Origin of the sequence: Pseudomonas sp. DD1, from assembly GCF_044510355.1 — a bacterium.
GTDB classification, from domain to species: Bacteria; Pseudomonadota; Gammaproteobacteria; order Pseudomonadales; family Pseudomonadaceae; genus Aquipseudomonas; species Aquipseudomonas shahriarae.
This window is the reverse complement of sequence record NZ_MSAJ01000022.1, coordinates 56776-167827: the sequence shown is the minus strand read 5'-3', so window position 1 is coordinate 167827 and position 111052 is coordinate 56776. Positions and strand designations below refer to the sequence as shown.

The window sequence follows — 111052 nt, the reverse complement described above, 5'->3', positions numbered from 1 at the left end:
CGGTGCATTACGAAGCGGAAATCGCGGTGCTGATCGGCAAACCCCTGTCGAAAACCCCGAGCCGTGAAGAAGTGCTGGACGCCATCTCCGGCTTCGCCCCGGCCCTGGACCTGACCTTGCGCGACAAGCAGGCCGAACTCAAGGCCAAGGGCCTGCCGTGGGAAATCGCCAAGTCCTTCGACGGCGCGGCGGTCATTGCCCCGTTCGTGGTGGGCAGCACCTTCCCGGACTTTACCGATATCGGCATTCGCCTGAGCATCAATGGCCAGGTGCGCCAGGACGGTAACAGCGCGCAGATGCTCAACCCGATCGTGCCGATGATCCAGCACATGGCCGGTTGCTTCTCGCTGCAGGCCGGGGATGTGATCCTGACCGGCACCCCTGTGGGCGTGGGCCCGCTGGAAGTGGGTGACGAGCTGGTGCTGGAACTGCCGGGTGTCAGTCGCTTCGAAAGCGCCGTACGCTAACCCCATCCCTCTGTAGGAGCCGGCTTGTGTGGGAGCTGGCTTGCCTGCGATAGCATCCCCGCGGTGTGCCTGATACACCACGGTGCTTGCATCGCGGGCAAGCCCGGCTCCCACACAAGCCCGTACACAGATTATTTGTGCGTGCTGCGCACATCGGGGTTTTGCATTTTTTTCACACGCCATCCGGATAATCCTCGGCCATATGGCACCCAGGCGCTCTGAGCCCTGGGCCATCACCGACAGCCGATTATCTGGAATGCCTCCATGGCCGTACCCCTTTCTTCTGCGAATCCCACCCCGCGCCCGCGCCTGAATATGCGCTGGTACTCCTGGCTGTTGCTGGCCGGGGTGATCATGTATGGGGTTTCCTGGTTGATGCACTGGGATGACCGGGGCGCGTTATGGGTGTTGGAGCGCTTTGAAAGCCCGGTCGAACGCCGAGAAAGCGTCTGGCTTCCGGACTACCAGACGGTGATCGACGCCAAGCCATTGCCCGGCATGGAAAAGGACGAAGCGTCGGACCTGGCCTACAACCCGCAGACCAAAACCTTATTCGCAGTGATGGGTCGCAACCCGTTCCTGGTGGAACTCAGCCTGCAGGGCGATGTGCTGCGCAAGATTCCCCTGGTGGGCTGGAGCAACCCGGAAGGCGTGACGGTCATGGAAAACGGCGTGCTGGGCATCGTGGATGAGCGCAGGCACAACGTGACGCTGGTCAAGGTGGATGCCGACACGCGCCAACTGGCTTTCGCCGACTTCCCAAGCTACGACCTGGGCCCCTCCGAGAACCAGAACAAGGCATTCGAGGCCATTACCTGGGACAAACGCAATCAACAGCTGGTGCTGGGTATCGAGCGTCCGGCGCAGTTGTTTACCTGGGCCAGCGACGGCGGCCAGGTCCTGGCGGGCGACAAGCAGAAGTTGCCCAGCTCCGAACTGGATATCCGCAACCTCTCGGCCTTGAGTGTCGATCCGCGTACCGGCCACCTGTTGGTGCTGTCCGCCGACTCTCATCTGCTGCTGGAGCTGGACGAAAAGGGTCAACAGGTCAGCTTCATGACCGTGCTGGGCGGCTTCAATGGCCTGAAAAACACGATCCCCCGTGCCGAAGGCGTGACCATGGACGAAAACGGCACGCTGTACATGGTCAGCGAGCCCAATCTGTTTTATCGGTTCGATAAGCAGAAATAGCCGACTAATACGTCGGACTCTTCTCTATGCGCGGCATTCCCCAGACATTGAGCTGCGTTTAAGTTTAAATTCAGACGGCTGTGATATTCATTTGCCAGTTTTGACTTTGAGCCAGCCTCCATGCGCCGATTTGCCCGCCCCAAACCTGCCCTTCTTATTCTGTTGCTGATCGCCCTGGTTGCCGTGGGCGTGGTCGCCCAGCAGTTTCGATTATTCGAGCGCGCCTGGTTCAACTGGCAGACCTGGCGCCAGCCGTTGGATGAACGCTCCATTGGCCTGGCGGACTATGAGGTGGTGCTGGAAGCCCAGGTGATTGAGGGCTTGGATGATGATGTCTCGGCGTTGACCTACGACCCGGTGCGCAAGAGCCTGTTTACCGTGACCAATCAAAACGCCGAACTGGTTGAACTGTCCCTGGACGGCAAGATCCTGCGGCGTATCAACCTGGTGGGGTTTGGCGATGCCGAAGCGGTGGAGTTCATCAGCGAGAACACCTATGTGGTCAGCGATGAGCGTCAGCAGCGGCTGATCAAGATTCACCTGGAGGACGACACGCAGTTTCTCGACGCGGCCGAGGCCGAGCAGATGACCCTGGGTGTGCACCTGAAGGGCAATAAAGGCTTTGAAGGGCTGGCGTATGACTCGGTGGGCAAGCGCCTGTTTGTCGCCAAGGAGCGGGACCCGATGTTGATCTACGAAGTGCACGGCTTTCCCCATTTCAAACCGGAAAAAACCTACTCGGTCCACGTAGTCAACAACCCCCGACGCGATGCCGGGCTGTTTGTACGCGACCTGTCCAGCCTGCAATACGATGAGCGCAGCGGCCATTTACTGGCGCTGTCCGATGAGTCGTACCTGGTGCTGGAACTGGATATCGACGGTCGCCCCTTGAGCAGCTTGTCGCTGCTCAAGGGGCGCAATGGCTTGAAAAAACGCGTGCCCCAAGCCGAGGGTATCGCCATGGATGACGATGGCACGTTGTACCTGGTGAGTGAGCCGAACCTGTTCTATGTCTTCAAGAAAAAGCCCGAGCAGCGGTAGGCGCGGATCAGAACATCCATTGCACACCCAGCGAATAGCCGGTCTGGCTGCCTTCGGCATGGCCCAGGCGGCCGTTCACTTCGGCGTACACCCCAAGCTGCGGGGTGATCGCCAATTGGCTGCCGACCTGCGCGCGGCCGAAACTCTTGTCCACTGAACCCAGGCGTGCGGTGCGGGCCTGGCCGTCGGCGCGGGCGGTCAGGTCGAGGTCGTCGAGGCGGCCGTCGGCCAATTCCTTGACCCAGGCGATGTCGCCGTAGGGCATCAGGCTCAGGCCGTAAGGCAGGGCCACGGCGCCGCGCACACGCCAGCCGAGGCTGGCTTCCAGGGAATCGAAGGATTGCTCTTCATATTCGAGGGCGGTGCGCAGGTTCTGCTTTTCGTGGAACTTGTCGATGCGCGAGTGGCTGTAATCGAGCCCGGCAAACGGCCCGGTCTTGATCGCGCCCAGATCGAAGTCATAACCGCCGAGCACTCGGGCACCCAGGGACAGGGCGTCGGTCTCGCTAGTCAGTTGCTGGTTAAGCAGCACGGGGCCACCATTGGCCTGGATCAGCAGGTTGCGTTTTGAGTCGAAGCTGCTGTGGCCCACGCTCAGGTCGCCGGCCAGCCAGGTCGGGCCGCCGTCGTTCAACAGGGCGTAGACCGCAGCTTGCCAGGTGTCGCTTTGCAGCTTGCCACGGTGTTCCAGCTTGTCGCGGCCGTTGAGGTAGCTGAGGCTGGCGCCGATGTTCAGGCTGCTGCTCAGTTGATAGTCGCCCAGGGCATGCAGGCCCAGGCGCCGGGCCTCGGGGTTGGGGGCGGTGTCGAAGCCGCTGTCCGGGTTGTATTCGCCGTCCACGCCGATCTCGCCATCGAAACTGCCCACTTCGCGGCTGGCCGATTGCAGGGTCAGCCAGCGCCGGTCATGCAGGCGCACCATGGCCTGGTGCTGGCGCTGCAGGTTGTCCTGCATATTGCGCGCAACTGCGCCGCCCGAGCTGGTGGAGGCCATCAAGTCGGCATTGGTCAGCTCCAGCACCAGGCGGCTGAGCAGGCGCGAATAGTCGCGCAGGCGCTGGTCGATGCGTTCCTGGCCGAAGGCGTTGGTCAGGACCGTCTTGTTGTCTTCGGTGGGGTCGTGCCAGGTCGAGCCGCCGGGGATCGCCGGGTTGTCGGTCTGGGTGTAGCCGTCCAGGGCACCCAGTTCCCAGTTGGTGGCTTCCACATACAGGATTGGGATATTGAGCCCCTCGAAGGCTTCGCCGTCACTGCAACAGCCGGTGCCGGCGGGGTATTGCGCGTCCAGGCCGGGGTTGGTGAACAGGTTGATGTTCAGCTCCTTGGCGATCTGGAAGGTGTGCTCGCGCAATGAGGCGAGGGCCGGGTTGGCGGTGCTGTTCTGGCCGGCGTGGGCGTACATCATGTCGCCGGTGATCAGGCTGTCGAGGTTGATCATGGCCAGCATATTGGCGCGCTGGCTGGCGCTCAACGAATCGACAAAGGCCCTGGAGCCACGCAAGCCTTCCTCTTCGGCGCCGAAGCCGACGATCTGCAAGCCGTTTTCCAGTTGCAGGCCGCCGAGGTTCTTCGCCACTTCGGTCAGCACGCTGGCGCCGGAACCGTTGTCGTCCAGGCCTTGCAGGGCCGGGCGGCCGAAGTAGGTATCGAAGTGCGCGCCAATCACCACGTACTGCGGTTTGGTGCCGGCGGCGTAGGCCACCACGTTCTGCGAGGCGCGGCTGCCGCCATTCCAGGTGAAATCCTGGCGGCTGATGTCATAGGCGCTGCCCATCTGGCTCTGCATCCAGTCGGCGGCCCCGGCGAAGTTGGCCGTGCCGCGATAGCGGCCGGGGTAGTCGGTGATCAGCTTTTCCAGGGTGACATTGGCGTGCTCGCCATAGTCGTAGGCATGGGATTGAGTCGACAGCAGGGCACAGGCAACGCTGACAGCGAGGGCTAGGGGCTTGATCACAAGGTCTTCCTTGAGGTGGTTGAGGGAGTGGCTCGGCGGGACCGATTGCACAATGCGCGCCTCATTCCATGGGGCAAGCGCGAATTGGCGCGTTGTTGGAAGTGGGGGTCGCCTGGCTATAAGTTGTAACGGATTTGATACCAGATGCGGCGGGGGCTGCCGTGACCTGGCGCACAGATTGGGGCAGGCGGGGGAGGGGATGCTGCGAAAAGTAGCGTTTTTGTTACATGTCCATCGGATGGAGCGCGGTCAAAAATGTGGGAGCGGGCTTGCTCGCGAATGCGGTGTGTCAGCTAGCAAAATCGGTGACTGGCACACCGTATTCGCGAGCAAGCCCGCTCCCACAGGGGTTCTGTGTGTACTTAGGCCTTGAGGGTCTTCACGCCTTCACGGGTCCCCAGCAGCAGCACGTCCGCAGGCCGTGCCGCAAACAAGCCATTGGTCACCACACCGACGATGGCATTGATCTGGGTCTCCAGCTCCACCGGGTTGGTGATCTGCATGTTGAACACGTCGAGGATGATGTTGCCGTTATCGGTCAGCACACCTTCGCGGTACACCGGGTCGCCGCCCAGTTTCACCAGCTCGCGAGCCACGTGGCTGCGGGCCATGGGGATCACTTCGACGGGCAGCGGGAAGTTGCCCAGTACCGGCACCAGCTTGCTGGCGTCGGCGATGCAGATAAAGGTCTTGGCCACGGCCGCGACGATTTTCTCGCGGGTCAGGGCTGCGCCGCCGCCCTTGATCAGGTTCAGGTGCTCGTCGCTTTCATCGGCGCCGTCGACGTAGAACTCCAGGTCGCTCACGGTATTGAGCTCGTACACCGGAATGCCATGGCCCTTGAGGCGCGCGGCGGTGGCTTCGGAGCTGGCCACGGCGCCGTCGAATGCGCCCTTGTGCAAGGCCAGCGCGTCAATGAAGCAATTGGCGGTGGAGCCGGTGCCGACGCCGACGATGCTTTTATCGTCGAGTTTAGGAAGGATTAAATCGACGGCGGCCTGGGCCACTGCCTGTTTGAGTTGATCCTGGGTCATGCGGGCTCCGGAACGGGCGGGGAGTAAAGAGGGGCGCGAGTATAACCCAACAAAACCTCTGGATTCGTGTGGTCGTCCGGCCAAAAGGCGGGTTAGACTCCTCGGCCCTGCCCAACCCGCCCAGTGATGCTTTCCGATGCTCGAACAGTACGTCAAAAAGATCCTCACCTCGCGCGTTTACGACGTTGCCGTGGAAACCCCGTTGCAGACCGCCCGCCAGCTCTCCGAGCGCCTGGGCAACAAGGTCTGGCTCAAGCGCGAAGACTTGCAGCCGGTGTTTTCCTTCAAGATTCGCGGCGCCTACAACAAGTTGACCCAACTGACGGCCGAAGAACGCGCCCGTGGCGTGGTCACCGCCTCGGCGGGTAACCATGCCCAGGGCCTGGCCCTGGCGGCCAAGGTGCTGGGGGTCAAGGCCACGATCGTGATGCCCAAGACCACCCCGGAAATCAAAGTCGAAGGCGTACGCTCCCGTGGCGGCAAAGTGGTGCTGCATGGCGACTCCTTTCCGGAAGCGCTGGCGTATTCGCTGAAGCTGGTCGACGAAAAAGGCTACGTCTACATTCACCCTTACGATGATCCACACACCATTGCCGGGCAGGGCACCGTGGCGATGGAGATCCTGCGCCAGCACCCGGGGCCGCTGGACGCGATTTTCGTCCCGGTGGGCGGTGGTGGCCTGATTGCCGGTATCGCGGCGTATGTGAAGTACCTGCGCCCGGAGATCAAGATCATCGGCGTCGAGCCGGACGACTCCAACTGCCTGCAGGCTGCCATGGCCGCGGGCGAGCGCGTGGTGCTGCCGGCCGTGGGGATCTTTGCCGATGGCGTGGCGGTGGCGCAGATCGGCCAGCACACCTTCGATATCTGCAAGGACTATGTGGATGAAGTGATCACCGTCAGCACCGATGAAATCTGCGCGGCGATCAAGGATATCTACGACGACACCCGCTCCATCACCGAGCCTGCAGGGGCATTGGGCGTGGCGGGGATCAAGAAGTATGTGGAGACCCGTGGTGTCAGTGGCCAGACCTTTGTCGCCATTGATTCCGGGGCCAACGTCAACTTCGACCGCCTGCGCCATGTGGCCGAGCGCGCCGAGCTGGGTGAAGGTCGCGAGGCGATCATTGCCGTGACCATTCCCGAGCGCCCGGGCAGCTTCAAGGCCTTCTGCGAGGCTGTGGGCAAGCGCCAGATCACCGAATTCAACTACCGCTACCATTCCGGCAGCGAAGCGCACATTTTTGTCGGGGTGCAGACCCACCCGGAAACCGACCCGCGCAGCGCGCTGATTGCCAGCCTGAGCGAGCAGGGTTTCCCGGTGCTGGACCTGACCGAGAACGAACTGGCCAAGTTGCACATCCGCCATATGGTCGGCGGCCACGCGGCGCACGTCAGCAATGAACTGGTGTTCCGGTTCGAGTTCCCGGAGCGTCCGGGGGCCTTGTTCAACTTTCTTAACAAATTGGGCGGGCGCTGGAACATCTCGATGTTCCACTATCGCAACCACGGCGCGGCCGACGGCCGTGTGGTCGCCGGGCTGCAAGTGCCGGCCAACGAGCGCCATCTGGTGCCGGCGGCGTTGGCAGCGATTGGTTACCCGTATTGGGATGAAAGCGACAACCCGGCCTATCAGCTGTTCCTCGGTTGAGCGACTACGCTGATTGGGCGGCCTTTAAGGAATCGAGAGCATGGAATATCTGACAACCCTCAAGACGATCCACATGGTGGCAACGGTGCTGCTGTTGGCCAGTGGCCTGGCCCTGGCCGTGCTGAGCTGGCGCAAGCGCGCCGCTGGCCCGGCGGTTACGTTGCATCGGCCATGGCTGTTTGTCTGGTTGTTGATGGGCGTAAGCCTAGTGAGCATGCCGTTTACCGGCTGGTGGCTGGTGCACCTGGTCGGCTGGCCGTTGGGGCAGACGTGGATCCTGGGTTCCAGCGTGATCTACAGCATCGCGGCGCTGGCCTGGTTCTGGCTGGTGGTGCGCCTCAATCGCCTGCGGCTGGGCGGTACGGGCAGTGCGAAGTTCACCCTGGCCCTGGCGATTGTCAGCCTGGTGGGGTTTGTGGCGATTGCCGGCTTGATGGGCGCCAAACCCGTTTAAGGCTGGAAACCGGGTCGCCTTCATTCGCGAGCAAGCCCGCTCCCACATTCGACTGCATTCCAAAGGTGGAACCCGATCAAATGTGGGAGCGGGCTTGCTCGCGAAAGCTTTATCAGCCGCGCAGGCTAATCACCGGCCAGCCACGCTTCTGGGCCTCGGCCCGCAGATTTGCATCCGGATCCACCGCCACCGGATGAGTCACCTGCTCCAGCAGCGGCAGGTCATTCATCGAATCGCTGTAAAAATAGCTGTCTTGCAGGCTAAAGCCGGTTTCTTCCAGCCACCGATTCAAGCGCGTCACCTTGCCCTCACGGAAGCACGGTACATCGGTGCTGCGCCCGGTGTAGCGGCCATCGGCCATCTCGCATTCGGTGGCGATCAGGGTTTCAACCCCCAAACGTGCGGCAATCGGCGCGGTGACAAAGCGGTTGGTGGCGGTGATGATCACCAGCGTGTCACCGGCGGCGCGGTGTTTGGCCAGCAGTTCCACGGCCTGGGGCAGGATGATCGGCTCGATGCAGTCGCGCATGAAGTCGCGGTACCATTCGTCGAGCTGGGCCATCTCGGTGCTGCCGAGGATTTCCAGGCTGAAGTTCAGGTACGCGGCGTTATCCAGCTTGCCGGCCAGGTAATCCTGGTAGAACTCGTCGTTGCGGGTCTTGTAGGCAACGGCATCGAGGATGCCGCGTTCACACAGGTAATCACCCCAGGCGTGGTCACTGTCGCCGCCCAAAAGCGTGTTGTCCAAGTCGAATAAAGCCAGGCGCATTGCGGTTACTCGCTGAAAAGTCTGTAAAAAGGCGTCCAGAATACGGTCTTTTCACAAGAGTGCACATAAGGTAAGCAGCCTCGTTGCCGCTGCAACAAGCTTTGTGGAACAATGCGGCGACATGCGTTTGCGAGGTTGTTGCCGTGATCGACCCCGATGGTTTCCGTCCAAATGTCGGGATTATTCTTACGAATGATGCCGGACAGGTGCTATGGGCTCGCCGAATCAACCAAGATGCCTGGCAGTTTCCCCAGGGTGGGATCAACCCCGACGAAACCCCTGAAGACGCCCTGTACCGTGAGTTGAACGAAGAAGTCGGCCTGGAGCGCGAAGATGTGCAAATTCTGGCCTGTACCCGAGGCTGGTTGCGCTATCGTTTGCCGCAACGCCTGGTGCGTACCCACAGCCAACCGCTGTGCATCGGCCAGAAGCAAAAGTGGTTTCTCCTGCGCCTGATCTCCAACGAGCAGCGGGTGCGGATGGATTTGACCGGTAAACCGGAGTTCGATGGCTGGCGCTGGGTCAGTTATTGGTATCCGTTGGGCCAGGTGGTGACATTCAAGCGCGAGGTTTATCGTCGCGCTCTCAAAGAGCTTGCCCCGCGCCTTTTATCGCGCGACTGACGACGGAGTTCGACCCCGAGCCATGCTCAATACGCTGCGCAAGATCGTCCAGGAAGTTAACTCCGCCAAGGATCTCAAGGCGGCGTTGGGGATTATTGTGTTGCGCGTCAAGGAAGCCATGGGCAGCCAGGTCTGCTCGGTTTACCTGCTGGACCCCGAGACCAACCGTTTTGTGCTGATGGCCACGGAGGGCTTGAACAAGCGCTCCATCGGCAAGGTCAGCATGGCGCCCAATGAAGGTCTGGTGGGCCTGGTGGGGACGCGTGAAGAACCCCTGAACCTTGAAAACGCGGCCGATCACCCGCGTTATCGCTACTTTGCCGAAACCGGTGAAGAGCGCTACGCCTCATTCCTCGGCGCACCGATCATCCACCACCGCCGCGTTGTCGGCGTATTGGTCATCCAGCAGAAAGAGCGCCGCCAGTTCGATGAAGGTGAAGAAGCCTTCCTCGTGACCATGAGTGCGCAGTTGGCCGGGGTGATCGCCCATGCCGAAGCCACCGGCTCGATTCGCGGCCTGGGGCGCCAGGGCAAGGGGATCCAGGAAGCCAAGTTCGTCGGCGTGCCGGGTTCACCGGGCGCGGCGGTCGGTACTGCGGTGGTCATGCTGCCCCCGGCCGACCTGGACGTGGTGCCGGACAAGTCCGTCGATGACATCGACGCAGAAATCAAACTGTTCAAGACCGCCCTGGAAGGCGTGCGCGCCGACATGCGCAACCTGTCGACCAAGCTGGCCACCCAGCTGCGCCCCGAAGAACGGGCGCTGTTCGACGTGTACCAGATGATGCTCGACGACGCGTCCCTGGGTAACGAAGTCAAGACCGTGATCAAGACCGGCCAGTGGGCCCAGGGCGCGCTGCGCCAGGTGGTCACCGATCACGTCAACCGCTTTGAACTGATGGACGACGCCTACCTGCGCGAGCGCGCCTCGGATGTGCGCGACCTCGGTCGGCGCCTGCTGGCCTACCTGCAGGAAGACCGCACCACCAACCTGGTCTACCCCGACAACACCATCCTGATCAGTGAAGAGCTGACTGCCACCATGCTCGGCGAAGTGCCGGAAGGCAAACTGGTGGGCCTGGTCTCGGTGTTGGGCTCGGGCAACTCCCACGTGGCGATCCTGGCCCGGGCCATGGGCATCCCGACGGTGATGGGCCTGGTGGACCTGCCGTATTCCAAGGTCGACGGCATCTCGATGATCGTCGACGGGCACCGTGGTGAGGTGTATACCAACCCCAGCGAAGTGCTGCGCAAGCAATACGCCGAAATCGTCGAGGAGGAGCGCCAGCTGTCCCAGGGGCTCGATGCCCTGCGCGAACTGCCCTGCGTGACCCTCGACGGCCACCGTGTACCGCTGCTGGTCAATACGGGCCTGCTGGCGGACGTGGCGCGTGCGCAACAACGTGGCGCTGAAGGGGTGGGCCTGTACCGCACCGAAGTGCCGTTCATGATCAACCAACGTTTCCCGAGCGAGAAGGAGCAGCTGGCGATTTATCGCGAGCAACTGTCCGCCTTCCATCCGTTACCGGTGACGATGCGCAGCCTGGATATCGGCGGCGACAAGTCACTGTCTTATTTCCCCATCAAGGAAGACAACCCCTTCCTTGGCTGGCGCGGTATCCGCGTTACCCTCGACCACCCCGAAATCTTCCTCGTCCAGACCCGCGCCATGCTCAAGGCCAGCGAAGGCCTGAACAACCTGCGCATTCTCCTTCCGATGATCTCCGGCACCCACGAGCTGGAAGAAGCCCTGCACCTGATCCACCGGGCCTGGGGCGAAGTGCGCGACGAAGGCGCCGACGTGCCGATGCCGCCGGTTGGCGTGATGATCGAAATCCCGGCAGCGGTGTACCAGGCCAAGGAATTGGCACGGCAGGTGGACTTCCTGTCGGTGGGCTCCAACGACCTGACCCAATACCTGCTGGCCGTGGACCGCAACAACCCACGGGTGGCCGACCTCTACGACTACCTGCACCCGGCGGTGCTGCAAGCCTTGCAGAACGTGGTGCGCGACGCCCATGCCGAAGGCAAGCCGGTGAGTATCTGTGGGGAAATGGCCGGTGATCCGGCGGCGGCGGTGCTGTTGATGGCCATGGGCTTTGACAGCCTGTCGATGAACGCCACCAACCTGCCGAAGGTCAAGTGGATGCTGCGCCAGATCAACCTGAGCAAGGCCAAGGATCTGCTGGCGGAATTGATGACCATCGACAACCCGCAAGTTATCCACAGCTCGCTGCAGCTGGCCCTGAAAAGCTTGGGGTTGGCGCGGATGATCAATCCGTCTGCGACAAAAACCCTCTAGACCGAGGGGGGCCATCGCAGGCAAGCCAGCTCCCACACTTGGAATGCATTTCAAACTGTGGGAGCTGGCTTGCCTGCGATGACGGTCGCCCAGTCTCCACTAAATCCTCAGTTCCACCTCGCCCAGCCGCCCGCCATGGGGGCCAAAGCTGCGCTCGACCATGTGCCGCAGCCCATCGGCATGCACAATCAGCGCGGTACTCGCCCGCGTCCCGTAACTGGGGCTGGCGATAAACACACTCGATAACAGACTCTCCGTGGCCAACCCGACACCGGTATCCGGCAGTTCGGCAAAGGGTGCGGTCTGCGGGTCGCTCAAAATCCCCAGCAAGGCTTCAGGCTGCGGATCATCCAGCACTTGGGCCAGTGCTGCCTTGGCCTTGAGCAGCTTTGGCCAGGGCGTATCCAGCCCGGCATTGGATAAGCCATAGATCCCGGCCGTCAGTTGGGTAGGCGTCGACTCATTGGCGTTGTAGTGCCACAGCTCTTGAGGCGTGCCAATCAGCAGGTTGAAGCCGGCATATTCAATTGATCTGCCGTTAACATCGGCTAAATAGTGGTCAATCGGCAGGGAACCGTGGAGAAAACGCGCCACCAACTCGCCCCGGGACTTGCGCGCCGGTGGCTGGTGCGGGTCACGGATATTGGTCAGCGCGGCAAACCGTCCGTCGGCGCCGATCCCCAGCCAGGTGCCCCCGGCTTCCTGGTCGCGACCGGCATACACCTGCGGTGTATCGGGCCACTGGGCCAAGGGCAGGCTGGGCCGGGCGTAGAATTCGTCACGGTTGGCCGCGACGATCAGGGGCTGGGCATGTCCCGGCCGCCAGGCGAAAACAATCAGGCACATAAGGCGATCCTTTTGTGTTTTGCTCACTCTACCCATAGATCCGCCGGCTATCCATCGTATCCAAGTTGGGCCAGATGCCTCCCATCCGTTAACATGCCAGGCTGCTTGGCGCGGGTGCGAACTTCTTCATTTGATCGAGCCGCTGTAACGCAGGCTTAATCGTCCACCGGCAAGGTCCGTGCGCAATAACGAATGATTTAACGAGGAGTCGCAATGCTGCCTTACCCGCAGATCGACCCGGTGGCCCTGGCCATCGGTCCGCTGAAAATCCACTGGTACGGGTTGATGTACCTGATCGGCATCGGCGGCGCCTGGCTGTTGGCTTCCCGACGCCTGAACCGCTTTGATCCGACCTGGACCAAGGAGAAGCTCTCCGACATGGTGTTCTGGATGTCGATGGGCGTGATTGTCGGCGGGCGCCTGGGTTATGTGTTGTTCTACGACCTGAGCGCGTACCTGGCCAACCCGACCCTGATTTTCGAGGTGTGGAAGGGCGGCATGGCGTTCCACGGCGGTTTTATCGGCGTGATGCTCGCGGCCTGGTGGTTTGGCCGACGTAATGGCAAGTCATTCTTCCAACTGATGGACTTTATCGCGCCGATGGTGCCGATTGGCCTGGGTGCCGGGCGTATCGGTAACTTCATCAACGCCGAATTGTGGGGCAAGCCGACCGACGTGCCGTGGGCCATGGTGTTCCCGCCGTTCAGCGACCCGGCGCAGTTGGCGCGCCATCCGTCGCAGTTGTACCAGTTCGCCCTGGAAGGCGTGGCGCTGTTCCTGATCCTCTACATCTACTCGCGCAAACCCCGCCCAACCATGGCGGTTTCGGGGATGTTCGCCCTGTTCTACGGGATTTTCCGTTTCATCGTCGAGTTCGTGCGGGTGCCGGATGCGCAGTTGGGCTACCTGGCGTTCGGCTGGCTGACCATGGGTCAGGTTCTCAGCATTCCGATGATTCTTGCTGGCCTGGGCCTGCTCTGGTGGGCTTACAACCGCCCGCAGGCGATCAAGACCAGCGCGCTATAAATTCGAACGCCGGGGCCTGAGGGCCTCGGCTTCACCGATACAGGTAATGTCATGAAGCAATATCTCGAGCTGGTTGCCCACGTCATCAACAACGGCACCAAGCAGGCCAACCGCACTGGCGTGAACACCATCAGCTTCCCCGGTGCGATGTTGCGCTTTGATCTGCAGGAAGGTTTCCCAGCCATCACCACTCGCAAAATGGCCTTCAAGTCGGCGATTGGCGAGATGTGTGGCTTTTTGCGTGGGGTGAATAACGCCGCCGAATTCCGCGCCCTGGGCTGCAAGGTGTGGGACCAGAACGCTAACGAAAACGCGCAGTGGCTGGCCAACCCGTTCCGCCAGGGCGAGGACGACCTGGGCGAGATCTACGGTGTGCAATGGCGCAAATGGCCGGCGTACAAGCAGATCCCGTTGAGCAACCAGGCCGCTATCGAGCAGACCCTGGCCCAGGGCTATCGCCAGATCGCCGAAGGCGAGGAAGACGGTCAGGCCTACGTGGTGCTGTACAAGGCCATCGACCAGATTCGCCAGTGCGTCGACACCATCATCAAGGACCCGGGCAGCCGGCGCATCCTGTTCCACGGCTGGAACTGCGCCCAGCTCGATGAAATGGCCTTGCCGCCGTGCCACCTGCTGTACCAGTTCCACCCGAATGTCGAGACCAGGGAGATTTCCCTGACCCTCTACATCCGCTCCAACGACCTGGGCCTGGGCACGCCGTTCAACCTCACCGAAGGCGCCGCACTGCTGAGCCTGATCGGTCGCCTGACTGGCTACACACCGCGCTGGTTCACCTATTTCATCGGTGACGCGCACGTCTACGAAAACCACCTGGACATGCTCAACGAACAGCTCAAGCGCGAGCCTTTCGCCGCGCCGAAGCTGGTGATCAGCGAGCGCGTGCCGGAGTTTGCCAAGACCGGGGTGTACCAGCCGGAGTGGCTGGAGCTGATCGAGCCGAGCGATTTCTCGCTGGAAGGCTATGAGCACCATGCGCCGATGACGGCGCCGATGGCGGTCTAGTCGAGACCGCATCGTCTGCATCGCAGGCAAGCCAGCTCCCACATGTGACCGAGTAGTTAGGCACATGTGGGAGCTGGCTTGCCTGCGATGGCGTCAACTCAGTCACCCCATTATCTAATGCCCGTGACTACGACCCACATGTGAATGCTCCGCCTCACTGGCCGCCACACTCCCACTGACCTCCAGCCGCTGCAAAATCCCACACTGGTCGATCTCCGGCCCTTCGCCACAGCGCTGGCGCAGGTCGATCAACTGTTTCTGCAAGGCCAGCAGCCCATCAATCCGCGCCTTGACGTGATGGATATGCTCGTCGATCAGCGCATTTACATTTTCACACTGGTCCTGGGGGCTGTCGCGCAGGCCCAGCAGGCTGCGGATTTCCTCCAGGGTCATGTCCAGGCTGCGGCAGTTGCGGATAAACGTCAGGCGCTCGGTGTGGGCCTGGGTGTACAGGCGGTAGTTGCCCTCGCTGCGCGCCGGTGGCGGCAGCAGGCCTTCCTTTTCGTAATAACGGATGGTTTCCACCGGGCAGTCGGTCAGTTTGGCCAATTCACCGATCTTCATCGCAGCAATCTCCAAAAGGGTGCTTGACCCTATAGTGGCTACAGGGTCTTTACTTGGCAACAGGCACCTTCATGGACGCGACACAATGAGCGAATCCCTGCGCACCCCGCACAAGCACGACCACAGCCACGATCATGATCACGACCATGATCATAGCCATCACGACCACGGCCATGATCATGACCACAGCCATCATGATCACGCGCAAAAGCTTGCCCCTGTGAAAGAGCATGATCATGGCGGCGGCTCCTGCTGTTCCGGCGCGGCAGCCCCCTCGTTGGTGACATTGACGCAAACAACCAGCGCCAACGCGCGCCTGAGCACTTTCCGCATCGAGGCCATGGACTGCCCCACCGAGCAAACGCTGATCCAGAACAAACTGGGCAAGATGGCCGGTGTGCAGCAGTTGGAATTCAACCTGATCAACCGCATCCTCGGTGTCACCCACGACCTGCCGAGCACCGCGCCGATCGTCGAGGCCATCAAGTCCCTGGGCATGCAGGCCGATCCGATCGAGGAGGGCGTGCCGGCCGCCGCACCACCGGCCAAGAAGCACTGGTGGCCGCTGGCCCTGTCCGGCTTTTGCGCCCTGGCGGCGGAGGTGATTCATTTCACCGACGCGGCTCCGACCTGGGTGGTGGCGCTGGTGGCGCTGGTGTCGATCCTCAGTGGCGGCCTCACCACCTACAAAAAGGGCTGGATTGCCCTGAAAAACCTCAACCTGAACATCAACGCGCTGATGAGCATCGCCGTGACCGGTGCGATCCTGATCGGCCAGTGGCCGGAAGCGGCGATGGTGATGTTCCTGTTTACCGTGGCCGAGTTGATCGAGGCCAAGTCCCTGGACCGTGCGCGCAATGCCATCAGTGGCTTGATGCAGATGACCCCGGAGCAGGCCACGGTGCGTCAGGCTGACGGTAGTTGGGTCGAACAAGAGGTCAAGACCATTGAACTGGGTGCCATCGTGCGGGTACGCCCTGGCGAGCGCATTGGTCTGGATGGTGAAGTCACCGCCGGCCAGTCCACCATCGACCAGGCGCCGATCACCGGCGAAAGCCTGCCGATCGAGAAAACCGTGGGCGATAAAGTCTTCGCCGGCACCATCAACCAGGCCGGTTCCCTGGAATACCGGGTGACCGCTGCCGCCAATAACTCGACCCTGGCGCGCATCATCCACGCAGTGGAACAGGCCCAGGGCTCGCGGGCGCCGACCCAGCGCTTTGTGGACAGCTTCTCGAAAATCTACACCCCGGCGGTGTTCCTGTTTGCCCTCGGCGTGGCCGTGATCCCACCGCTGTTCATGGGCGCGGTGTGGTTCGACTGGATCTATCGCGCCCTGGTGCTGTTGGTGGTCGCGTGCCCTTGTGCCCTGGTGATTTCCACCCCGGTGACCATCGTCAGCGGCCTGGCGGCGGCGGCGCGCAAAGGCATCCTGATCAAGGGCGGCGTGTACCTGGAGGCCGGCTACAAGCTCGACTACCTGGCCCTGGACAAGACCGGCACCATCACCCACGGCAAGCCGGTGCAGACCGACTACCTGGCGTTGTTCCCCAATGTAGAAGACAACGCGCCGGCCCTGGCCGCCAGCCTGGCCGCGCGTTCCGACCACCCAGTGTCGCTGGCGATCGCCAATGCCGCTGTGGATAAAAAACTCCCGCTGCAGGTTGTGGATAACTTCGAAGCCCTGGCCGGGCGCGGGGTCCGTGGCGAGATCAACGGTGAGGTCTATCACCTGGGCAACCACCGCCTGGTGGAAGAGCTGGGCCTGTGCTCGCCGGCCCTTGAAGAAAAACTCTTCGCCCTGGAAAAACAAGGCAAGTCCGTGGTGCTGCTGCTCGACAAATCCGGCCCGCTGGCGCTGTTCGCCGTGGCCGATACGGTCAAGGACAGCAGTCGCGAAGCTATCCAGCAGTTGCACGACCTGGGCATCAAGACCCTGATGCTCACCGGCGACAACACCCACACCGCCCAGGCAATTGCCGCCCAGGTGGGCATCGACCAGGCCCAGGGCGATCTGTTGCCCACCGACAAGCTCAAGGCTATCGAGGACCTGTACGGGAAAAACCACCGGGTCGGCATGGTCGGCGATGGCATCAACGACGCCCCGGCCCTGGCCCGCGCCGAAATTGGCTTTGCCATGGCCGCAGCAGGCACCGACACGGCCATCGAGACCGCCGACGTGGCGCTGATGGACGATGATTTGCGCAAGATTCCGGCATTCATACGCTTGTCGCGACAAACGTCGAGTATCCTCAAGCAGAACATCGCCCTGGCGCTGGTGATCAAGGCGATCTTCCTGGCCGTCACCTTCATGGGCATGGCCACCATGTGGATGGCGGTGTTTGCTGACATGGGCGTGAGCCTGCTGGTGGTATTCAATGGTCTGCGCCTGTTGCGCAAATAGTCGATGAGAGGGTGGTGTGCTGAGTGCCGAGTTGAAGGCGTTTTACATGGTCGCCCGCCTGGGCAGCATTACCCAGGCGGCGAAAAAACTCGGCCTGAGCCAACCCACGGTGACCACCCAGATCCGCAATCTGGAAAGCCAGTACTCGGTTGAGCTGTTCTATCGCGGTGGCCGCCGCCTCACCGTCAGCGACGAAGGGGCGCGGCTGTTGCCGATGGTCAAGGCGCTGTTGCAGCAGGAGGCGGATATCGAGTTTTTCCTGCGCAACAGCGGCCAGGTCCAGGGCACGTTGCGCATCGCCGCGACCGCGCCCTATTACATCCTCGACCTGGTGAAAACCTTCCGCGAACGCTTGCCCCACGTGGAAGTGGCAGTGGAAATCGGCAACTCCCAACAGGTCCTCGAAGCGCTGGATGATTACCGGGTGGACGTCGCCGCCTCCTCGCAATTGCTGGAAGACCCGCGCCTGATCCGCCGGGTGCTGGGCACCGACCCGCTGGTGCTGGCGGTGCATCGCAATCATCCGCTGGCCGTGCTGGAACATGTGCCGCTCAGTGCGCTGGCGGGGCATACCCTGTTGATGCGCGAGGCAGGTTCGACCACCCGGCGCTTGACCGAAGAGATGCTCAAAGGCGCTGGCGTGGGTTATGGGCCGCTGCTGGAAATCGGCAGCCGTGAGTCGATCCGCGAGGCGGTGCTGCGCAATATCGGCATCAGCATCATAGCCCGCCAGGAAGTGCCCCATGACCCGCAACTGCGGGTGCTGACCATCGAGAATGCGCCGCAGATTCCTGAATACCTGTACTGCCTCAAGGAGCGTAAAGGTGCGCGGTTGCCGGCGGCGTTTCTGGGGTTGGCGCAGGAAATGTCGCCGCTCTGAAAGATTTTGGGTGGTTTTGAAATCGCCATCGCAGACAAGCCAGCTCCCACATTTGGAGCTGTGAATACCTTCAAGTGTGGGAGCCGGCTTGCCTGCGATAGCGGTAGACCCAACACCCCATGGCTCTGCCCCTACCCAAATCCACCAATACCACTATCACCCGCTTTTGCCTTCCTGCCACACCAGGGACGCATTTGCTGCCTAGCATGGCCTTCATCAGTTTGATGAGGTGCCACCATGAACACAGCCCAGCTCAACCCCGGCGCGCCGATGACGGTGCGTGGTATCCAGAAGCGCTTTGGCGCCTTTACTGCCCTGGACCATGTGTCCCTGGACGTCGCCGCCGGTGAACTGGTGTGCCTGCTCGGCCCCTCGGGCTGCGGCAAGACCACCTTGCTGCGTTGCATCGCCGGCCTGGAGCGCCAGGACAGCGGCGAGTTGTACCTGGGTGATCGTGACGTTTCCCTACTGGCACCCCAGGCGCGGGACTACGGCATTCTGTTCCAGTCCTACGCGCTGTTCCCCAACCTCAGCGTCGAGGCCAATATCGGCTACGGCTTGGCCGGCAGCGGGCGCGATGAAGTGCGCAAACGCGTGGCGCAGATGCTGGAACTGGTCGGCCTGACCGGCAGCGAAAAGAAATACCCCGGCCAACTGTCCGGCGGCCAGCAGCAACGGGTCGCCCTGGCCCGTGCCCTGGCGCCGGCCCCGTCGCTGTTGCTGCTGGATGAGCCGATGTCGGCCCTCGATGCCCGGGTGCGCGAGCACCTGTGCACCGAGTTGCGCCAGCTGCAACGCCGCCTGGGCATCACCACCCTGATGGTCACCCACAACCAGGACGAGGCCATGCTGATGGCCGACCGTATCGCCGTGATGAACAACGGCAAGGTCGAGCAGTACGCCACTCCCCAAGAGATTTACGACCGCCCGGCTACTCCGTTCGTGGCCGAGTTTGTCGGCCAGGGCAACTGGCTGCCCTTCAGCCGCAACAGCGCCAGCCACGCCCAGGTTGGCGGGATGAATGTGCGCCTGGCCGAAGACAGCGGCAAGGCCGCGTCGGGCCGCCTGTTCTGCCGGCCGGAAGCGATCAGCGTCAACCCGCCGGTACACGAAGAAAACCTGTTCCCGGCCAAGGTCCGCGAGATCACCTTCCTCGGCAACCGTTGCCGCATGAGCTTTGAACTGGACCAGTTGCCCGGCCATCCGCTGCTGGCCGAACTGGCGCCGGAAGCCATGCCACGCCTGGGTGCCCAGGATATCTGGGTGGCGCTGCCGCCGCGCAGCCTGCAGGTGTTTGCCTGAGATGGCCACTGATATGACCCTGCCAGTACCCGGCCGTGTGGCGCGTCAGGCTTCCCGTGCGCAAATCGGCGACCGTATCTTCGTACTGGGCGGCAAGCTACTGCTACTGTGCCTGTTGGGCCTCGCCGTACTGCTGCCGTTGCTGGCGATCTTCTGGCGCGGTTTCAGCGCCGAAGACGGCCAGGGCGGCGGGCTGGTGGCGGCGCGTGAGCTGCTGACCAGCGCCAACTTCCACTGGCTGCTGGGCAACAGCCTGAAGGTTTCCCTGAGCGTCGCGATCATTGTCGTACCCCTGGCCTACCTGTTTGCCTACGCCTTGCAACGCACACTGATCCCCGGCAAGACCCTCTGGCGCGGCCTTTCGTTGCTGCCGCTGATGGCGCCGTCGATGCTGCCGGGCATCGCCCTGGTGTACCTGTTCGGCAACCAGGGCATGTTGCGTGGCCTGCTGTCCGACAACATCTACGGCTTCTGGGGGATTGTCCTCGGTGAAGTGATCTACACCTTTCCCCATGCGCTGATGATCCTGCTGTCGGCGCTGTCCCTGGCGGATGCGCGCTTGTTCGATGCCGCCTCGAGCATGGGCGCCAGCCCGGCCCGGGCGTTTCGCAGCATCACCTGGCCGGCGACGCGCCAGGCCGTGTTCGCCGCGTTCTGCCTGGTGTTCACCCTGACCATCACGGACTTCGGCGTACCGGTGGTGGTGGGCGGTGACTATCAAGTGCTGGCGCTGGAGGCCTACAAGGCCGTGGTCGGCCAACAGCAGTTCGGTCGCGGCGCCTTGATCGGCATGGTGCTGCTGCTGCCGGCGTTGCTCAGTTTCGCGGTGGATACCTGGCTGCGCCGGCGCCACGGCGACTCCATGAGCGGCCGCGCCCAGGTGTTCCAGCCGGCGCCATCGCGTCTGCGTGATGGCTGCTACCTGGCGATTGTGCTGCTGATCTGCGCGGTGCTGCTGTTGGTGTTCGGCATGGCGGTGTACTCGTCGCTGGTGAAGTTCTGGCCGTACAACCTGTCGCTGTCGCTCAACCACTACCAGTTCAACGACACCGCTGGCGGCGGCTGGCTGGCCTATCGCAACAGCCTGACCATGGCGATCTGCACTGCACTGATTGGCAGTGTGCTGATCTTCACCGGCGCTTACCTGATGGAAAAGACCAAGGGGCAGAAGGGCTTGAACCTGGCGCTGCGCATGCTCAGCTTTGTGCCGATGGCGGTGCCTGGCCTGGTGCTGGGCCTGGGCTACGTGTTCTTTTTCAATCTCAACGGCAACCCGCTGCATGTGCTCTACGGGACCATGACGCTGCTGGTGGTGTGCACCATTGCTCACTATTTGACCACCGCGCAAATGACCGCCACCACCGCCCTGCGCCAACTCGACGCCGAGTTCGAAGCCGCCGCGCTGTCGCTCAAGGCGCCGCTGTACCGCCACTTTTTGCGGGTCACCGTGCCGATCTGCCTGCCGGCGCTGTTGGACATCCTGCGCTACCTGTTTGTCTCGGCGATGACCACCGTATCGGCCGCGATCTTTCTCTACAGCCCCGACACCATCCTTGCGGCGGTGGCGGTGCTGAACATGGACGACGCCGGCAACGTGGGCGGCGCGGCGGCCATGTCGACCCTGATTCTGTTCACTTCAGCCGGCGTCTCGCTGCTGCTGGCGTGGGCCTCACGCGGCTTGTTGCGCCGCTCCCAGGCCTGGCGCCAAACCGCGCCCGGTCAATAACTCTGCCCCACACAAGGAAACGCACCATGTTCAAGCCCCTGGCCCTCGCCGCTGCTGTGCTCACCGCGTTCAGCCTGAATGCCTTTGCTGCCAAGACCGAGTTGACCGTGTACACGGCCCTTGAAGCCGAGCAGTTGAAGACCTACAAGACAGCCTTCGAAGCGGCCAACCCGGACGTCGAGATCAAGTGGGTGCGCGACTCCACCGGCATCATCACCGCCAAGCTGCTGGCAGAAAAAGCCCGCCCACAAGCCGATGCGGTGTGGGGCCTGGCGGCCTCCAGTCTGGCGATCCTCGATCAGCAAGGCATGCTGCAAAGCTATGCGCCGAAGGATCTGGACAAAATTGGCAAGAACTACCGCGACGCCGCCAACCCACCGGCCTGGGTCGGCATGGACGTGTGGGCTGCGACCATTTGCTTCAACACTGTCGAAGCCGAGAAACAGGGCCTGAGCAAGCCGATCAGTTGGCAAGACCTGACCAAGCCTGAGTACAAGGGCAAGATCGTCATGCCTAACCCGGCGTCGTCCGGCACCGGTTTTCTCGACGTCAGCGCCTGGTTGCAGACCTTCGGCGAGAAGCAGGGCTGGCAGTATATGGATGACCTGCACCAGAACATCGGCCAGTACGTGCACTCCGGTTCCAAGCCATGCAAGTTGGCGGCTTCCGGTGAGTTCCCAATCGGCATTTCCTTCGAATACCCAGCGGTGCAGCTCAAGCGCCAGGGCGCGCCACTGGATATCGTATTGCCCAAGGAAGGCCTGGGCTGGGACATCGAAGCCACTGCGGTGATCAAGGGCACGGCCCACCCGGAAGCGGCACAGAAGCTCGCCGATTTCTCTGCAAGCCCCGCAGCGATGGAGCTGTACAAGGAAAACTTCGCCGTGCTGGCCCAGCCGGGCATTGCCAAGCCGCAGACAGAATTGCCGGCGGACTATGAGCAGCGCCTGATCAAGAATGACTTTGCCTGGGCCTCGAAAAACCGCGATAACATCCTGGCTGAATGGCGTAAGCGCTATGACGGCAAGTCGGAGAAAGTGGCAGGTCAATAATATTCGTTGGGGCTGATGGCCTCGTCGCCGGCAAGCCAGCTCCCACATTTGAAGGTGTTCACAATTCACCCTGTGGGAGCTGGCTTGCCGGCGATTGCGGCCTCAAATTCAGGACATCACTTAATGACACACCACAGCGATCTGCTGATCATCGGCGCCGGCATCCTCGGCCTGTCCCATGCCTACGCCGCCGCCAAACGCGGCCTCAAGGTCACGGTGTTCGAGCGCACGGCCACGCCCCTGGGCGCCTCGGTGCGCAACTTCGGCCAGGCCCTGGTCACCGGCCAACCGCCGGGGCAGATGCTCGACCTGGCCCGGCAAAGCCGCGAGATCTGGGGCCAGTGGGCGCAACAGGCGAACCTGCAGCTCAAGCGCAATGGCTCTTACCTGTTTGCCCGCACCGAAGCCGAAGAGCATCTGCTGGAGGCTTTTTGCGCCGGGCGCGCCAAGGCGCATGGCTACCGCGTCAACCTGTTGCAAGGCGCAGCGCTGAACGACTTGTATGGCGGCCAGTTCCGCCATCACCGCGCCGCGCTGCACGGCCTGGACGATCAGCAACTGTATTCCCGTGAGGCGCTGCCGGCGCTGATCGAGTACCTGCGCCGCGACCTCAAGGTGGAGTTCCACTTCTCCACCCTGGTGCGCGACATCGCACCGGGCCAGGTGCACAGCACCGCCGGCAGCTTTCGTGGCAAGCAGATCATCGTGTGCTCCGGCCACGACTACCAAACCCTGCTGGCCGAACAGATCGCCGCACTCCAGCCGCAAATCTGCCAACTGCAAATGCTGCGCGCTCGGCCCAAGGTGGAGCTGAACCTGCAACACGCGCTGCTGACCGGCCTGAGCTGTGTGCACTACGGCGCCTTTGCCGACTTGCCGGAAGCGGCGCCCGTGCAGGCGCAGATCCTGCGCGATACACCGCACCTGCATGAACATGGCATCCACCTGCTGATCAGCCCGACGCCCCATGGCGAGTTGATCATCGGGGATTCCCACCATTACGGCAGCGATCCTTCGCCATTCAACGCCGAACAGGTGGACAACTGGATGATCGAACTGGCCGAGCAGACCCTGGGCTGTCAGATTCAGGTCGTCGAGCGCTGGCAAGGGGTCTATGGTTCCCGTGGGCCGGGGCCGTTTTCGTTCCTGCGCGCCGCCGAGGGGGTCAGCGTGGCGTTGATGCACACCGGCGTGGGCATGAGCGTGGGGCCGGCGCTGGCCGAGCGCAATATCACTGAACTGTGGGGGCAGGCGTAATGAACGCTGAGCAGGTGGTCGCTGAAGTCTTTGGCCTGTACGAGCAGCACGGCGCTGCCGATTACATTGGCGAGCCGGTGTCGCAGATCGAGCATATGTCCCAGGCCGCGCAACTGGCCATGGCTGAAGGCTTTGACGATGAAGTGGTGCTGGCGGCGTTCTTCCACGATATCGGGCACATCTGCGGCCAGGGTGGGGAGAATATGGGCGGCTACGGCGTGGTCAGCCACGAACGCCTGGGTGCCGATTACTTGCGGCGTGCCGGGTTCAGCGAGCGCCTGGCGAAACTGGTGGAGTATCACGTGCAGGCCAAGCGTTACCTGACCTTCAGCCAGCCGGACTACTATGCGCGCTTGAGCGAGGCCAGCCGCCGCACCCTGGGTTACCAGGGCGGGGTGATGACGGCCGACGAGGCCCGTGTGTTTGAGCAGGACCCGCTGTGTGCGGTGAGCCTGCGCATGCGCCACTGGGATGAGCAGGCCAAGGCAATGCACGTGCCGGTGCTCGACCTTGAGGTGTTGAAGGCCAAGGCCCGGCACCTGCTGGCGGCTTAAGCCTCGTCCAGGCGCTGGGCCAGGGCTTCGATCTGTTCCTGGCGCTCGGCCTGGCTCAACCGTGCATGGGGGTTGAGCGATGACCATTGCGGATGGGCACGCGCCTTGTGCAGGGCCTCAGGCAGTTTGCCTTCGCGCCAGCTCTTGTCCTGCGGGGTGTCGACCTTGATGCTGTGCATCGCCGCGTGCCCCCGCAGGTTCAGGGCCTTGAGCAACTGGCGCTGGCGCAGGGCCAACAGGCGCAACACGCTGTCATCCACGGTCAGCTCGCGCTGGCCCTTGATCTTGCCCAGCAAACGGCTGCCGTAGCTGCGCGCAGTTTGCAGGGCGCCCCCGGCAATCGCCCCGGCCAGGGCGGCGGCGCCCAGGGTCAGGCCGCCGACCAGCAAGTCCACGCCGGCACCGGCCGCAGCTCCCGCGGCAATCCCGCCGCCGACCCGCACCCCCAGTTGCTTGAGGGTTTCGGGGTTGAACAAATCATCGCCCCAACGTCCGTCCAGCAGCGGCAAGTCGCTGGCAGCGGCGTCTTGCGCACGGAAGCCGTAGAGTTTGAGCAGGGCCTCGACGCAACGTTGTTCGCGCTGGCGCACGGCTTTGCGCAGATCGCTGACGGCTTGCTGTTCATCCTCGATGACCACGCTGCGCCGGCACGCGGCGCAGTCGATCAGCAGCTCGGCGATCAGGCGTGCGGCGCTTTGCTGGCGCGCCTGGCGTTGGGCCTCCTGGTCGAGAATCAGCCGCTCCAACTGTGGCCGTGAGCTTTCCAGCAACAGGGCCAGGCTTTCATACAGCCGCCGCTCGCCATCTTCTGGGGGCGCCACGCTGTCAAAGCGCACCAGCGCATGCAGGCCCAGGCGGGCCAGGGCTTCGCGCCAGTCCGGCTCGCGGTGTTCGGCGCTGCTGACAAAGTTGAGCACCGGCAGCAGCGGTTTGCCGCAACTGGCCAGCACTTGCAGCTCGTCGCGGTACTTGGCCAGCACCGGTTCCCGGGCGTCGATCACGTACAGGCCGGCATCGGACGCCAATAACTGGCGCAGCACCTTGGCCTCCTGCTCAAAGCGCTGGCGGGCTTCGCTGCCTTCGAGGAAGCGCGCCAGGCGGGCCGGGCCATCCAGGCGTTCGCCGGGGCGGTCGAGGCGCTCCAGGTAATCGAGCAGGGCGATGGCATCTTCCAGGCCCGGCGTGTCGTACAGCTCCAGCAAGGCTTCACCGTCCACCGACAGGCGTGCGCCTTCGACATGCCGGGTAGTGCTGGGGCGGTGGGACACTTCGCCAAAGCCCACGTCCCGGGTCAGGGTGCGCAGCAGCGAGGTCTTGCCGACGTTGGTGTGGCCGACCACGGCCAGTTTCAGGGGTTTAGTCATGGCCCGTCTCCAGCCAGGTGAGCGGCGCGCAGTCGGCGAAGGGGAGGTCCAGTTGCTGCAAGGCCGTGTGCCAATCGCCGAGGCGCTCGGCATCCAGCGCCTGGCCCGGTGGCGCTTGCAACAGCCAGACCCGGGTGGCGCTGGCGCTGCGGGCCAGCTCGCCAATCAGCGCGAGGCTGCCGCGATCCGGCGAGCGGCGCGGGTCGCAGGCGATCACCAGGCGTGCGGGCGGGAAGCGGGTCAGTTGCTCCAGCAGTTTGTGGCGAGACTCACGGCTGTCGAGGATGCCGGCGTCCTTGACCATGGCCGGAAGTTTGGGCGGCCAGGGGTGCTGGTCGTCGAGTTCGATGGCCACCAGCAGGGCGCCATCGCTGTGCAGTTCGCTGGCACCGCCGCTGACGTGGTGCAACTGCTCAGGCGCGACATCGCTGACGCCAAGGCGTTCGCTGCTGGGCATCAAGGCATCGCGCAAGTGGCTGTAGCCGGGCAGGTTGAGGTCCAGGCCCAAGGCCGCGCGCCCGCGTCTCCAGCGCCATAGGCACAACAGGGCGAGAATCAACCGGGGCAGCAGGCCATAGACCAGCAACACCCCCACCAGCCACGCAGCCCAGGCCTGGCGGGCGCTTTCGATAGTCAGCGCCGAGTCGCCGCTGGTGCGGATCATCTCCACGCTGGGCACGCTGAAGCCGAGCAGTGCGGGCAGGCTGCCCAGGGCCTGGGTCACGCTGACAAAGGTATCGGCCCCAAGAATGGTGGTTTCCCAGACAAACCCGTAGCGCCGGGTGGCCATCAAGGTCAGCAGGATCACCAGCGCGCTGCACAGCGCCAGCAGCCACAGGCCATTGACCAGCACGCCGACCGCCCAGCGGTTGAGCTTCTGGCGTTGCAACAGTAACAACAGCGCCGGCGCCAGTTGTGCGGCCTTGGCATCGCGGGCAAGTTTTTCGCTGAGCCACAACCACAGGCGGCCCAAGCTGGCGCTGTGTTCGCCGGCAAACAACAGGCCCAGGGCCCAGCTCAGCAGCAGGATCAGGTTCAAGCCCAGCAGGCTGCCCAGGGCCCAGAACACATTGACCGGGGTCTGGCCGTTGCCCAGGGCGGCGAAGGCCAGGCCGGCGCCGCTGACGATGGCCAGCACCATCAGCACCATCAGCGCCAGGCGTGCGCCTTGCAGCCAGTGGAGCAGGGCGGCGCGCAGGCCGTCACGTTCGGCCAGCCACAGCGCGCGGTTTTGAATGCGCGTCGGCAGATCGCCGCCGTGGCTGCGGGCCAGGCGATTGGCTTCCTGGTCTTCCAGGGGGCCAGCGTGTTCTTCACGCAGGCGCACGGTTTCCGTCAGCCAGAGTGTGTGCAGAGGTGTAAGTGCAGTCACGCGCCATCCTGTTGTGTCAGTGAGCCTGGAGCATAACCGCTGGCCCGCGCCTCTGGTATTCTCGTCGCCATGAAAAAAACTCTCCCTTTAAGCCTGATCGCAGCCCTCGGTGAAAACCGCGTGATCGGCGTCGACAACAGCATGCCCTGGCATTTGCCGGGGGATTTCAAATATTTCAAGGCCACCACCCTGGGCAAGCCGATCATCATGGGGCGCAAGACCTGGGATTCCCTGGGTCGACCGTTGCCGGGTCGCTTGAACATTGTGGTCAGCCGTCAGACCGATTTGGTGCTCGAAGGTGCGGAAGTTTTTCCGTCCCTCGATGCAGCCGTGGCGCGGGCCGAGGCCTGGGCGTTGGAGCAGGGCGTGGATGAGCTGATGCTGATCGGCGGCGCGCAGCTGTATACGCAGGGGCTGGAGCAGGCGGATCGCCTGTATTTGACGCGGGTGGAGTTGAGCCCGCAAGGGGATGCGTGGTTTCCGCAGTTTGATACCCGCCAATGGAAGCTGGTGTCGAATGTGCAGAATCCGGCTGAAGGTGACAAGCCGGCCTATAACTTCGAAGTTTGGGAAAAAGCCTAAAAGCATCGCGGGCAAGCCCGCTCCCACAGTTGACCGATTTTTACTGAAGAAACCGGTTCAACTGTGGGAGCGGGCTTGCCCGCGATAGCGGTCTATCAGGCCTGCGCCAAATCAGCATGCTCATCGGCATTGAGCAGCTCTTTATCCGTCTGCTGCATGATCTGGCTGGTAATCGCCCCCGCCGTCATCGAACCATTCACGTTCAACGCCGTACGGCCCATGTCGATCAGCGGCTCCACGGAAATCAGCAGCGCCACCAACGCCACCGGCAAGCCCATGGCCGGCAGCACGATCAGCGCGGCAAACGTCGCACCGCCGCCCACGCCCGCTACACCGGCCGAGCTCAGGGTCACAATCGCCACCAGGGTGGCGATCCACAGCGGGTCCAGGGGGTTGATGCCCACGGTTGGCGCCACCATCACGGCCAGCATCGCCGGATACAGGCCGGCACAGCCGTTCTGGCCAATCGTCGCGCCAAACGAGGCGGCGAAACTGGCGATGGACTGCGGGATGCCCAGGCGGCGGGTCTGCGCTTCGATGCTCAGCGGGATGCTCGCCGCGCTGGAGCGGCTGGTGAAGGCAAAGGTCAGCACCGGCCATACCTTGCGGAAGAAGCGCAGCGGGTTGATCCCGGCCAGGGACAGCAGCAGGCCGTGGACCACGAACATCAGCCCCAGCGCCAGGTAGGACACCAGCACGAAGCTGCCGAGCTTGATGATGTCTTGCAGGTTGGAACTGGCGACCACTTTGGTCATCAGCGCCAGTACGCCGTAAGGGGTCAGCTTCATCACCAGGCGCACCAGACGCATCACCCAGGCTTGCAGGGTGTCGATGGCGTTGATCACTTTCTGACCTTTTTCCACGTCGTCCTTGAGCAGTTGCAGCGCGGCAACCCCCAGGAACGCGGCGAAGATCACCACACTGATAATCGACGTCGGCTTGGCCCGGGCCAGGTCGGCGAACGGGTTTTGCGGGATAAACGACAGCAGCAACTGCGGGATATTCAGGTCGGCGACCTTGCCTGCGTAGTCACTCTGGATCACCTGCAGGCGCGCCAGCTCCTGGGTGCCGGCCACCAGGCCTTCGGCGGTGAGGCCGAACAGGTTGGTCAGGCCGATACCGATCAGCGCCGCAATGGCGGTGGTGAACAGCAGCGTGCCAATGGTCAGGAAGCTGATCTTGCCCAGGGACGCGGCGTTATGCAGGCGGGCCACGGCGCTGAGGATCGAGGCGAACACCAGCGGGATCACGATCATCTGCAACAGTTGCACATAACCATTGCCCACCAGGTCGAACCAACTGATCGAGGCCTTGAGTGCCGGGTGACCAGCACCATAAATGGTGTGCAGGATCACACCAAAAACCACCCCGAGCACCAGTGCCAGCAGGACCTTCTTGGCCAGGCTCCAGTGGCTGTGACGGGTTTGGGCCAGGCCTAGCAGTAACGCCAGGAACACCAGCAAATTGAGAATCAGCGGCAGATTCATTGAAGCTCCAATTAAATGGCTGCCAGTCGCCTGAGCGTGCGACTGCGAACCGGAAAGCCTAACAGCTTGAAATATATTGATTTAATACCTTTATGGAATGACTACTGTCGTTTTTGGAATAAGGCTTTGGCGCCCAGACGTATGCCGGTGGCGGTATCAGGACGCAGACGGTCGTGCTGGTGCCGGGAACGGTCATAAGGATTTGTTAGCGTTTATGCCTTTCACTCAGGGAGAAAACGCACATGAAGCTCGCGCCGAGACTGTTTGCCGCCGCGCTATGCCTGGGGCTTGTCAGCCAGGTCATGGCCGCCACCGAGTTGAAACACTGGCCGGCACCCGCCGCCAAGCAACTCAACGAAATGATTGCCGCCAACGCCAACAAGGGCAATTACGCGGTGTTCGACATGGACAACACCAGCTACCGCTTCGACCTCGAAGAGTCACTGTTGCCGTACATGGAAAACAAGGGCCTGATCACCCGCGACAGTCTCGATCCGTCGCTCAAACTTATGCCGTTCAAAGACACCGCTGACCATAAGGAAAGTCTGTTCAGTTACTACTATCGCCTGTGCGAAGTGGACGACATGGTCTGCTACCCGTGGGTTGCCCAGGTGTTTTCAGGCTTTACCCTCAAGGAACTCAAGGGCTACGTCGATGAACTGATGGCCTCCGGCAAACCGGTGCCGGTCACCTACTTCGAAGGCGACGTGGTGAAGAACATGGAGGTGCAGCCGCCGAAAATCTTCACCGGCCAGACCGAGCTGTACAACAAGCTGATGGAAAACGGCATCGACGTGTACGTGATGACCGCCGCCTCTGAAGAGCTGGTGCGCATGGTCGCCTCGGATCCGAAGTACGGCTACAACGTCAAGCCGCAGAACGTCATTGGCGTCAGCCTGTTGCTCAAGGACCGCAAGACTGGCGAGCTGACCACCGCCCGCAAGCAGATCAGCGCCGGCAAATACGACGAAAAGGCCAACCTCGGCCTGGAACTGACCCCCTACCTGTGGACCCCGGCAACCTGGATGGCCGGCAAGCATGCGGCGATCCTCACCTACATCGACGAGTGGAAAAAACCGGTGCTGGTCGGCGGCGACACCCCCACCAGCGACGGCTACATGCTGTTTCACGATGTGGACGTGGCCAAGGGTGGCATCCACTTGTGGATCAACCGCAAGGACAAGTACATGACCCAGATTAACGGCATGATGGCCAAGCATGCGGCGGCCCAGGCCAAGGAAGGGTTGGCGGTGACGGCGGATAAAAACTGGGTGATCGTCAAGCCCGACGAAATCCAGTAACCCTGTGGGAGCTTGCCAGCTCCCACCGTTGATCTCCTGTGGTTTGGCGATTCAGGCAGGCAAAAAAATGCCCCGCACTTGGCGGGGCATTTTTATGGGTGGGGCTTACAGGCCGTCGAGCATGGCCTTGTTACGCACCGCACCCTTGTCGGCACTGGTGGCCAGCAGGGCGTAGGCCTTCAGGGCGGTGGTAACTTTGCGCGGACGCTTCTCCACCGGCTTCCAGCCTTTCTTGTCCTGCTCGACCCGGCGTGCCGCCAGTTCTTCATCGCTGATCAACAGGTTGATCGAGCGGTTCGGAATGTCGATCAGCACCTTGTCGCCATCCTGCACCAGGCCAATCGCGCCACCGGCAGCGGCTTCTGGCGAAGCGTGGCCGATGGACAGGCCCGAAGTACCGCCGGAGAAGCGCCCGTCGGTCAGCAGCGCGCAGGCTTTGCCCAGGCCCTTGGACTTCAGGTACGAGGTCGGGTAGAGCATTTCCTGCATACCCGGGCCCCCTTTCGGGCCTTCGTAGCGGATGATTACGATGTCGCCTTCTTTCACTTCGTCGGCGAGGATGCCGCGTACCGAGCTGTCCTGACTTTCGTAGATCTTGGCGCGACCTTCGAACACATGGATCGACTCATCCACGCCAGCGGTCTTCACCACGCAGCCGTCGAGGGCGATGTTGCCGTACAGCACAGCCAGGCCGCCTTCTTTGGAGTAGGCGTGTTCGACACTGCGGATGCAGCCGTTTTCACGGTCGTCGTCCAGGGTGTCCCAGCGGGTCGACTGGCTGAAGGCCGTCTGGGTCGGGATGCCAGCCGGGCCTGCCTTGAAGAAGGTGTGCACGGCTTCGTCGTCAGTCAGGGTGATGTCCCACTTGGCGATGCCCTCGGCCAGGGATTTGCTGTGCACGGTCGGCAGGTCGGTGTGCAACAGGCCGCCACGGGCCAGGGAGCCTAAGATCGAGAAGATCCCGCCGGCGCGGTGCACGTCTTCCATGTGGTACTTCTGGATGTTCGGCGCGACCTTGCACAACTGCGGCACGTGGCGGGACAGGCGGTCGATGTCGCGCAGGTCGAAGTCGATCTCGGCTTCTTGCGCTGCGGCCAGCAAGTGCAGGATGGTGTTGGTGGAACCGCCCATGGCGATATCCAGGGTCATGGCGTTTTCGAACGCCTTGAAGTTGGCGATATTGCGCGGCAACACCGACTCATCGTTCTCGGTGTAGTAACGCTTGCACAGCTCGACGATGGTACGGCCGGCCTGCAGGAACAACTGCTCGCGGTCGCTGTGGGTGGCCAGGGTCGAACCGTTGCCCGGCAAGGCCAGGCCGAGGGCTTCCACCAGGCAGTTCATCGAGTTGGCGGTGAACATGCCGGAGCACGAACCGCAGGTCGGGCAGGCGCTGCGCTCGTATTCCGCGACCTTCTCGTCAGAAGCGCTGGAATCGGCGGCGATGACCATGGCGTCAACCAGGTCCAGGCCGTGGGAGGCGAGCTTGGTCTTGCCGGCTTCCATCGGGCCGCCAGAGACGAAAATCACCGGGATGTTCAGGCGCAGGGCGGCCATCAGCATGCCAGGGGTGATCTTGTCGCAGTTGGAGATGCAGACGATGGCGTCGGCGCAGTGGGCGTTGACCATGTATTCCACGGAGTCGGCGATGATCTCGCGGCTCGGCAGGGAATACAGCATGCCGTCATGGCCCATGGCGATGCCGTCATCCACGGCGATGGTGTTGAATTCTTTTGCTACGCCGCCAGCACGTTCGATCTCGCGGGCGACCAGTTGGCCCAGGTCCTTGAGGTGGACGTGGCCCGGTACGAATTGGGTGAACGAGTTGGCAATCGCGATGATCGGCTTCTTGAAGTCGTCATCTTTCATCCCCGTGGCACGCCACAGTGCGCGGGCGCCGGCCATGTTGCGGCCATGGGTGGATGTTTTCGAGCGGTAATCTGGCATTGGAGCACTCCGGGCGGCTAATCAAGTACTAAAGGGGAGTGAGCTTCTAATTGACGACTGGAACACCCGAAAAATGGCCGTGTGTCCGGAAGTTGCCACTCGCGTCGCGGGATCGCCGCTTGCTTGGGCCTCGAGCTCATAAACCCGCCGGGGGATGACTGGCGATGAATAGGGTCGATTCTACACCGCTGGCGTCGGGAGGGAATGGCGAGAAGCATGTCCCGGGGCTTTATCGCCCGACCCTCGTATTTGTCAGCCAGCCCCAGAGGCTGAAGGCGATGAAGCTTGCGGCAATGGTCATCAGCAAATGCGTTCCGGTTTGCGCAAGGGCGGCACTGCTGATCGCGGCCGTCAGGAACATGATGCTGTTGCCCGCCGAGGCGGCCGTGCCCGCGCTGCTTGAGAACAACAGCATCGCCGCCGAAATCGCCGCCGGGCGCACCAGGGTCACGGCCAGGGCGCTGATCAGCATCGGGATCAGCAGGGTTATGGTGGTGATGGCGTCAAGGCTGACGATCAGCATCAGTAGCACACCGGCCACCAGCAGTAACCCCAGGCCGATATTGATTTGCCGGGACAGCGAGATGCGTTTTTGCAGAAACGAGGCCACCACGCCGCCCAGCAGATAGGCCACGCCGTAGACCATCAGCACCAGGGCGTACTGGTATTCGGAGAGTTTCAGCCCATCCATGAACATCAGGGGGGTGACACTGATCAAGGCGAAGTAGCAGGCGAACACCAGTGCGGCGATCCACCAGTAGCGCAGGAAGTCCCGGTTGCCGGCCACGGCTTTCAAGGTGGTGATGATCGACACCGGTGCGCGATGGGGGCTGGCGGACTTGGACGGCAGGATGCACAGCGCATGGATCAACATGGCCAATGCCATCACTGCGAACCCGTAGAAGCTGCCTTGCCAGTCAAAGGTGGTTTGCAGCCAGGAGCCGATCAGCGGCGAAAGGGCGACGAACGAGCCGCTCAGGGTCATGTAATACAGGCGCACGCGAGCCCGGTCCTGCTCCTCGAACAGGTCTTCCACCAGGGCGTGGCCCAGCACGAAGAAGCCACAGCCCATGGCCTGCACGCTGCGAAACAGCAGGAAGGTCAGGTAGTCCGATGCCAGCGTGCAGCCTATCGCCCCCAGGATCGACAGTGTGATGCAGCCAAGCAGGACTTCCTTGCGCCCCCATTTATCCGAGAGTGGGCCGGCGATCAGTTGGGAGACCGAAAAAACCAGGGTAAACAGGCTGATGGACAGCGCGACATTGGCGCTGGGCGTGTCGAACCTAGCGGCGAGGGCCGGAAATGAAGGCAGCAGGATATTGATCGGGAAGAAGCTGATCAGGGCAATGCAGGTGATGAGGATGAAGCGGGAAAGATACTGGCGTTTGGCTGGGCCATCGAGGACGGGCGAGCAGGTGGAATCAGACATTGTTTTTGTTTTCCGCAGTGAAGCCAGAAACCGATACTAGTCTGCAAAAAGTGGAATTCAATCAAAACCTTTGAAGGAAATTTCCTGGGGGGGCGCGTGGCTGGCGACGGTAGGAAAAATCTTTCTGACACTGCACAAAAAAAGGTGGGAGCTGGCAAGCCCACTCCCACCTTTGATCTGCATGTTACTTAGCTATTGGGCAACAACCGGCACGTAATGCTCTTGATATAGCGCGTCTCGGCAATCGCCGGGTGCACCGGGTGGTCCGGGCCCTGGCCACCACGCTCCAGCATCTGGATATTACGGTCCAGGTGGCGGGCGCTGGTCAGCAGGATGTTTTGCAGGTCGTCTTCCGGCAGGTGCATGGAGCACGAGGCGCTGACCAGGATGCCGTCCTTGCTGAGCAGGCGCATGGCTTGCTCATTGAGGCGGCGGTAAGCGCCTTCGCCGTTTTTCATGTCTTTTTTGCGTTTGATGAAGGCGGGTGGGTCGGCGACGATCACGTCGAAGCGCTCTTCGCTGGCTTTCAATTCTTTCAACGCTTCAAACACGTCGCCTTCGATGCAGGTCATCTTCTCGGCAACGCCGTTCAGCGCGGCGTTGCGCTCTACGCCATCCAGAGCAAAGGCCGAGGCATCGACGCAGAACACTTCACTGGCGCCAAACGCGGCAGCTTGCACGCCCCAGCCGCCGATGTAGCTGTACAGATCGAGAACGCGCTTGCCTTTGGCATACGGGGCCAGGCGTGCACGGTTCATGCGGTGGTCGTAGAACCAACCGGTCTTCTGGCCCTGGATCACCGGGGCTTCGAATTGCACGCCGTTTTCTTCCAGGGCAACCCATTCAGGGACCAGGCCGAACACGGTTTCGACGTAGCGGTTGAGGCCTTCGGCGTCGCGCGCGGCGGAATCGTTCTTGAACAGGATGCCGCTGGGCTTGAGCACTTGGGTCAGCGCGGCGATCACGTCTTCTTTATGGGCTTCCATGGTCGCCGAAGCGATCTGCACCACCAGGATATCGCCGAAACGGTCGACCACCAGGCCCGGCAGCAGGTCGGAGTCGCCGTAGACCAGGCGGTAGAACGGCTTGTCGAACAGGCGGTCGCGCAGGGACAGGGCGACGTTGATGCGGTGCACCAGCAGCGACTTGTCCAGCGGCAACTTGATGTCGCGCGACAGCAGGCGCGCGCAGATCAGGTTGTTCGGGCTCATGGCCACGATGCCCAGGGTCTTGCCGCCGGCCGCTTCGAGGATGGCCTGGTCGCCTGCCTGGAAGCCGTGGAGTGGGGTGGCGGCCACGTCGATTTCGTTGCTGTAGACCCACAGGTGGCCGTTGCGCAAACGACGATCGGCGTTGGCTTTGAGACGCAGGCTTGGCAGGGACATGACGTCGCTCCGGAAAAAAGAGCGGGAGTATACCCTTTGCGCGCCCGTTCATGTGGGAGCTGGCTTGCCTGCGATGCAGACGGCGCGGTGTATCTGACGTACGGCGGCGATGCAATCGCAGGCGAGCCAGCTCCCATATTGGATCGGGGTTCGGTTCGGGTTTTTGAGGTGTCGGTCAGCTTTGCTTAGAGGTTAGAATTCGCGCCTAGTCCAGAGTATGTACCTATGTCCCAAGAGCTTTCCGCCGAACAGATCCAACAGGCCCTGCAAGGCATCAGCGTGCCGCCCCAACCGCAAATCATGGTGGATTTGCAGATGGAGCAGTACATGCCCGATCCGGACCTGGAGGTGATTGCGCGGCTGATCTCCCAGGACCCGGGCCTCTCCGGCTCGTTGCTGAAAATCGTCAACTCGCCGTATTACGGCCTGAGCAACAAGATTGCCTCGATCCAGCGCGCGGTGAACCTGTTGGGCAGCCGCTCGATCGTCAACCTGATCAACGCCCAGTCGATCAAGGGCGAGATGAGCGATGACACCATCGTCACCCTCAACCGGTTCTGGGACACCGCCCAGGACGTGGCGATGACCTGCCTGACCCTGGCCAAGCGCACCGGCTCCCAGGCGGTGGACGAAGCCTATGCCCTGGGGCTGTTCCACGATTGTGGCGTGCCGCTGATGCTCAAGCGTTTCCCGGACTACATGAGCGTGCTGGAAGATTCCTACGCCAAGGCGGGGCCCGATTGTCGGGTGGTCGACACCGAGAACAGCGCGTTCCACACCAACCATGCGGTGGTGGGCTATTACACCGCCAAGTCCTGGCGCCTGCCGGAGCATGTGACCAACGCCATCGCCAACCACCACAATGCCCTGGCGATTTTCAGCGATGAGTCGGCGCGTAACAGCCCGCTGAAAAACCTGCTGGCGATCCTGAAGATGGCCGAGCATATCTGCGCGTCCTATCGGGTACTGGGCAACCAGACGGTGGACCATGAATGGGACAGCATCGGCCACCTGGTGCTGGATTACGTGGGCCTGTCGGACTACGACTTCGAGAACCTGAAGTTGTCGATCCGCGAGTTGGGCGCGCACTAACCTTTCTATCGCGAGACGAATATGCCTGAGCTGCCAGAAGTCGAAACCACCCGGCGCGGAATTGCGCCGCACCTGGAAGGCCAGCGGGTCAGCCGCGTGGTGGTGCGTGAACGGCGCCTGCGCTGGCCGATCCCCGAAGACCTGGATGTGCGCCTGTCCGGGCAGCGCATCGTGCTGGTGGAGCGGCGGGCCAAGTACCTGCTGATTAACGCCGAAGTCGGCACCTTGATCAGCCACTTGGGTATGTCGGGCAATTTGCGCCTGGTGGAAGTCGGTCTACCGGCAGCCAAGCATGAGCATGTGGACATCGAGCTGGAGTCGGGCCTGGCCCTGCGCTACACCGACCCCCGGCGCTTTGGCGCGATGCTCTGGAGCCAGGACCCGCACAACCACGAACTGCTGCTGCGCCTGGGGCCGGAGCCGTTGACCGACCTGTTTGATGGCGAGCGCCTGTTCCAGCTGTCCCGTGGGCGCTCGATGGCGGTCAAGCCGTTCATCATGGACAACGCGGTGGTGGTGGGGGTGGGCAATATCTACGCGACCGAGGCGCTGTTTGCCGCCGGGATCGACCCGCGCCGGGAGGCCAAGGGCATTTCCCGTGGGCGTTACCTGAAGCTGGCGATCGAGATCAAACGCATCCTCGCGGCCGCCATCGAGCGCGGCGGTACGACATTGCGCGACTTTATAGGTGGCGATGGGCAGCCGGGGTATTTCCAGCAGGAACTGTTCGTCTACGGCCGGGGTGGCGAGGCGTGCAAGGTCTGCGGGAGCGAATTGCGCAATGTGATGTTGGGGCAGCGGGCGAGTGTGTTTTGCCCCAAGTGCCAGAGCTGATTGTGTGTGACGGCGGCTGCCGTCATCGCGGGCAAGCCCGCTCCCACATTTTGCTTTGTGAATACCTCCAAGTGTGGGAGCTGGCTTGCCTGCGATGAGGCCCGCCCAGCCACCACAAGGTCTCAGGCCTTGCCGGTAATCAACCGGTACTTCTCCATCAACTGCTCTTCAGTCTCAGGGTGTGCCTCATCCAGCGGGATGCAATCGACCGGGCACACTTGCTGGCACTGGGGTTCGTCGTAGTGGCCGACACACTGGGTGCACAGGTTGGGGTCGATCACGTAGATCTCTTCACCCTGGGAAATGGCAGCGTTCGGGCACTCGGGTTCGCAGACGTCGCAGTTGATGCAATCGTCGGTGATGATCAGGGACATGGAAACTCCTGCCAGGGCGCTCTGCCAAGGCATCTGAAAAACTAATGCGCGCAATTGTGCCGCATTGGCGCCCGCAGTGCGAGCGGGCGCCGGTCGAGCGGTCTTACTTCTTGAAGCGCAGCGTCAGCGCATCGGCGACCGCAGGGTGCACAAACTTGGTGATATCCCCGCCCAATGCCGCGATTTCCCGGACCAGGGTCGAAGAAATGAACGAATAACGTTCCGACGGCGTAAGAAACAGGCTCTCAACGTCCGGCGCCAGTTGGCGGTTCATATTGGCCAGCTGGAATTCATACTCGAAGTCCGACACCGCCCGCAGCCCGCGCAGGAATACATTGGCGTTCTGCTCCTTGGCGAAGTGTGCCAGCAGCGTCGAAAAGCCCACCACTTCCACGTTAGGCAGGTGCTTGGTGACCTCACGGGCCAGCTCCACGCGCTGTTCCAGGGGAAACAGCGGGTTTTTCTTGGGGCTGGCCGCGACCGCGATGATCACATGGTCGAACAAGCGCGAGGCGCGTTCGACCAGATCGCCATGGCCTTTGGTAATCGGGTCGAAGGTACCTGGGTACAACACTCGGTTCATCGCGTCGTCCTGGCGGAGTCCGTTGGGGAACCGGATGGTATCGCAGCCATCCCGGTCGGCCAAGTCAACTTATTCAGAAGAAAGCACTATAGACACCGCGAATACCTGGTTTTTTCATGCTGTTTTCAGACGTTCGGCCAGCGCCGTCGCCAGTTGCGCGGTCAGGCCGTACACCGAAAGCTGGGGGTTGGCGCCGATACTGGTGGGGAACAGCGAGCCATCGTGGATCGACAGGTTGCGCAGTTGGTGATGCCGGCCAAGGCTGTCGGCCACCGCATTTTTCGGCTCTTCGCCCATGGCGCAACCGCCCATCACATGGGCGCTGCCCAGGCAGGTGCGATGCAGCTCCAGGTTCAGGCCGTCGATCAGGCTGCGGGCCTCGGCCAGTGTGCTGACGTAGCGCGCATCGTGGTGCAGTGGCTTGACCGACTTGGCGCCGGCGGCGAACTGGATCTCGGCCATGCTATGAAACGCCCGGCGCAGGCCGTCCCAGGCGTAGGGCGAGACCTCATAGTCGAGCACCGGCGTGCCATCGCCGCGCAGGCCGACGCTGCCGCCCTGGCTGTCGGGGTGGAAGCCGTCCCGCAGCAGCGCCAGCATCGCGTGGGTCTTGGGCAACTGGCTCATGTCCAGGGCGTTTTGCGTGCCATACCCCCCGAACAACGTGCTGGCCAGCGCCGGGTGCAAGGGTGGCGCTTCGAGCTTGTAGGACATTTTACCGGTGGTGCCGTCCTGCCATTGGAAGTGGTCGGAGTAGATCGACTGCGGCGCGCCGTAGAACGGGTTGATCACCTCATCGAACAGCCCCGCGGAAAAATTCACCAGATGCAGGAAGGTGCGCTTGCCCAGGCGCGAATGCGGGTCGGGTGCGTCCGAGCGCATCAACAGCGCCGGGCTGTTGATGCCGCCGCCGGCCAGCACGTAATGCTTGGCTTTGACCGTGATCTTGCGGCCGGTGGGCGCGACGCAACGGGAGTCCATGGCCACGCATTCGAGGCTGGAGATGGTATCGCCACTGAACTTCAAGCGCTCGGCGCGGGCCAGGTAGAGCAACTCGCCGCCTTGCTCCAGGGTCGAGGGAATGGTGGTCACCAGCATTGATTGCTTGGCGTTGACCGGGCAGCCCATGCCGCAATAGCCCAGGTTGAAGCAGCCGCGCACGTTGCGCGGGATCACATGCCAGCTGTAGCCGAGCTTTTCGCAGCCTTTGCGGATCACATCGTTGTTGGGGTTGGGCGGCAGGGCCCAAGGTGCGATGCCCAGGCGCTGCTCCATCTTTTCAAACCACGGCGCCATCTCGGCGCTGCTGTGGCCCTTGACCGCGTACTCGCTGGCCCAGTGAGCCAGGGTCGGGTCGGGCGTGCGAAAGCTCGAGGTCCAGTTGATCAGCGTGGTGCCGCCCACGGCGCGGCCCTGCAGGATGGTGATGGCGCCGTCCTTGCTCATGCGCCCGATGCCTTCCTGGTACAGGCTGGCGTAGGCCTCGTCTTCCAGCAGCTTGAAATCGCTGCTGGTCTTGAGCGGGCCTTCTTCGATCAACAGCACTTTGTAGCCAGCGGCGCTGAGGATTTCTGCGGTGGTGCCACCGCCTGCGCCGCTGCCGATGATCGCGACATCGGCCTCCAGCACCAGGTCCTGGTCGAGGGCGGCGCCGTTATGGGTCTTCCAGCCGCGGGCCATGCCATCGCGGAACACATCAGGTACGGGCATCAGCTTGTTCTCTTATTGTTTTGGCTACGGAGTGGCTATCAACGTGGGTTACCCAGGCTAGATCCTCGGTGGCCCGGGGTACCCGCAATGGGCCCAGGACTCGGGCCGGAAGTACCAGGCCATGATCACCAGCTTGAGCAGCGAGCCCTGGCCCATGCGCAGCAGGTTGAGGAAGCTGTTTTCCCAGCGATGCAGGAAGTTGCGGATCTGCTCGCTGCTGGCGTTTTCCCAACTGCCCCAGATGCCGGTCAGCGGGCCACGGGTGACGGCCATGCCCAGTACGTCGAACAACTGTTGGGTCAGCTTGAACATCTCCGGCGACAGGTGCTGCAGGCTGTAATCGAGTTTTTTCAGGGTGTCTTCAATGCCTGCCGCCACCACCTCGGCGCTGGCCGCGCCTTCGAGCAACACCGGGATCACTGCGCGCAAAAACGGCAGGTCGCTGTTGCGCAGCATGGCAAAGCCGCTGGCGGGGGTACTGCTGGAGCAGCCGCTGAGGCTGGCGCCAAGGCCGGCGGTGGCCAGGAAGGCGCTGGCGCACAGGCCGATTTTCAAGACGCCGCGCCGCGACAGCGTGGGTGATTCAGTCAGGCTAGGGTTCATTTTTATTGTTGTCCCGGTGGTAACGGTTTTAGCGCACGAACAGCTTCTGGATCAGTTTCTGGATGGCTTTGCCATATGGCGGGTAAATCAGCTTGGCCGCATTCAGGCGCTGTTTGATCAGCACCCCCTTGGCCTTGCTGAAGGTGAGAAAACCCTCATGCCCATGGTAGTGGCCCATACCCGACGGGCCGATGCCGCCAAACGGCATATCGTCCTGGGCCACATGCAGCAGGGTGTCGTTCAGGCACACGCCGCCGGAATGGGTTTCGTGGAGTACGCGATTCTGTTCGGCCTTGTTGTAGCCGAAGTAATACAACGCCAGCGGGCGGGGGCGCTGGTTGATGTAGGCAAAGGCCTGGTCGATGCCGCGATAGGGCACGATGGGCAGCACCGGGCCGAAAATCTCGTCCTGCATTACGGTCATCTCATCGCTGACATTCAGCAGCAGGCTATGGGCCATGCGCCGGGCCTGGCCCTGGTCGTAGAGCGGCAACAGGGTCGCACCCTTGTCGGTGGCGTCCTTGATGTAGGCATTGAGCCGGGCGAGTTGTCGCTCGTTGATGATTGCGGTGTAGTCCGGGTTGTCGGCCAGGGTCGGATAAAACCCGCGTACCGCCTGGGTGTAGGCCTCGACGAAACCGTCCACCCGCTCTTCGGGAACCAGCACGTAGTCTGGCGCCACACAGGTTTGCCCGGCATTCAGCGCCTTGCCGAATGCGATCCGTTCGGCGGCGTCCTTGAGTGGTACATCGGCTGAGACAATGGCTGGGGATTTGCCGCCCAGCTCCAGGGTGACTGGGGTCAGGTGCTCGGCGGCGGCGCGCATCACATGCTTGCCGATGCTGGTGGCCCCGGTGAACAGCAGGTGATCGAACGGCAGCTTGGAGAACGCCATGCCCACTTCGGCTTCGCCGAGCACCACGCACACCAGGTCTTCGGGGAAAATTTGCGCCAGCAGGGTCTTGAGCAGTTGGCCGGTGGCGGGGGTAGATTCGCTGAGCTTGAGCATCACCCGGTTACCCGCCGCCAGCGCGCCGACCAACGGCCCTATGGCCAGGTACAGCGGGTAGTTCCAGGGCACGATCACCCCGATAACGCCCAGGGGCTGATAGATCACTTTGGCAGATGCCGGCTGGAAGGCTATACCTACAGCGCGGCGCGATGGTTTCATCCAGCCTTTGAGGTGTTTGCTGGCGTAGTGAATGCCGTGCAGGCTGGGCATCAGTTCGGCGAATAGGGTTTCATCGGCGCTGCGATGGCTGAAATCGTTGCTGATGGCCTCGATCAGCGCCTGGCGCTCATCGCTGAGCAGGTCACGCAATGCCTTGAGCCACTGCTGGCGCTGCGCCGCTGGCGGCATCGGGTTGGCCGCGTAGGCGCGGCGCTGGGCAGCGAACAGGTCCTGGAGCTGGTCCAGCGCCTGGGAATCTTGCAGGTAGGCAACATTGGCAGACATGGCGCAGTTCCCGAATATTATTGGAGTACCTGGGTTTTTAGAGTCATTGCTCTAATTTGTCAAATGCCTTCGCAGTAACATGCAGTTTTATCCTGGTAAGGATAGACCGTAAGATGTTTGCATCAGGATTCAAGAAGCCGATACCCCATGGCACCACGAGTAAAGACCAGCGAACGCATCGTGCAAACCAGCCTGGAGTTGTTCAACCAGCAGGGCGAGCGCAGCATCAGCACCAACCATATTGCCGCCCATATGGAAATATCCCCGGGCAACCTGTACTACCACTTCCCGAACAAGCAGGCGATTATCGCGGTGCTGTTTCGCGAGTATGAAGCCCTGGTGGACAGCTTCCTGCGCCCGCCCCAGGGGCGCGCCATGGTGGTCGAAGACAAGCGTTTCTACCTGCAGGCGGTACTGGCCGGCATGTGGCGCTACCGTTTTTTGCACCGTGACCTTGAGCATCTGCTGGAGAGCGACCCGGAGCTGGCCACCGGCTACCGGCGTTTTTCCCAGCGCTGCCTGATTCAGGGCGGCGCGATTTACCGGGGGTTTGTCGAGGCCGGGATCCTGAACATGGACCCGGTGCAGACCGAAGCCCTGACCCTCAATGCCTGGATTATCCTCACCTCCTGGGTGCGCTTTTTGTGCACCACCAACGAGAACTCCGCACACCTGAGCGCCGAGGCGATCAAGCGCGGGGTGTACCAGGTGCTGGTGCTGGAGGCGGGGTTTATCACGCCACAGGCCAAAGAAGCCGTGGACGCGCTGTTCAAGGAATTTTACGTGCCGTTAAGTCAGGCACTGGAAGAAGTGAAGTAGGCCCTTTCCCGAACGTATTTCCAGGAGTCCGTTATGCCGCTTGCACAACTGATCAGCCCGCAACAACTGGCCGAGCGCCAGCAGCACGCAGGCTTAGTCATCCTCGATTGCCGGTTTGCCCTGGAAGACCCGGATTACGGGCGTTGCAGCTATGCCGAAGGGCATATCGAGGGGGCACAGTATGCCGATCTGGAACGCCACCTCAGCGGGCCGGTGACTAAAGGCGTGACTGGACGCCATCCGCTGCCGGCACCCGAGGCGCTGGTCCAGCAGTTGCGGGCCTGGGGCATCCATGCCGACAGCGAAATCGTGCTGTATGACGATGGTCCTGGCGCATATGCCGCCCGTGCCTGGTGGCTGCTGGCCTGGTTGGGCAAGCGCGACGGGGTGTCGATCCTCGATGGTGGCCTGAAGGCCTGGCACAGCGCCGGTTTCCCTTTGAGCCTGGATGCGCCGGGCACCGAGCCGGGGACCTTTGCTGGCACTGCGGACTACGACCTGCTACTGGACGCAGAGCACCTGCAAAAACGCCTGGGCCAGCCGGGCCTGACACTGATCGACGCCCGGGCCTTGCCGCGCTTTCGCGGTGAGGTGGAACCCATCGACCCGATTGCCGGGCATATTCCCGGCGCGCAATGTGCGGCGTTCAGCGAGAACCTGGGCAGTGACGGGCGCTTCTTGCCGGTGGCGCAGCTCAAGCAGCGGTTTGCCGACAAGCTGCAAGGTCGTTCGCCGAATGAGTTGGTGGCGTATTGCGGCTCGGGCGTGACGGCGTGTCACAACCTGTTTGCCCTGAGCCTGGCGGGGTATCCGTTGGGCAAGTTGTATGCGGGGTCGTGGAGTGAGTGGATCAATGATCCGCAGCGCGAAATTGCTACCGGCGACTGATTTCACCAGGCATGCAAACCCATTCCCATGTAGGCGCAGGCAAGCCAGCCACATTATTTATCGAGTTGAGACAGCAGCCATTGCGGGATCCGCCGCTCCAGGTAGTACCCGGGCTGTTTCAGCGAACCATCGACAAACCCCACGTGCCCGCCCTTGGCCTGCAATTCAAACTCGATGCAGTCCGACAGTTCACTGGCCTGGGGCAGGCTGTGGGCAAACACAAAAGGATCATCTGCCGCCTGGATGATCAGCGTCGGTGTGCGAATCGCCCCGAGGAAGTAACGGCTCGACGCCCGCCGGTAATAGTCCTCGGCACTCAGGTAGCCATGCAGTGGCGCAGTGACGCGCCCATCGAAATCCCAGAACGTGCGCATCTTTTCCAGGGAGCCCAGCTCGGCCAGGGTTTTCAGTGCTTCTTCGCGACCATCCTGTAGGAATTGGCGCTGCTTGACCCGGATATAGCCGAGCATCTCGCGCATGAAGTGCTTCTGATAGACCCGTGAAAAGCCCAGGCCGATACGGTCGGCGCACTGGTCCAGGCGAAACGGTACCGACACCGCGGCCGCGCCTTGCAGGCCGGAGTTGTCGCCGGTTTCGCCCAAGTGCTTGAGCAACACATTGCCGCCCAGGGAGTAACCCACGGCATACAGCGGCGCCAATGGGCGCTTGGCCCGCAGGTGCGCGATGGCGGCCGCCAGGTCTTCACTGGCACCGGAGTGATAACTGCGGGCCAGCAGGTTGGGTTCGCCGGAACAACCACGCCAATTCAACGCGACACTGGCCCAGCCCTGACTGGCCAGGGCTTTTTGCAGGCCGGCGACGTAGGGCGAATTGGACGAGCCGGTCAGCCCATGCAGCACCAGCACCAAGGGCGCATGCGGGTCGTGGGGGCCGTGCCAGTCAAGGTCGAGGAAGTCGCCATCCTCCAGCCATAGGCGCTCGCGTTGGCGTTCGAGGTGGGTGGTGGGGCGCCAGAGCGGGCCCCACAACGTTTGCAGGTGAGGGTTGCCGAGGCCGAAGGCGGGGGTGAAGCGGTGGGAGGGTTGCGGCACGATGGGTGGTCTCGACACTGCTTTAATGTTGGCTGCGTATTTTGTGGCTGTGGCTTGTGGCTATGGCTGTGGCTGTGGCGAGCGGGCTTGCCCGCGTTGGACTGCGCAGCAGTCCCATTTTCTAGGGTCGCTGCGCAACCCAACGCGGGCAAGCCCGCTCGCCACAGTAAAGCGGTTTGCCACGTTATTTAGTCAGCGGTCTGGACCGTACGTTGCCACAACGCGTAATACACCCGCCCGGATTTTTGTTCGCGGTGCAGGCGCCAGTTGCCCGGCAGGCCCAGGGTCGACGGCGCGGTTTCGCTTTCGGTGTAGACCCAGGCGTCATCGGCCAGCCACTGGCGCTCTTCCAGCAGCGCGCAGACGGTTGGCAACAGGTTCTGGTTGAACGGCGGGTCGAGGAACACCACGTCGAATGCACTGGCTGGCTGGGTTTCCAGGTAGCGCAGGGCATCGGCGGTTTGGACGTGACCGGTGGTGCAACGCAGGGTGCCCAGGTGTTCGCGCAGACTGGAAACCGCCACGTTGCTCGCGTCCAGCGCCTGGCCCAGGGCGGCGCCGCGGGACAGGGACTCGAGGAACAACGCGCCGCTGCCGGCGAACGGGTCAAGCACCTTGGCCCCTTCGATATACGGCGCGAGCCAGTTGAACAGGGTCTCGCGGACCCGGTCCGGGGTCGGGCGCAGGCCCACGACATCGGGGAAGCTCAGCTTGCGGCTGCGCCATTGGCCGCCAATGATGCGCAGCTGGCCCACACCGTTATGCACGTTATGGACAGGTTTTTTAGGGCGGGATGGACTAGCCATTAATGCTCCGGAACCCCGAGCGGCTGCTCGGCAGGTTTATCAGTGGGGGGCGGTAGTGGCTTTTGCGCGGTGGTGGGACCAGCGGTCACGATCACCATTTTATCGCTGCTCAAGTGCTTGTTCATTGCGGCCTTGACCTGTTCGGTAGTCAGGGCCTGGGATTGCTTCATGAAATCTTCCAGGTAGTTGAGCGGCAGGTTGTAGAAACCCATGGCGCCCAGTTGCCCGACGATATCGGCGTTGCTCGCAGTGGACAGCGGGAAGCTGCCGGCCAGTTCGCGCTTGGCGTCATCCAGTTCTTTTTGCGTCGGCCCGGTCTTGAGGTAGTCGGCCAGCACTTGCTCCACCAGGCGCAAGGTGCCGCCGCTCATCTCGGCGCGGGTCTGCAGGTTGATCATGAACGGACCACGCACCTGCATCGGCGAAAAGCCCGAGTACACGCCATAGGTCAGGCCGCGCTTCTCGCGCACTTCGCTCATCAAGCGAGTGCCAAAGCCACCGCCGCCAAGGATCTGGTTGCCCAGGGACAGGGCCGCGTAGTCCGGATCGGCGCGGTTGATGCCCAGTTGTGCGAACAACAGGTGCGTCTGCTTGGAGGGAAACTCGATATGCCCCAGGCCGGCCTTGGGCTCGGTCGGCTCGGCGATCTTCGCCAGTGCCGGGCCCTTGGGCAGGGATGCGGACACCTTGGCTGCCATGGCTTCGGCGTCGGCACGGGACAGGTCGCCGACCATCGCGATCACCGCGTTACCGGCGGCGTAGGCCTTGGCGTGGAATGCCTTCAGCTGTGCCTGGGTAATGGCCGGAACGCTCTCGGGCGTGCCTTCGCTCGGGTGCGCATAGGGATGATCGCCGTACAGGCGCTTGAACAGCTCGATACTCGCCAGCTTGCCCGGGTTCTGCTTCTGGTACTCGAAGCTGGCCAGCAACTGGTTCTTGATCCGCGCCAGGGAGTCGGCGGGGAAGGTCGGCTGGCCGATCACCTGGTCAAACAGCGTGAGGGCGGCCTCGCGCTTGTCGGCGGCACTGAGGCTGCGCAGCGACACCAGCGCCATATCGCGGTAGGCACCGTTGCTGAAATCCGCCCCCAGGCCTTCAAAACCGGCGGCAATCTGCCCCACATCCTTGCCCGGCACGCCTTCGTTGAGCATGGCGTTGGTCAGCAGGGCCAGGCCCGGCGTGTTGCCGTCCTGGCTGCTGCCGGCAGCGAACAGGATGCGCATGTCGAACATCGGCAGTTCGTGGGCTTCGACGAACAGCACTTTGGCGCCTTCGGCGGTGTTCCAGGTCTGCACGTTGAGCTGGCGGTTGGTCGGGTTCTTGCCGTCCAGTTCTGCCAGGGATTGCAGGGTCTTGCTGGACTTGGCCTGCTCCAGCGCCGGGCTGGCAACGGAGTCGTCCGGGCGACCGATATACACCGCGACCGCCGCCACCAGAGTCACGACGATCAGGCCAGGCAGCACCAGGCGGTTGTTTTTGCGATCACTCATGAGTGCTCTCCTGTGGCATGACATGGGCGACACTCAGGCGTTCGCGGGTGAAATACGTGCGCGCGGCCTTCTGGATGTCTTCGGGCGTCACGCTTTGCAGTTCGGCAAGCTCGGTGTCCATGAGTTTCCACGACAGGCCGACCGTTTCCAGGGAGCCAATGGCTGTGGCCTGGCTGGTGATGGAGTCACGCTCGTAGACCAACCCGGCAATGACCTGGGCGCGAATACGCTCCAGTTCCTCGGCGGTCGGTGGCTTGGCCTTGAGTTCATCCAGCAGGCGCCAGAGCCCGGCTTCGGCCTGGGCCACGGTTTTCTTCTTCTGCTGGTTGGGGGTGGCACTCAAGGTGAACAGGCTGTCGCCGCGGGTGTAGGCGTCGTAGCTGGTCGAGGCAGCCGACACCAATTCTTCACCGCGTTCCAGCTGGCTCGGGATGCGCGCGCTGTAGCCGCCATCGAGCAGTGCCGAGATCAGGCGCAGGGCGTTGACCGAGCGCTTGTCTTCGGCGGTGGCCAGGCCCGGTACGTTGAAGCCGAGGATGACGCTCGGTAGCTGCGTCTGCACATGCATGGTCAGCAGGCGTTCGCCTGGTTCGGCCAGCTCCAGGGGCTTTTTCGCCGGTGGCACGTCACGCTTGGGGATCGGGCCGAAGTAACGTTGGGCCAGGGTTTTCACCTCGTCCGGGGTCACGTCGCCGACCACCACCAGGGTGGCGTTGTTCGGCACATACCAGGATTGGTACCAGTGGCGCAGTTCCTCGACCTTCATGCGGTCCAGGTCGGCCATCCAGCCGATGGTCGGCGTGTGATAGCCGCTGGCCGGGTAGGCCATGGCCTTGAAGCGTTCGAAGGCCTTGGACATCGGGTTGTCATCGGTGCGCAGGCGGCGCTCCTCCTTGATGACTTCGATCTCGCGGCTGAATTCGTCGGCGGGCAGGCGCAGGGTGGCCATGCGGTCGGCTTCCAGCTCCAGGGCCACGCCCAGGCGGTCGCGGGCCAGCACTTGGTAGTAGGCGGTGTAGTCGTCGCTGGTGAAGGCGTTCTCTTCGGCGCCCAGGTCGCGCAGGATCAACGAGGCTTCGCCGGGGCCGGTCTTGGAGCTGCCCTTGAACATCATGTGTTCCAGGGCGTGGGACAAACCGGTCTGGCCAGGGGTTTCATAGCTGGAGCCGACCTTGTACCAGACCTGCGAGACCACCACCGGGGCGCGATGGTCTTCGCGCACGACGACCTTGAGGCCGTTGTCCAGGGTGAATTCATGGGTGGGTTGTGGGTCGGCAGCCAAGGCTGAAAGGGGCAGACAAACTGTGCTGAGCAGCAGGCCTGCGGCGCGGCGGGCTAGAGCATTCATTCGTTTTTAAACCTGTTGGGCTGCCCGCTTGGTCTTAGCGTCGGCGGGCGAGGAGGTGCTAGGATACTGATCCGTATTAGCGGCGGCCACTGCGGCTGTCATATCGTTTCGGATCCAGTCGTCGTAAAGATGGAGTTATCCGTGGGTTTCCCCGGTTTTAATTCGCTTTTCGCCGATTTTATCGCTTCAGTCCTATATTGAATCGATTTGTTGAGGCTGTATTCACGCCTCACAAAATGCTGCGCATGAACAAGCTGGCTAAAAAACAGTCTGTTGCGCATCGAATATTATTTACCGAGGCGCCTCCTTGGCGCGTCGCTACCGTGAGATAGCCGTCCTCCATGTTTGGTTCCAACGACGACAAGAAGAGCCCAGCTGCGGCTGGCGAGAAAAAAGGCCTGTTCGGATGGCTGCGCAAAAAGCCGCAGGAAACCGTCGTCGAACAGCCGCAAGTCCAACCTGAGCCGGTGCCTGAGCCTGTTCTGCAAGCGGAACCGGCGATTGAGCCCGTGGCCGAGCCTGTCGTCGAGACGCCAGCGCCGGTGGTGCTGCCTATCGCCGAGCCGGTCTTGCAGCCGGAGGTGGAGGCTGCGCCAGAGCCAGAGCCAGAGCCAGAGCCTAAGCCGTGGCCGCCATTGCCGGTGGCTGAAGAGCCTGTTGCGTTGGTCGAGGATGTGCAGGCCGAACATGTGACGCCGCCGATCCCTGTGGTGGTGGAGCCGGTCCAGGTCGCCGTCGAGCCCCAGCCCGTTGTCGTTGAGCCGGCGCCGTTGGTGGTCGAGCCAGTGGTTGCCGAGCCCGTTGCGGTGGTTGCCGAACCCGTCGCTGCACCTGCTGAAACCAGTAAGACCGGCTTCTTCGCCCGCCTCAAGCAAGGCCTGAGCAAGACCAGCGCGAGCATCGGCGAAGGCATGGCCAGCCTGTTCCTGGGCAAGAAGATCATTGATGACGAGTTGCTCGAAGATATCGAGACCCGCCTGCTGACCGCTGACGTGGGCGTCGAAGCCACTGCCGTGATCATCCAGAGCCTGACCCAGAAGGTGGCGCGCAAGCAGCTCACCGACGCCGACGCGCTTTACAAATCATTGCAAGCCGAACTGGCTGCCATGCTCAAGCCGGTGGAAGCGCCGCTGGTGATTACCGAGAAAAAACCCTTTGTGATCCTGGTGGTCGGCGTCAACGGCGCCGGCAAGACCACCACCATCGGCAAGCTGGCGAAGAAGCTGCAACTGGAAGGCAAGAAAGTCATGCTCGCCGCCGGTGACACCTTTCGCGCCGCCGCCGTAGAGCAATTGCAGGTGTGGGGCGAGCGCAACAAGATCCCGGTGATCGCCCAGCATACCGGCGCCGATTCTGCCTCGGTGATCTTCGACGCCGTGCAGGCCGCCAAGGCCCGCAACATCGACGTACTGATTGCCGATACCGCCGGTCGCCTGCATACCAAAGACAACTTGATGGAAGAGTTGAAGAAAGTCCGCCGGGTGATGGGCAAGCTCGACGCCGACGCGCCGCACGAGGTGCTGTTGGTGCTGGACGCCGGTACTGGGCAGAACGCCATCAGCCAGGCCAAGCAATTCAACCAGACAGTCCAACTGACTGGCCTGGCTTTGACTAAGCTCGATGGCACGGCCAAGGGTGGGGTGATTTTCGCCCTGGCTAAACAATTCGGGCTGCCGATTCGTTATATCGGTGTAGGCGAAGGTATTGATGACCTGCGCACGTTTGAGGCCGAACCCTTTGTCCAGGCACTGTTTGCCGAGCGGGAGCGTTCATGATTCGTTTTGAACAGGTGGGCAAGCGCTACGCCAACGGGCATGTCGGCTTGCATGAGCTGAGTTTCCGGGTGCGCCGTGGCGAGTTCTTGTTTGTCACCGGTCATTCCGGGGCCGGCAAAAGTACGTTGCTGCGCCTGCTGCTGGCCATGGAGCGCCCGACCACCGGCAAACTGCTGCTGGCAGGCCAGGACCTGGCCACCATCAGCAATGCGCAGATCCCGTTCCTGCGCCGGCAGATCGGCGTGGTGTTCCAGAACCACCAGTTGCTGTTCGATCGCACGGTGTTCAATAACATCGCCCTGCCATTGCAGATCCTCGGGCTGTCCAAGGCCGAGATCGTCAAGCGTGTGGATTCGGCCCTGGAGCGCGTGGCGCTGTCGGACAAGACCGACCTGTATCCCGGCGACCTGTCCACCGGCCAGCAACAGCGCGTCGGCATTGCCCGCGCCATCGTCCATCGCCCGGCCTTGCTGCTGGCGGACGAACCCACCGGTAACCTCGACCCGCGCCTGGCGGCGGAGATCATGGGGGTTTTTGAAGACATCAACCGCCTGGGCACCAGTGTGCTGATTGCCAGTCACGACCTGGCATTGATCGCGCGTATGCGCCATCGCATGTTGACCCTGCAGCGCGGGCGCCTGATCGGTGACGGGGAGGCTGGCGTATGAGTGCCACACGCAGCCCTAAAGTTTCCGAGCGCGTGGCGCCGAAAGCCGCCGACCCGCAACCGCAGAAAAAGAAACGCGACGATGATGACGGTCCTGACTTCAGCACCTTGCTGCACGCCTGGATCGAAAGCCATCGCGCCAGCCTGGTGGACAGCCTGCGCCGCCTGGGCAAGCAGCCGATTGGCAGCTTCTTCACCTGCCTGGTGATGGCCGTGGCGTTGAGCCTGCCGATGGGTTTGTCGTTGCTGCTGAATAATGTCGAGCGCCTGGGCGGTTCCTGGCAGCGCGCGGCGCAGATTTCCCTGTACCTGCAACTGGATGCCAGCGCCACTGAAGGCGAGGCCCTGCGCGAGCAGATCAAGAACCTGCCGGGTGTGGCGGATGCCGAGTACATCAGCCGCGACCAGGCGCTGGAAGAGTTCCAGCAACAGTCCGGCCTGGGTGAGGCGCTCAAGGAGCTGCCGCAGAACCCGCTGCCAGGGGTTGTGCTGGTCACGCCCAATGAAATCGACAAGACGGCCCTTGAAGCATTAAGACAAAAATTGGCTGAACTGCCCAAGGTGCAACAGGCGCAGCTTGATTTAGTGTGGGTCGAGCGTCTGGCGGCGATTCTCAAGCTGGGCGACCGGTTTGTCTTCGGCCTGACGGTGTTGCTGGTTTCTGCATTACTTTTGGTGATAGGCAATACCATTCGTCTTCATATTGAAAACCGCCGCACCGAGATAGAAGTGATTAAACTGGTCGGCGGCACAGACAGCTATGTGCGTCGTCCTTTTCTATATATGGGCGCGCTTTATGGCTTCGGTGCGGGGATTCTGTCCTGGGGCGTCCTGGCGTTTGGCCTGGATTGGCTGAACGACGCGGTAGTCGGCCTGGCCGGATTGTATGGCAGTGACTTTGCCCTGGCTGGCGTACCTGCGGCCGATGGTCTATCACTCTTGCTTGGCGCGGTGTTGTTGGGGTATATCGGTGCTTGGATTGCGGTCGCACGGCATCTGCGTGAGCTGGCGCCGAAGTAGTTAATGTCAGATTAATGTGGTTTCGTTTGTATTGACCGTATCAGTGGTTTAGGGAACTTGTCCTACGGTTCCCGGTCAATTTTCGCAGTGCTGAACTGCACGAGTTATGTGAGTCGGAGGTTTTTTCGTATGACCACTTCTTTGCAACCTGCTTATGCTCTGGTCCCGGGTGCGAACCTGGAGGCTTATGTGCACACGGTCAACAGCATTCCATTGCTGACGCCTGAGCAGGAGCGTGAACTGGCCGAGAGTCTCTACTATGAGCAGGATTTGGGGGCGGCTCGGCAGATGGTGCTCGCCCACCTGCGTTTTGTCGTACATATCGCCCGTAGCTATAGCGGCTACGGCCTGGCCCAGGCTGACCTGATCCAGGAAGGCAACGTCGGCCTGATGAAGGCTGTAAAACGCTTCAACCCGGAAATGGGTGTGCGCCTGGTGTCGTTCGCTGTGCACTGGATCAAGGCGGAAATCCACGAATTCATCCTGCGCAACTGGCGCATCGTGAAAGTGGCGACCACCAAGGCCCAGCGCAAGCTGTTCTTCAACCTGCGCAGCCAGAAGAAACGCCTGGCGTGGCTGAACAACGAGGAAGTCCACCGTGTGGCGGAAAGCCTCGGTGTGGAGCCTCGGGAAGTGCGCGAGATGGAAAGTCGCCTGACCGGCCATGACATGGCCTTCGACCCGGCCGCCGAAGCGGACGACGACAGCGCTTTCCAATCGCCGGCCAACTACCTGGAAGACCACCGGTACGACCCGGCGCGTCAACTGGAAGATGCCGATTGGAGCGACAACTCCAACCACAACCTGCACGAAGCGCTGGAAGTGCTGGACGACCGCAGCCGTGACATCCTCTACCAGCGCTGGCTGGCAGAAGAAAAAGCCACGCTGCACGACCTGGCGCAGAAGTACAACGTGTCGGCCGAGCGTATTCGTCAGCTTGAGAAGAGCGCGATGAATAAGCTGAAACTGTCGATCGCCGCCTAACACGCTGCGAACGACCAAAAAAATGCCCCGATCGAAAGATCGGGGCATTTTTGTTCGTGCCCGAAAAACCTCAAGCCTTACGCGGTCCAAGGTGTAGGCGCTGGCTGGCCTGCGATCGCGGTGGGTCAGCCAGCGCTATTGGGTGGTGTCAGTTGGCCCACGGCGCCTGCCGCGTACTGTTCAGCTCATTCAAATAGCCGGTACCACCCAACTGCCCCATCTGCTGACGAATCCAAGCCGCCCGCCGCGCCACATACGCCGTCGGATGGCTGGCACTCCACACCCGTGGATTAGGCAGTACAGCGGCCAGATAGCTGGCCTGCTGCCGCGAAAGTCCCTTGGCACCCACGCCAAAATGATGCCGCGCCGCCGCCTCTGCGCCAAACACCCCTTCATCCCACTCCACACTGTTGAGGTACACCTCAAGGATCCGCTGCTTGGGCCACAGGATCTCGATCAACCCGGTAAACCAGGCTTCCAGGCCCTTGCGCAAGTAACTGCGGCCGGCCCACAGGAACAGGTTCTTCGATACCTGCTGGCTCAGCGTACTGGCACCGCGAATCGAACCACCGCGCTCGTTATGCAGCAAAGCGGCCTGGATCGCACCAAAGTCAAAGCCCCAATGCTGCGGGAAGCGCTGGTCCTCGCCGGCCATCACCGCGACTTTCAGGTCATCGGAGATCTCATCCCACGGCACCCAGGTCCGTTGCAGGTCAATGGGCTCGCTGTCGATCCAGGATTCGATCTTGCGCTCGACCATCAGTGCGGTGAACGGCGGCGGGACGACACGAAACAGCAGCACCAGCAAAACACTGCCGATGACAAACCATTTCACGACTTTGAGAAAACGACTGAAGAGGACACGCAGCATAGAGATGGCTTGGCCGAACCCGTTGAGCGGGCCATTATACAGACCCTGCCCAATGAGTCTGACTGGAGTTCCTCATGTTGCGTGGCTTTCTGATGCTGGCTGCTTTTTTCGGTTTTACCGGTGTTGCCCTCGGCGCATTTGCCGCCCATGGCCTGAAAAAGAGCCTGAGTGCTGAGTACCTGGCGATTTTCCACACCGGTGTGACCTACCAGTTGGTGCACGCCCTGGCGTTGTTTGGCGTGGCCTTGCTCGCCGCGCATATGCCTGGGCGGCTGGTGCTGTGGGCCGGAGTGTCGTTTAGCATCGGTATCCTGTTGTTCTCCGGCAGCCTGTACCTGTTGACCACCATCGGCATCGGCAAACTGGGGATCATCACGCCGTTTGGCGGCCTGGCGTTCCTGATTGGCTGGCTGTGCCTGGGGCTCGCCGCCTGGCGCCTGCAACTGACCGCCTGACGCTTGTAGCTGACCTTCAGGTCACGATCAGGCTAGAATGCTGGCCCCTAAAAACGATGGCGGCCCGTGGCATGCGCATTCAATTGAACGGCGAATCCTATGAACTGCCCGACGGTGAAACCGTCGCGGCCCTGCTGACCCGTCTGGAACTGACCGGACGTCGCGTCGCAGTGGAGCTCAACCAGGATATCGTCCCGCGTAGCCAGCACACCGAAACCGCCCTCACCGAAGGCGACCAGGTCGAAGTGGTCCACGCCATCGGCGGCGGCTAGGCCCGGGGCAACTACCCGAATTCTGCAGAACCTCACCCCAACTCGAGGATTTCCCATGAGCATCGTTCGTAGCGACAAGCCCTTCGTCCTGGCCGGTCGTACTTACCAGTCGCGTTTGCTGGTAGGCACCGGCAAGTACCGCGACATGGAAGAAACCCGCCTGGCTATCGAAGCCTCGGGCGCCGAAATCGTGACAGTGGCCGTGCGCCGCACCAATATCGGCCAGAACCCGGGCGAACCGAACCTGCTGGATATCCTGCCGCCGGATCGCTACACCATCCTGCCGAACACTGCCGGTTGCTACGACGCCATCGAAGCCGTGCGCACCTGCCGCCTGGCCCGTGAGCTGCTCGACGGCCACAACCTGGTGAAGCTGGAAGTGCTGGCGGACCAGAAAACCCTGTTCCCCAACGTGATCGAAACCCTCAAGGCCGCCGAAACCCTGGTCAAGGAAGGTTTCGACGTGATGGTCTACACCAGCGATGACCCGATCATCGCCCGCCAACTGGCCGAGATCGGCTGCATCGCGGTGATGCCACTGGCCGGCCTGATCGGCACTGGCCTGGGGATCTGCAACCCGTACAACCTGCAGATCATCCTCGAAGAAGCCAAGATCCCGGTGCTGGTGGATGCCGGCGTCGGTACCGCGTCCGATGCCACCATTGCCATGGAGCTGGGCTGCGAAGCGGTGCTGATGAACTCGGCCATCGCCAACGCACAACAGCCGATCATGATGGCCGAAGCCATGAAACACGCGATTGTCGCCGGCCGCCTGGCGTACCTCGCCGGACGTATGCCGAAAAAACTTTACGCCAGCGCCTCTTCGCCGCTGGATGGTCTGATCAAGTAAGAGCCATTGATGACTGAATCAAACGAAACGCCGAACCCCGTGGAAGAAGGCGACGAGTCCAAGCACCGCCGCATCAAGAGTTTTGTGATGCGTGCCGGGCGCATGACCGAAGGCCAGCAAAAGGGCCTCGACCAGGGCGCGCCGCTGTTCGTCCTGCCCCTGGCTGACGCGCCGGTGGACTTCGACCAGGTGTTTGGCCGTTCTGCCCCGCGCTCCCTGGAGATCGGCTTCGGCATGGGCCATTCCCTGCTGGAAATGGCTGCAGCGTCGCCCGAGCAAGACTTTATCGGTGTGGAAGTGCACCGTCCGGGCGTGGGCGCACTGCTCAACGGCGTGCTGACCCAGGGCCTGAAAAACCTGCGGGTCTATGACTGCGACGCGATCGAAGTGCTCAACCGCTGCATCGCCGATAACAGCCTCGACCGCCTGATGCTGTTTTTCCCGGATCCATGGCACAAGAGCCGTCACCACAAGCGCCGTATCGTCCAGGCGTCCTTCGCGGAGCTGGTGCGCAGCAAACTCAAGGTCGGCGGCATCCTGCACATGGCCACCGATTGGGAACCGTATGCGGAGTACATGCTGGAAGTGATGAACGTCGCCCCTGGCTACCGCAACCTGGCCGAAGATGGTCAGTGCGTACCACGCCCGGCCGAGCGTCCGATCACCAAGTTCGAACGCCGTGGCGAGCGATTGGGGCATGGGGTTTGGGATTTGAAGTTCGAAAAGCTGGCGTAATCAGCTAGCAAGCTGAAATGCGATTAACTGTGGGAGCTGGCTTGCCGGCGATAGCATCACTTCGGTGTCACTGATACACCGAGGTGCTTGCATCGCAGGCAAGCCAGCTCCCACAGTTGTTTTGTGGTGGGCTTTGAGTCAGCGGCGGTCGGCAACCACGCCAATCAACACCAGCACCACCAACAGCACCGGTGCCAGGCTGTAGTTATTGAACTGGCTCAACCCCCGCACAATCCAGGGTGTGGCGTAGATCAGCGCAGCACCGCTGCCGATCATGCACAGCAGGGCCATCAACGGTACGCGCAAGGCGCCGGCGATGTTGCCCAGGCGTGCTTCGACCCAACCCTTGATATCGGCGCCGAATAGCACCAACAGGCAGCCTACCAGCGCCAGGGAGATTTCCGACAGGTTGCTACGGCTCCAGCGGGATACGGTGGCGAGCAGGTCGAGTACCAGATCCATTCGATTTCCTTAGAGCGATCAGCTCAAAAACTTCTGCAGCAGGTCATTGAGAAAGAGTTGCCCACGGTCCGTGGCCGCCAGGCGTGACGGTTCGACCTGCAATAAGCCACTTTGTTCGGCATCCCTGCGGGCTTGTTCCAGGCTGGCCAAGTCCAGGCCGGTGCGCTCGGCATACAGCCTGGCTTCGACGCCCTCGGTCAGGCGCAGGGCGTTCATCAGGAACTCAAAGGGCAACTCTTCATTGCTCAGCTCTTTCGACCCGGCCTGGAAGGTTTTTGCCGGGTTGAGGTAGTCCTTCGGTGCGCGGGTCTTCCAGGTGCGCACGATGCGCCCGTCTGGATGGCTGAGCTTGCCGTGGGCGCCGGCGCCGATGCCGATAAAGTCGCCAAAACTCCAGTAATTGAGGTTATGCCGCGCGGGCCGGCCCGGCTGGGCGTAGGCCGAGACTTCATATTGCGCGTAGCCGTGTTCGGCGAGCAGGGCCTGGCCGGCTTCCTGGATATCCCACAGGGTGTCGTCTTCCGGCAGCGTCGGCGGCTGGTTCCAGAACACAGTGTTGGGTTCCAGGGTCAGTTGGTACCACGACAGATGGGTCGGCTTGAGCGCAATCGCCTGGCGCAGGTCGCCCAGGGCGTCGTCCAGGGATTGGTCGGGCAAACCGTGCATCAGGTCCAGGTTGAAGTTATCGAAGCCGGCCTGGCGTGCCATGCCGGCGGCGCGTACGGCTTCGTCGCCGTTGTGGATGCGGCCCAGGGCCTTGAGCTTGTCCTGCTGGAAGCTCTGGATGCCAATCGACAGGCGATTGATCCCCAGCTTGCGGTAGGCGACGAACTTCTCTTGCTCGAAGGTACCGGGGTTGGCTTCCAGAGTGATCTCGATGTCGCGGGCAAACGGGATACGTTGCTCCACGCCCTCCAGCAAACGGCCCAGCGCCGCAGCACTGAACAGGCTTGGCGTGCCTCCGCCAAAGAAGATCGAACTCAGCTCGCGGCCATACACCGCGTGCAGGTCCTGATCCAGGTCCGCCAGCAACGCGTCGACATACTCTTCTTCCGGCAGCACCTTGCTGGCGGTGTGGGAGTTGAAGTCGCAATAGGGGCATTTACGCACGCACCACGGGATGTGGATGTACAGCGCCAGGGGCGGCAGTACTGGCAGGGCCGCCCGAGGTGTTTGCGCGCCACCGAGGATCAGGGGCTGCGCGGAGGTGTTCTGGGTCATTTCAAGCCCAGACGCTGGCGCAGCAAATCCATTGCGCGGGCGCGGTGGCTGATCTGGTTCTTGTCGGCGGGGCTCAGTTCGGCGCTGGACACATTGCGCTCCGGCACCCAGAACAGCGGGTCATAGCCAAACCCGTGCTCGCCGCTGGCCGCGTGCAGGATGCGCCCGTGCCACAAGCCTTCGCAGAGAATCGGCAGCGGGTCGTCGGCATGTCGCACCAGGGCCAGCACACAGACAAACTGCGCGCCGCGCATCGCGTCCGGCACGTCCTTGAGGGCGTCCAGCAGCTTGGCGTTGTTCGCCGCGTCGCCTTTGCCGTCGGCATAGCGCGCCGAGTAGATGCCGGGGGCGCCGCCGAGGAAGTCCACGGCCAGGCCGGAGTCGTCGGCCAGTGCCGGCAGCCCGGAAATGCGCGCGGCATTGCGGGCCTTGAGGATGGCGTTCTCGACGAACGACAGGCCGGTTTCCTCCGGCTCCACCTGGCTGAACTCGCCAATCGAGCGCAATTGCACCGATTCGCCGAGCATGGCCTGGAGTTCCTTGAGTTTGCCGGCGTTATGGCTGGCCAGTACGAGTTGTGTCAGGTTCATTATTCGGCCGGGAACAGTTCTTGGGTGAAACTGAAGCCGTGGGCTTTGCCGCCGGTTTCAACATTGATGGTAAAGGTGCGGAATTCCTGCTGCGGCACCGAGTAGGGGGCGAGGTAGTAGATAGCGCCTTTTTCGGTGATTTGCTTGAAGGTCAGCATTTCACTCTTGCCGGTCAAGTCCTTGATCGTGCCGGTCACTTGGGCCGCCACGGGCTCCACGCCCTTGATCACCGAGACATTGATCATGCCCTTGTTCTTGCTGCGCACCACGCCCACGGCCTGGGCCGTCTCGGGTTGCAGGAAGCTGGAGGTGAAGGTGCTGTAGTGCACGGTGATATCACCAAACGCCTTCTGCCGATTGCTGTCGATAGGGCCGGCAGCCATGGCGCTGGCGCCCAGGCAGGCGGTGAGTAGAAAAATAGCCAGGCGACTCATGATCGTCCTCCTCGAAAATGGTTAGACGGCAATCTGATGATCGGTCAGGCCAGGACTGCTGACCCGATAAATCCCGATTTCACCTAAAAGATTAGGCCATAGCTTACTTGCCCAGCCGTGGCGATGCTGTTGATCGACGGCAAGGCGATTGATCACCTTGGCTTCGCGCCCGCTGCACAGCGCTTCGAAGTCCTCGAAGGTGCAGAAGTGAATATTGGGCGTGTTGTACCAGGTGTACGGCAGGAAGTCCGATACCGGCATCCGGCCCTTGGTGGCCAGGTACCAGCGGCAGCGCCAGTGGCCGAAGTTGGGGAAGGTGATGATGCACTGGCGGCCGACGCGCAGCATTTCGTCGAGGATCCGGTCCGGGTAATGCACAGCCTGCAGGGCCTGGGTCATCACCACGATATCGAAGCTGTTGCTGGCAAAGTTGCCCAGGCCCTTGTCCAGGTCCTGCTCGATTACGTTGATGCCCTTGGCCACGCACTGGGCGATGTTGTCCGGGTCGTTTTCCAGGCCATAGCCGGTGACTTGCTTGTTGTCGCGCAGCCAGCTCAGCAGTTCGCCATCGCCGCAACCCAGGTCGAGCACGCGGCTGCCGGCGGGGATCCAGTCTTGGATGATTTCCAGGTCCGCTCTCATGGCGTTCTCACAAAGTTATGCGGTTCATGTAATTGCTGAAGGCCTGCAGATAGCGCGGGATCGGGATCAGGAAGGCATCGTGGCCCTGCGGTGCGTCGATCTCCAGGTAGCAGACGTCTTTGCGCGCAGCCATCAGCGCATCCACCAGCTCCCGCGAACGGGCCGGCGAGAAGCGCCAGTCGGTGGTGAATGACATCACGCAGAACTTGGCCGTGGCGCCTTCGAAGGTCTTCGCCAGGTCGTCATCAAAGTTTGCCGCCGGGTCGAAGTAGTCCAGGGCCTTGGTCATCAGCAGGTAGGTATTGGCGTCGAAACGCCCGGAAAACTCCTCGCCCTGGTAACGCAGGTAGCTTTCGACCTGGAATTCGACGCTGTGGAAGTCGTAGTTGAGCTTCTCGCTCTTGAGCCCACGGCCGAATTTTTCGCCCATGGAGTCATCCGACAGGTAGGTGATATGTCCGACCATCCGCGCCAGCATCAAGCCGCGCTTGGGGATCACCCCGGCTTCCTGGAATGAACCGCCGTGGAACTCGGGGTCGGTGAGGATCGCCTGGCGCGCCACTTCGTTGAAGGCGATGTTCTGTGCCGACAACTTCGGGGCCGAGGCGATGGCCAGGCAATGGCGCACGCGGTCGGGGTAGGTAATGGTCCATTGCAGGGCCTGCATGCCGCCCAGGCTGCCGCCGATCACCGCTGCCCATTGCTGGATGCCCAGCCGGTCGGCCAGGCGTGCCTGGCTGTGCACCCAGTCTTCCACGGTCAGTACCGGGAAGTCGGCGCCAAACGGCTTGCCGGTTTCCGGGTTGAGGCTGCTGGGGCCGGTGGAGCCGTTGCAGCCGCCGAGGTTGTTCAGGCTGACCACAAAGAACTTGTTGGTGTCGATGGGTTTGCCAGGGCCGATGCAGCTGTCCCACCAGCCGGGCTTGCGCTCGTCGGCGCTGTGGTAGCCGGCGGCGTGATGATGGCCCGACAGGGCGTGACAGATCAGCACGGCGTTGCTGGCCGTGGCGTTCAACGCACCGTAGGTTTCATAGATCAGGTCATAGGCCGGCAGCGACCGCCCGCAGGCCAGGGCCAGGGGTTCGCTGAAGTGCGCCACTTGGGGCACGACCAGTCCAACAGAATCGGGGGGAAAGGCAGTTGGCATCGACCCTGCTCTCGTTTAAATGAGGCGTAAGTCTAAAGAGCGGGGGGCCTAGCGGCAAGCGAAGGCCTGCATGGATTCACTTCAAGACACAGTTACAAAAATGTGGGGGCTTGCCTGCCCCCACATGTTGTCCCGCGCAGCCCGCAAACGGTCGTCAGATCAGCAAGCGCAGGATGTCCGGCATCATGGTCATTGCCGCCAGGTTGTTGATCACCAGCATGTCCAGGAGCTTGAGCACCATGAACGCGAGGATCGGCGAGATATCCAGGCCGCCGAGGTTCGGCAGGATCTTGCGGAATGGCGCCAGGGCCGGTTCGCAGATTTGGTTGACCAGCTCGGCACCAGGGTTATGGCTGCCCGGTGCGACCCAGGACAGGATCACGCTGATGATCAGTGCAAAGAAGAAAATCTTCAGGAACAGCGCGGTCACGCCGATCAGGGCCCAGACCAGCAGTTGCAGGAAGTTGCCCATGGTGCCGTAGGTCAGCAGCAGCGTCAGGGCCATCAGCGCCAGTTGCACCAGGATCGCCAGTACCAGCGACGACATGTCCAGGCCGAACAGGCTCGGGATTACCCGACGCAGCGGCTTGAGCAGCGGCTGGGTGGCCTTCACGGCGAATTGGCAGAGCGGGTTGTAGAAGTTGGCGCGTACCAGTTGCAGGACAAAGCGCAACAGCACGATCAGCAGGTAAAGGCTGCCGAGGGTTTGCAGTACATAGACGGCAGCGGTGTTCAAACCAATCATATTGGCTCCTTATTGACCCAGTTGTTCGGCAAGTTCAGCCGAGCGGTGCGCGGCGGCACCCAGTGCTTTTTCGACCAGGGCTTCAAAGCCCCCGGCCTGGAACGATTCGATGGCCGCCTGTGTGGTGCCATTGGGCGAGGTCACGCGACGGCGCAATTCGGCCGCATCCACATCGCTGGAGACCACCATATGTGCGGCGCCGAGGGCGGTTTGCTGGGTCAGTTGCTCAGCGATTTCCCGTGGCAGGCCCAGCTTCACGCCGGCGGCGGTCATGGCTTCGACCAGCAGGAAGAAATACGCCGGGCCACTGCCGGACACGGCGGTGACGGCGTCCAGTTGCTGCTCTTCTTCCAGCCACAGGGCCACACCCACGGCCGACAACAGCTCCTGGGCCTGCTCACGCTGGGCGGCGCTCACTTGGGCGGTGGCGTACAGGCCGCTGACACCCTGGCGCAGCAGCGATGGGGTGTTGGGCATGCAACGCACGATGGGTTGGGCGCCGAGCCAGTTGTTCATGCTGGCGCAGTTGATACCGGCGGCAATCGACACCACCAGTTGCTGCGGCGCCAGGCTTGGGCGCAAGGCTTCGCACACGGCTTTCATGGCCTGTGGCTTGACCGCCAGTACGATCAAGTCGACGCCCTGGATGGCCTCGGCGTTGTCGGCGAAGGTTTCGATACCGTGTTCTGCGCTCACCCGGGCACGGGTCTCGGCGCCCGGATCGCTGGCGCGAATCTGCGAGGCTTGCAGGCCCTTGGCCCGCAGGCCACCGATCAGGCTGGCCGCCATGTTGCCGGCGCCGATAAAGGCTATACGCGTGTTGCTCATGACAGGTCCTTACTCAGATGGAAGTCAGCCATTTCATGGCTGGCCGTAGTCGCGGGCACCAAACAGCGCGGTACCGATCCGCACCCAGGTGGCCCCTTGGGCAATGGCCGACTCAAGGTCATGGCTCATGCCCATGGAAAGTGTGTCGAGCCCCAGGTCCAGGCTCGCTTGCAAGTCACGCACTGCGGCAAACGCCGCATCTTGCTGTGCCCGGTCGTCAGTGGGCTCGGGGATCGCCATCAGGCCGCGCAGCTTCAAGCGGGGCAGGGCCTGGATCGCCTCGGCCAGCGCTGGCAGGTCGGCGGGTGTACAGCCGGACTTGCTGGCTTCGCCACTGACATTGACCTGAATGCAGATATTGAGCGGCGGCAGGTCGGCCGGGCGTTGTTCGGACAGGCGTTGGGCAATTTTCAGGCGGTCCACGGAATGCACCCAAGCGAAGTTCTCGGCGATAGCGCGCGTCTTGTTCGATTGAATGGGGCCGATGAAGTGCCAACTCAAGGGCAGGTCGGTTAAATCGGCCTGTTTGCCCAGGGCTTCCTGCAAGTAGTTCTCGCCGAAGTCGCGCATCCCGGCGGCGTAGGCTTCGCGCACGGCTTGCGCGGGTTTGGTCTTGCTCACGGCCAGCAAGTGCACGCTGGTTTCATCGCGTTGCACGGCCTTGGCCGCGGCACGGATCCGCTCGGTAACCAGGCCGATATTGTCTGCTATGGTCGACATTAAAGTTGCGCCCGCGGATATGGAGTCCGCGGCATTCTACTGGAAATGGATAGCCCTATGGACATCACTGAACTGCTGGCCGCAAGCGTCAGCCAGGGCGCCTCCGACCTGCATCTGTCGGCAGGCTTGGCGCCGAGGATGCGCGTCGATGGCGAGGTACTGCCACTGGATTGGCCGGTGCTGAGTGCTACGCAAGTAGCGGACTTGCTCAGCCCGATCCTCCATAAACACCAGCAAAAGGATTTCGAAACATCTCTTGAAACGGATTTTTCCTTCGATTTGCCTGGCGTCGCGCGCTTTCGCGCCAACGTGTTCTGCCAGCACCGGGGGCTGGGGGCGGTGTTCCGTGCGATCCCCTCTCGGGTCCAGAGCCTGGAAGCCCTGGGGCTGGGGGACATATTCCGGCGCATCGCCGAATTGCCCAGAGGGCTGGTGCTGGTGACTGGTGCCACGGGCTCGGGCAAGTCCACCACCCTGGCGGCGATGGTCGATTACCTCAACAGCACCCGTCAGCAGCACATCCTGACCCTTGAAGACCCTATCGAGTTTGTCCACGAACCGCGTAAAGCGCTGATCAGCCAACGCCAGGTGCACCGCGACACCCACAGTTTCTCGACGGCCCTGCGTTCGGCGTTGCGCGAAGACCCGGATGTGATCCTGGTTGGCGAGTTGCGCGACCTGGAAACCATCCGCCTGGCCCTGACGGCGGCGGAAACCGGGCACTTGGTGTTTGGCACCCTGCACACCAATTCGGCGGCGAAAACCGTGGATCGGCTGGTGGATGTGTTTCCGGCGGGGGAAAAGGCCATGGTCCGCTCGATGCTCTCGGAATCGCTGCAGGCGGTGGTGTCCCAGGTGTTGCTGAAGAAAGTCGGCGGCGGGCGCGTGGCGGCCCATGAAATCATGCTCGGTACACCGGCGATCCGCAACCTGATCCGTGAGGACAAGGTGGCGCAGTTGTATTCGGCGATTCAGACGGGTGGGGCGCTGGGGATGAAGACGTTGGATATGAGCTTGAAGGGGTTGGTCAGTCAGGGACTGGTCAGGCTTGAAGAGGCCCGGGAGCAGGCGCGGGTGCCCGCAGATATATAGGATGTGGGAGCTGGCTTGCCTGCGATGCAGGCAACTCGGTGTGTCAGTCACACTGAGGTGATGCTATCGCAGGCAAGCCAGCTCCCACACAAGCCAGCATTCACATTTGCATTTACTGTCAGCGCTGCACAATCCGCAGGTTGTTCTGCTCTTTGGGCAGCACGCGCTTGGCAATCACGTAGTTCTTGTTCCAGAACGGCTTTTTCAGGGTGTCGATGCTGACCGACTTGCCACGGCGCGGTGCGTGGATAAAGCGGTCGTTGCCCAGGTAGATGGCAACATGGTTGACCTGGCGGCTCTTGAGCTTGAAGAACAACAGGTCGCCGGGCTTCAGATCCTTGCGATCGACCTTCTGCCCATGGCCGCTGGCCATGGCGTTGGAGGTGCGTGGCAAATCCACTGCAGCCACATCATTGAAGGCGTATTTCACCAGGCCGCTGCAATCAAAGCCTTTACTTGGGCTACTGCCGCCCCAACGATAAGGGGTACCGAGCACGTTGACGGCACGGCTCAAGACTTTGCTGCTTTGCTGGTTATTGCTCGCTACCAGGCCCGGAACTGCTTTAACGTTGGCCTTGCTCAGCTGAGTCGGGCGCTTGACGGTGAGCTTTGCCGATTTGGCGGAGGTGGTAGTGGCGTGAACTTTAGGGGTAAAACCATTAACGTTCGGAAGTCGTTGCTCACGATTGGTGGCGTGGGCGGCCAGTGGCATCAATAGGCAAATGGTTAGCCATGTCTTTAAAAATGGTCGCATAAGGCAGGCTCTTGTTGGTTTGCGCGCAACTTTATAACAGCTTTTAGTGTCTTTCTCAGGCCGTCTGTCGACTGAACCTTGACGTCAAAATCAGGAAAACCGCGACGAACTGTCGCAATTGTCCTACACAAGTCAGGCGGTATAAGGCTTTGAGGGAAGCGACGATAACATTTGCCGTACGTCGGGTGCCTGTAAAAAAGTCACAAAGAAACCAGAAATATTTATCTATCGAGGCTAAAGAGGTCATTCATGAACACCTATCGACAGGATGTTTCGCAACAGGACACCCATAGCAAGGTGATCGGTTACCTGCTCTGGATCTTCGGTTTTACCGGGGCACACCGCTTTTACTACGGCAAGCCGGTGACCGGGACGATCTGGTTCTTCACCTTTGGTTTGCTGGGTATTGGCTGGCTGATCGACCTGTTCCTGATCCCGGCGATGGACCGTGAAGCCGACCTGCGTTTTACCGCCGGGCCGATCGAGTACAACGTGGCCTGGATTCTTCTGACGTTTCTTGGGGTGTTTGGCTTGCACCGCATGTATCAGGGCAAATGGCTCACCGGCCTGTTGTATCTGGTAACGGGCGGCTTGTTCCTGGTCGGCGTGCTGTATGACTTCTGGACGCTGAATACGCAGGTTTCGATCCGCAATGCCGAGCGGCTGGGCGGGCGCTAAGCCTGGCTAGGCTCATGTGGGCACGGTCAAATGTGGGAGCTGGCTCCTACATTTTTGACCGTGCCCACTTTAGAGCGGATCAGGCCTGGTAGCTGATCCTTCCATCCACCAGGGTGTAGCGCACAGTCGCCGGCAAGCTATGGCCGATGAATGGGCAGTTTTCACCCCGAGACAGCCACTGCTCGCCAGCCACGGTGGAGCTGGCCGGATCAAACAGCACCAGGTCCGCCGCAGAACCCACCGCCAGCTTGCCCGCCGGCAGGCGCAGCGCTTGGGCCGGGCCTGAGCTCAGGCGTGCCAGCAGCGTTGGCAAGTCCAGCAACCCATCTTCCACCAGGGTCATCGCCAGCGGCAGCAGCAACTCGACGCTGCTGATCCCAGGCTCTGTCGCGCCAAATGGGGCCAGCTTGGCATCCCGTTCGTGGGGCTGGTGATGGCTGGAGATCGCCGAAACCACCCCGGACTTCACCGCTGCGCGCAAACCGTCGCGGTCGGCGCGGGTGCGCAGTGGCGGTTGCACGTGGTACAGGCTGGAGAAGTCGATCAACGCCTCATCGGTCAGAATCAACTGGTACAACGCCACATCGGCGGTCACCGGCAAGCCGCGGGCCTGGGCCTGGGCGATCAGGGCCACGCCGCGGGCGCTGGTCAGTTGGCTGAAGTGCGCACGCACCCCGCTTTGTTCCACCAGCAGCAGGTCACGGGCCAGGGCTACGGTTTCTGCGGTTTCCGGGATGCCTGCCAGGCCGAGGAAGCTGGCGGTAGGGCCTTCATGGGCCAGGCCGCCTTCAGCCAGGTCGTGGTCCTGGGAGTGGAAGATCACCGTCAGGTCGAAGGTGGCTGCGTATTCCAGGGCGCGGCACAGGGTGCGGGTGCTGCGGAAGCTTTCCAGGCCATTGCCGAAGGCCACGCAACCCGCGTCGCGCAGGGCAATCAGCTCCGCCAGTTGTTCGCCATCCAGGCCTTTGCTCAGGGCGCCGATGGGGAACACTTTGCAATTGCCGGCCTCGCGGGCACGGTCAAGGATCAGCTCGGCCACGGCCGAGGTGTCCAGCACCGGTTTGGTCTGCGGCGGGCAGCACAGGCTGGTGACACCGCCGGCAGCGGCGGCGCGGGTTTCGCTGGCGATGCTGCCTTTGCGGCTGTAGCCCGGCTCGCGCAGGGCGACGTTCAGGTCTACCAGGCCGGGAGCAGCCACCAGGCCTTTGGCGTCGATGCTCTGAACCGGGCTGAAACCGCTGGGGGCGGCGCCAATGGCAATGATCTTGCCGGCTTCCAGGTGCAGATCAGTGACTTGATCCAGGCCGCTGGCCGGATCGATGACTCGGGCGCCGAGAATGCTGAGCTTCACTGGGCGTTCTCCTGCTCGAATTGACGTTGGGCGGTTTGCCCGCTCATGGCCATGGACAGCACGGCCATGCGTACGGCGATGCCGTAGGTAACCTGGTTGAGAATCACCGAGTGCGGCCCGTCGGCCACCGCCGACTCAATCTCCACCCCGCGGTTGATCGGGCCGGGGTGCATGACAATGGCATCCGGCTTGGCACCGGCCAGGCGCGCGGTGGTCAGGCCGAACAGGCGGTAGAACTCGCCTTCGCTGGGCAGCAGGCCACCGGCCATGCGCTCGCGTTGCAGGCGCAGCATGATCACCACGTCCACATCCTTCAGGCCCGTGGCCATGTCGGTGTAGACCTTCACCCCGTATTGCTCGATGCCTACCGGCAGCAGGGTTTTCGGTGCAATCACGCGGATATCCGGGCAGCCCAGGGTTTTCAGGGCCAGCATGTTCGAGCGCGCTACCCGCGAATGCAGGATATCGCCGACGATGGCCACCGAGAGGTTTTCAAAGCCACCCTTGTGCCGACGGATGGTAAGCATGTCGAGCATGCCCTGGGTCGGGTGGGCGTGGCGGCCATCGCCGCCGTTGATGATCGCCACCTGCGGGCACACGTGCTCGGCGATAAAGTGCGCCGCGCCCGAGTCGCCATGACGCACCACGAACATGTCGGCCGCCATGGCCTCCAGGTTACGCAGGGTGTCGAGCAGGGTTTCGCCCTTGCTCGCCGACGAGGTGGAGACGTTCAGGGTGATCACGTCGGCTGACAGGCGCTGGGCCGCCAGTTCGAAGGTGGTGCGGGTGCGCGTCGAGTTCTCGAAGAACACGTTGCAAATGGTTTTGCCGCGCAGCAGCGGGACTTTCTTCACCGCTCGGCCGCCGACTTCAAGGAACGAGTCGGCAGTGTCGAGGATTTCGGTGAGCAATTCGCGGGGCAGGCCGTCGAGGGACAGGAAGTGTTGCAGCTGGCCCTGAGCGTTGAGCTGCAGCGGGCGCTTGGCATCTAGAGGCGTCATCGCGGGGACTCTTTACAAGGCGGTTTAAAGGGCGAGGTCTTGCAGTTCGAGTTCGAGCGGCGTGGGACCGGACAATTTTACCCGCTGCTGGGCTGAAAGCGACAGGGTCGCGCCCACCACATCCGGGCTGATCGGCAGTTCGCCAGCCTCGAGGTCGAGCAGGCAGACCAGGGTGATGCTGGCCGGGCGGCCGTAGTCGAACAGCTCGTTCATGGCGGCCCGGATGGTGCGGCCGCTCATCAGCACGTCATCAATCAGCACCAGGTGCTGGCCTTCGATCTCGAACGGCAGGGCTGACGGGCGCACTTGCGGGTGCAGGCCGTTCTGGCTGAAGTCATCGCGGTAGAAGGACACGTCCAGGGTGCCCAGGGGCGAGTCATTGCCCAGCTCTTGCAGCAACGCCTGGGCGACCCACACACCGCCGGTGCGGATGCCGATGAAGCGCGGCTCGCTGATGGCGCGGTGTTGCAGATGGGCCTTGAGGCGAATCGCCATCTGGCTGATCAGTTCGGCGGGATTGGGCAGGCTCATGGTGGCTCCTTCAAGGGCTCGGCCAGCGTGACGCTGACAAAGTCCGGGCTCAAACGTAAGAAGACGCGGCAAGCCGCGTCAGTCAGGATTCAAATAAAGCAGTGTTTTCATCCAGCCAGCCCTGCAACAGCAAGGCGGCGGCAATGGCGTCGACCGGGTTGTCGCGGTAGCTGCCTTTCTGCCCGCCACGGTCGCGGCGCTCACCCTTGGCCTCGAAGGTCGTCAGGCGCTCATCGTGGGTATAGAAGGGCAGGTTGTAGCGGCCATTGAGGCGACGAGCGAACTTCTCGGCGCGCAGGCACATGTCGCTGGGGGTGCCGTCCATGTTCAGCGGCAGGCCGACCACCACCGCGTCGGGCTTCCATTCCTTGATCAGGGCTTCGACCTGATTCCAGTCCGGAATGCCGTTTTGCGCCTTCAAGGTACACAGCTCGCGGGCCTGGCCGGTGATGACCTGGCCCACGGCCACGCCGATCTGCTTGGTGCCGTAGTCAAACCCGAGGATCAGTCGCAAGGCCATCAGGCGTGCCCCGCCTGGCTGGTCAGCAGGTTGAGGTTGACCCCCAACTGCTTGGCCGCGGCATTCAGGCGCAGTTCGCTGGCGGTATTGAACAGAATGTCGGCATCGAACGGGCAGGTCAGCCAGGCATTATTGGCCAGTTCTTCTTCCAGTTGCCCGGCTTCCCAACCCGCGTAGCCCAGGGTAATCAGGCTCTGCTGCGGGCCGACGCCATCGGCGATGGCAAACAGCACGTCCTGGGAGGTGGACAGCGACACGCCCTCCAGGTCGACAGTGGCCTGGAACGTCGGGCCGCTGGGATGCAGCACGAAACCCCGGTCCGTCTGCACCGGGCCGCCGAAATAGATCGGCACTGCCTGGCAACTGGCGGGCGGGTCGATCTCCGGGCGCAGTTGCTCAAGGATATCTGCCAGGTTCAGGCTTTGCGGGCGGTTGACCACCAGCCCCATGGCGCCATCGGCCGTGTGCTCGACGATATAGGTCAAGGTGTGCGCAAAGTTCGGGTCGGCCATATGGGGCATGGCGATCAGGAATTGGTGCTTGAGGTAAGTCGGGCTGACATTTTTCATGTCCGCTAGTGTGGCGTTGGAGGGGCGAACTGACAAGCTGGGGATGTGTAGGAATACGGTTAGCGGATTTGTTTCCCGTGTAGGCGCGAGCTTGCAGAGGTCAGTTGCTGGAAAGCCGGTCGCCTTTGGCAAAACGCCAGGTGCGGATGATTTCCAGGCGGTCGATATCGTTCAGGTCGCCGGTAAACGGGGCGAACGGTGCAGCCAGGCGCACGATGCGTTGCGCCGCCTGGTCCAGCAATGGCTGGCCGGAGGACTCCAGCACCAGCACTTCATAGAGGGAGCCGTCGCGGTTGATCGACACCAGCAGGCGCAAGTTGCCGTAGATCTGCTGGCGACGGGCCTCGTCCGGGTAGTTCAAGTTGCCGATGCGCTCGACCTTCTTGCGCCATTCGTCCTTATACCAGGCGCCTTTGTCGCGCATGGTGGAGGCGGCATTGAGCCGGTAGATGCGCGGGCGCTTGGCGTACAGCTGTTGTTCGTTGGCCAGTTCGGCTTCCAGGCTGGAGATTTCGCTGGAAAGCTGCGAGCTGTCAAATGTGGGGGCGGGTTTGCTTGGCGTAGGCTCGGTCTTCACGGCTTCGCGCTGGGTCACGGCCTTCTGGGGTTTTGGCGCAACGGTGGCGACGGCGGCCTTGGGCGCGGCCTGCTTGACCTCAGGCTTGGCCGCTGGAGGCGGGGTGACCTTATTGATCTTGTTGTCCTGGAAGGGCGCCACTTCGGTGGTCTTGGGCACTGCCTTTTTATCCAGGGTGCCGCTGCCCTGCTGATTGTCCTGGGCCAGGAAGTCAGCCTTTTCGGGCTTTTTTTCACTTTTGAAGGTGGCGAGGGTGATTTCCAGGGTTTTGCTGATCTGCTGGGGTTCGACGAAGGTGAAGCCCAGGCCAAGGATCAACGCCAAATGAATCAGCGCTGCCAGGAACAGGGTAAATCCGAGCCGATCAGCCGGGCGTACGCCGCTATGGGTGAATTGGGGGGGCAGGTCGGACGGAAGCGTCATAACAGGAAAACCAACATCGCGCGTCTCACGGGTGGCGCATGATAGCGCAATGTTGGTTTACATCTGGCTGTTCTATGTCACTTGGCTTGTAGCTTGTCGGCAATCGCTGCCATGAGCATTTCGCCGATATTGGTGCCGAACGCGTTGTCTATTTCGCGGATACAGGTGGGACTGGTCACGTTGATTTCGGTCAGGTGCTCGCCAATTACGTCAAGGCCTACAAACAGCAGGCCCTTTTCCCGCAGGGTCGGGCCAACCTGGGCGGCGATCCAGCGGTCCTTGTCGCTCAGCGGGCGGGCTTCGCCACGACCACCGGCCGCGAGGTTGCCACGGGTCTCGCCGGCCGCCGGGATGCGTGCCAGGCAGTAATCCACCGGCTCGCCGTCGATCATCAGGATGCGCTTGTCGCCGTCCTTGATCGCTGGCAGGTAGGCCTGGCCCATGATCTGCTGGGTGCCGAGGGCGGTCAGGGTCTCAAGGATCACCGACAGGTTCGGGTCGCCCGCGCGGTGACGGAAGATCGAGGTGCCGCCCATGCCGTCCAGCGGCTTGAGGATCACATCGCCATGCTTGGCGGCAAATTCACGCAATACATCGGCGCGGCGGCTGACCACGGTCGGTGGCGTGCACTGCGGGAACAGGGTGGCGAACAGCTTTTCGTTGCAGTCGCGCAGGCTCTGCGGCTTGTTGACGATCAGCACGCCGGCGCGCTCGGCCTGCTCCAGCAGGTAGGTGGAGTAGACGAACTCCATGTCGAACGGCGGATCCTTGCGCATCAGGATCACGTCCAGGTCGCTCAGGGGGCTGTCGATCTCGTCTTGCAGCTCAAACCACTTCTCTGGGTTGGCGAACACCTGCAAGGGGCGCATCCGCGCCCGCGCCTCGCCGTCGCCCTGGTAAAGGTCGCGCTGCTCCATATAGAACAGGGTCCAGCCGCGGGCCTGGGCGGCGAGCAGCATGGCCAGCGAGCTATCCTTTTTATAGGAGATGCTGGCGATAGGGTCCATGACAATGCCGACGCGAACGCTCATGGGGAATTCCTCTAACAAATAAGGGCGCATAAAAGTGGCGTCAGAGTGGCGCTGCGGCTGTTGTGGGTCAAGGAAAAACCACCTTGCCGGTCGGCCGATAGATTGCCTTCCCAGTCTGTGCTAAAAAGGCTGCCATGGCGTGTCGGCCCTTGCACGGCAAGGGTTTTGGCGCTGGTCCCAGGCCGCACCCGGCAGTACACACCGAAAACCGATTCGCTGTGGCGATGGTAGAGCAGATATGGAACAGCATTCCAACGCCTTGAAAGTGATGGTGATCGACGATTCGAAAACGATTCGCCGCACCGCTGAAACGCTGTTGAAGAACGTGGGGTGCGAAGTCATCACGGCCATCGACGGTTTTGATGCCCTGGCCAGGATCGTTGATCACCACCCGCACATTATCTTTGTCGACATCATGATGCCGCGCCTGGATGGTTATCAGACCTGCGCCCTGGTCAAGAACAACCCGGCGTTCAAGGCCATTCCGGTGATCATGCTCTCGTCCAGGGACGGCCTGTTCGACAAAGCCAAGGGGCGCATCGTCGGCGTCGATCAATTTTTGACCAAGCCTTTCAGCAAGGAAGAACTGCTGAGTGCGATCAAGGCCTATGTGCCGGGTTTCGCTGCAGTAGAACAAGCACATTGACCCAGCCCCCGGGGCTTGCGTCAACCAATGTAGTGGGGAAAACCATGGCACGCGTTCTGATCGTCGACGATTCGCCGACTGAAATGTACAAACTGACCGGCATGCTGGAAAAGCACGGTCACCAGGTCCTCAAGGCCGAAAACGGTGCCGATGGCGTTGCCCTGGCCCGCCAGGAGAAGCCCGACGCCGTCTTGATGGATATCGTCATGCCCGGCCTCAATGGCTTCCAGGCCACGCGCCAATTGTCCAAGGAACCGGAAACCAGCGGTATCCCGATCATCATCGTCACCACCAAGGACCAGGAAACCGACAAGATCTGGGGCGCGCGCCAAGGGGCCAAGGCATACCTGACCAAGCCGGTGGAAGAAGACAAGCTGATTGAAGTCCTGAACTCGGTGCTCAAACCCTGACGGCACGTTCCCATGACCGAGTCGCAAACCGCCTTTGAGCTGCTGCTGGACATCGACCGCCGCTGCCGCCTGCTGGCCGCTGATTTGCCGTCCCAGGAAACCCGGTCGCACAGCTGGAGCGGCATCGGCTTTCGCCTGGGCGGGCACTGGTATGTGGCGCCCATGGGCGAAGTCGCCGAGGTGCTGCATGAACCGCGCTGCACCTTGATGCCGGGGGTCAAGCCCTGGGTCAGGGGCGTGGCCAACCTGCGCGGGCGCTTGCTGCCGGTGATCAACCTGTGTGGGTTTTTCGGCTATGAGCTGTCGGCGGCGCGCAAGCAGCGCCGGGTGCTGGTGATCGAGCACGAAGACACCTTTGTCGGCCTGCTGGTGGATGAAGTGGTCGGCCTGCAACACTTTGCCCAGGACCTGCTGCTTCCGGCATCGGCCAGCGTGCCCGCCGCCAGCGCCGCGTTTATCCAAGGCCAGTTCAGCGGCGACCCGCTGTGGCAGGTCTTCAGCCCCTTCGCCCTGGCCCAGGCCCCGGGCTTTCTGGATGTTGCCGCATGAGCACCGCCACCCCCGTCAAACCGCAGGAAGCTTCCCGTAGCCGTTCGCAGATCATCGTGCTGTTTATCGCGCTGATCATCTTCATCATGCTGCTGTTCGCCAACTTCGCGTACCTCAACACCCAGTCCACCTATGACAAGCAGTACATCGGCCACGCCGGCGAGCTGCGGGTGCTGTCCCAGCGCATTGCCAAGAATGCTACGGAGGCTGCCGCCGGCAAGGCCGCCGCGTTCAAGCTGCTAAGTGAGGCGCGCAATGATTTTGCCCAGCGCTGGGGTTACCTGAAAAAAGGCGACCCGGCCACCGGCCTGCCCGCTGCACCCGCTGCCGTGCGCAGCGAAATGCGCGCCGTGCAGCATGACTGGGAAGCCTTGCTGAAGAACACCGACGTGATCCTGGCCAGCGAGCAGACGGTGCTGTCCTTGCATCAAGTGGCGGCGACCCTGGCCGAAACCGTGCCGCAATTACAGATCGAGTCGGAAAAGGTCGTCGAGATCCTGCTGCAGCGCGGCGCGCCCGCCAGTCAGGTGGCGGTGGCCCAGCGCCAGTCGCTATTGGCCGAGCGCATCCTGGGAGCGGTCAACACGGTGCTGGCGGGAGATGACACGGCGGTCAAGGCCGCCGACGCCTTTGGCCGCGACGCCAACCGTTTTGGCCAGGTCCTGGCCGGTATGCTCCAGGGCAGTGCCGGCCTGAAGATCAGTGAGGTGCAAGACTCGGACGCCCGGGCGCGCCTGGCGGAAATTGCCGAGCTGTTCGAGTTTGTCTCCGGCTCCGTGGATGAAATCCTCGAAACCTCGCCACAACTGTTCCAGGTGCGCGCCTCGGCGAGCAACATCTTCAGCCTCTCGCAGACCCTGCTCGATGAAGCCTCGCAACTGGCCACCGGCTTTGAAAACCTGGCCGGCGGGCGCACCCTCGACACCATCGGCGGCTATGCCCTGGGCTTGCTGGCGCTGGCCTCGATTATCCTGATCGGCCTGGTGATGGTGCGCGAGACCAATCGTCAGTTGCGCGAAACCGCCGAGAAAAACGAACGCAATCAGAACGCGATCATGCGCCTGCTGGACGAAATCGAAGACCTGGCCGACGGCGACCTCACCGTGACCGCCTCGGTGACCGAAGACTTCACCGGCACCATCGCCGATTCCATCAACTATTCGGTGGACCAGTTGCGTGACCTGGTGGCGACCATCAACCTCACTGCCGGTGAAGTGGCCGGTGCGGTGCAGGAAACCCAGGCCACCGCCATGCACCTGGCCCAGGCCTCGGAGCACCAGGCCCAGCAGATCGCCGAAGCCTCCACGGCGATCAACCAGATGGCCCAATCCATCGACCAGGTATCGGCCAACGCCGCCGAGTCCTCGGCCGTGGCCGAACGTTCGGTGGAGATCGCCAACAAGGGCAACGAGGTGGTGCACAACACCATCCACGGCATGGACAACATCCGTGAACAGATCCAGGACACCGCCAAACGCATCAAGCGCCTGGGGGAATCGTCTCAGGAAATTGGCGATATTGTCAGCCTGATCGACGATATCGCCGACCAGACCAACATCCTTGCCCTCAACGCCGCGATCCAGGCGAGCATGGCCGGTGACGCCGGGCGCGGCTTTGCAGTGGTGGCCGATGAGGTGCAGCGCCTGGCCGAGCGCTCGTCGGCCGCCACCCGGCAGATCGAGAACCTGGTGCGGGCGATCCAGACCGACACCAATGAAGCCGTGATTTCCATGGAGCAGACCACCACCGAAGTGGTGCGCGGCGCGCGGCTGGCCCAGGACGCCGGGGTGGCCCTGGAAGAAATCGAAGGGGTGTCCAAGACCCTGGCCGCGCTGATCCAGAGCATCTCCAACGCGGCGCAGCAGCAAACCTCGTCGGCCGGGCAGATCTCCCTGACCATGAACGTGATCCAGCAGATCACCAGCCAAACCTCATCGGGCTCCACGGCCACCGCCGAAAGCATTGGCAACCTGGCCAAAATGGCCAGCCAGTTGCGCCGCTCGGTGTCGGGCTTCACCTTGCCGCCCGTGCGCAAGACCGATGAATGACATGCCCTCTCAACACCTGCACAAAACCCCTGTGGGAGCTGGCTTGCCTGCGATAGCGGTGGGTCAGCTCCCCCATTTGTATTGTGGTGTTAACTCACTCCGGAGTCGTTATGGTTGACCGGCACGACTACGTCGCCCTCGAATGGGTCAAGGGCGAGATCGCCGACACCCTGAAGCAGGCCCGTGCGGCACTGGACGCCTTTGCCGACGACGCCAGCGAGCAAGCCCTCGCGCAGTGCCTGGAGGGCATTCATCAGGTCCACGGCGCCCTGCAGATGGTCGAGTTCTACGGCGCGGCACTGCTTGCCGAAGAAATGGAGCACCTGGCTCAGGCCCTGCAAGCCGGGCACGTCAGCCAGCGCGAAGAAGGCATCCGCCTGCTGCAACAGGCCCTCGGGCAACTGCCGTTGTACCTGGACCGTGTGCACAGCGCCCGGCGCGACCTGCCCCTGGTGGTGTTGCCGCTGCTCAACGACCTGCGCAGCGTGCACGGCAAAAGCCTGCTCTCGGAAACCAGCCTGTTCAGCCCGCAACTGCTGGTGATCGCCCCGCTGCCCGATGACGCCCTGGCCCAGCGGGCACCGGCGGACTTTGCCGAGCAACTGCAGCACTGGCGGCAAATGCTGCAACAGGGCCTGGCCGGGCTGCTGCGTGAAGATCACGGCCCGAGCAACCTGGAAGACATGGCACGGGTCTTCGCCCAACTGGAAGCACTGTGTCACGGCGCGCCATTGCTGCCGTTGTGGCAAGTCACCTCGGCGCTGGCCGAAGGCATGCTCACTGGGGTGATCGCCAATAGCCCGGCATTGCGCAGCCTGCTCAAGAGCTGCGACAAGGTGCTCAAGCGCCTGCAAACCCAGGGCATCGAAGGGATCAACAGCCCGGCGCCGGACCAGTTGCTCAAGAGCCTGCTGTTTTATATCGCCAAAGTCACCCGGCCGACGCCGCGCATGCAAAGCCTCAAGGAACGCTACGGCCTGGATGAAGCCTTGCCCGACAGCACCGTGGTTGATGCCGAGCGCGCGCGCCTGGCCGGGCCGGACCGCAATGCCATGGGCTCGGTGCTCGGCGCGTTGTGTGAGGAGTTGGTACGGGTCAAGGAACGCCTGGATCTGTTTGTGCGCAGCGACCGCCAGCACATCGCGGACCTCGACAGCCTGTTGGCGCCCTTGCGCCAGATCGCCGATACCCTGGCGGTGCTTGGCTTTGGCCAGCCGCGCAAAGTCATCATCGACCAGTTGGCGGTGGTCCAGGGCCTGGCCCAGGGGCAGCGCGAGCCCAACGACGCGGTGTTGATGGATGTCGCCGGGGCCCTGCTTTATGTCGAGGCGACCCTGGCCGGGATGGTCGGCACTGTCGAGCCGCAAAACCGTGAAGACAGCCGCCTGCCCACCACCGACCTGACCCAGATCCACCAGTTGGTGATCAAGGAGTCGTGCCAGTGCCTCAAGCAGGCGCGGGAGCTGATCATCGACTGCCTTGAGGCGCAATGGGATACACAGCGTCTGGAATCCCTGCCAGAGCTGCTGACCCAGGTGCGTGGCGCCCTGGCAATGATTCCGCTGCCCCGTGCGGCGAGCCTGATGCGTGGTTTTAATGACTACGTGGATGAGCAGTTGATGGCCCAGGACACTGCGCCCTCTGCGGCACAACTCGAGCATGTTGCCGACGTGCTCACCAGCCTGGAGCACTACCTCGAACGCATGCTCCAGGACCCGGACGCGCCCGGCGAACGCGTCTTGGACATCGCTTACGAAGGCCTCGCGGCGCTGGGTTACGCGCCGCTGCAGGCCCAGCAGACCTGGCGTCAGGAGCGCTCGGCGTTGAGCGATGAAACCACGGATAACACCCAGACGCTGGCACAGGCGCTCGCCAGCCCGACGCCGCGCCTCAACCCGCCGGCACTGCAACGTCCGGGCAGCCTGTTGCCGCCACCGGCCGACGAAGAGTCGGTGGATGATGAACTGCGCGAAGTGTTCCTGGAAGAAACCGCCGAAGTATTGGAAGTGCTGCAGCGCTTGATACCCCAAGGCGCTGCCAGCCTCGAAGACAAGACCGCCCTGAGCGATATGCGCCGTGCCTTCCATACCCTCAAGGGCAGTGGGCGCATGGTGCGAGCCCTGGTGCTGGCGGAGCTGGCGTGGGCCGTGGAAAACCTGCTGAACCGCGTGCTCGAGAGGGTGGTCGCGCCGGGTGCCGAGGTCCAGGCCGTACTGGATGATGTGCTGGTGCTCTTGCCGGCGCTGATCGCCGAATTCGCCGCCGACGCCCAGCGCCAGCGCGATGATGTCGACCTGCTTGCCGCGCGCGCCCATGCCCTGGCCAGTGGCGCGCCGTTACCCGAAGCCGTGGAGCCGGACGACAGCGCACTCGACCCGCTGCTGCTGGAAATTTTCCGCAACGAAGCGCAGAGCCACCTGGACAGCCTCAACCAGTTTTTGCACCAGGCCACCGAACAGATGCCGCTGCCCGTCAGCGATGAGTTGCAACGCGCCCTGCATACCCTCAAGGGCAGCGCCTACATGGCGGGGGTGCTGCCCATCGCCGAACTGGCGCGGCCGTTGGACCACCTGACCCGTGAATACAAGGCCCATCGCTTGCCGTTGGACCTGGATGAAATCGAACTGCTGCTGGAGGGCGAAGCCTTGTTCCAGCGCGGCCTGCGCCAGTTGGACAGCGATCCTCTGGTGCCCATCAACGGCGCGGCCGACTTGATCAAACGCACCCAGGCGCACCTCGACAGCCATCTCGAAGCGGTGCTCAATGCGCCGAGCGCCGGCCTGCGGGTCAAGCGCGACCCACACTTGATCAGTAACTTCCTGGCCCAGGGCATGGACATCCTGCTCGACGCCGAAAGCCTGCTGCGGCGCTGGCAGCAACACCCTGGCGAGCGCCAGGAACTCAGCGCATTGCTGGACGAGCTGACCACCCTGGGCGAGGGCGCGCACCTGGCCGACCTGCACCCGATGGATGAGCTGTGCGAAGCCTTGCTCGACCTCTATGGCGCAGTGGAAGAGAGCAGCCTGGCGGTCAGCGAGCGGTTTTTCCAGGAGGCCGAGCAGGCCCATGAAGCCCTGATCAACATGCTCGACCAACTGGCCGCCGGCCAGGAAGTCAGCCCGGCACCGGCGCGCATGAAAGCCTTGCGCGAGTTGCTCGATGAAGGGCTGGACCCCAGCGCCACAGGCCTGATCAAAACCGACGGCAGCCGCGCATTGAGCATTGCCGAACTGGGTGCGGCCACCACGCAGTTGCAACAGGACTGGGCGGTGGACGATGAAATCGTCGAGATTTTCCTTGAGGAAGCGGTGGATATCCTCGACAGCGCCGGGCAATCCCTCAAGCGCTGGTTGCTGGAGCCCGACGGCGTGGCGCCGCTGTCGTCCCTGCAACGGGACCTGCATACCCTGCGCGGCGGCGCGCGCATGGCCGAAATCGGCCCGGTGGGCGATCTGGCCCAGGAACTGGAAAGCCTTTACGAGGGCCTGGTGGACCGGCGCTACAGCTACTCCGGTGAAATAGCGCAAGTGTTGATGGACAGCCACGAACACCTGGCCTTGCAGTTGGAGCAGTTGCAAGAGCAGCAACCCCTGAGCGACTCCAACGCCCTGATCAGCCGCTTGCGCGAGGTGCGCCAGAACGCTGCGCCCGTCGCGGCGCCCACTGCACCCGAGGCGCAGGGGGCCGGCAGTGATCCCGAGCTGCTGGATATCTTTCTTGAAGAAGCGGCCGACATCCTCGACAGCTCCGGCGCCGCGCTGTTGCGCTGGCAGGCCGAGCCCCAGGGCCGTCAGGAAGTCGAGACCCTGCTGCGCGACCTGCACACCCTCAAGGGCGGCGCGCGCATGGTCGAAATCGGCCCGATCGGTGACCTGGCCCATGAGCTGGAGTTTCTCTACGAAGGCCTGTCGGCGGGCTTGCTGGCGCCCACCAGCGAGCTGTTCGCGCTGCTGCAAGGCTGCCATGACCGTCTGGCGCAGATGGTCGAGGCGGTGGCGGCGGGGTTGCCGGTCGGCTCGGTGGAACGCCTGATCGAACGCATCAAAAGTCTGGTCCAGCCCAGCGAGGACCAGGCGGTACCGGTCGCCATGGTCGCCAGCAAACCGGAAGCGCCGGCAGCCAGCGAGCCGGGCGCGGACATGGTGAAAATCTCTGCCGAGCTGCTGGATGACCTGGTCAACCTGGCCGGTGAAACCTCGATTTTCCGTGGGCGTATCGAGCAGCAGGTCAACGATGCCCGCGCCGCCCTCAGCGAGGTGGAAACCACCATCGAGCGTATGCGCGACCAACTGCGCCGCCTCGATACCGAGACCCAGGGCCGCATCCTCAGCCGTCAGCACGCCGAAACCGAGCGCCTGGGCTATGAAGAATTCGACCCGCTGGAAATGGATCGTCATTCCCAGTTGCAACAGTTGTCCCGTGCGTTGTCCGAGTCAGCCTCGGACCTGCTGGACCTCAAGGAGACCCTCGACCAGCGTAACCAGGACGCGCAAAACCTGTTGCAGCAACAGGCGCGGATCAACACCGAGTTGCAAGAGGGCCTGATGCGCACGCGCATGGTGCCGTTCGAGCGCATGCTGCCGCGCCTCAAGCGTATCGTGCGGCAAGTGGCCGGCGAGCTGGGCAAGGACGTGGAATTCGTGGTCGGCAATGCCGAGGGCGAGATGGACCGCAACGTGCTGGAACGCATGGCCGCGCCCCTGGAACATATGCTGCGCAACGCCGTCGACCATGGCCTGGAATCGCGGGATGCGCGGTTGTTGGCGGGCAAGCCGGAGAAGGGCCGGATCACCCTGGACCTGAGCCACGAAGGCGGTGACATCATCTTCGACATGCGCGACGACGGTGCGGGCGTGCCTCTGGATGCGGTGCGGCGCAAGGCGATCAAGCGCGGCCTGCTGGACCCGGAGATGGAGATCAGCGACCGCGACGTGTTGCAGTTCATCTTGCAGCCGGGCTTTTCCACCGCCGAAAAAATCACCCAGATTTCCGGGCGCGGCGTGGGCATGGACGTGGTGCATGAAGAAGTGCGCCAACTGGGCGGCAGCATGGTGATCGACTCCACGCCGGGGCAGGGCGTGCACTTTCGCATTCGCCTGCCGTTTACCGTGTCGGTCAACCGGGCATTGATGGTGCAGTGTTTTGAGGATCAGTACGCGATTCCGCTGAACACCATCCAGGGCCTGGTGCGCGTGCTGCCCAATGAGCTGGAAGGGCATTACCAACTGGACCCGCCGGTGTATGAATACGCCGGCCAGCACTACGAGTTGTATTACCTGGGCGAGTTGCTGCACACCGTGGCCCGGCCCAAGCTGTTGGGGCAAAGCCAGCCGCTGCCGGTGCTGCTGATGCAGTGCAACGAGCGGTACATTGCGGTGCAGGTGGACGACATGGCCGGCACCCGGGAAATCGTGGTCAAGGGCCTCGGCCCGCAGTTTGCGGCGGTGCAGGGGCTGTCGGGGGCGACCATCCTCGGCGATGGCCGGGTGGTGTTGATCATCGACCTGCTGGCGCATATCCGCGCCCTGGCCCCGGCCTTGCCGGCCCAGGCGGCGGACACCGCATTGGCGGTCAACGAGCCGCAGAAAAAACAGCGGTTGCTGGTGCTGGTGGTGGACGATTCGGTGACCGTACGCAAAGTCACCAGCCGCCTGCTGGAACGCAACGGCATGAACGTACTGACCGCCAAGGACGGCATCGACGCCATCGCCTTGCTTGAAGAACACACCCCCGACCTGATGTTGCTGGACATCGAAATGCCGCGCATGGATGGTTTTGAAGTGGCGATCCAGGTGCGCAACGACCCGCGGCTCGCGCGCCTGCCGATCATTATGATCACCTCGCGCACCGGCCAGAAACACCGCGACCGGGCCATGGCGATTGGCGTCAACGACTACCTTGGCAAGCCCTATCAAGAGTCGGTGTTGCTCGAAAGCATCGCCTACTGGAGCCCGAAACATGCTTGACCACCGCACCAGTCAACTCACCGGCTTGCTGCTGCCCCTGGCCGACCGCCACCTGTTGCTGCCCAACGTGGCGGTGGCCGAGTTGATCGACTTCCAGCGCGGCGAACCGGCCAGCGACGCCCCGCCGTGGTACCTGCGGCCAGTGACCTGGCGCGACCAGCAACTGCCCCTGATCAGCTTTGAAGCGGCCTGCGGTGGCACCAGCGTCGTCAGCGAACGCGCACGAATCGTCGTGCTCAACGCCCTGGGCGGGCGCCCGACATTGAAGTTTATTGCGCTGGTGATCCAGGGCATTCCCCGCTCGTACAAGCTCGACAGCCAGTTGAGCTATGTGGACGTCCCCCTGTCGCCGCTGGAACTGGCGGCGGTACAGGTCGGCGAGCATGTGGCGAAAGTGCCGGACCTGATGGGGCTGGAAGCGCTGCTGGTCGAAGCTGGCCTGGCCTGAACCCCCGTTCTCAGCACCTCTGAAGACCCAATGTGTGGAGACCTCCCACAGCTAGCTGCGCACGAAAGCTTGAAGCAGGCCGTAATCGTTCAGATCGGCTGCGCGCAGTGCCTGGATGTAGCGCATACGGACTTCATTGGCGGCGATCAGGTTAGCGCTTCCCCAGGAGAAAAGTGCGAGCCCTTGTTGTCTGAGCAGGCAGTCAGCCATCAAGCGCGCGTGGCGACCGTTGCCATTGGGGAATGGGTGCAGTGAAACCAGTTGGTGATGGAAGCGGACAGCAACCTCTTCGCACGGGAATACATCGTGTTCCAGCCAATACGTTGTGTTGTCTAGAAGGTGACGTAGCTTGACTGAAATCTTCGTCCAGTCGCAGCCGATATTTTTGTCGGAGTGCCTGAATGTCCCAGCCCATTTCCATGTATCACTGAACATTCTGACGTGGAGTTGACGGCAGAAATGTTCATTCAAGACATCAAGCTTGTTTTGTCGCCCCAGCCAACGCATTGCCTTGAGGATGTTTGCAGCTTCCCATTCATCCAGCTCGCCTTGGGTGGTGATGTGCCTAGGCTTGAGCCCTGCTACTTCGTCGGGATCCAGGGGTGTTTGGCCGGGTTTCAGCTCAAGTACTATCGCCACAATCGAGCCCATGAGCCGCGGAGCAATTCCATACGGCGAGCGGCCACCTGACGCTCGACGAACGTATCTGACGGGCGCTGGTTTTCGAGGCCCATCGTATGAGCGACACCCATCACTTCTTGCCTGGCCAGTACCTCGGCGCGCGCCTGCACCATCTCGCGCAGCGGTTTTCTTGGCACCAGAGCGTAAACAAGCTCACAGTCCAGACCTGCCGCCAACTTACGCAACTGGGCGAGTGTGATGCGATCATCGGCTTCGGCCTGCTCCGACTGCTGCAACGTCGCAAAGGCAACGCCAAGCAGGGCTGCCTGGGACCTCAGCGATCGGCCCAATGATTCTCTGATCGAGCGCAGCCATCCTCCAGGCGGGGTGGATTTACCGCTTAGTGTTTCAAACGGCTCCAGGGCCCTTTCTACTTGGGCAAGGCGCAGTTCGTTGAGTGAGGAGGAGGTCATGGGGGCACCCGTATTTGCCTATCAGATGTTCACACCGCGAAATTGCGGATGTGTTTGCATCGTTGATCTTAATTTATCGAATGCCTATAGGCATACATTTTCAGGCTATATGTATGTTTATAGGCAGTCAATATTGAATGTTTTGTATGTCTATAGGCATTCATTTTTAGTGTGGGCAAGAGGGTTCGGATACAAAAGGCTAGTGAGGCGATGTCCGAGCAACAACCCCCAAAACCTGTAGGAATGATCGTGCGGCATGATTCCTTCAGATTTTTCCCGCACGTTTTCGCGCCGCCCATGAACTTGTCGCTCGCCGCCTTCGCGCCTAGGCTTGGTCGGTCATCGCAAAAAACGGTGACACGGACGTGCAAGTCCGGTTACATATCGGCGCACCAACGCCCATAGCCATTCAACGGGCGTTTTTTATGCCTGCTGTGTTTGTTATGGCGGCTGTGCGTGGGAGACCTTCGGGTCTGCCGGGGTCCGATATGCCCGGTCTTGCACACCTGCGCACAGCTGCCACCCGATTTGCGTGCAAGCAAGTGGTGTCAGTCTCCTTCACATATCGGAGATGTTCACCATGATCAAACCCACCCCCAACCCACCTACCTCATCCAGTATCTTCACCGTCAACCCACACCAGAACATCGAAACCCTGCTGGTCAACGCCAGCGAAACCCTCGCCTCCCTCAACGCCCTGACCTGCGCCCTGGCCTTTGAGCTCAACGGCGCCCAGCGCGGCGTACTCCTGGCCATCCAACAAATGACCGAACTGGGCCAACTGCTGGTCGAGCGTGCGCTGGAGCAAATATCGCCTGCGGCCGCTGCGTAAAACTTGATCAGTCCCAGAAAGGGACCGTTCGTTCCCTTTTTGGGACTGATGCCTGCTCGGGTAAAGCCCCACGTAAACCCGCCGATAACCCGAGGAGTCTTTCGGTGGAAGCAACAACACAATGTGGCTATTTGACGTATTTGCCTGGCTGTACAACCTCACCCCGTTTACCGGTGCTTTGCTGTTGTGGTTCCTGGTGTTGGTGCTCACTGCCTGCGCGACGATGAAGTACCCGACACGGCGCGGCAAGCTCGTAGGCTTCGGGATTTCGGTGGTGGGCGCGGTGTTTATTCTGGGGTACCTGGAAACCCTCGTGCTCAACGCCACAGGCAAAGAAATCAAGGGTGTTGTGATCAACCTAGTGGTCATGAGCCTCGGCGGTTTGGGCTCGGGCCTGCTTGCGGTGGCCATTTCGAAAAGGCCAAGCAAGGCCGAAATTGAACAGACCCGCGCAAGCATCCGGAACTGGGGCCTGACGGTCTTTGAATACCTGTTCGTGTTTATCCTGGTGTGTTCACTGGTGTTGGCTGCTATCTGCCTGCTCTTGTGGCTCCTGGATTGGCCCGTGGTGTCGGGGCAGGAAGTCACTGGCCTGTTGCTGGCTTTCCTGGGCGCAGCGTCGGGCTGTGCGATCGTCTCCTATTTGCGTCGATTGATGAAGTGGGAACAGTTGGGCGTGGCCGTGTTGTTTGGGCTGTTGCTGTTTCTGCTGCCCGTGTACGTGCAGGCGATTTGGGGGCTGGTGAGCTGGAGCCTGGCGGCGGTGCTGGGGTTCCATGGCGTAGCGGGCATTGCGATGGGCTGGACCGTGTGGCGCCAGCGCAGGGAATGGCGGCGCTCCTGACCGTTACTCCAACCGTAACAGTCCACCACCGAGCTTGATTGATACCCCCCCGATTCACTCCTATGGTGAGCTCCACGACAGCGAACCCGTGGAGCGATCATGACAACAACAATAACCCCCGACTCGCGCTGGACGCGGCGCCGCGACGAGAAGCAGCGGCGGCTCGGGCTGGTGCAGGCGTTTGCCGACGGGGCCGTGCTGCCCAGCGACCGGATCGTCGAGGCCCTGCAAGCCCTGATCCTGCCCGGCGACCGGGTGGTGCTGGAAGGCAATAACCAGAAGCAGGCTGACTTTCTCTCGCGCTCCCTGGCCAAGGCTGACCCGGCCGTACTCCATGACTTGCACATGATCATGCCCAGCGTCGGGCGTTCCGAGCACCTGGACCTGTTTGAAAAGGGCATCGCACGCAAACTCGATTTCTCGTTTGCCGGCACCCAATCCCTGCGCATCAGCCAGCTCCTTGAAGACGGCCTGCTGGAAGTCGGCGCGATCCACACCTACATCGAACTCTATGCGCGACTGGTCGTAGACCTGATCCCCAACGTGGTGCTGTCCGCCGGCTTTATGGCCGACCGCGCCGGCAATATCTACACCGGCCCCAGTACCGAAGACACCCCGGCGCTGATCGAGCCGGCGGCCTTCAGCGATGGCATCGTCATCGTGCAGGTCAACCAATTGGTCGACGACGTCAGCGACTTGCCCCGTGTGGACATCCCGGCCAGTTGGGTGGATTTCGTGGTGGTGGCCGACAAACCCTTCTATATCGAACCGCTGTTCACCCGTGACCCCCGGCATATCAAGCCGGTGCATGTGTTGATGGCGATGATGGCGATCCGTGGCATCTACGAAAAACACAATGTGCAGTCGCTGAACCATGGCATTGGTTTCAACACTGCCGCGATTGAACTGATCCTGCCGACCTACGGCGAGTCCCTGGGCCTTAAAGGCAAGATCTGCCGCAACTGGACCCTCAACCCGCACCCGACGCTGATCCCCGCCATCGAAAGTGGCTGGGTCGAAAGCGTGCATTGCTTCGGCACCGAACTGGGCATGGAAAACTACATCGCCGCGCGCCCGGATGTGTTCTTCACCGGTCGCGACGGCTCGTTGCGCTCCAACCGGATGTTCTGCCAACTGGCGGGGCAATACGCGGTGGACCTGTTTATCGGCGCCACCTTGCAGGTGGATGGCGACGGTCATTCGTCCACGGTGACCCGTGGCCGGCTCGCCGGGTTTGGTGGCGCGCCGAATATGGGCCACGACCCGCGCGGGCGCCGCCACGGCACCCCGGCCTGGCTCGACATGCGCCACGACGATGCACCCGAAGCCTTGCTGGAACGCGGCAAAAAACTGGTGGTGCAAATGGTCGAGACCTTCCAGGAGGGCGGCAAACCGACCTTCGTCGACACCCTCGACGCGGTGGAAGTGGCGCGCAAAAGCGGCATGCCCCTGGCGCCGATCATGATTTACGGCGACGACGTGACCCACTTGCTCACCGAAGAAGGCATCGCCTACCTGTACAAGGCGCGCTCCCTGGAAGAGCGCCAGGCGATGATCGCGGCGGTCGCCGGGGTGACTGCCATCGGCTTGCGCCACAACCCCAAGGATACCGCGCGCATGCGCCGCGAAGGCCTGATCGCCTTGCCCGAAGACCTCGGCATCCGCCGTACCGACGCCACCCGCGAACTGCTGGCGGCCAAAAGCGTGGCCGACCTGGTGGACTGGTCCGGTGGCCTGTACAACCCGCCCGCCAAGTTCAGGAGCTGGTAAATGCACGCACTCAAACTGCACACACTGACCCTGGCCGAGCAACTGGCGGACCTGGCGGTCGAGGCGCTGATCGACGAAGCGGACCTGTCGCCCAAACCGGCGTTGGTGGATCGGCGCGGCAATGGCGCCCATCAGGATTTGCACCTGGGCTTGATGCACGCCTCGGCGCTGTCCCTGTGGCCGGCCTTCAAGGAAATGGCCGAAGCGGCGATTGCCCTGGGTGAAATTGGCCTGCCGCTGCGCGAAGCCCTCGGCCGTATCGGCCGCGAAGGCGAGCAGGCGATGCTCGCCACTACCCAGGGCGTGAACACTCACCGTGGCGCGATCTGGGCCCTCGGTCTGTTGGTGGCTGCTGCCGCGCTGGACCCCACCTCCCGTCACGCCAGTGCCCTGAGCCTGCGGGCTGCGCGCCTGGCCCTGCTCAATGACCGTTTTGCACCGCAACCGCTCAGCCACGGCGCGCAAGTCGCGCAACGCTATGGCGTGCGTGGCGCCCGCGAAGAAGCGCAACTGGGCTTCCCCGCCGTGCTGCAACGCGGCCTGCCGCAACTGCATGCAAGCCGCCTGCAACACCACGGCGAGCAGAACGCGCGCCTCGACGCACTGTTGGCGATCATGACCCAACTGGCCGACACCTGCGTGCTCTACCGCGCCGGCACCGACGGCCTGCAGGCCATGCAACTAGGCGCCCAGGCCGTGTTGGATGCGGGCGGCAGCGCGAGCCTGGCGGGGCGGCGTCGCCTCAATGAATTGGACCAGCAACTGCTGGCGCTGAATGCTTCCCCCGGTGGCGCCGCCGACCTGTTGGCCGCGTGCCTGTTTATCGACCGCATCGAGTCTTGCGACGGAGCGTTTTGATGGAAACCCTATCTTTTGAATTCCCCGCCGGGCAGCCGCCCAAAGGCCGCGCGCTGGTGGGTTGCGTCGGTTCCGGCGACCTTGAAGTGTTGCTGGAACCAGGTACGGCGGGCACCTTGAGCATCCAGGTGCAAACCTCGGTCAACGGCGCCGAGCAACGCTGGCAGCACCTGTTCCAGCGGATCTTCCAGGAACAGACCCCACCGGCCTTGAACATTCAGATCCACGATTTTGGCGCCACCCCCGGCGTGGTGCGTTTGCGCCTGGAGCAAGGTTTCGAGGAGCTGGGCCATGACTGATTTACTCAATAGGCACAGCTTCGTCGAACTCGGTGCCCGCCAGCGGGCCAAGGCCTTGCTGGATGCCGGCAGCTACCGCGAACTGATCGACCCGTTCCAGCGCGTGATGTCGCCGTGGTTGAGTCGCCAGGGCGTGGTACCGCAGGCCGACGATGGGGTGGTGATCGCCAAGGGCACGCTCGACGGCCTGCCGCTGGTGATTGCGGCCATCGAAGGCAACTTCCAGGGCGGCAGCCTGGGTGAAGTGGGCGGCGCGAAAATCGCCGGCGCCCTGGAACTGGCCGCCGAGGACAACCGCAACGGCATTCCCACGCGGGCTGTGTTGCTGCTGGAAACCGGCGGCGTGCGCTTGCAGGAAGCCAACCTCGGGCTGGCGGCGATTGCCGATATCCACGCCGCGATTGTCGACCTGCGCCAGTACCAGCCGGTGATCGGCGTGGTGGCCGGCAGCGTGGGCTGTTTTGGCGGCATGTCCATTGCCGCTGGCCTGTGCAGTTACTTGCTGGTGACCCGCGAAGCACGCCTGGGCTTGAACGGCCCACAAGTGATCGAACAGGAAGCCGGCCTTGAAGAATACGACTCCCGTGACCGGCCCTTTATCTGGAGCCTGACCGGCGGCGAGCAGCGCTTCAACAGCGGCTTGGCCGACCGTTATGTGGCGGACGATGTGGCGCAGATCCGCCAGCAGATCAGTGAACTGTTGCAGCAAGGTTTGCCGGCAGCGCCGCGCAGCCGCCAGGCCGACTATTACCTGGCGCGCCTGGCTGCACTGGATACCGAACCGCAGATCGAGCCGGCGACGGTTCGCGACCTGTATCAGGGAGAACGCCCATGAGAGGCTTGCAGTGGTTCAACGCATTGAGCGCCGGCGCAGCGCCAGTGGCGGGTTTGCCGGCGTCGTTGAAAGTCGCCGATGGCGTGCTCGGCGAGCAGGCCGTGCGTTTTATCGCGGTGGTGCCGGATGCTGCCAACCGCTTCCCCCGGGTGCGCCAGGGGGAAGTCGGTTTGCTGGAAGGCTGGGGCCTGGCCAAGGCGGTGGATGAAGCCGTCGCCAGCGGCGATCAACGCCCGATTGTTGCCATCGTCGACGTGCCCAGCCAGGCCTATGGCCGTCGCGAAGAAGCCCTGGGCATCCATCAAGCCCTGGCGGCGGCGGCAGACAGTTATGCCCGCGCGCGCCTGGCCGGGCACCCGGTGATCGGGTTGCTGGTGGGCAAGGCCATGTCCGGGGCGTTTCTCGCCCATGGCTACCAGGCCAATCGCCTGATCGCCCTGCGCGACCCTGGGGTGATGGTGCACGCCATGGGCAAAGCCTCGGCGGCGCGGGTGACCCTGCGCAGTGTCGAAGAACTGGAAGCCCTGGCCGCCAGCGTGCCGCCCATGGCCTATGACATCGACAGCTATGCCAGCCTCGGCTTGCTCTGGGAAACCCTGACGGTCAGCCAGATCGAACAGCCGACCGTCGACGACCTGGCGCGGGTCAGGGATTGCCTGGTGCAGGCGATCAAGGATGTGCAGAACAGCGGCGTGCGCGATTTGCGCGGGCGCCTGGGCGCCGCCAACCGTGCCGCGTCCAGCCATGTGCGCCAACTGCTGCGGGAACAATGGTGAACGCCCACGACTTGCTCTGGGGCATGACCCCAGCGCACCTGCCTGCTGACGCACCGGCCTGGGTACTGGCGGTGATCGGGGCGGGGCAGCCGGTGGTGGTACGCCGGGCGCTGGCCGAACCGGGCTATGTGGCGGTGGGTGTGCGTGGGCGTTTGCGCGAGCAGCGTTTTGCGGCCGTGATGCCCCTGGCGGCTGTGCAACGGCGAGTGACACCCGAGGCCCTGCGCGGGGTGATTTCGCCCCGGAATCTACCGGCGTTGCGCGCCCTCGATCAACTGCGGCCGGTGCTGGCGCAAGAGGCTTGGGGCGTGACCGGCAGCGCGGGGTTCGAGTTGGCCACGGGCATTGAAGCGCTGCATGCCCAGAGCGATCTGGACCTGCTGCTGCGCACTCCCGAGCGTCTTGATCGCGGCGATGCCGAGGGTCTGCTGGCGATTCTGGACACCGCGCCGTGTGCCGTGGACCTGCAATTGCAAACCCCATATGGCGCCGTCGCCTTGCGCGAATGGGCCGGCCCAGCGCGGCGTGTGCTGCTGAAAAACGCCAGCGGTGCGCACTTGGTCAGCGACCCTTGGCAGGCGGTGGCATGAGCAGCCTCCTGGTGTTTCCGGGGCAGGGCGCCCAGCGTCCGGGCATGCTCCAGCAACTGCCCGCCAGTGTCCTTGATGAGGCCAGTGATGCGTTGGTCGAAGATGTGCGCCAGCTCGATTCGGCGCACGCCCTGGCCAGCACCCGCGCTGTGCAACTGTGCCTGCTGATCGCCGGCGTGGCCCATGCCCGGCAATTGCAACGCATCCCGGATTACGTGGCGGGTCTGTCCATCGGAGCCTATCCGGCGGCGGTGATCGCGGGCGCCGTGGAGTTTGCCGATGCGCTACGGCTGGTCAGCCTGCGCGGTGAACTGATGCAGCACGCTTATCCACAGGGCTATGGCATGACCGCACTGATCGGCGTGGAGTTATCCACCGTCGAAAGCGTGCTCGCCGAGGTCCACAGCACGCAAACCCCGGTGTACCTGGCCAATATCAATGCCGACAACCAGTGCGTGATTGCCGGCAGCGATGCCGGCATGCAGCGTGTCGCGGATCGTGTCAAAGGCCAGGCCGTGGCCAAGCGCCTGGCCGTCAGCGTGCCGTCTCATTGCGCACTGCTGGAGCAGCCGGCCGAGGCCCTCGCCGAGGCATTCGCCAAGGTTGCGCTCCATGCGCCGGCCATCACTTACCTGAGCAGTACCCGGGCGCGGCCGATCCGTGATCCCGCGCAGTTGCGCGACGACCTGGCGTTCAACATGTGCCGCATCGTCGATTGGCGCGGCACCGTGCAAAGCGCCTATGAGCGTGGTGTACGCCTGCAGATCGAACTGCCACCGGGCGCAGTCCTCACTGGCCTGGCGCGGCGTGTGTTTGAGCAAGGCACCGTGATCGCCTTCGAAGGCGCGCGCCTGGACACCTTGCAGGCCCTGCTGGAACAGGAGGGCCGCCACCACCGATAAAGCGTGAGCTTGGCTTTCGAAGCACAAAAACAACAATTTCGATCAAGCATCAAGAGGACTACCAGCATGATTATTTACGGTGTGGCGTTTCTGGCCTTGTGTACCCTTGCAGGCTTGTTTGTCGGCGAGCTGTTGGGCCAATGGATGGGCATTCCGGCCAACGTCGGCGGGGTGGGAATCGCGATGTTGCTGCTGATCGGCCTGGGCAGTTACCTCGGCAAGCGTGGCCTGTTTACCGGCAAATCCGAGCAGGGCGTGAGCTTCTGGGCGGCGGTGTACATTCCCATTGTGGTAGCCATGGCGGCCCAGCAAAACGTGTATGGCGCGATCAGTGGCGGCCCCATGGCGATTCTCGCCGGTACGAGCGCGGTGGTGGTGGCATTTGCTCTGGTGCCGGTGCTGGTACGCCTCGGCAACCGTGAGCCGGATGCGGTCGTTCCCACCAAGTCGGCAGGGTGAGCGCCATGTACGAATCCTTGATGAAAGTCATCACCGGCTACGGCCTGATCAGTGGTTTTGCGGTGATCGGCCTGACCATGTGGGTGTCCTACTGGATCAGCGACAACTTCACCAAAGGCCGCCTGCATGGCTCGGCCATCGCGATTCTGCTGGGGCTGGTGTTGTCCTATGTGGGCGGTGCGTTTACCGGTGGGGCCAAGGGCGTGGTGGATATCCCGCTGCTGTCGGGCATCGGCTTGCTGGGCGGGGCGATGCTGCGGGACTTTGCCATCGTCGCCACCGCGTTTGGCGTGAGCGTCGATGAACTCAAACGCGCCGGGTATGTGGGGGTGCTGGCGTTGTTTGTCGGCGTCGGTTCGTCATTTATCGCCGGCGTCGGGGTGGCCATGGCGTTTGGTTATACCGATGCGGTTAGCCTGACCACCATCGGCGCGGGTGCTGTGACCTATATCGTCGGGCCGGTGACCGGGGCGGCGATTGGCGCCAGTTCCGAGGTGATGGCACTGTCGATTGCGGCGGGGTTGATCAAGGCCATTTTGGTGATGGTAATGACCCCGTTCGTCGCGCCGCTGATCGGCCTGAACAGCCCGCGCAGTGCGGTGATCTTTGGCGGGTTGATGGGCACCTCCAGCGGTGTGGCTGGCGGGTTGGCGGCGACTGATCCGAAGCTGGTGCCTTATGGCTGCCTGACGGCGGCGTTTTATACGGCGCTGGGGTGTTTGTTGGGGCCTTCGTTGTTGTTTTTGCTGATGCGGGGGTTGGTGGGGTAGGGCACAACATTTCGATTGAATGATCGGGCCTCATCGCGGGCAAGTCGCACAGCAGCTCCCACATTTTGATGTGTGAATACATTCAAATGTGGGAGCGGCGGTGCGACGATTCCACTTGCCTGCGATGGCGGTTTCAAATTTGCCGATTGGCATACATCCGACACTCCGCCAACAACGCCAGCAAGTTCGGATCACGCTCCTTGGCCTTCAAGAACACCACGCCAATGTGCTGCTGCAACCGGTAGCGTGGCTGCAACGGGATCAGCTTGACCCGGTTCTCATACACCGCCGCAATCCTCCCCGGCAGCAGCGCATAGCCAACGCCCGAGCTGACCATGCTCAGCAGGGTGAAGATGTCGTTGACCTGCATCGCCACCTTCGGCTCGAAGCCCGCCTGCTTGAACACCCGCGCACCGTCCTGGTGGGTGGCGAAGCCTTGGGTCAGGGTGATGAAGGTGGCGTCGCGCACCTGGGCCAGGTCGATTTCCTGTTCGCGGTCCAGGGGCGAGTCGGCGGGGGTGGCGAGGAAGATGTCGTCGGAAAACAGCTGGATCTGCGCGCAGTCCGGCTCGACGGCCTGGTCGTCGAGGGAGATCAGGATCGCATCCACTTCCATGTTCTTGAGCTTGTACATCAGGTCGACGTTGGAGCCCAGGATCAGGTCGATATTCAGCTCGCTGCGCCTGATTTTCAGGCCCATGATCAGTTGCGGCACGGTCTTGACCGTCAGTGAATACAAGGCGCCGAGCTTGAAACGTTCGGCAGAGAAACCGGCGGCTTCGCGGGTCAGGCGCACGCTGTCGACCACCTCTTGCACCAGCTTCTGTGCGCGTTCTTCGAGGACGTAGGCGCTTTCCAGCGGGGTGAGGTTACGCCCTTCGTGTTTGAACAGCGGGCAACGCAGGGCGTTTTCCAGGGAGTGGATGGCCCGGTGCACGCTGACATTGCTGGTCTGCAACTCGGCGGCGGCGCGGGCCAGGTTGCCGGTGCGCATGAAGGCCAGGAAGATTTCCAGTTTCTTGAGGGTGAATTCTTCGTCGATCAGCATGGCGATGACTCTTATTCGAATGCGTTCGATTGTGCCCGCAAAACCCCGCTGCTCCCAGCCATGTAGCGCCATCTGTACCGCAGTCGTCATAACGGTCTTGCACTCTCGTCTGGCAGGCCTGAGCCTTATGGGGTAGACGCAGCAGTTTTGGAGGTCGGCGACACATGTATCACGGAGAACGATTCAACGCCTGGAGCCATTTGCTCGGCGCCGTGGCAGCCTTTATCGGCGCGGTGTGGATGTTGGTGGTGGCGAGTATGGACGGCAGCCCGTGGAAGATCGTCAGCGTGGCGATCTACGGGTTTACGCTGCTGGTGCTGTACAGCGCCTCGACGGTGTATCACAGCGTGCGCGGGCGCAAGAAAGCGATCATGCAGAAGGTCGACCACTTTTCGATCTACCTGCTGATCGCCGGCAGCTACACGCCGTTTTGCCTAGTGACCCTGCACGGGCCGTGGGGCTGGACGCTGTTCGGGATTGTCTGGGGGCTGGCGGTGATCGGGATCCTGCAGGAGATCAAGCCGCGTTCCGAGGCGCGCATATTGTCGATTGTGATTTATGCGGTGATGGGCTGGATTGTGTTGGTGGCGGTCAAGCCGTTGATTGCCGCGCTGGGCATGGACGGGTTTATCTGGCTGGCGTCGGGTGGGGTGTTGTACACGGTGGGGATTATCTTTTTTGCCCTGGAACACCGGTTAAGGCATTCCCATGGGATCTGGCACTTGTTTGTGATTGGCGGCAGCCTGCTGCATTTTGTGGCGATCATGCGCTACGTGCTCTGAAACTGTAGCCGCTAGCTTGTGTGGGAGCTGGCTTGCCTGCGATAGCATCACTGCGGTTTAACTGATGAACCGAGGCGCCTGCATCGCAGGCAAGCCAGCTCCCACACAAGCCAGTCCCACATGGGTTTTGTGGTGTTTTAGAGACGGTCTAACTGCTCCTGGGCACGGCTGCCAAAGATCTCCAACAGGCTCGCCAACATATGCGGCGGCGGTTCGTCGGCGCGGGTCAGGGCATACAGGGTGATGGGCAGCGGCGGGGCCAGGGGGCGGATGCAGGTGCTGTCGGTGGATGCACCCAGCGCGGTGAAAGGGTCGATCACCGCCAGGCCGGCGCCGGATTCGACCATGGCGCGGGCCAGGGAATAGGTCTGCACCGAGATCCGCACGCGCGGCGGCGGCTCGACCGCTTCCAGGTAGCTGTCGAGCCGCGCCGACAGTGGGTCGGCACTCGACAGGCCAATCAACGGCGCGCCCGCCAGGGCCATCAAGGGCAAGGGCTTGCCCAGTTCCGACGCCGGCCAGAAGCCCCGTGGCGCCAGGGCCACCAACACGCCGTGGGCCAATGCCTGGGCCTTGAGCCCCGGATGGTCCGGGGACTTGAGGGTCAGCGCCACATCCATCTCGCGCATCAACAGGTTTTGCACCAGCTCACGGCTGTGGGCGCTGGACAGTTCGCAGGCGATGTCCGGGTAGCGCTGGGTCCATTCGCCAATCGCTGGCGGCAGCAGCGACAAGGCCAGGGCTGGCGTGGCGCCGATGCGCAGGCTTTGGCCGGGTGCGCGCCGCAGGTTCTGCGCCAGGCGCCGCACGCCTTGCAGGCTTTCGCTGACCTTATCGACTTCGCGCTCCAGGGCCAGGGCTTCCGGGGTGGGCTGCAGCTTGCCGCGGATGCGCAGGAACAGCGGGAAGCCCAGTTGCAGCTCGGCATGTTGCAGCACCTTGGTCACCGCCGGTTGCGAGACATGCAGCAACTGCGCGGCGGCGCTGACCGAGCCGGTCTGGCGGATGGCCTGGAAGATTTCGATATGACGCAAGCGCATGACGAGTCCATAACCTTTGTTTATAGGTGGCCCATCTTTATTCATTGTCCGGCGCCTGTCACCTGCCCCTACCCTTGGACGCTCATTACAACGCTTGGGAATCGACATGGCTCAGCAGGTTTGCATCATTGGCGGTGGGGTCATCGGTCTGGCGAGTGCCTATGCCCTGGTGCGCGCCGGCATGGACGTGACGGTGGTCGAGGCCCGCGACAGCCTGGGCAGCGAGACCAGCTTTGCCAATGGCGGCCAGTTGTCCTATCGCTACGTTGCGCCGCTGGCGGACAAAGGTGTGCCGCTGCAAGCCATTGGCTGGCTGCTGCGCGGTGATTCACCCTTGAAGCTGCGCCCGCGCCTGGACCCGGCGCAATGGCGTTGGATGGCCTCGTTCCTTGGCGCCTGCCGGGCTTCGGTAAACAAGCGCAATGCCGGCCACTTGTTGCGCCTGGCCAGCCTGAGCCAGGGCATCTTGCAGCAGTGGCGCGAAGAAGACGGGCTGGACGGTTTCGACTGGAAACGCAACGGCAAGCTGGTGACGTTTCGCAGCCACCACACGTTTGAACACGCTCGCAATAAGGTGCTCAATCGCCTGCAACAGCAAGTGCTGTCGGCGGCCGATTGCACGCGCCTGGAACCGACCCTGGGGGCCACGGATTTTGTCGGGGGCATCTACACACCCAATGAAGAAGTGGCGGATTGTCATGGCTTCTGCCAGCAATTAGCGGCACGCCTGGAAGCGTCGGGTCGTTGCCGGTTTGTGCTGGGGCGCAAAGTCACGGGCATCCGCCATGCCAACGGCACGGTGCAGGCGATTGAGTTGGGTGGCGAGGTGATGCCGGTGCAGCACCTGGTGCTGGCGGCGGGGGTGCGCAGCCCCGAGTTGGCCTTGCCGGGCATCGCGTTGCCGCTGTATCCGCTCAAGGGCTACAGCCTGAGCGTGCCGATTGGCGAGCAGCACGCCGCACCGAAAATCAGCATCACCGACTATGACCGCAAGATCGTCTACGCACGGATCGGTGAGCAACTGCGGGTGGCGGCGATGGTCGACATCGTCGGCTTTGATACGGGCCTTGAGCCCAAGCGCCTGGCCCTGATCAAGCGCCAGGCCAGTGAGACGTTCCCCTTGGCCGGCGATTACAGCCAGGCCATCGAATGGGCCGGCATGCGCCCGGCCACCCCCAGCGGCGTGCCGCTGATTGGCGCCAGTGTGTACCGCAACCTGTGGCTCAACCTTGGCCATGGCGCCCTGGGTTTCACCCTGGCCTGTGGCAGCGGCCAGCTGTTGGCCGAACTGATCGGCCGGCATACCCCTTCCATTGATATGCAGGGCCTCGCGCCCCGCGCCGCATAGGACACTGCAATGACCATCACCCGGATCAACAGCAACAGTCGCCTGTCGGGCGCCGTGACCTTCCAGGACCTGGTATTCCTCTCCGGCCAGGTGCCGGGCGAGGGCCAGGACGTCGCCACCCAGACCCAAGAGGTGCTGGCCAAAATTGATGCGCTGCTGGCCGAAGCCGGCAGCGACAAGGATCATCTGCTCAACGCGACGATCTACCTGAAAAACATTCAGGAGGGCTTTGCGCCGATGAATGATGCCTGGTCCGCCTGGCTCACGCCCGGCCAGGCACCGACCCGCACCACCCTGCAGGCGGAGCTGGCACGCCCGAGTGTGCTGGTGGAAATCAGCGTCATCGCTGTGCGCCGCCCATAACAAGAAAACCAACGGAGAATAACAATGCAAAAAATCACGTTGATCGGCACTGCGCTGGGGCTGTTGTTGACTGCCCAGGCCCAGGCCAATGAAGCGCCGCTGACGGGCACCCTGGCCAAGGTCGCGAACGCCAAGAGCATCACCCTGGGCTATCGCGATGCGTCGGTGCCGTTTTCCTATGTCGGCGACCATACCGGCAAGCCCATGGGCTATTCGGTGGACCTGGCGAGCAAGATTGTCGAGCGCATCCAACAGAAGACCGGCGTGCCCCAGCTCAACGTGAAGTACAACCTGGTCACCTCCCAGACCCGTATTCCGTTGGTGATCAACGGTACCGTTGACCTGGAGTGCGGCTCCACCGGGGTGACGGCCGAGCGGCAGAAGCAGGTGGCGTTTTCCTATGGCTTTATCTATGTGAAGGGCCAGTTGCTCACTGCCAAGGACAGCGGTATCCAGCGCTTCGCCGACCTGCGCGGCAAGAACGTGGTGACCACTGCAGGCACCACCAACGAGCGCTTCCTCAAGAGCTACAACCACGAGCACAAGCTGGATATGTCGGTGATCAGCGCCAAGGATCACGGCGAGGCGTTCCAGATGCTGCAATCGGGCCGGGCCGTGGCGTTTTATATGGACGATGCGTTGCTCTACGGCGAGCGCGCCAAGGCCAAGGACCCGCACAAGTGGGTGGTGGTGGGCGAGGAGCAATCGCGGGAAATCTACAGCTGCATGGTGCGCAAGGACGACCCGCAGTTTCTGGCGGTGGTCAACGAGACCCTGGGCGAGCTGTACAGCTCGGGGGAAATCAATGGGATCTACCAGCGCTGGTTTGAACAGCCGATCCCGCCGAAGGGCTTGAACCTGGAATTCCCCATGACTAGCGAGCTGAAGGCGATTATTGCCAAGCCGGTCAGCGATCCGGTGGAGTAACCCACCCATCCCGATGTGGGAGCTGGCAAGCCAGCTCCCACAGTTTTGATTGGGTTTGCACAGTGGGGCTAGAAGTCGCCCCACAGTTGTTGCGCGACGGATAGCGCAACTACGGGCGCGGTCTCGGTGCGCAATACTCGCGGGCCCAGGCGTGCGGCGTGGAAGCCAGCATTTTGCGCGCTCTGGACTTCGCCATCGGTCAAGCCTCCCTCCGGGCCGATCAAAAACGCCAGGCTCGACGGTTTGGCATGACTCACCAGTGGCTCGGCCACCGGGTGCAGCACCAACTTCAAATCCGCCTCGGCTTGTTTCAACCAATCGGCCAGCAACAACGGTGGGTGAATCACCGGCACCGTGGAGCGCCCGCATTGCTCACAGGCGCTGATTGCGACCTGGCGCCAGTGCAGCAGGCGCTTGTCGGCGCGTTCGTCCTTGAGGCGCACTTCGCAGCGCTCGCTGAAAATCGGTGTGATGGCGTTGACCCCAAGCTCGGTGGCTTTCTGGATGGCCCAGTCCATGCGCTCGCCACGGGACAAACCCTGGCCCAGATGAATGTGCAAAGGCGACTCCACCTGGCCGGCGAAGGCTTCGGTCAGTTGCACTGTCACGCGTTTTTTCCCGACTTCCAGCAGGCTGCCGCGAAATTCCTGGCCAGAACCGTCGAACAGTTGCACGGCATCGCCTTCGTTCATGCGCAGCACGCGGCTGATGTAGTGCGCCTGGGCTTCGGGCAACTCGTGGTCGCCAAGGCTCAACGGGGTATCGGTGAAAAAGCGGGACAGTCTCATTTCTGTTCTCGGGAAAATGCAAAACCTGTGGGAGCCGGACTTGCCCGCGATGCGGCAGGCCAGGCGCCAGATTAATGGGGTGGGTTCAATCAGCCGGGGTCGCGAAAGCCTGGGTGGAAGTCCTTGGGCACGGCCACGCTGACTGTGCTGTTGGTGGCGATATCAATGCCTTCAGTGGCCACTTCAGCGAGGAAGTCGATCTGCTCCGGGGTAATCACGTACGGCGGCAGGAAGTACACCACACTGCCCAGCGGGCGCAGCAATGCGCCGCGTTCCAGGGCGTGCTCGAACACCTTCAGGCCGCGCCGTTCCTGCCAGGGGTAGGCGGTCTTGGTGGCCTTGTCCTGGACCATCTCGATGGCCAGCACCATGCCGGTCTGGCGCACTTCCGACACATGGGGGTGGTCCACCAGGTGCGCGGTGGCCGTGGCCATGCGCTGGGCCAGGGCCTTGTTGTTCTCGATGACGTTGTCTTCTTCGAAGATATCCAGGGTCGCCAGGGCCGCCGCACACGCCAACGGGTTGCCGGTGTAGCTGTGGGAGTGCAGGAACGCGCGCAGGGTCGGGTAGTCGTCGTAGAAGGCGCTGTACACATCTTCGGTGGTGACCACGGCGGCCAGCGGCAGGTAGCCGCCGGTGAGGGCCTTGGACAGGCACAGGAAGTCGGGGCGGATGCCCGCCTGCTCACAGGCGAACATGCTGCCGGTGCGGCCGAAACCCACTGCGACTTCGTCGTGGATCAGGTGCACGCCATACCGGTCGCAGGCTTCGCGCAGCAGCTTGAGGTACACCGGGTGGTACATGCGCATGCCACCGGCGCCCTGGATCAGCGGCTCGACGATCACCGCGGCGACGCTGTCGTGGTGGTCCGCCAGGGTCTGTTCCATGGCCTGGAACATGTTGCGCGAGTGTTCTTCCCAGCTCATGCCGGCGGGGCGCTGGTAGCAGTCCGGGCTGGGCACCTTGATGGTGTCCAGCAGCAGGGCCTTGTAGGTCTCGGTGAACAGTGGCACATCGCCTACCGACATCGCGGCGATGGTTTCGCCGTGGTAGCTGTTGGTCAGGGTGACAAAGCGCTTTTTATTCGGCTGGCCGCGGTTGAGCCAATAGTGAAAGCTCATCTTCAACGCGACTTCGATGCACGACGAGCCATTGTCGGCATAGAAGCAGCGAGTCAGGCCTTCGGGGGTGAGCTTGACCAGACGCTCGGACAGCTCGATCACCGGCTGGTGGCTGAAGCCGGCGAGGATCACGTGCTCCAGTTGGTCCACTTGGTCCTTGATGCGCTGATTGATACGCGGGTTGGCGTGGCCGAACACATTGACCCACCACGAGCTGACCGCATCGAGATAGCGCTTGCCTTCGAAGTCTTCCAGCCATACGCCTTCACCGCGCTTGATCGGCACCAGCGGCAGTTGCTGGTGGTCTTTCATCTGGGTGCAGGGATGCCACAGCACGGCGAGGTCGCGTTGCATCCACTGGTTATTCAAGCCCATCTTTTAGTCTCCTCGAAGCGCTGCCACTGCCTGCGCAGGCAAAACAATCGCGCAAGCCTATGCAATGGTGGGCTGTGTCACAACCCATGGGCGGTGAATTGGCAGTAAATGTAGGACGGTCTGTCACGTTTGTGCTGAATAGTCCTTAATCCCTAGTTAATTTACTGTTCATAGGCTCAATATCGGATAAGTCGATCTTTTGAAGCGAAATTTTCCGCTTTATGTCGATAAGTAAAACGCTAGTCTTGGGCACGGCTCTTACGGGATTTGGGGAATGCAACTACGAAACACATCGACCCGCTACGGCTGGGTCAGCATCGTTATCCACTGGAGTGTGGCGCTGGTGGTGTTTGGTTTGTTCGCGCTGGGCCTGTGGATGGTCGGCCTCGACTACTACAGCCTGTGGCGCAAAGACGCCCCGGACTTGCACAAAAGCATCGGTATTACGCTATTCGCCGTGATGCTGGTGCGGATTGTCTGGCGCCTGCTCAGCCCGCCGCCGCCCGCACTGGCCAGCTATAGCCGCATGACACGTATAGGCGCGGCGTTTGGCCATGCGTTCCTGTACGTCGGCTTGTTTGCCGTGATGATTGCCGGTTACCTGATTTCCACCGCAGACGGTGTCGGGATCCCGGTGTTTGGCCTGTTTGAAATTCCTGCCGTGGTTTCCGGTCTACCGGACCAGGCAGACGTAGCCGGCCTGGTGCATTTTTACCTGGCCTGGGTGCTGGTGGTGTTTGCCGGCCTGCATGGCGTGGCCGCGTTGAAACACCACTTCATTGATCGTGACGCGACCCTGGTTCGTATGCTGGGTCGCAAAGCCTGATGTTCAACCTCGACTCACAAGGAATAGAAAGCATGTTGAAAAAGACTCTCGCCGCTCTGGCAATCGGTACTGCTCTGCTGTCTGCCGGTCAGGTGATGGCTGCTGATTACAAGATCGACAAGGAAGGCCAGCACGCCTTCATCGACTGGAAAATCAGCCACCTGGGCTACAGCTACATCCACGGTACCTTCAAGGACTGGGATGGTACGTTCAGCTGGGATGCCGCCAAGCCTGAAGCCAGCAAAATCGCCGTCGACGTGAAAACCGCCAGCCTGTGGTCCAACCACGCTGAACGTGACAAGCACATCGCCAGCAAGGACTTCCTGGACGTTGGCAAGTTCGCCGATGCCAAGTTCGTTTCGACCGCAGTTAAACCAACCGGCGAAAAAACGGCTGATGTGACTGGCGACCTGACCTTCCACGGTGTGACCAAGCCTGTGACCTTCAAGGCCACGTTCAACGGTGAAGGCAAGGATCCGTGGGGCGGCGAACGTGCTGGCTTCAACGCCAAGACTACGCTGAACCTGAATGACTTCGGCGTCAAAGGCCCTGGCCCGACTTCCCAGACTGTAGACCTGGACATCACGCTGGAAGGTGTCAAAACGAAGTAAATTCGCAGGCTGCATAAAAAACCGGATCGTGAGATCCGGTTTTTTTTAGCCTGGAATACGCTCAATGTAGGAGCTGGCTTGCCTGCGATAGCGGCAGGTCAGCCACCTGCGATGCAGGCTGAAGTACCGTCATCGCAGGCAAGCCAGCACCTACAGTTGATCGTTGTCGAGCCCATAAAAATGCCCCGGATCTTTCGATGCGGGGCATTTTTCATGGTGCTTTGAAAATCAGCGGTTGCGGGTCAGCAACGCTGGTTTTTCACCACGAGGGCGGCCTGGCAGTTGATCCAACTGCTCAGGTGTCGGGAAGCGATCGCTTTTCGACTCCTTGTGGATGATCTTCGGCGTCGTGCCGCTGCGCGGGTTCTGCACGGCAGGTTCCGAGGCGCGTGGCTGCTCATCACGTGCAGGGCGGCGGTTGCGCGACTCTTCGCGACGGGCCTGGCCATCACGCGGTGCGCCGTTACGCGGACCATTGCGCTTGGCCGGTGGGGTGCCGGTGGTAGCGCCGTTGCTGCTGCGCGGACCGTTCTGGCGACCCTGTGGCTGGCCGCCGGTGCGCGGAGCGCCTGCACCAGCGCCCGGTGCCGGGGCACCTGGGCGACGACCACGGCCCTGGGCCGGTTTGGCCTGTGGCACGTAGTCCACGCGGTTACCGAAGTTATCCACGTCATCGTCGAGGAACTCGTCCGGTGCGCGGTCGGCTGCGGCGCGTGGCGGCTGGCTCGGCTGGCGCTGTTCGCGGGCCGGGGTGCCTTCGCGGGGCTTTTGCTCGCGGGCTGGGCGTTCGCCACGGCCGTTGGTAGGTGCCTTGTCTTTGCCACCCTTGTCCTTGCCTTTGTCGCGACGACCACCGCCACCACCGCCGCCGTTCGGGCCATCACCCTTAGGACCACGTGGGTTGCGCGGGTTACGCACGTCCGGACGCTCGCGCACTTCCGGTTTTTCGGCTTCTACAGTACTGGCATCGAAGCCCATCAGGTCGCCGTCGGCGATTTTCTGCTTGGTCATGCGCTCGATGCTTTTCAGCAGTTTTTCTTCATCCGGGGCGACCAGGGAAATGGCCTCGCCCGAACGACCGGCACGGCCAGTACGGCCGATACGGTGCACATAGTCTTCATCGACGTTTGGCAGTTCGAAGTTGACCACATGCGGCAGTTGGTCGATATCCAGGCCGCGGGCGGCGATATCGGTGGCGACCAAGATCCGTACGGAGCCGGCCTTGAAGTCGGCCAGGGCCTTGGTCCGCGCGTTCTGGCTCTTGTTGCCGTGGATGGCGACGGCGGTCAGGCCGTGCTTGTCCAGGTACTCGGCCAGGCGGTTGGCGCCATGCTTGGTGCGGGTGAACACCAGCACTTGTTCCCAGGCACCGGCGGTAATCAGGTGGGCCAACAGCGAGCGCTTGTGGCTGGCTGGCAGGCGGAACACCCGCTGCTCGATACGCTCGACCGTGGTGTTGGGCGGCGTGACTTCGATGCGCTCGGGGTTGTGCAGCAGCTTGCCGGCCAGGGCGGTGATGTCGTTGGAGAACGTTGCCGAGAACAGCAGGTTCTGACGCTTGGCCGGCAGGCGCGCGAGGACTTTCTTCACGTCATGGACAAAGCCCATGTCGAGCATGCGGTCGGCTTCGTCCAGCACGAGGATTTCCACGTGGGACAGATCGACGCTGCCTTGGCCACACAGGTCGAGCAAACGACCAGGGCAGGCGACCAGCACGTCAACCCCACGGGACATGGCCTGAACCTGGGGGTTCATGCCGACGCCGCCGAAGATGCAGGCGCTGACGAACTTCAGGTCGCGGGCGTACAGCTTGAAGCTGTCATGCACTTGTGCGGCGAGTTCGCGGGTAGGGGTCAGGACCAGTACGCGGGGTTGGCGCGGGCCGTGACGCTGGGATTTGTCCGGGTGACCATTGGGGAACAACCGCTCCAGAATCGGGAGGGCGAAGCCGCCGGTTTTACCAGTACCTGTCTGAGCCGCGACCATCAGGTCGCGACCTTGCAACACGGCGGGAATAGCCCGCTGTTGCACCGGAGTAGGCTCGGTATAGCCCGCTGCCTCGATGGCGCGGACTAAAGCCTCGGAGAGACCGAGGGAAGCAAAGGACATGAGTAATCCTGTTTGTAGTTAGGGCTTGGCCCAAAGGGATAATCTTGCCGGGCGCGAATCGCGTTTAGAGGAACGCAACCCCGTCCGGTCCTGCTGGGGCTGGCAGGCACTCCAACGGCTCGCGCGGGCTGCAAAGCTGCGCAGTAGCGGGGTTGGATGCCTGTTATACGACCACAACGGCCGGGCGTAAGCCTGGCGGAAAGGCCGGAGTATAACAGAGCAATCACCGCGCGCCGCTTTCCTGCTGCTCAACGGTTTGCTCCAGCGGCGGCGAGGGGGCAGTTTTGGCACTGTTGCCGGCATATTTTGCACTCAGGGCGGCATAGGCGGGCTCTTGCTTGAAGCGCTTGAGCTCGGCACCAAAGCGCTGCACCAGCAAGTCCATGCCCGCGCCACGGCGTACGGCGAGGAATTGTTTCTGGCTGCTGATCACCGGCGACGCCTGGGTAACGTGGTGTTCCAGGCCCAACTCCTTGAGCACATGTTGGCCAACCCGGCGGTCGGTGATCACCAGATCAATCCGGCCACGGGCCAGTTTGCCGAAGTTGGCCTCATGGCTGGGGGCCGGCTCGCGGGTAAACAGGGTGGATTCGCTGAACGCGGCGCTATACAGGTAGCCGGGGGAGGTGCCGATGGTCAGCCCTTTGAGGTCATCCAGGGTCTGGAACGGATGTGGGCGCTCGTTGGCGTAGAACATCACAAACTCAACCTGGGACAGCGGCTCGCTGGGGTAAAGCAGCGCCGCGTCGCGTTCGTGGCTGTGGAAAATATCCAGCGCGCCATCGGCCAGGCCCTGGTCGAGCATGGCCAGGCAACGTTTCCAGGGCAGGAACTGCCATTGCACCTCGATCCCCAGACGCTCGAACACGATGACGGTGGCCTCGTAGTCGAGCCCGCGCATCTGGCCGTTTTCTTCGTAGACGTAAGGGGCCCAGGGTTCGGTGACAATGCGCAATTTCTCGCCGTGGGCGGTCAGGCTCAGGCAAGTGAAAAGGACAGCGGTCAACAGCTGGAAAATGACGGGCATACCCTGAGGTTACGACTGTCGCAGGTTAAAGAGAAGCTCTGGATCGGGGATCTTCAGGCCGCAAACCTGAACTTTTATTGTGCCGCCGGGCCGGGAAGGAATCCCGGCTGGCGGTACAAAGGGGCAGCCTCAGCGTGGCAGCTTGAGGTTGTTCCAGATTGCCAGGCTCGGGTCAGCTTGGTTCAGGGTGTAGAAGTGCAGGCCCGGCGCGCCACCTTGCAGCAAGGTTTCGCACATTTCACTGATGACCTGCTCGCCAAAGGCCTGGATGCTTTTGACGTCATCGCCATAGGCTTCCAGCTGCTTGCGTACCCAGCGTGGGATTTCTGCACCGCAGGCGTCAGAGAAGCGCGCCAGCTTGCTGTAGTTGGTGATCGGCATGATGCCCGGCACGATTGGGATATTCACACCCAGGGCCTGCACGCGCTCGACGAAGTAGAAGTAGCTGTCGGCGTTGAAGAAGTACTGGGTGATCGCACTGTTGGCGCCGGCTTCGGCCTTGCGTACGAAGTTGCGCAGATCGTCTTCGAAATTGCGCGCCTGAGGGTGCATTTCCGGGTAGGCGGCCACTTCGATATGGAAGTGGTCGCCAGTCTCTTCACGAATGAAGCTCACCAGGTCATTGGCGTAGCGCAACTCGCCGCTGGCCATGCCCATGCCGGATGGCAGGTCACCGCGCAGGGCGACGATACGTTTGATGCCGGCGGCCTTGTACTGGGTCAGCAGGCTGCGCAGGTCGGCCTTGCTGTCGCCTACGCACGACAGGTGCGGTGCGGCGGGCACTTTGGCTTCGCTTTCCAGTTGCAGCACGGTGTTGATCGTGCGATCACGGGTCGAGCCGCCTGCGCCGTAGGTGCAGGAGAAGAAGTCGGGGTTGTAGCTGGCCAACTGCTTGGCAGTCGCCATCAATTTTTCATGCCCAGCATCGGTCTTGGTCGGGAAGAACTCGAAGCTGTAGCGACGGTCTTGGGACATGGTCATACCCTTGGAAACTCAAAAAACCGGAAGACATACACCGTCAATGTGGGAGCGGGCTTGCTCGCGAAAGCGGAGTTTCAGTCAACATACCTGATACTGAAACATCGCTTTCGCGAGCAAGCCCGCTCCCACAGAAGCCTGCCCTCCACATGGAGAGCAGGCAACAGGCCGATCAGTAGCGGTAGGCGTGCGGCTTGAACGGACCTTCAACCGTCACGCCGATGTAGTCGGCCTGGGTCTTGGTCAGTTGCGTCACGACGCCGCCGAAGCCGCGGACCATTTCCAGGGCCACTTCTTCGTCGAGTTTCTTCGGCAGTACTTCCACGGTCAGGCGCTCGGCTTTCTGGGCGGGCGACAGGTCGGCGTATTTCTGGCCGAACAGGAAGATCTGCGCCAGTACCTGGTTGGCGAACGAGCCATCCATGATGCGGCTTGGGTGGCCAGTGGCGTTACCCAGGTTTACCAGGCGGCCTTCGGCCAGCAGGATCAGGTAGTCATCGTTCTGTGGGTCGAAATCGCCAGCGCCGGTACGGTGAACCTTGTGCACCTGAGGTTTGACTTCTTCCCATGCCCAGTTCTTGCGCATGAAAGCGGTGTCGATCTCGTTGTCGAAGTGCCCGATGTTGCACACCACGGCGCGCTTTTTCAGGGCCTTGAGCATGTTGGCATCGCACACATTGACGTTACCGGTGGTGGTCACGATCAGGTCGATCTTGCCCAGCATGGCTTTGTCGATGCTCGCTTCGGTGCCGTCGTTCTGGCCGTCGATGAACGGCGAGACCACTTCGAAACCGTCCATGCAGGCTTGCATGGCGCAGATCGGGTCAACTTCGGAGACCTTGACGATCATGCCTTCCTGACGCAGGGACTGGGACGAACCCTTGCCCACGTCGCCGTAGCCGATCACCAGGGCTTGCTTGCCCGACAGCAGGTGGTCGGTGCCGCGCTTGATCGCATCGTTGAGGCTGTGACGGCAGCCGTACTTGTTGTCGTTCTTGCTCTTGGTCACCGAGTCGTTGACGTTGATGGCCGGGATTTTCAGCTCGCCCTTGGCCAGCATGTCCAGCAGGCGGTGTACGCCGGTGGTGGTTTCTTCGGTCACGCCATGGACGCGGTCCAGGATGGCCGGGTACTTCTTGTGCAGCAGCTCGGTCAGGTCGCCGCCGTCGTCGAGGATCATGTTGGCATCCCAAGGCGCGCCATCTTTCAGGATGGTTTGCTCCAGGCACCACTCGTACTCTTCTTCGGTCTCGCCTTTCCAGGCGAAGACAGGGATGCCAGCGGCTGCGATGGCGGCAGCGGCCTGGTCCTGAGTCGAGAAGATGTTGCAGGACGACCAGCGCACTTCGGCACCCAGGGCAACCAGGGTTTCGATCAGCACGGCAGTCTGGATGGTCATGTGGATGCAGCCGAGAATCTTCGCGCCCTTGAGCGGCTGTTCAGCGGCGTACTTGCGGCGCAGACCCATCAGGGCTGGCATTTCGGATTCGGCGATAAAGGTTTCGCGACGGCCCCAGGCAGCGAGGGACATGTCGGCGACTTTGTAGTCGGTAAAACCTGCAGGCGTGATTACAGCGCTCATGAAGAGCCTCCATTCGTAGTGTGCGAATGGGCGCCGTTGTGCGTTTAGTATCCAGCCAGGACAACCCGGCCGGGCAACGCCCCATCCGAGCCTGACAGGCCAGGGCCTGCTGCAGCGCCCCTCGGACAGGTGGCGGGAGAACGGTATCAGTCACAGATGACCGTTTTGAAGCGGTGGCGATTATAGCTGCCTGCGCCTGACTTCCCAAGCCTTTCTGTCGGGGGCATGAAGATCGTTCATGGTGCTGATAGGCAATGGCTCATAGAGCTTGGGCCGGCGCTCTGCCATGATGTTGCCCATCATTCGGCAAGACGCTTTGGAGTGAACATGAACTTCCACACCCGCAAATGGGTAAAACCCGAAGACCTCAACCCCAACGGCACCCTGTTCGGTGGCAGCCTGTTGCGCTGGATCGACGAAGAAGCGGCGATCTACGCCATCGTTCAACTGGGCAACCAGCGTGTGGTGACCAAGTACATCTCCGAGATCAATTTTGTCAGCGCCTCGCGCCAGGGCGACATCATCGAGCTGGGCATCACCGCCACCGAGTTTGGCCGCACCTCCATCACCCTGACCTGTGAAGTGCGCAACAAGATCACGCGCAAAAGCATCCTCACCGTGGAAAAAATGGTCTTCGTCAACCTCGGCGAAGACGGTCTGCCGGCACCCCACGGGCGTACCGAGATCAAGTACGTGAAAGACCAGTTCCAGGATGACAACCTCACTGAGTAACCCCGGCCCGGCCTGATTTGATTTACCAAATCTGTCCGGGTGGATCGCTTCCAGGCTTTCTCTGCACTCAGGACCACATCCTGTAGAGAGAGCCCGCAATGAAAGTGACCGCCAACCCGGCTGCCAAGACTCAGCCGTCATCGCGGCAACCCCCGCCGCCCCCCGCCCAAGGCAACAAGACACCCTTGGTCGAGGGCGTCGGCCCGCGAAAGCTGAGCCTGTTTCGAGACAGCAAGGGGCAGGTGGAGGTGGTGCTGTCACCCCCTGCGGTCAGCCATCTGGTACTCAGCGGCGGTGGTGCCAAGGGCATCGCCTTCCCCGGGATGGTCCAGGCCCTTGAAGAAACCGGAACACTGCCAGGCATCTCTGCCATTTCTGGTTCATCTGCCGGTGCGATTTCTGCAGCGCTGCTGGCCAGTGGCATGGGAGCCAAGGCCTTCGGCACGCTCTCAAACAGCATTGATCTGCCCAGCCTGCTCAACAGCCCCAACCCTGTGACGGCCTGGCTGCAAAATGCCGGGGCGAGCCTCGGCAAACTTGCCGGGCGCCTGCCAGGCCCGGCGGGCAACATTTCCCAATTGCTGCTGACGATGATGCCGCGCCTGCAAACCCAGGCGCACTCGCTCGAAGACTTGATCCGTAACGAGTCACGCAAGTCGATCCTGGCCCATATTGCCGCCATGCCCAGGGCAGCCCGCCCCGACGAAGTGATGAAAATCGCCGACAGGCTGAGCGCCGGAGGGGCACCGACCTTTGCTGATCTTGACGTGCTGAGCAGGCATATCCCGGCGATCAAGCAACTGAACATCACGGGGACCGGCATGTTCGATGGTCGCCCGCAGTTGGTGGTGTTCAACGCCAGCCTGACCCCGGATATGGACATTGCCCGCGCCGCGCATATCTCGGGCTCCCTACCGGGACTGTTCAAAAGCCCTGCCGAGCAAGGCCATGGGTTTCAGGCGGTGGGTGAAACCACTTTTTTCCAGGACGGTGGCTTGGTGCTCAACACCCCGGCACCCGGGGTGATCGAGCGCTCGTTTCCCGAGAGCCCGCTGAGCCAGCCGGAGTCGTTGATCGTCAAATTCGAGTCCCAGGCTCCTGCATCGCAGAAAAAGAGCGGCAGCGTCATAAGCGCTGTTGCGGACAAACTGACAGGCACTGCCCATACGGCTGCAGGCGCCTATCAACAGCAACGCCTCAAGGAATTTAACGAGCAAACCGTGGTGCTGCCGCTCAAATCCGCCAAAGGTGACGTTAGTGGCCTGCTCAGTGGCACGGTCAATTTCACCATGACCGCCGAGCAGAAAAAGCATTTGCAGGCCCAGGCCCGGCAAGCGGTGACGCAGCACCAGGAGCAGCGCAGCAAGGTGCGTGAGCGGCACTTGTTCGAGTCATTGGACGACGCGGTGCTGGCGATGGACGATGCAATGCTTGCCAGCGTGCAAGTGGCACTCCAGAAGGATCCCGCCGCGGCGAATGTGCTGCGTTTTCGCAAGCAGGCACAGCAGGCATTGCAAGCTCTGGACGCAGCGATTACCGAGGCCAACAAGGCAGGCAATACTTTGGTCTTCACGCCTGGGTTGCTCTCTGCGCTGCGTAACCTGGATGCACTGGTTACCCGGCCCCAGCATATCGAGTGGTTGGGGCGGCGGCTTAACGCCCCTGGGCAGCATAACTTCCAGCAACTGTTGCAGGTGGTTGCCAAGCACAATCAGGGGGCTTCCACGCCAACCTCCAAGGTCATGACCAGTGCCGTGGCTCAAATGCAGCGACGGGATATTGCCGTAAAAGCCGACAACTTCACCCGCGAAGTCATCTACCCCTCCCTCTACCGTGCAGGCCAGACGGCCGCCAACGTCGAGCTTCTGCAGCGGGCCGCGCGCGACCTGGCCACGGCAACGACGCCGGCCGAGTTCAATCGGGTGCTCGACGACATCATTGAACACTATGGTGCGCGTAATAAACCCTGGTCCAAGCCACTGAGCTCGACCACCGTGGAAATGGCCAAGGCCTGGCGCATCCCGCTTTAGTTCTCCGGCCACTGAACAGCCACTGCGCCAGCGTGTCGTAGCTACAGGCACCCCTTGGACACTGGAACATCATGGCCACCCAAAAAGACGGCAAAACTCCCAACCTGTCGCAGGAAGAGCAGCAGGATGTGGACAAGAACCAACCGCCCAGGGCAGCGGTGCTGCATGAAATCATTCGCACCCAGGGCGACCAGGAACTGGAGCGCAGCGTCGCGGCGCTGTGGTGGTCGGCGCTGGCCGCCGGCCTGACCATGGGCTTGTCATTGATGGCCATGGGGCTGCTCAACTCCCGCCTGCCGGGCGGTGAAGGCTTCAAGGTGATTGCCAGCTTTGGCTACTGCGCAGGTTTTCTCGCGGTGATCCTTGCGCGCCAGCAACTGTTCACCGAAAACACCCTGACCGCCGTGCTCCCGGTGATGAGCAAGCCGACCCTGGGCAATGCCGGGCGCCTGCTGCGGTTGTGGACGGTGGTACTGGTGGGCAATCTTTGCGGCACCTTGCTGGTGGCCTACGTGATGCTGCACCTGCCTATTTTCGACACCAAGACCGACCTGGCCTTCCTCGACATCGGGCGCAAGGTCATGGAGAACGACACGGGCCAGATGTTTGCCAAAGGCATCGTCTCCGGCTGGATGATCGCCACCATGGTGTGGATGATCCCGTCCATGGAAAGCGCCAAGATGTGGATCATTATCCTGATCACCTACCTGATGGCCCTGGGTGATTTCACCCACATTGTCGTCGGTTCGGCGGAGGTGTCCTATCTGGTATTTGCCGGCGAGCTACCGTGGAAGGACTTCTGGCTGGTATTTGCCGGGCCGACCCTGGCGGGCAATATCATCGGCGGCAGTTTTATCTTCGCGCTGATCAGCCATGCGCAGATTCGCAGCGAAGGCAGCCTGCCGGGCAAGCAGGCTGCGGACCCGAGGCATCCGCAGTCGATCGACAAGGATCAGTGATGTTCAGACGTGGCCTGGGGTTCAGCCTGGGTCATTCGCTTTCACGTCTATCGCCTAATCAGGTCGTGCGTCGACGATCCAATAGAGAGAGCACGTACATACCGGCCAACATGGCCAATACGAATATGATGATTTGCCCATGCCCCGTAAGCAGAATAGCGACGGCTGGCCCAGGGCAGATCCCCGCAACTCCCCAACCTATACCGAACACCAGGCTGCCGCCAATCAAGCGGGTATCCAACTCTCGGCTAATCGGTAACTGCATGGGGGCACCTAGCAACGATCGCTTGTTCTTGCGCGCCCAACTCAGGGGAATAACCGCCACTGCGATAGCTCCTCCCATCACCAGTGCGAGTGACGGATCCCAGGCCCCGGCCACATCAAGAAAAGCCAATACCTTGGCGGGGTTCGCCATGCCTGCCAGGAGTAGACCCAGGCCGAAGATCAGCCCTGCAAAAAATGCGCTCGACTTGATCATCTTCATGCTCCCACCACATGACGAATGATGTACACCGTTGCAATGCCTGCGAACATAAAGCAGATCGTTGCTGCAATGGAGCGGGGAGACAATCGAGAGATCCCACAAACACCATGACCGCTTGTACAACCGGAGCCGTAGCGAGTTCCCACACCGACGAGCAGGCCTGCGATAATCAGGGCCGGCCACTCTGCCTTGATCTCGATTTCCGGCAATACGGTAAACGCCCCCCACAACAATGGCGCCATCACCAGGCCAAGAAGAAATAGCGCCTTTTCGCTCCAGCCTTCACTGCCAAAATGCATCACGCTTCCAATCAAGCCACTGATTCCTGCGATACGGCCATTTGCGAGAACAAACAAGCTAACCGCCAGCCCTATCAAGGCCCCTCCGCCTACGGAAGTCCAAGGCGTAAAGTTGATCCAATCAATGCTCATTTTGCATCTCCTGCACAGAAGTGCTGATAAAGGACATGGATCACCGCGAGCGCTACAGAGCTGCTGATTCGGTAATAGACTTGCTTTCCTGCCCGTCGCGTTTCCACCATCTCCTTGCGACGTAGCACCGCGAGTTGCTGAGACAACGTAGGTTGCTGAATGCCTGACAAGGCCTCTAAATCGGTAACATTTAGCTCGCCCTGCGACAACTGGCAGAGGAGGAGCAATCGTTCAGGGTTTGCCAGCGCTTTCAGTAGCTGGCCAGCGGCTTCAGCACTAGCTCGCAGTTGCTGGATATCAAGTTCATGTTCAAGAGGTGGCATGACTGCTGACTCATTTAGTGTTTATATAATATATATATTTACATAGTGAGCAGCTAAGGCTGTGGTGTCTAGACGGGTGTAGCCT

109 protein-coding genes and 1 riboswitch (1 of these 110 cut by a window edge) are annotated in these 111052 nt (G+C 62.2%); of the genes, 58 read left to right on the top strand and 51 right to left on the bottom strand.

The features are described from left to right. The 3 genes from PSFL_RS14055 to PSFL_RS14045 form a co-directional block, all read left to right on the top strand. Positions 1 to 467, top strand: partial view of a fumarylacetoacetate hydrolase family protein gene (locus PSFL_RS14055; protein ID WP_397470188.1) — the 3' portion only. 199 nt of this gene lie to the left of the window's left edge; only the last 467 of its 666 coding nucleotides appear in the window; its start codon lies beyond the left edge, outside the window; its stop codon occupies positions 465 to 467. A 264-nt stretch (positions 468 to 731) separates the two neighbouring features. Continuing rightward, positions 732 to 1658, top strand: a complete 927-nt coding sequence (locus tag PSFL_RS14050; RefSeq protein ID WP_397470187.1) for an SdiA-regulated domain-containing protein — start codon at positions 732 to 734, stop codon at positions 1656 to 1658. Positions 1659 to 1778: 120 nt separating this feature from the next. Further along, positions 1779 to 2699: an SdiA-regulated domain-containing protein gene (locus tag PSFL_RS14045; RefSeq protein ID WP_057960915.1), complete on the top strand. Its 921-nt coding sequence runs from the start codon at positions 1779 to 1781 to the stop codon at positions 2697 to 2699. A 7-nt stretch (positions 2700 to 2706) separates the two neighbouring features. Here the strand turns inward: PSFL_RS14045 and PSFL_RS14040 are convergent, their stop codons facing one another. Continuing rightward, positions 2707 to 4653: an autotransporter domain-containing protein gene (locus PSFL_RS14040; RefSeq protein ID WP_397470186.1), complete on the bottom strand. Its 1947-nt coding sequence runs from the start codon at positions 4651 to 4653 to the stop codon at positions 2707 to 2709. A gap of 362 nt (positions 4654 to 5015) precedes the next feature. Continuing rightward, the gene (gene rpiA / locus PSFL_RS14035; protein ID WP_057960913.1) at positions 5016 to 5687 is read right to left on the bottom strand and encodes a ribose-5-phosphate isomerase RpiA; all 672 of its coding nucleotides are present in this window, start codon (positions 5685 to 5687) and stop codon (positions 5016 to 5018) included. 136 nt (positions 5688 to 5823) lie between these two features. Here rpiA and ilvA point away from each other — a divergent pair, with 136 nt between their 5' ends. Together ilvA and PSFL_RS14025 are read left to right on the top strand one after the other, a co-directional pair. Beyond that, positions 5824 to 7338 (top strand): threonine ammonia-lyase, biosynthetic, encoded by a 1515-nt coding sequence (ilvA, locus tag PSFL_RS14030; RefSeq protein ID WP_057440412.1) that lies wholly within the window; start codon positions 5824 to 5826, stop codon positions 7336 to 7338. 40 nt (positions 7339 to 7378) lie between these two features. Further along, positions 7379 to 7792, top strand: a complete 414-nt coding sequence (locus PSFL_RS14025) for a DUF2269 family protein (protein WP_057440411.1) — start codon at positions 7379 to 7381, stop codon at positions 7790 to 7792. A gap of 112 nt (positions 7793 to 7904) precedes the next feature. Here the strand turns inward: PSFL_RS14025 and PSFL_RS14020 are convergent, their stop codons facing one another. Continuing rightward, complete coding sequence (locus tag PSFL_RS14020) at positions 7905 to 8561, bottom strand: HAD family hydrolase (protein ID WP_397470185.1); 657 nt, start codon at positions 8559 to 8561, stop codon at positions 7905 to 7907. 143 nt (positions 8562 to 8704) lie between these two features. On the opposite strand from PSFL_RS14020, the gene PSFL_RS14015 reads away from it, so the two are divergent. Together PSFL_RS14015 and ptsP are read left to right on the top strand one after the other, a co-directional pair. Beyond that, on the top strand, positions 8705 to 9184 hold the full coding sequence (locus PSFL_RS14015) for an RNA pyrophosphohydrolase (protein ID WP_053128161.1): 480 nt from the start codon (positions 8705 to 8707) through the stop codon (positions 9182 to 9184). Between the two features lie 22 nt (positions 9185 to 9206). After that, a complete protein-coding gene (gene ptsP / locus PSFL_RS14010) occupies positions 9207 to 11486 on the top strand; it encodes a phosphoenolpyruvate--protein phosphotransferase (protein WP_057960910.1) in 2280 nt (759 codons plus the stop codon). Between the two features lie 99 nt (positions 11487 to 11585). On the opposite strand, the gene PSFL_RS14005 is transcribed toward ptsP, so the two are convergent. Then, positions 11586 to 12332: an NRDE family protein gene (locus tag PSFL_RS14005; RefSeq protein WP_057440409.1), complete on the bottom strand. Its 747-nt coding sequence runs from the start codon at positions 12330 to 12332 to the stop codon at positions 11586 to 11588. Positions 12333 to 12545: 213 nt separating this feature from the next. On the opposite strand from PSFL_RS14005, the gene lgt reads away from it, so the two are divergent. Both lgt and PSFL_RS13995 read left to right on the top strand, forming a co-directional pair. Continuing rightward, the gene (gene lgt / locus PSFL_RS14000; protein WP_057440408.1) at positions 12546 to 13358 is read left to right on the top strand and encodes a prolipoprotein diacylglyceryl transferase; all 813 of its coding nucleotides are present in this window, start codon (positions 12546 to 12548) and stop codon (positions 13356 to 13358) included. A 51-nt stretch (positions 13359 to 13409) separates the two neighbouring features. Further along, a complete protein-coding gene (locus PSFL_RS13995; RefSeq protein ID WP_057440407.1) occupies positions 13410 to 14381 on the top strand; it encodes a thymidylate synthase in 972 nt (323 codons plus the stop codon). Between the two features lie 114 nt (positions 14382 to 14495). Here the strand turns inward: PSFL_RS13995 and cadR are convergent, their stop codons facing one another. After that, the gene (gene cadR, locus PSFL_RS13990) at positions 14496 to 14945 is read right to left on the bottom strand and encodes a Cd(II)/Pb(II)-responsive transcriptional regulator (protein WP_057440406.1); all 450 of its coding nucleotides are present in this window, start codon (positions 14943 to 14945) and stop codon (positions 14496 to 14498) included. Between the two features lie 85 nt (positions 14946 to 15030). Between cadR and PSFL_RS13985 the strand changes: the two genes are divergently transcribed. The 7 genes from PSFL_RS13985 to PSFL_RS13955 all read left to right on the top strand — a co-directional run bounded on the left by PSFL_RS13985 (position 15031) and on the right by PSFL_RS13955 (position 24120). Beyond that, the gene (locus PSFL_RS13985) at positions 15031 to 17349 is read left to right on the top strand and encodes a heavy metal translocating P-type ATPase (protein WP_186624972.1); all 2319 of its coding nucleotides are present in this window, start codon (positions 15031 to 15033) and stop codon (positions 17347 to 17349) included. A gap of 16 nt (positions 17350 to 17365) precedes the next feature. After that, positions 17366 to 18229, top strand: a complete 864-nt coding sequence (locus PSFL_RS13980) for a LysR family transcriptional regulator (protein WP_397470184.1) — start codon at positions 17366 to 17368, stop codon at positions 18227 to 18229. 237 nt (positions 18230 to 18466) lie between these two features. After that, positions 18467 to 19531, top strand: coding sequence for a putative 2-aminoethylphosphonate ABC transporter ATP-binding protein (locus PSFL_RS13975; protein WP_057440403.1), 1065 nt, complete (start codon positions 18467 to 18469; stop codon positions 19529 to 19531). Position 19532: 1 nt separating this feature from the next. Continuing rightward, the gene (locus tag PSFL_RS13970; protein ID WP_057440402.1) at positions 19533 to 21257 is read left to right on the top strand and encodes a putative 2-aminoethylphosphonate ABC transporter permease subunit; all 1725 of its coding nucleotides are present in this window, start codon (positions 19533 to 19535) and stop codon (positions 21255 to 21257) included. A gap of 26 nt (positions 21258 to 21283) precedes the next feature. Further along, on the top strand, positions 21284 to 22309 hold the full coding sequence (locus PSFL_RS13965) for a putative 2-aminoethylphosphonate ABC transporter substrate-binding protein (RefSeq protein WP_115129218.1): 1026 nt from the start codon (positions 21284 to 21286) through the stop codon (positions 22307 to 22309). A gap of 123 nt (positions 22310 to 22432) precedes the next feature. Beyond that, positions 22433 to 23566: a TIGR03364 family FAD-dependent oxidoreductase gene (locus PSFL_RS13960; RefSeq protein WP_115129217.1), complete on the top strand. Its 1134-nt coding sequence runs from the start codon at positions 22433 to 22435 to the stop codon at positions 23564 to 23566. Continuing rightward, complete coding sequence (locus PSFL_RS13955; RefSeq protein WP_120734300.1) at positions 23566 to 24120, top strand: phosphonate degradation HD-domain oxygenase; 555 nt, start codon at positions 23566 to 23568, stop codon at positions 24118 to 24120. The genes PSFL_RS13960 and PSFL_RS13955 overlap by 1 nt, the downstream gene beginning before the upstream one ends. Here PSFL_RS13955 and PSFL_RS13950 read toward each other — a convergent pair. Together PSFL_RS13950 and PSFL_RS13945 are read right to left on the bottom strand one after the other, a co-directional pair. Further along, positions 24117 to 25484, bottom strand: a complete 1368-nt coding sequence (locus PSFL_RS13950) for a DUF3482 domain-containing protein (RefSeq protein ID WP_057440398.1) — start codon at positions 25482 to 25484, stop codon at positions 24117 to 24119. The two genes, PSFL_RS13955 and PSFL_RS13950, sit on opposite strands and share 4 nt — an antisense overlap. Further along, complete coding sequence (locus tag PSFL_RS13945) at positions 25477 to 26856, bottom strand: DUF2868 domain-containing protein (protein ID WP_115129215.1); 1380 nt, start codon at positions 26854 to 26856, stop codon at positions 25477 to 25479. Before PSFL_RS13945 ends, PSFL_RS13950 begins: the two co-directional genes overlap by 8 nt. 69 nt (positions 26857 to 26925) lie before the next feature. Between PSFL_RS13945 and PSFL_RS13940 the strand changes: the two genes are divergently transcribed. Further along, on the top strand, positions 26926 to 27438 hold the full coding sequence (locus PSFL_RS13940; protein ID WP_057440396.1) for a dihydrofolate reductase: 513 nt from the start codon (positions 26926 to 26928) through the stop codon (positions 27436 to 27438). Between the two features lie 95 nt (positions 27439 to 27533). Here the strand turns inward: PSFL_RS13940 and PSFL_RS13935 are convergent, their stop codons facing one another. Next, positions 27534 to 28925, bottom strand: coding sequence for an L-cystine transporter (locus PSFL_RS13935; protein ID WP_397470183.1), 1392 nt, complete (start codon positions 28923 to 28925; stop codon positions 27534 to 27536). A 242-nt stretch (positions 28926 to 29167) separates the two neighbouring features. Between PSFL_RS13935 and PSFL_RS13930 the strand changes: the two genes are divergently transcribed. Next, positions 29168 to 30226 (top strand): haloacid dehalogenase-like hydrolase, encoded by a 1059-nt coding sequence (locus PSFL_RS13930; RefSeq protein ID WP_115129213.1) that lies wholly within the window; start codon positions 29168 to 29170, stop codon positions 30224 to 30226. Between the two features lie 105 nt (positions 30227 to 30331). Here PSFL_RS13930 and ilvD read toward each other — a convergent pair whose 3' ends face one another. The 3 genes from ilvD to PSFL_RS13915 form a co-directional block, all read right to left on the bottom strand. Further along, the gene (gene ilvD / locus PSFL_RS13925) at positions 30332 to 32173 is read right to left on the bottom strand and encodes a dihydroxy-acid dehydratase (protein WP_057440393.1); all 1842 of its coding nucleotides are present in this window, start codon (positions 32171 to 32173) and stop codon (positions 30332 to 30334) included. A 229-nt stretch (positions 32174 to 32402) separates the two neighbouring features. Continuing rightward, positions 32403 to 33602, bottom strand: coding sequence for an MFS transporter (locus PSFL_RS13920; RefSeq protein ID WP_170045725.1), 1200 nt, complete (start codon positions 33600 to 33602; stop codon positions 32403 to 32405). Positions 33603 to 33790: 188 nt separating this feature from the next. Next, positions 33791 to 34987, bottom strand: coding sequence for a class I SAM-dependent rRNA methyltransferase (locus tag PSFL_RS13915; protein WP_057440391.1), 1197 nt, complete (start codon positions 34985 to 34987; stop codon positions 33791 to 33793). Positions 34988 to 35266: 279 nt separating this feature from the next. Here PSFL_RS13915 and PSFL_RS13910 point away from each other — a divergent pair, with 279 nt between their 5' ends. Together PSFL_RS13910 and mutM are read left to right on the top strand one after the other, a co-directional pair. Then, entirely contained in the window at positions 35267 to 36079 is an 813-nt protein-coding gene (locus PSFL_RS13910; RefSeq protein ID WP_169960163.1) for an HDOD domain-containing protein, read from the top strand. Positions 36080 to 36100: 21 nt separating this feature from the next. Further along, positions 36101 to 36913: a bifunctional DNA-formamidopyrimidine glycosylase/DNA-(apurinic or apyrimidinic site) lyase gene (mutM, locus tag PSFL_RS13905; protein ID WP_057440389.1), complete on the top strand. Its 813-nt coding sequence runs from the start codon at positions 36101 to 36103 to the stop codon at positions 36911 to 36913. A gap of 122 nt (positions 36914 to 37035) precedes the next feature. Here mutM and PSFL_RS13900 read toward each other — a convergent pair whose 3' ends face one another. From PSFL_RS13900 to PSFL_RS13880, 5 genes are all read right to left on the bottom strand, one after another. After that, on the bottom strand, positions 37036 to 37287 hold the full coding sequence (locus tag PSFL_RS13900; RefSeq protein WP_003213796.1) for a YfhL family 4Fe-4S dicluster ferredoxin: 252 nt from the start codon (positions 37285 to 37287) through the stop codon (positions 37036 to 37038). 103 nt (positions 37288 to 37390) lie between these two features. Then, positions 37391 to 37870 (bottom strand): pantetheine-phosphate adenylyltransferase, encoded by a 480-nt coding sequence (coaD, locus tag PSFL_RS13895; RefSeq protein WP_003176711.1) that lies wholly within the window; start codon positions 37868 to 37870, stop codon positions 37391 to 37393. A gap of 114 nt (positions 37871 to 37984) precedes the next feature. Next, positions 37985 to 39580: a GMC family oxidoreductase gene (locus PSFL_RS13890; protein ID WP_057440388.1), complete on the bottom strand. Its 1596-nt coding sequence runs from the start codon at positions 39578 to 39580 to the stop codon at positions 37985 to 37987. Positions 39581 to 39637: 57 nt separating this feature from the next. Then, complete coding sequence (locus PSFL_RS13885; protein ID WP_169960102.1) at positions 39638 to 40183, bottom strand: twin-arginine translocation pathway signal protein; 546 nt, start codon at positions 40181 to 40183, stop codon at positions 39638 to 39640. Positions 40184 to 40211: 28 nt separating this feature from the next. Further along, the gene (locus tag PSFL_RS13880) at positions 40212 to 41639 is read right to left on the bottom strand and encodes a coniferyl aldehyde dehydrogenase (RefSeq protein ID WP_170045723.1); all 1428 of its coding nucleotides are present in this window, start codon (positions 41637 to 41639) and stop codon (positions 40212 to 40214) included. Positions 41640 to 41786: 147 nt separating this feature from the next. Between PSFL_RS13880 and PSFL_RS13875 the strand changes: the two genes are divergently transcribed. Both PSFL_RS13875 and PSFL_RS13870 read left to right on the top strand, forming a co-directional pair. After that, the gene (locus PSFL_RS13875) at positions 41787 to 42458 is read left to right on the top strand and encodes a TetR/AcrR family transcriptional regulator (protein ID WP_029300622.1); all 672 of its coding nucleotides are present in this window, start codon (positions 41787 to 41789) and stop codon (positions 42456 to 42458) included. Between the two features lie 33 nt (positions 42459 to 42491). Next, positions 42492 to 43346 (top strand): sulfurtransferase, encoded by an 855-nt coding sequence (locus tag PSFL_RS13870; protein WP_252117126.1) that lies wholly within the window; start codon positions 42492 to 42494, stop codon positions 43344 to 43346. A gap of 53 nt (positions 43347 to 43399) precedes the next feature. On the opposite strand, the gene PSFL_RS13865 is transcribed toward PSFL_RS13870, so the two are convergent. The 4 genes from PSFL_RS13865 to PSFL_RS13850 all read right to left on the bottom strand — a co-directional run bounded on the left by PSFL_RS13865 (position 43400) and on the right by PSFL_RS13850 (position 48042). After that, positions 43400 to 44398 (bottom strand): hydrolase, encoded by a 999-nt coding sequence (locus tag PSFL_RS13865; RefSeq protein WP_057960894.1) that lies wholly within the window; start codon positions 44396 to 44398, stop codon positions 43400 to 43402. Positions 44399 to 44586: 188 nt separating this feature from the next. Further along, complete coding sequence (gene rsmD, locus PSFL_RS13860; RefSeq protein WP_057960893.1) at positions 44587 to 45204, bottom strand: 16S rRNA (guanine(966)-N(2))-methyltransferase RsmD; 618 nt, start codon at positions 45202 to 45204, stop codon at positions 44587 to 44589. Next, complete coding sequence (locus PSFL_RS13855; protein WP_115129208.1) at positions 45204 to 46694, bottom strand: pitrilysin family protein; 1491 nt, start codon at positions 46692 to 46694, stop codon at positions 45204 to 45206. The genes rsmD and PSFL_RS13855 overlap by 1 nt, the downstream gene beginning before the upstream one ends. Beyond that, the gene (locus PSFL_RS13850) at positions 46687 to 48042 is read right to left on the bottom strand and encodes a pitrilysin family protein (RefSeq protein WP_057440385.1); all 1356 of its coding nucleotides are present in this window, start codon (positions 48040 to 48042) and stop codon (positions 46687 to 46689) included. The genes PSFL_RS13855 and PSFL_RS13850 overlap by 8 nt, the downstream gene beginning before the upstream one ends. A gap of 341 nt (positions 48043 to 48383) precedes the next feature. On the opposite strand from PSFL_RS13850, the gene ftsY reads away from it, so the two are divergent. The 4 genes from ftsY (at position 48384) to rpoH (ending at position 52488) form a co-directional block, all read left to right on the top strand. Further along, positions 48384 to 49817 (top strand): signal recognition particle-docking protein FtsY, encoded by a 1434-nt coding sequence (gene ftsY / locus PSFL_RS13845; protein WP_397470182.1) that lies wholly within the window; start codon positions 48384 to 48386, stop codon positions 49815 to 49817. Further along, positions 49814 to 50485 (top strand): cell division ATP-binding protein FtsE, encoded by a 672-nt coding sequence (ftsE, locus tag PSFL_RS13840; protein WP_003213784.1) that lies wholly within the window; start codon positions 49814 to 49816, stop codon positions 50483 to 50485. The genes ftsY and ftsE overlap by 4 nt, the downstream gene beginning before the upstream one ends. After that, positions 50482 to 51504, top strand: coding sequence for a permease-like cell division protein FtsX (ftsX, locus tag PSFL_RS13835; protein ID WP_057440383.1), 1023 nt, complete (start codon positions 50482 to 50484; stop codon positions 51502 to 51504). Before ftsE ends, ftsX begins: the two co-directional genes overlap by 4 nt. A 129-nt stretch (positions 51505 to 51633) precedes the next feature. Continuing rightward, positions 51634 to 52488, top strand: a complete 855-nt coding sequence (rpoH, locus tag PSFL_RS13830) for an RNA polymerase sigma factor RpoH (protein ID WP_003176698.1) — start codon at positions 51634 to 51636, stop codon at positions 52486 to 52488. A gap of 148 nt (positions 52489 to 52636) precedes the next feature. Here the strand turns inward: rpoH and mtgA are convergent, their stop codons facing one another. Continuing rightward, positions 52637 to 53359 (bottom strand): monofunctional biosynthetic peptidoglycan transglycosylase, encoded by a 723-nt coding sequence (gene mtgA, locus PSFL_RS13825; protein ID WP_057440382.1) that lies wholly within the window; start codon positions 53357 to 53359, stop codon positions 52637 to 52639. Between the two features lie 74 nt (positions 53360 to 53433). On the opposite strand from mtgA, the gene PSFL_RS13820 reads away from it, so the two are divergent. The 4 genes from PSFL_RS13820 (at position 53434) to trmB (ending at position 55671) form a co-directional block, all read left to right on the top strand. After that, positions 53434 to 53814: a DUF423 domain-containing protein gene (locus tag PSFL_RS13820; RefSeq protein ID WP_057440381.1), complete on the top strand. Its 381-nt coding sequence runs from the start codon at positions 53434 to 53436 to the stop codon at positions 53812 to 53814. Between the two features lie 71 nt (positions 53815 to 53885). Then, positions 53886 to 54086: a sulfur carrier protein ThiS gene (gene thiS, locus PSFL_RS13815; protein WP_162947777.1), complete on the top strand. Its 201-nt coding sequence runs from the start codon at positions 53886 to 53888 to the stop codon at positions 54084 to 54086. A gap of 55 nt (positions 54087 to 54141) precedes the next feature. After that, positions 54142 to 54936 (top strand): thiazole synthase, encoded by a 795-nt coding sequence (locus PSFL_RS13810; protein ID WP_017845016.1) that lies wholly within the window; start codon positions 54142 to 54144, stop codon positions 54934 to 54936. Between the two features lie 9 nt (positions 54937 to 54945). Continuing rightward, a complete protein-coding gene (trmB, locus tag PSFL_RS13805) occupies positions 54946 to 55671 on the top strand; it encodes a tRNA (guanosine(46)-N7)-methyltransferase TrmB (protein ID WP_057440379.1) in 726 nt (241 codons plus the stop codon). A gap of 138 nt (positions 55672 to 55809) precedes the next feature. On the opposite strand, the gene PSFL_RS13800 is transcribed toward trmB, so the two are convergent. From PSFL_RS13800 to PSFL_RS13760, 9 genes are all read right to left on the bottom strand, one after another. Further along, on the bottom strand, positions 55810 to 56133 hold the full coding sequence (locus PSFL_RS13800) for a DUF3392 domain-containing protein (protein WP_029300493.1): 324 nt from the start codon (positions 56131 to 56133) through the stop codon (positions 55810 to 55812). An 18-nt stretch (positions 56134 to 56151) separates the two neighbouring features. Continuing rightward, positions 56152 to 57354 carry a radical SAM family heme chaperone HemW gene (gene hemW / locus PSFL_RS13795; protein ID WP_115129206.1) on the bottom strand — a complete coding sequence of 401 codons (1203 nt, stop codon included), beginning with the start codon at positions 57352 to 57354 and terminating at the stop codon, positions 56152 to 56154. Continuing rightward, a complete protein-coding gene (gene rdgB / locus PSFL_RS13790; RefSeq protein WP_027606096.1) occupies positions 57351 to 57947 on the bottom strand; it encodes an RdgB/HAM1 family non-canonical purine NTP pyrophosphatase in 597 nt (198 codons plus the stop codon). Before rdgB ends, hemW begins: the two co-directional genes overlap by 4 nt. Further along, positions 57944 to 58378: a DUF4426 domain-containing protein gene (locus PSFL_RS13785; RefSeq protein WP_029300487.1), complete on the bottom strand. Its 435-nt coding sequence runs from the start codon at positions 58376 to 58378 to the stop codon at positions 57944 to 57946. Before PSFL_RS13785 ends, rdgB begins: the two co-directional genes overlap by 4 nt. A gap of 21 nt (positions 58379 to 58399) precedes the next feature. Beyond that, on the bottom strand, positions 58400 to 59020 hold the full coding sequence (metW, locus tag PSFL_RS13780) for a methionine biosynthesis protein MetW (protein WP_029300485.1): 621 nt from the start codon (positions 59018 to 59020) through the stop codon (positions 58400 to 58402). 7 nt (positions 59021 to 59027) lie between these two features. Further along, complete coding sequence (locus PSFL_RS13775; RefSeq protein ID WP_120734289.1) at positions 59028 to 60167, bottom strand: homoserine O-acetyltransferase; 1140 nt, start codon at positions 60165 to 60167, stop codon at positions 59028 to 59030. 154 nt (positions 60168 to 60321) lie between these two features. After that, a complete protein-coding gene (locus PSFL_RS13770; protein ID WP_057440376.1) occupies positions 60322 to 60912 on the bottom strand; it encodes a YggT family protein in 591 nt (196 codons plus the stop codon). A gap of 9 nt (positions 60913 to 60921) precedes the next feature. Then, complete coding sequence (gene proC, locus PSFL_RS13765; RefSeq protein WP_115129203.1) at positions 60922 to 61740, bottom strand: pyrroline-5-carboxylate reductase; 819 nt, start codon at positions 61738 to 61740, stop codon at positions 60922 to 60924. A gap of 33 nt (positions 61741 to 61773) precedes the next feature. After that, positions 61774 to 62460: a YggS family pyridoxal phosphate-dependent enzyme gene (locus PSFL_RS13760; RefSeq protein WP_057440374.1), complete on the bottom strand. Its 687-nt coding sequence runs from the start codon at positions 62458 to 62460 to the stop codon at positions 61774 to 61776. A 57-nt stretch (positions 62461 to 62517) separates the two neighbouring features. On the opposite strand from PSFL_RS13760, the gene PSFL_RS13755 reads away from it, so the two are divergent. Next, on the top strand, positions 62518 to 63552 hold the full coding sequence (locus PSFL_RS13755) for a type IV pilus twitching motility protein PilT (protein WP_170059529.1): 1035 nt from the start codon (positions 62518 to 62520) through the stop codon (positions 63550 to 63552). A gap of 118 nt (positions 63553 to 63670) precedes the next feature. On the opposite strand, the gene PSFL_RS13750 is transcribed toward PSFL_RS13755, so the two are convergent. Next, positions 63671 to 64306 carry a C40 family peptidase gene (locus PSFL_RS13750; protein ID WP_057440373.1) on the bottom strand — a complete coding sequence of 212 codons (636 nt, stop codon included), beginning with the start codon at positions 64304 to 64306 and terminating at the stop codon, positions 63671 to 63673. 249 nt (positions 64307 to 64555) lie between these two features. On the opposite strand from PSFL_RS13750, the gene PSFL_RS13745 reads away from it, so the two are divergent. Beyond that, positions 64556 to 64984: a TM2 domain-containing protein gene (locus PSFL_RS13745; RefSeq protein WP_057440372.1), complete on the top strand. Its 429-nt coding sequence runs from the start codon at positions 64556 to 64558 to the stop codon at positions 64982 to 64984. 79 nt (positions 64985 to 65063) lie between these two features. Here PSFL_RS13745 and PSFL_RS13740 read toward each other — a convergent pair whose 3' ends face one another. From PSFL_RS13740 to gshB, 7 genes are all read right to left on the bottom strand, one after another. Next, positions 65064 to 66335, bottom strand: a complete 1272-nt coding sequence (locus PSFL_RS13740) for a dihydroorotase (protein WP_057440371.1) — start codon at positions 66333 to 66335, stop codon at positions 65064 to 65066. Continuing rightward, a complete protein-coding gene (locus tag PSFL_RS13735; protein ID WP_057440370.1) occupies positions 66332 to 67336 on the bottom strand; it encodes an aspartate carbamoyltransferase catalytic subunit in 1005 nt (334 codons plus the stop codon). The genes PSFL_RS13740 and PSFL_RS13735 overlap by 4 nt, the downstream gene beginning before the upstream one ends. A 24-nt stretch (positions 67337 to 67360) precedes the next feature. Beyond that, a complete protein-coding gene (pyrR, locus tag PSFL_RS13730) occupies positions 67361 to 67867 on the bottom strand; it encodes a bifunctional pyr operon transcriptional regulator/uracil phosphoribosyltransferase PyrR (protein WP_169960108.1) in 507 nt (168 codons plus the stop codon). Between the two features lie 82 nt (positions 67868 to 67949). After that, positions 67950 to 68387 (bottom strand): Holliday junction resolvase RuvX, encoded by a 438-nt coding sequence (gene ruvX / locus PSFL_RS13725; RefSeq protein WP_005792259.1) that lies wholly within the window; start codon positions 68385 to 68387, stop codon positions 67950 to 67952. Beyond that, positions 68387 to 68956 (bottom strand): YqgE/AlgH family protein, encoded by a 570-nt coding sequence (locus PSFL_RS13720; protein ID WP_057440369.1) that lies wholly within the window; start codon positions 68954 to 68956, stop codon positions 68387 to 68389. Before PSFL_RS13720 ends, ruvX begins: the two co-directional genes overlap by 1 nt. 100 nt (positions 68957 to 69056) lie before the next feature. Beyond that, a complete protein-coding gene (locus PSFL_RS13715) occupies positions 69057 to 69956 on the bottom strand; it encodes an energy transducer TonB (protein ID WP_115129202.1) in 900 nt (299 codons plus the stop codon). 77 nt (positions 69957 to 70033) lie between these two features. Further along, on the bottom strand, positions 70034 to 70987 hold the full coding sequence (gene gshB, locus PSFL_RS13710; protein ID WP_029300457.1) for a glutathione synthase: 954 nt from the start codon (positions 70985 to 70987) through the stop codon (positions 70034 to 70036). A 238-nt stretch (positions 70988 to 71225) separates the two neighbouring features. Between gshB and pilG the strand changes: the two genes are divergently transcribed. From pilG to PSFL_RS13680, 6 genes are all read left to right on the top strand, one after another. Continuing rightward, the gene (gene pilG, locus PSFL_RS13705; RefSeq protein ID WP_032858786.1) at positions 71226 to 71633 is read left to right on the top strand and encodes a twitching motility response regulator PilG; all 408 of its coding nucleotides are present in this window, start codon (positions 71226 to 71228) and stop codon (positions 71631 to 71633) included. Between the two features lie 44 nt (positions 71634 to 71677). Beyond that, the gene (gene pilH, locus PSFL_RS13700; protein WP_057440367.1) at positions 71678 to 72043 is read left to right on the top strand and encodes a twitching motility response regulator PilH; all 366 of its coding nucleotides are present in this window, start codon (positions 71678 to 71680) and stop codon (positions 72041 to 72043) included. 12 nt (positions 72044 to 72055) lie between these two features. Continuing rightward, positions 72056 to 72592 carry a chemotaxis protein CheW gene (locus PSFL_RS13695; RefSeq protein ID WP_057960881.1) on the top strand — a complete coding sequence of 179 codons (537 nt, stop codon included), beginning with the start codon at positions 72056 to 72058 and terminating at the stop codon, positions 72590 to 72592. Then, positions 72589 to 74640, top strand: coding sequence for a methyl-accepting chemotaxis protein (locus tag PSFL_RS13690; protein ID WP_057960880.1), 2052 nt, complete (start codon positions 72589 to 72591; stop codon positions 74638 to 74640). Before PSFL_RS13695 ends, PSFL_RS13690 begins: the two co-directional genes overlap by 4 nt. Before the next feature lie 110 nt (positions 74641 to 74750). Then, positions 74751 to 80606: an Hpt domain-containing protein gene (locus tag PSFL_RS13685; protein WP_397470181.1), complete on the top strand. Its 5856-nt coding sequence runs from the start codon at positions 74751 to 74753 to the stop codon at positions 80604 to 80606. Continuing rightward, a complete protein-coding gene (locus PSFL_RS13680; RefSeq protein ID WP_057440365.1) occupies positions 80599 to 81054 on the top strand; it encodes a chemotaxis protein CheW in 456 nt (151 codons plus the stop codon). Before PSFL_RS13685 ends, PSFL_RS13680 begins: the two co-directional genes overlap by 8 nt. Positions 81055 to 81105: 51 nt before the next feature. Here the strand turns inward: PSFL_RS13680 and PSFL_RS13675 are convergent, their stop codons facing one another. Both PSFL_RS13675 and PSFL_RS13670 read right to left on the bottom strand, forming a co-directional pair. After that, on the bottom strand, positions 81106 to 81705 hold the full coding sequence (locus PSFL_RS13675) for a mobile mystery protein B (RefSeq protein WP_397470180.1): 600 nt from the start codon (positions 81703 to 81705) through the stop codon (positions 81106 to 81108). Beyond that, complete coding sequence (locus PSFL_RS13670) at positions 81684 to 82148, bottom strand: transcriptional regulator (protein ID WP_169989447.1); 465 nt, start codon at positions 82146 to 82148, stop codon at positions 81684 to 81686. Before PSFL_RS13670 ends, PSFL_RS13675 begins: the two co-directional genes overlap by 22 nt. Positions 82149 to 82728: 580 nt before the next feature. On the opposite strand from PSFL_RS13670, the gene PSFL_RS13665 reads away from it, so the two are divergent. From PSFL_RS13665 to madM, 11 genes are all read left to right on the top strand, one after another. Then, on the top strand, positions 82729 to 82980 hold the full coding sequence (locus PSFL_RS13665) for a DUF6124 family protein (protein ID WP_397470179.1): 252 nt from the start codon (positions 82729 to 82731) through the stop codon (positions 82978 to 82980). A gap of 121 nt (positions 82981 to 83101) precedes the next feature. Further along, the gene (locus tag PSFL_RS13660) at positions 83102 to 83824 is read left to right on the top strand and encodes a hypothetical protein (RefSeq protein ID WP_397470178.1); all 723 of its coding nucleotides are present in this window, start codon (positions 83102 to 83104) and stop codon (positions 83822 to 83824) included. A gap of 99 nt (positions 83825 to 83923) precedes the next feature. Further along, a complete protein-coding gene (gene mdcA, locus PSFL_RS13655; RefSeq protein ID WP_115129199.1) occupies positions 83924 to 85594 on the top strand; it encodes a malonate decarboxylase subunit alpha in 1671 nt (556 codons plus the stop codon). Next, positions 85595 to 86452, top strand: coding sequence for a triphosphoribosyl-dephospho-CoA synthase (locus PSFL_RS13650; RefSeq protein WP_057960875.1), 858 nt, complete (start codon positions 85595 to 85597; stop codon positions 86450 to 86452). After that, complete coding sequence (locus PSFL_RS13645; protein ID WP_057960874.1) at positions 86452 to 86751, top strand: malonate decarboxylase subunit delta; 300 nt, start codon at positions 86452 to 86454, stop codon at positions 86749 to 86751. The genes PSFL_RS13650 and PSFL_RS13645 overlap by 1 nt, the downstream gene beginning before the upstream one ends. Then, the gene (locus tag PSFL_RS13640) at positions 86744 to 87586 is read left to right on the top strand and encodes a biotin-independent malonate decarboxylase subunit beta (RefSeq protein WP_397470177.1); all 843 of its coding nucleotides are present in this window, start codon (positions 86744 to 86746) and stop codon (positions 87584 to 87586) included. Before PSFL_RS13645 ends, PSFL_RS13640 begins: the two co-directional genes overlap by 8 nt. Next, positions 87583 to 88362: a biotin-independent malonate decarboxylase subunit gamma gene (mdcE, locus tag PSFL_RS13635; protein WP_397470176.1), complete on the top strand. Its 780-nt coding sequence runs from the start codon at positions 87583 to 87585 to the stop codon at positions 88360 to 88362. The genes PSFL_RS13640 and mdcE overlap by 4 nt, the downstream gene beginning before the upstream one ends. Beyond that, positions 88356 to 88952, top strand: a complete 597-nt coding sequence (locus PSFL_RS13630; protein ID WP_397470175.1) for a malonate decarboxylase holo-ACP synthase — start codon at positions 88356 to 88358, stop codon at positions 88950 to 88952. The genes mdcE and PSFL_RS13630 overlap by 7 nt, the downstream gene beginning before the upstream one ends. Next, positions 88949 to 89854, top strand: coding sequence for a malonate decarboxylase subunit epsilon (gene mdcH / locus PSFL_RS13625; protein WP_397470174.1), 906 nt, complete (start codon positions 88949 to 88951; stop codon positions 89852 to 89854). The genes PSFL_RS13630 and mdcH overlap by 4 nt, the downstream gene beginning before the upstream one ends. 66 nt (positions 89855 to 89920) lie before the next feature. After that, entirely contained in the window at positions 89921 to 90313 is a 393-nt protein-coding gene (madL, locus tag PSFL_RS13620; protein ID WP_115129193.1) for a malonate transporter subunit MadL, read from the top strand. A gap of 5 nt (positions 90314 to 90318) precedes the next feature. Beyond that, complete coding sequence (gene madM, locus PSFL_RS13615; protein WP_115129192.1) at positions 90319 to 91083, top strand: malonate transporter subunit MadM; 765 nt, start codon at positions 90319 to 90321, stop codon at positions 91081 to 91083. 133 nt (positions 91084 to 91216) lie between these two features. Here madM and PSFL_RS13610 read toward each other — a convergent pair whose 3' ends face one another. Continuing rightward, positions 91217 to 92131 (bottom strand): LysR substrate-binding domain-containing protein, encoded by a 915-nt coding sequence (locus PSFL_RS13610; protein ID WP_057440356.1) that lies wholly within the window; start codon positions 92129 to 92131, stop codon positions 91217 to 91219. Between the two features lie 164 nt (positions 92132 to 92295). Here PSFL_RS13610 and PSFL_RS13605 point away from each other — a divergent pair, with 164 nt between their 5' ends. Next, a complete protein-coding gene (locus PSFL_RS13605; protein WP_057440355.1) occupies positions 92296 to 92913 on the top strand; it encodes a hemolysin III family protein in 618 nt (205 codons plus the stop codon). Between the two features lie 137 nt (positions 92914 to 93050). Here PSFL_RS13605 and PSFL_RS13600 read toward each other — a convergent pair whose 3' ends face one another. Then, a complete protein-coding gene (locus PSFL_RS13600; protein ID WP_170045713.1) occupies positions 93051 to 93953 on the bottom strand; it encodes a LysR family transcriptional regulator in 903 nt (300 codons plus the stop codon). Between the two features lie 106 nt (positions 93954 to 94059). On the opposite strand from PSFL_RS13600, the gene PSFL_RS13595 reads away from it, so the two are divergent. The 3 genes from PSFL_RS13595 to PSFL_RS13585 are packed head-to-tail and all read left to right on the top strand — an operon-like array spanning position 94060 to position 96591. Further along, positions 94060 to 95301, top strand: coding sequence for a D-amino acid dehydrogenase (locus tag PSFL_RS13595; protein WP_397470173.1), 1242 nt, complete (start codon positions 94060 to 94062; stop codon positions 95299 to 95301). Positions 95302 to 95310: 9 nt separating this feature from the next. Beyond that, positions 95311 to 95664: a RidA family protein gene (locus PSFL_RS13590; RefSeq protein WP_397470172.1), complete on the top strand. Its 354-nt coding sequence runs from the start codon at positions 95311 to 95313 to the stop codon at positions 95662 to 95664. A gap of 24 nt (positions 95665 to 95688) precedes the next feature. Further along, positions 95689 to 96591 carry a transporter substrate-binding domain-containing protein gene (locus tag PSFL_RS13585; RefSeq protein WP_057960864.1) on the top strand — a complete coding sequence of 301 codons (903 nt, stop codon included), beginning with the start codon at positions 95689 to 95691 and terminating at the stop codon, positions 96589 to 96591. 68 nt (positions 96592 to 96659) lie between these two features. On the opposite strand, the gene PSFL_RS13580 is transcribed toward PSFL_RS13585, so the two are convergent. Then, positions 96660 to 97379, bottom strand: a complete 720-nt coding sequence (locus tag PSFL_RS13580; protein ID WP_057440352.1) for a 16S rRNA (uracil(1498)-N(3))-methyltransferase — start codon at positions 97377 to 97379, stop codon at positions 96660 to 96662. An 89-nt stretch (positions 97380 to 97468) separates the two neighbouring features. Then, positions 97469 to 98875 carry an adenosylmethionine--8-amino-7-oxononanoate transaminase gene (locus PSFL_RS13575; protein ID WP_397470171.1) on the bottom strand — a complete coding sequence of 469 codons (1407 nt, stop codon included), beginning with the start codon at positions 98873 to 98875 and terminating at the stop codon, positions 97469 to 97471. Positions 98876 to 99149: 274 nt separating this feature from the next. On the opposite strand from PSFL_RS13575, the gene PSFL_RS13570 reads away from it, so the two are divergent. Together PSFL_RS13570 and PSFL_RS13565 are read left to right on the top strand one after the other, a co-directional pair. Next, a complete protein-coding gene (locus tag PSFL_RS13570; RefSeq protein WP_057440350.1) occupies positions 99150 to 99701 on the top strand; it encodes a cytochrome b in 552 nt (183 codons plus the stop codon). Positions 99702 to 99733: 32 nt separating this feature from the next. After that, a complete protein-coding gene (locus PSFL_RS13565) occupies positions 99734 to 100312 on the top strand; it encodes a YceI family protein (protein ID WP_057440349.1) in 579 nt (192 codons plus the stop codon). Between the two features lie 228 nt (positions 100313 to 100540). Here PSFL_RS13565 and PSFL_RS13560 read toward each other — a convergent pair whose 3' ends face one another. The 4 genes from PSFL_RS13560 to ahcY form a co-directional block, all read right to left on the bottom strand. Continuing rightward, positions 100541 to 102421, bottom strand: a complete 1881-nt coding sequence (locus PSFL_RS13560; protein ID WP_057440348.1) for a DEAD/DEAH box helicase — start codon at positions 102419 to 102421, stop codon at positions 100541 to 100543. A 223-nt stretch (positions 102422 to 102644) separates the two neighbouring features. Then, positions 102645 to 103448, bottom strand: coding sequence for an ABC transporter substrate-binding protein (locus tag PSFL_RS13555; protein WP_198817245.1), 804 nt, complete (start codon positions 103446 to 103448; stop codon positions 102645 to 102647). Between the two features lie 129 nt (positions 103449 to 103577). After that, complete coding sequence (gene metF / locus PSFL_RS13550; RefSeq protein ID WP_057440341.1) at positions 103578 to 104423, bottom strand: methylenetetrahydrofolate reductase [NAD(P)H]; 846 nt, start codon at positions 104421 to 104423, stop codon at positions 103578 to 103580. Positions 104424 to 104598: 175 nt separating this feature from the next. Beyond that, positions 104599 to 106008, bottom strand: coding sequence for an adenosylhomocysteinase (gene ahcY / locus PSFL_RS13545; protein ID WP_397470170.1), 1410 nt, complete (start codon positions 106006 to 106008; stop codon positions 104599 to 104601). Positions 106009 to 106029: 21 nt separating this feature from the next. Beyond that, positions 106030 to 106137: riboswitch (S-adenosyl-L-homocysteine riboswitch) on the bottom strand. Positions 106138 to 106335: 198 nt separating this feature from the next. On the opposite strand from ahcY, the gene PSFL_RS13540 reads away from it, so the two are divergent. The 3 genes from PSFL_RS13540 to PSFL_RS13530 all read left to right on the top strand — a co-directional run bounded on the left by PSFL_RS13540 (position 106336) and on the right by PSFL_RS13530 (position 109729). Then, on the top strand, positions 106336 to 106740 hold the full coding sequence (locus PSFL_RS13540; RefSeq protein WP_057440220.1) for an acyl-CoA thioesterase: 405 nt from the start codon (positions 106336 to 106338) through the stop codon (positions 106738 to 106740). Positions 106741 to 106838: 98 nt separating this feature from the next. Then, positions 106839 to 108770 (top strand): patatin-like phospholipase family protein, encoded by a 1932-nt coding sequence (locus tag PSFL_RS13535; protein ID WP_397470169.1) that lies wholly within the window; start codon positions 106839 to 106841, stop codon positions 108768 to 108770. A 71-nt stretch (positions 108771 to 108841) separates the two neighbouring features. Next, entirely contained in the window at positions 108842 to 109729 is an 888-nt protein-coding gene (locus PSFL_RS13530; RefSeq protein WP_057440222.1) for a formate/nitrite transporter family protein, read from the top strand. A 58-nt stretch (positions 109730 to 109787) separates the two neighbouring features. Here the strand turns inward: PSFL_RS13530 and PSFL_RS13525 are convergent, their stop codons facing one another. From PSFL_RS13525 to PSFL_RS13515, 3 genes are read right to left on the bottom strand one after another with little or no spacing between them, the layout of a single operon-like run. After that, positions 109788 to 110207 carry a DUF6691 family protein gene (locus PSFL_RS13525; protein ID WP_397470274.1) on the bottom strand — a complete coding sequence of 140 codons (420 nt, stop codon included), beginning with the start codon at positions 110205 to 110207 and terminating at the stop codon, positions 109788 to 109790. A 2-nt stretch (positions 110208 to 110209) separates the two neighbouring features. Continuing rightward, positions 110210 to 110644, bottom strand: coding sequence for a YeeE/YedE family protein (locus PSFL_RS13520; protein WP_115129186.1), 435 nt, complete (start codon positions 110642 to 110644; stop codon positions 110210 to 110212). Continuing rightward, on the bottom strand, positions 110641 to 110967 hold the full coding sequence (locus tag PSFL_RS13515) for a helix-turn-helix transcriptional regulator (RefSeq protein WP_057440224.1): 327 nt from the start codon (positions 110965 to 110967) through the stop codon (positions 110641 to 110643). Before PSFL_RS13515 ends, PSFL_RS13520 begins: the two co-directional genes overlap by 4 nt. Positions 110968 to 111052 lie beyond the last annotated feature (85 nt).

Coding starts and splice junctions, on each gene's coding strand:
- PSFL_RS13960 (WP_115129217.1), top strand. CDS start 22,433: ATGACACACCACAGCGATCTGCTGATCATCGGCGCCGGCATCCTCGGC.
- ahcY (WP_397470170.1), bottom strand. CDS start 106,008: ATGAGCGCTGTAATCACGCCTGCAGGTTTTACCGACTACAAAGTCGCC.
- PSFL_RS14020 (WP_397470185.1), bottom strand. CDS start 8,561: ATGCGCCTGGCTTTATTCGACTTGGACAACACGCTTTTGGGCGGCGAC.
- PSFL_RS13770 (WP_057440376.1), bottom strand. CDS start 60,912: ATGATTGGTTTGAACACCGCTGCCGTCTATGTACTGCAAACCCTCGGC.
- PSFL_RS13695 (WP_057960881.1), top strand. CDS start 72,056: ATGACCGAGTCGCAAACCGCCTTTGAGCTGCTGCTGGACATCGACCGC.
- mdcE (WP_397470176.1), top strand. CDS start 87,583: ATGAGAGGCTTGCAGTGGTTCAACGCATTGAGCGCCGGCGCAGCGCCA.
- PSFL_RS13585 (WP_057960864.1), top strand. CDS start 95,689: ATGCAAAAAATCACGTTGATCGGCACTGCGCTGGGGCTGTTGTTGACT.
- PSFL_RS14045 (WP_057960915.1), top strand. CDS start 1,779: ATGCGCCGATTTGCCCGCCCCAAACCTGCCCTTCTTATTCTGTTGCTG.
- PSFL_RS13650 (WP_057960875.1), top strand. CDS start 85,595: ATGCACGCACTCAAACTGCACACACTGACCCTGGCCGAGCAACTGGCG.
- ruvX (WP_005792259.1), bottom strand. CDS start 68,387: ATGGCCTTGCGACTGATCCTCGGGTTTGACTACGGCACCAAGCAGATC.
- PSFL_RS13670 (WP_169989447.1), bottom strand. CDS start 82,148: ATGACCTCCTCCTCACTCAACGAACTGCGCCTTGCCCAAGTAGAAAGG.
- PSFL_RS13880 (WP_170045723.1), bottom strand. CDS start 41,639: ATGTCTGCCAATGTTGCCTACCTGCAAGATTCCCAGGCGCTGGACCAG.
- PSFL_RS13720 (WP_057440369.1), bottom strand. CDS start 68,956: ATGAAAAATGTCAGCCCGACTTACCTCAAGCACCAATTCCTGATCGCC.
- PSFL_RS13855 (WP_115129208.1), bottom strand. CDS start 46,694: ATGAGTGATCGCAAAAACAACCGCCTGGTGCTGCCTGGCCTGATCGTC.
- ilvA (WP_057440412.1), top strand. CDS start 5,824: ATGCTCGAACAGTACGTCAAAAAGATCCTCACCTCGCGCGTTTACGAC.
- PSFL_RS13595 (WP_397470173.1), top strand. CDS start 94,060: ATGGCTCAGCAGGTTTGCATCATTGGCGGTGGGGTCATCGGTCTGGCG.
- lgt (WP_057440408.1), top strand. CDS start 12,546: ATGCTGCCTTACCCGCAGATCGACCCGGTGGCCCTGGCCATCGGTCCG.
- PSFL_RS13660 (WP_397470178.1), top strand. CDS start 83,102: ATGTGGCTATTTGACGTATTTGCCTGGCTGTACAACCTCACCCCGTTT.
- ftsX (WP_057440383.1), top strand. CDS start 50,482: ATGAGTGCCACACGCAGCCCTAAAGTTTCCGAGCGCGTGGCGCCGAAA.
- pyrR (WP_169960108.1), bottom strand. CDS start 67,867: ATGAGCCTGCCCAATCCCGCCGAACTGATCAGCCAGATGGCGATTCGC.
- trmB (WP_057440379.1), top strand. CDS start 54,946: ATGACTGAATCAAACGAAACGCCGAACCCCGTGGAAGAAGGCGACGAG.
- ilvD (WP_057440393.1), bottom strand. CDS start 32,173: ATGCCAGATTACCGCTCGAAAACATCCACCCATGGCCGCAACATGGCC.
- PSFL_RS13675 (WP_397470180.1), bottom strand. CDS start 81,705: ATGGGCTCGATTGTGGCGATAGTACTTGAGCTGAAACCCGGCCAAACA.
- PSFL_RS13610 (WP_057440356.1), bottom strand. CDS start 92,131: ATGCTGATCGACGAAGAATTCACCCTCAAGAAACTGGAAATCTTCCTG.
- PSFL_RS13975 (WP_057440403.1), top strand. CDS start 18,467: ATGAACACAGCCCAGCTCAACCCCGGCGCGCCGATGACGGTGCGTGGT.
- rpoH (WP_003176698.1), top strand. CDS start 51,634: ATGACCACTTCTTTGCAACCTGCTTATGCTCTGGTCCCGGGTGCGAAC.
- PSFL_RS13760 (WP_057440374.1), bottom strand. CDS start 62,460: ATGTCGACCATAGCAGACAATATCGGCCTGGTTACCGAGCGGATCCGT.
- PSFL_RS13930 (WP_115129213.1), top strand. CDS start 29,168: ATGAAGCTCGCGCCGAGACTGTTTGCCGCCGCGCTATGCCTGGGGCTT.
- PSFL_RS13915 (WP_057440391.1), bottom strand. CDS start 34,987: ATGTCCCTGCCAAGCCTGCGTCTCAAAGCCAACGCCGATCGTCGTTTG.
- PSFL_RS13540 (WP_057440220.1), top strand. CDS start 106,336: ATGAACTTCCACACCCGCAAATGGGTAAAACCCGAAGACCTCAACCCC.
- rsmD (WP_057960893.1), bottom strand. CDS start 45,204: ATGGCTAGTCCATCCCGCCCTAAAAAACCTGTCCATAACGTGCATAAC.
- PSFL_RS13755 (WP_170059529.1), top strand. CDS start 62,518: ATGGACATCACTGAACTGCTGGCCGCAAGCGTCAGCCAGGGCGCCTCC.
- PSFL_RS13985 (WP_186624972.1), top strand. CDS start 15,031: ATGAGCGAATCCCTGCGCACCCCGCACAAGCACGACCACAGCCACGAT.
- PSFL_RS14050 (WP_397470187.1), top strand. CDS start 732: ATGGCCGTACCCCTTTCTTCTGCGAATCCCACCCCGCGCCCGCGCCTG.
- PSFL_RS13665 (WP_397470179.1), top strand. CDS start 82,729: ATGATCAAACCCACCCCCAACCCACCTACCTCATCCAGTATCTTCACC.
- mdcH (WP_397470174.1), top strand. CDS start 88,949: ATGAGCAGCCTCCTGGTGTTTCCGGGGCAGGGCGCCCAGCGTCCGGGC.
- PSFL_RS13970 (WP_057440402.1), top strand. CDS start 19,533: ATGGCCACTGATATGACCCTGCCAGTACCCGGCCGTGTGGCGCGTCAG.
- ftsY (WP_397470182.1), top strand. CDS start 48,384: ATGTTTGGTTCCAACGACGACAAGAAGAGCCCAGCTGCGGCTGGCGAG.
- PSFL_RS13875 (WP_029300622.1), top strand. CDS start 41,787: ATGGCACCACGAGTAAAGACCAGCGAACGCATCGTGCAAACCAGCCTG.
- PSFL_RS13785 (WP_029300487.1), bottom strand. CDS start 58,378: ATGAGTCGCCTGGCTATTTTTCTACTCACCGCCTGCCTGGGCGCCAGC.
- PSFL_RS13580 (WP_057440352.1), bottom strand. CDS start 97,379: ATGAGACTGTCCCGCTTTTTCACCGATACCCCGTTGAGCCTTGGCGAC.
- mdcA (WP_115129199.1), top strand. CDS start 83,924: ATGACAACAACAATAACCCCCGACTCGCGCTGGACGCGGCGCCGCGAC.
- hemW (WP_115129206.1), bottom strand. CDS start 57,354: ATGACCCAGAACACCTCCGCGCAGCCCCTGATCCTCGGTGGCGCGCAA.
- PSFL_RS13535 (WP_397470169.1), top strand. CDS start 106,839: ATGAAAGTGACCGCCAACCCGGCTGCCAAGACTCAGCCGTCATCGCGG.
- proC (WP_115129203.1), bottom strand. CDS start 61,740: ATGAGCAACACGCGTATAGCCTTTATCGGCGCCGGCAACATGGCGGCC.
- madL (WP_115129193.1), top strand. CDS start 89,921: ATGATTATTTACGGTGTGGCGTTTCTGGCCTTGTGTACCCTTGCAGGC.
- PSFL_RS13885 (WP_169960102.1), bottom strand. CDS start 40,183: ATGAACCCTAGCCTGACTGAATCACCCACGCTGTCGCGGCGCGGCGTC.
- PSFL_RS13920 (WP_170045725.1), bottom strand. CDS start 33,602: ATGTCTGATTCCACCTGCTCGCCCGTCCTCGATGGCCCAGCCAAACGC.
- PSFL_RS13870 (WP_252117126.1), top strand. CDS start 42,492: ATGCCGCTTGCACAACTGATCAGCCCGCAACAACTGGCCGAGCGCCAG.
- metF (WP_057440341.1), bottom strand. CDS start 104,423: ATGTCCCAAGACCGTCGCTACAGCTTCGAGTTCTTCCCGACCAAGACC.
- PSFL_RS13630 (WP_397470175.1), top strand. CDS start 88,356: ATGGTGAACGCCCACGACTTGCTCTGGGGCATGACCCCAGCGCACCTG.
- ptsP (WP_057960910.1), top strand. CDS start 9,207: ATGCTCAATACGCTGCGCAAGATCGTCCAGGAAGTTAACTCCGCCAAG.
- PSFL_RS13800 (WP_029300493.1), bottom strand. CDS start 56,133: ATGGATCTGGTACTCGACCTGCTCGCCACCGTATCCCGCTGGAGCCGT.
- madM (WP_115129192.1), top strand. CDS start 90,319: ATGTACGAATCCTTGATGAAAGTCATCACCGGCTACGGCCTGATCAGT.
- PSFL_RS13680 (WP_057440365.1), top strand. CDS start 80,599: ATGCTTGACCACCGCACCAGTCAACTCACCGGCTTGCTGCTGCCCCTG.
- gshB (WP_029300457.1), bottom strand. CDS start 70,987: ATGAGCGTTCGCGTCGGCATTGTCATGGACCCTATCGCCAGCATCTCC.
- PSFL_RS13955 (WP_120734300.1), top strand. CDS start 23,566: ATGAACGCTGAGCAGGTGGTCGCTGAAGTCTTTGGCCTGTACGAGCAG.
- PSFL_RS14025 (WP_057440411.1), top strand. CDS start 7,379: ATGGAATATCTGACAACCCTCAAGACGATCCACATGGTGGCAACGGTG.
- PSFL_RS13965 (WP_115129218.1), top strand. CDS start 21,284: ATGTTCAAGCCCCTGGCCCTCGCCGCTGCTGTGCTCACCGCGTTCAGC.
- PSFL_RS13565 (WP_057440349.1), top strand. CDS start 99,734: ATGTTGAAAAAGACTCTCGCCGCTCTGGCAATCGGTACTGCTCTGCTG.
- cadR (WP_057440406.1), bottom strand. CDS start 14,945: ATGAAGATCGGTGAATTGGCCAAACTGACCGACTGCCCGGTGGAAACC.
- PSFL_RS13520 (WP_115129186.1), bottom strand. CDS start 110,644: ATGAGCATTGATTGGATCAACTTTACGCCTTGGACTTCCGTAGGCGGA.
- metW (WP_029300485.1), bottom strand. CDS start 59,020: ATGAGAGCGGACCTGGAAATCATCCAAGACTGGATCCCCGCCGGCAGC.
- PSFL_RS13590 (WP_397470172.1), top strand. CDS start 95,311: ATGACCATCACCCGGATCAACAGCAACAGTCGCCTGTCGGGCGCCGTG.
- PSFL_RS13570 (WP_057440350.1), top strand. CDS start 99,150: ATGCAACTACGAAACACATCGACCCGCTACGGCTGGGTCAGCATCGTT.
- thiS (WP_162947777.1), top strand. CDS start 53,886: ATGCGCATTCAATTGAACGGCGAATCCTATGAACTGCCCGACGGTGAA.
- pilH (WP_057440367.1), top strand. CDS start 71,678: ATGGCACGCGTTCTGATCGTCGACGATTCGCCGACTGAAATGTACAAA.
- PSFL_RS13575 (WP_397470171.1), bottom strand. CDS start 98,875: ATGGGCTTGAATAACCAGTGGATGCAACGCGACCTCGCCGTGCTGTGG.
- PSFL_RS13555 (WP_198817245.1), bottom strand. CDS start 103,448: ATGCCCGTCATTTTCCAGCTGTTGACCGCTGTCCTTTTCACTTGCCTG.
- PSFL_RS13645 (WP_057960874.1), top strand. CDS start 86,452: ATGGAAACCCTATCTTTTGAATTCCCCGCCGGGCAGCCGCCCAAAGGC.
- pilG (WP_032858786.1), top strand. CDS start 71,226: ATGGAACAGCATTCCAACGCCTTGAAAGTGATGGTGATCGACGATTCG.
- PSFL_RS13810 (WP_017845016.1), top strand. CDS start 54,142: ATGAGCATCGTTCGTAGCGACAAGCCCTTCGTCCTGGCCGGTCGTACT.
- PSFL_RS13600 (WP_170045713.1), bottom strand. CDS start 93,953: ATGCGCTTGCGTCATATCGAAATCTTCCAGGCCATCCGCCAGACCGGC.
- PSFL_RS13605 (WP_057440355.1), top strand. CDS start 92,296: ATGTATCACGGAGAACGATTCAACGCCTGGAGCCATTTGCTCGGCGCC.
- PSFL_RS13900 (WP_003213796.1), bottom strand. CDS start 37,287: ATGTCCCTGATCATCACCGACGATTGCATCAACTGCGACGTCTGCGAA.
- PSFL_RS13640 (WP_397470177.1), top strand. CDS start 86,744: ATGACTGATTTACTCAATAGGCACAGCTTCGTCGAACTCGGTGCCCGC.
- PSFL_RS13750 (WP_057440373.1), bottom strand. CDS start 64,306: ATGCGACCATTTTTAAAGACATGGCTAACCATTTGCCTATTGATGCCA.
- PSFL_RS13515 (WP_057440224.1), bottom strand. CDS start 110,967: ATGCCACCTCTTGAACATGAACTTGATATCCAGCAACTGCGAGCTAGT.
- PSFL_RS13715 (WP_115129202.1), bottom strand. CDS start 69,956: ATGACGCTTCCGTCCGACCTGCCCCCCCAATTCACCCATAGCGGCGTA.
- PSFL_RS13685 (WP_397470181.1), top strand. CDS start 74,751: ATGGTTGACCGGCACGACTACGTCGCCCTCGAATGGGTCAAGGGCGAG.
- coaD (WP_003176711.1), bottom strand. CDS start 37,870: ATGAACCGAGTGTTGTACCCAGGTACCTTCGACCCGATTACCAAAGGC.
- PSFL_RS13745 (WP_057440372.1), top strand. CDS start 64,556: ATGAACACCTATCGACAGGATGTTTCGCAACAGGACACCCATAGCAAG.
- PSFL_RS13690 (WP_057960880.1), top strand. CDS start 72,589: ATGAGCACCGCCACCCCCGTCAAACCGCAGGAAGCTTCCCGTAGCCGT.
- PSFL_RS13530 (WP_057440222.1), top strand. CDS start 108,842: ATGGCCACCCAAAAAGACGGCAAAACTCCCAACCTGTCGCAGGAAGAG.
- PSFL_RS13735 (WP_057440370.1), bottom strand. CDS start 67,336: ATGACGCCTCTAGATGCCAAGCGCCCGCTGCAGCTCAACGCTCAGGGC.
- PSFL_RS13820 (WP_057440381.1), top strand. CDS start 53,434: ATGTTGCGTGGCTTTCTGATGCTGGCTGCTTTTTTCGGTTTTACCGGT.
- PSFL_RS13850 (WP_057440385.1), bottom strand. CDS start 48,042: ATGAATGCTCTAGCCCGCCGCGCCGCAGGCCTGCTGCTCAGCACAGTT.
- PSFL_RS13775 (WP_120734289.1), bottom strand. CDS start 60,167: ATGCCAACTGCCTTTCCCCCCGATTCTGTTGGACTGGTCGTGCCCCAA.
- mutM (WP_057440389.1), top strand. CDS start 36,101: ATGCCTGAGCTGCCAGAAGTCGAAACCACCCGGCGCGGAATTGCGCCG.
- ftsE (WP_003213784.1), top strand. CDS start 49,814: ATGATTCGTTTTGAACAGGTGGGCAAGCGCTACGCCAACGGGCATGTC.
- PSFL_RS13525 (WP_397470274.1), bottom strand. CDS start 110,207: ATGATCAAGTCGAGCGCATTTTTTGCAGGGCTGATCTTCGGCCTGGGT.
- PSFL_RS13890 (WP_057440388.1), bottom strand. CDS start 39,580: ATGCCCGTACCTGATGTGTTCCGCGATGGCATGGCCCGCGGCTGGAAG.
- PSFL_RS13950 (WP_057440398.1), bottom strand. CDS start 25,484: ATGACTAAACCCCTGAAACTGGCCGTGGTCGGCCACACCAACGTCGGC.
- PSFL_RS14005 (WP_057440409.1), bottom strand. CDS start 12,332: ATGTGCCTGATTGTTTTCGCCTGGCGGCCGGGACATGCCCAGCCCCTG.
- mtgA (WP_057440382.1), bottom strand. CDS start 53,359: ATGCTGCGTGTCCTCTTCAGTCGTTTTCTCAAAGTCGTGAAATGGTTT.
- PSFL_RS13935 (WP_397470183.1), bottom strand. CDS start 28,925: ATGAATCTGCCGCTGATTCTCAATTTGCTGGTGTTCCTGGCGTTACTG.
- PSFL_RS13560 (WP_057440348.1), bottom strand. CDS start 102,421: ATGTCCTTTGCTTCCCTCGGTCTCTCCGAGGCTTTAGTCCGCGCCATC.
- PSFL_RS13995 (WP_057440407.1), top strand. CDS start 13,410: ATGAAGCAATATCTCGAGCTGGTTGCCCACGTCATCAACAACGGCACC.
- rpiA (WP_057960913.1), bottom strand. CDS start 5,687: ATGACCCAGGATCAACTCAAACAGGCAGTGGCCCAGGCCGCCGTCGAT.
- PSFL_RS13940 (WP_057440396.1), top strand. CDS start 26,926: ATGAAAAAAACTCTCCCTTTAAGCCTGATCGCAGCCCTCGGTGAAAAC.